At 71.9% G+C, this 113,992-nt stretch carries 97 protein-coding genes, 1 tRNA gene, 3 pseudogenes, 2 CRISPR repeat arrays and 1 riboswitch (2 of these 104 only partly in view); of the genes and pseudogenes, 37 read left to right on the forward strand and 64 right to left on the reverse strand.

What is annotated here, in order from left to right:
- Nucleotides 1-256: the end of an aminotransferase class I/II-fold pyridoxal phosphate-dependent enzyme gene (locus tag ACGFRB_RS22930; RefSeq protein WP_393245680.1), read on the forward strand. 1,211 nt of this gene lie to the left of the window's left edge; 256 of the gene's 1,467 nt are visible here — the last part of the coding sequence; its start codon lies off the left edge, out of view; the stop codon is at nt 254-256.
- A gap of 229 nt (nt 257-485) precedes the next feature.
- Here ACGFRB_RS22930 and ACGFRB_RS22935 read toward each other — a convergent pair whose 3' ends face one another.
- Nucleotides 486-1,184, reverse strand: coding sequence for an HAD family hydrolase (locus ACGFRB_RS22935; protein ID WP_363004558.1), 699 nt, complete (start codon nt 1,182-1,184; stop codon nt 486-488).
- Between the two features lie 437 nt (nt 1,185-1,621).
- Here ACGFRB_RS22935 and ACGFRB_RS22940 point away from each other — a divergent pair, with 437 nt between their 5' ends.
- Nucleotides 1,622-1,789 carry a CsbD family protein gene (locus ACGFRB_RS22940; protein WP_393245418.1) on the forward strand — a complete coding sequence of 56 codons (168 nt, stop codon included), beginning with the start codon at nt 1,622-1,624 and terminating at the stop codon, nt 1,787-1,789.
- Between the two features lie 154 nt (nt 1,790-1,943).
- Here the strand turns inward: ACGFRB_RS22940 and ACGFRB_RS22945 are convergent, their stop codons facing one another.
- On the reverse strand, nt 1,944-4,217 hold the full coding sequence (locus tag ACGFRB_RS22945) for a catalase (RefSeq protein WP_393245420.1): 2,274 nt from the start codon (nt 4,215-4,217) through the stop codon (nt 1,944-1,946).
- Between the two features lie 623 nt (nt 4,218-4,840).
- Between ACGFRB_RS22945 and ACGFRB_RS22950 the strand changes: the two genes are divergently transcribed.
- The 5 genes from ACGFRB_RS22950 to ACGFRB_RS22970 all read left to right on the forward strand — a co-directional run bounded on the left by ACGFRB_RS22950 (nt 4,841) and on the right by ACGFRB_RS22970 (nt 11,068).
- Entirely contained in the window at nt 4,841-5,371 is a 531-nt protein-coding gene (locus ACGFRB_RS22950; RefSeq protein WP_393245422.1) for a DUF5753 domain-containing protein, read from the forward strand.
- A 115-nt stretch (nt 5,372-5,486) separates the two neighbouring features.
- Nucleotides 5,487-6,287 carry a restriction endonuclease gene (locus ACGFRB_RS22955; protein ID WP_393245424.1) on the forward strand — a complete coding sequence of 267 codons (801 nt, stop codon included), beginning with the start codon at nt 5,487-5,489 and terminating at the stop codon, nt 6,285-6,287.
- Between the two features lie 611 nt (nt 6,288-6,898).
- Nucleotides 6,899-8,188 carry a hypothetical protein gene (locus ACGFRB_RS22960; protein WP_393245426.1) on the forward strand — a complete coding sequence of 430 codons (1,290 nt, stop codon included), beginning with the start codon at nt 6,899-6,901 and terminating at the stop codon, nt 8,186-8,188.
- A gap of 89 nt (nt 8,189-8,277) precedes the next feature.
- Nucleotides 8,278-10,443 carry a tetratricopeptide repeat protein gene (locus ACGFRB_RS22965; protein WP_393245428.1) on the forward strand — a complete coding sequence of 722 codons (2,166 nt, stop codon included), beginning with the start codon at nt 8,278-8,280 and terminating at the stop codon, nt 10,441-10,443.
- Nucleotides 10,444-10,576: 133 nt separating this feature from the next.
- A complete protein-coding gene (locus ACGFRB_RS22970) occupies nt 10,577-11,068 on the forward strand; it encodes a flavin reductase family protein (RefSeq protein WP_393245430.1) in 492 nt (163 codons plus the stop codon).
- A gap of 18 nt (nt 11,069-11,086) precedes the next feature.
- On the opposite strand, the gene ACGFRB_RS22975 is transcribed toward ACGFRB_RS22970, so the two are convergent.
- The gene (locus ACGFRB_RS22975) at nt 11,087-12,061 is read right to left on the reverse strand and encodes a BTAD domain-containing putative transcriptional regulator (RefSeq protein WP_393245432.1); all 975 of its coding nucleotides are present in this window, start codon (nt 12,059-12,061) and stop codon (nt 11,087-11,089) included.
- A gap of 598 nt (nt 12,062-12,659) precedes the next feature.
- On the opposite strand from ACGFRB_RS22975, the gene ACGFRB_RS22980 reads away from it, so the two are divergent.
- Nucleotides 12,660-13,265, forward strand: coding sequence for a DinB family protein (locus tag ACGFRB_RS22980; RefSeq protein ID WP_393245434.1), 606 nt, complete (start codon nt 12,660-12,662; stop codon nt 13,263-13,265).
- 168 nt (nt 13,266-13,433) lie between these two features.
- Here the strand turns inward: ACGFRB_RS22980 and ACGFRB_RS22985 are convergent, their stop codons facing one another.
- The 3 genes from ACGFRB_RS22985 to ACGFRB_RS22995 form a co-directional block, all read right to left on the reverse strand.
- Nucleotides 13,434-14,465: a sugar kinase gene (locus tag ACGFRB_RS22985; RefSeq protein WP_363004586.1), complete on the reverse strand. Its 1,032-nt coding sequence runs from the start codon at nt 14,463-14,465 to the stop codon at nt 13,434-13,436.
- Nucleotides 14,458-15,147, reverse strand: coding sequence for a bifunctional 4-hydroxy-2-oxoglutarate aldolase/2-dehydro-3-deoxy-phosphogluconate aldolase (locus tag ACGFRB_RS22990; protein WP_393245436.1), 690 nt, complete (start codon nt 15,145-15,147; stop codon nt 14,458-14,460). Before ACGFRB_RS22990 ends, ACGFRB_RS22985 begins: the two co-directional genes overlap by 8 nt.
- A 136-nt stretch (nt 15,148-15,283) precedes the next feature.
- A complete protein-coding gene (locus tag ACGFRB_RS22995; protein WP_393245438.1) occupies nt 15,284-16,033 on the reverse strand; it encodes a GntR family transcriptional regulator in 750 nt (249 codons plus the stop codon).
- 37 nt (nt 16,034-16,070) lie between these two features.
- Between ACGFRB_RS22995 and ACGFRB_RS23000 the strand changes: the two genes are divergently transcribed.
- The 3 genes from ACGFRB_RS23000 (at nt 16,071) to ACGFRB_RS23010 (ending at nt 18,261) form a co-directional block, all read left to right on the forward strand.
- Nucleotides 16,071-16,373, forward strand: a complete 303-nt coding sequence (locus ACGFRB_RS23000; protein ID WP_393245440.1) for a hypothetical protein — start codon at nt 16,071-16,073, stop codon at nt 16,371-16,373.
- On the forward strand, nt 16,370-16,813 hold the full coding sequence (locus tag ACGFRB_RS23005; RefSeq protein WP_393245442.1) for an MFS transporter: 444 nt from the start codon (nt 16,370-16,372) through the stop codon (nt 16,811-16,813). The genes ACGFRB_RS23000 and ACGFRB_RS23005 overlap by 4 nt, the downstream gene beginning before the upstream one ends.
- Nucleotides 16,814-16,902: 89 nt before the next feature.
- Complete coding sequence (locus ACGFRB_RS23010; RefSeq protein WP_393245443.1) at nt 16,903-18,261, forward strand: hypothetical protein; 1,359 nt, start codon at nt 16,903-16,905, stop codon at nt 18,259-18,261.
- On the opposite strand, the gene guaD is transcribed toward ACGFRB_RS23010, so the two are convergent.
- The 7 genes from guaD to ACGFRB_RS23045 form a co-directional block, all read right to left on the reverse strand.
- Entirely contained in the window at nt 18,231-19,700 is a 1,470-nt protein-coding gene (guaD, locus tag ACGFRB_RS23015; protein WP_393245445.1) for a guanine deaminase, read from the reverse strand. The two genes, ACGFRB_RS23010 and guaD, sit on opposite strands and share 31 nt — an antisense overlap.
- 205 nt (nt 19,701-19,905) lie before the next feature.
- The gene (locus tag ACGFRB_RS23020) at nt 19,906-21,012 is read right to left on the reverse strand and encodes a TIGR03857 family LLM class F420-dependent oxidoreductase (protein WP_393245447.1); all 1,107 of its coding nucleotides are present in this window, start codon (nt 21,010-21,012) and stop codon (nt 19,906-19,908) included.
- Nucleotides 21,009-22,082 (reverse strand): hypothetical protein, encoded by a 1,074-nt coding sequence (locus ACGFRB_RS23025; protein WP_393245449.1) that lies wholly within the window; start codon nt 22,080-22,082, stop codon nt 21,009-21,011. The genes ACGFRB_RS23020 and ACGFRB_RS23025 overlap by 4 nt, the downstream gene beginning before the upstream one ends.
- On the reverse strand, nt 22,079-23,419 hold the full coding sequence (locus ACGFRB_RS23030; RefSeq protein WP_393245451.1) for a cytochrome P450: 1,341 nt from the start codon (nt 23,417-23,419) through the stop codon (nt 22,079-22,081). Before ACGFRB_RS23030 ends, ACGFRB_RS23025 begins: the two co-directional genes overlap by 4 nt.
- Nucleotides 23,420-23,850: 431 nt before the next feature.
- Nucleotides 23,851-24,735, reverse strand: a complete 885-nt coding sequence (locus ACGFRB_RS23035) for a MauE/DoxX family redox-associated membrane protein (protein WP_393245453.1) — start codon at nt 24,733-24,735, stop codon at nt 23,851-23,853.
- A 13-nt stretch (nt 24,736-24,748) separates the two neighbouring features.
- Complete coding sequence (locus ACGFRB_RS23040; protein ID WP_393245455.1) at nt 24,749-25,372, reverse strand: cell wall protein; 624 nt, start codon at nt 25,370-25,372, stop codon at nt 24,749-24,751.
- Nucleotides 25,373-25,531: 159 nt separating this feature from the next.
- A complete protein-coding gene (locus ACGFRB_RS23045) occupies nt 25,532-25,954 on the reverse strand; it encodes a hypothetical protein (RefSeq protein ID WP_361225279.1) in 423 nt (140 codons plus the stop codon).
- 929 nt (nt 25,955-26,883) lie between these two features.
- On the opposite strand from ACGFRB_RS23045, the gene ACGFRB_RS23050 reads away from it, so the two are divergent.
- Complete coding sequence (locus ACGFRB_RS23050; protein ID WP_393245457.1) at nt 26,884-27,903, forward strand: NAD(P)H-dependent flavin oxidoreductase; 1,020 nt, start codon at nt 26,884-26,886, stop codon at nt 27,901-27,903.
- A gap of 143 nt (nt 27,904-28,046) precedes the next feature.
- Entirely contained in the window at nt 28,047-28,760 is a 714-nt protein-coding gene (locus ACGFRB_RS23055) for an SDR family NAD(P)-dependent oxidoreductase (RefSeq protein WP_393245459.1), read from the forward strand.
- A gap of 232 nt (nt 28,761-28,992) precedes the next feature.
- Here ACGFRB_RS23055 and ACGFRB_RS23060 read toward each other — a convergent pair whose 3' ends face one another.
- The 4 genes and pseudogenes from ACGFRB_RS23060 to ACGFRB_RS23075 all read right to left on the reverse strand — a co-directional run.
- Nucleotides 28,993-29,598 carry a TetR family transcriptional regulator gene (locus ACGFRB_RS23060; protein ID WP_393245681.1) on the reverse strand — a complete coding sequence of 202 codons (606 nt, stop codon included), beginning with the start codon at nt 29,596-29,598 and terminating at the stop codon, nt 28,993-28,995.
- 180 nt (nt 29,599-29,778) lie between these two features.
- Nucleotides 29,779-31,284 (reverse strand): MFS transporter, encoded by a 1,506-nt coding sequence (locus tag ACGFRB_RS23065; RefSeq protein WP_393245461.1) that lies wholly within the window; start codon nt 31,282-31,284, stop codon nt 29,779-29,781.
- Nucleotides 31,285-31,627: 343 nt separating this feature from the next.
- On the reverse strand, nt 31,628-33,070 hold the full coding sequence (locus ACGFRB_RS23070; RefSeq protein WP_393245463.1) for an SGNH/GDSL hydrolase family protein: 1,443 nt from the start codon (nt 33,068-33,070) through the stop codon (nt 31,628-31,630).
- Between the two features lie 58 nt (nt 33,071-33,128).
- Nucleotides 33,129-33,401: pseudogene (locus ACGFRB_RS23075) on the reverse strand (hypothetical protein); the annotation flags it as partial.
- Nucleotides 33,402-33,861: 460 nt separating this feature from the next.
- Here ACGFRB_RS23075 and ACGFRB_RS23080 point away from each other — a divergent pair.
- A complete protein-coding gene (locus ACGFRB_RS23080) occupies nt 33,862-35,982 on the forward strand; it encodes a cellulose binding domain-containing protein (RefSeq protein ID WP_393245465.1) in 2,121 nt (706 codons plus the stop codon).
- Between the two features lie 85 nt (nt 35,983-36,067).
- On the opposite strand, the gene ACGFRB_RS23085 is transcribed toward ACGFRB_RS23080, so the two are convergent.
- Both ACGFRB_RS23085 and ACGFRB_RS23090 read right to left on the reverse strand, forming a co-directional pair.
- Entirely contained in the window at nt 36,068-37,426 is a 1,359-nt protein-coding gene (locus tag ACGFRB_RS23085) for an MFS transporter (protein WP_393245467.1), read from the reverse strand.
- A complete protein-coding gene (locus ACGFRB_RS23090) occupies nt 37,423-37,962 on the reverse strand; it encodes a helix-turn-helix domain-containing protein (protein ID WP_393245469.1) in 540 nt (179 codons plus the stop codon). The genes ACGFRB_RS23085 and ACGFRB_RS23090 overlap by 4 nt, the downstream gene beginning before the upstream one ends.
- Nucleotides 37,963-38,484: 522 nt before the next feature.
- Nucleotides 38,485-38,643: riboswitch (cyclic di-AMP (ydaO/yuaA leader) on the forward strand.
- A 3-nt stretch (nt 38,644-38,646) separates the two neighbouring features.
- Here ACGFRB_RS23090 and ACGFRB_RS23095 point away from each other — a divergent pair.
- The 3 genes from ACGFRB_RS23095 (at nt 38,647) to ACGFRB_RS23105 (ending at nt 42,139) form a co-directional block, all read left to right on the forward strand.
- Nucleotides 38,647-39,321: a transglycosylase SLT domain-containing protein gene (locus ACGFRB_RS23095; protein WP_393245471.1), complete on the forward strand. Its 675-nt coding sequence runs from the start codon at nt 38,647-38,649 to the stop codon at nt 39,319-39,321.
- Between the two features lie 116 nt (nt 39,322-39,437).
- Nucleotides 39,438-40,055 carry an RNA 2',3'-cyclic phosphodiesterase gene (gene thpR / locus ACGFRB_RS23100; RefSeq protein ID WP_393245473.1) on the forward strand — a complete coding sequence of 206 codons (618 nt, stop codon included), beginning with the start codon at nt 39,438-39,440 and terminating at the stop codon, nt 40,053-40,055.
- Between the two features lie 245 nt (nt 40,056-40,300).
- On the forward strand, nt 40,301-42,139 hold the full coding sequence (locus tag ACGFRB_RS23105) for an ABC transporter ATP-binding protein (RefSeq protein ID WP_393245475.1): 1,839 nt from the start codon (nt 40,301-40,303) through the stop codon (nt 42,137-42,139).
- 289 nt (nt 42,140-42,428) lie between these two features.
- On the opposite strand, the gene ACGFRB_RS23110 is transcribed toward ACGFRB_RS23105, so the two are convergent.
- Nucleotides 42,429-43,091, reverse strand: a complete 663-nt coding sequence (locus ACGFRB_RS23110; protein ID WP_393245476.1) for a class I SAM-dependent methyltransferase — start codon at nt 43,089-43,091, stop codon at nt 42,429-42,431.
- Nucleotides 43,092-43,804: 713 nt separating this feature from the next.
- Between ACGFRB_RS23110 and ACGFRB_RS23115 the strand changes: the two genes are divergently transcribed.
- The 3 genes from ACGFRB_RS23115 (at nt 43,805) to ACGFRB_RS23125 (ending at nt 47,888) form a co-directional block, all read left to right on the forward strand.
- Nucleotides 43,805-45,217 (forward strand): family 2B encapsulin nanocompartment shell protein, encoded by a 1,413-nt coding sequence (locus tag ACGFRB_RS23115; RefSeq protein ID WP_393245478.1) that lies wholly within the window; start codon nt 43,805-43,807, stop codon nt 45,215-45,217.
- A gap of 355 nt (nt 45,218-45,572) precedes the next feature.
- Nucleotides 45,573-46,985: a family 2 encapsulin nanocompartment cargo protein terpene cyclase gene (locus tag ACGFRB_RS23120; protein ID WP_393245480.1), complete on the forward strand. Its 1,413-nt coding sequence runs from the start codon at nt 45,573-45,575 to the stop codon at nt 46,983-46,985.
- An 18-nt stretch (nt 46,986-47,003) separates the two neighbouring features.
- Nucleotides 47,004-47,888, forward strand: coding sequence for a geranyl diphosphate 2-C-methyltransferase (locus ACGFRB_RS23125; RefSeq protein ID WP_363004632.1), 885 nt, complete (start codon nt 47,004-47,006; stop codon nt 47,886-47,888).
- A 130-nt stretch (nt 47,889-48,018) separates the two neighbouring features.
- Here the strand turns inward: ACGFRB_RS23125 and ACGFRB_RS23130 are convergent, their stop codons facing one another.
- Nucleotides 48,019-48,399, reverse strand: coding sequence for a hypothetical protein (locus ACGFRB_RS23130; protein WP_393245482.1), 381 nt, complete (start codon nt 48,397-48,399; stop codon nt 48,019-48,021).
- 15 nt (nt 48,400-48,414) lie between these two features.
- The gene (locus ACGFRB_RS23135; protein WP_393245484.1) at nt 48,415-50,961 is read right to left on the reverse strand and encodes an ATP-dependent Clp protease ATP-binding subunit; all 2,547 of its coding nucleotides are present in this window, start codon (nt 50,959-50,961) and stop codon (nt 48,415-48,417) included.
- Between the two features lie 357 nt (nt 50,962-51,318).
- Between ACGFRB_RS23135 and ACGFRB_RS23140 the strand changes: the two genes are divergently transcribed.
- Entirely contained in the window at nt 51,319-52,164 is an 846-nt protein-coding gene (locus tag ACGFRB_RS23140) for an inositol monophosphatase family protein (RefSeq protein WP_393245486.1), read from the forward strand.
- 105 nt (nt 52,165-52,269) lie between these two features.
- Here ACGFRB_RS23140 and ACGFRB_RS23145 read toward each other — a convergent pair whose 3' ends face one another.
- From ACGFRB_RS23145 to ACGFRB_RS23155, 3 genes and pseudogenes are all read right to left on the reverse strand, one after another.
- The gene (locus ACGFRB_RS23145) at nt 52,270-52,854 is read right to left on the reverse strand and encodes an SRPBCC domain-containing protein (protein ID WP_393245683.1); all 585 of its coding nucleotides are present in this window, start codon (nt 52,852-52,854) and stop codon (nt 52,270-52,272) included.
- A 48-nt stretch (nt 52,855-52,902) separates the two neighbouring features.
- Nucleotides 52,903-53,778, reverse strand: a pseudogene (locus ACGFRB_RS23150) (NAD(P)-dependent oxidoreductase); the annotation flags it as partial.
- Between the two features lie 194 nt (nt 53,779-53,972).
- Nucleotides 53,973-54,617, reverse strand: coding sequence for a carboxymuconolactone decarboxylase family protein (locus tag ACGFRB_RS23155; protein WP_363004640.1), 645 nt, complete (start codon nt 54,615-54,617; stop codon nt 53,973-53,975).
- A gap of 94 nt (nt 54,618-54,711) precedes the next feature.
- Here ACGFRB_RS23155 and ACGFRB_RS23160 point away from each other — a divergent pair, with 94 nt between their 5' ends.
- Together ACGFRB_RS23160 and ACGFRB_RS23165 are read left to right on the forward strand one after the other, a co-directional pair.
- Nucleotides 54,712-55,395 (forward strand): HAD family hydrolase, encoded by a 684-nt coding sequence (locus ACGFRB_RS23160; RefSeq protein ID WP_393245685.1) that lies wholly within the window; start codon nt 54,712-54,714, stop codon nt 55,393-55,395.
- 144 nt (nt 55,396-55,539) lie between these two features.
- Nucleotides 55,540-55,971, forward strand: a complete 432-nt coding sequence (locus ACGFRB_RS23165; protein ID WP_393245488.1) for a hypothetical protein — start codon at nt 55,540-55,542, stop codon at nt 55,969-55,971.
- Between the two features lie 9 nt (nt 55,972-55,980).
- Here ACGFRB_RS23165 and ACGFRB_RS23170 read toward each other — a convergent pair whose 3' ends face one another.
- The 4 genes from ACGFRB_RS23170 to ACGFRB_RS23185 all read right to left on the reverse strand — a co-directional run bounded on the left by ACGFRB_RS23170 (nt 55,981) and on the right by ACGFRB_RS23185 (nt 62,849).
- The gene (locus ACGFRB_RS23170; protein WP_393245490.1) at nt 55,981-57,126 is read right to left on the reverse strand and encodes a trypsin-like serine peptidase; all 1,146 of its coding nucleotides are present in this window, start codon (nt 57,124-57,126) and stop codon (nt 55,981-55,983) included.
- Between the two features lie 250 nt (nt 57,127-57,376).
- Nucleotides 57,377-60,586 (reverse strand): LuxR C-terminal-related transcriptional regulator, encoded by a 3,210-nt coding sequence (locus ACGFRB_RS23175; protein WP_393245492.1) that lies wholly within the window; start codon nt 60,584-60,586, stop codon nt 57,377-57,379.
- A gap of 843 nt (nt 60,587-61,429) precedes the next feature.
- A complete protein-coding gene (locus ACGFRB_RS23180) occupies nt 61,430-61,978 on the reverse strand; it encodes a DinB family protein (protein ID WP_393245494.1) in 549 nt (182 codons plus the stop codon).
- A gap of 16 nt (nt 61,979-61,994) precedes the next feature.
- On the reverse strand, nt 61,995-62,849 hold the full coding sequence (locus ACGFRB_RS23185) for a GNAT family N-acetyltransferase (RefSeq protein ID WP_393245496.1): 855 nt from the start codon (nt 62,847-62,849) through the stop codon (nt 61,995-61,997).
- A gap of 394 nt (nt 62,850-63,243) precedes the next feature.
- Between ACGFRB_RS23185 and ACGFRB_RS23190 the strand changes: the two genes are divergently transcribed.
- Nucleotides 63,244-64,356 carry a serine hydrolase domain-containing protein gene (locus ACGFRB_RS23190; protein ID WP_393245498.1) on the forward strand — a complete coding sequence of 371 codons (1,113 nt, stop codon included), beginning with the start codon at nt 63,244-63,246 and terminating at the stop codon, nt 64,354-64,356.
- A 77-nt stretch (nt 64,357-64,433) separates the two neighbouring features.
- Here the strand turns inward: ACGFRB_RS23190 and ACGFRB_RS23195 are convergent, their stop codons facing one another.
- Together ACGFRB_RS23195 and ACGFRB_RS23200 are read right to left on the reverse strand one after the other, a co-directional pair.
- Entirely contained in the window at nt 64,434-65,624 is a 1,191-nt protein-coding gene (locus ACGFRB_RS23195; RefSeq protein ID WP_393245500.1) for a DMT family transporter, read from the reverse strand.
- Complete coding sequence (locus ACGFRB_RS23200; protein ID WP_393245502.1) at nt 65,624-66,346, reverse strand: phosphatase PAP2 family protein; 723 nt, start codon at nt 66,344-66,346, stop codon at nt 65,624-65,626. Before ACGFRB_RS23200 ends, ACGFRB_RS23195 begins: the two co-directional genes overlap by 1 nt.
- Before the next feature lie 386 nt (nt 66,347-66,732).
- On the opposite strand from ACGFRB_RS23200, the pseudogene ACGFRB_RS23205 reads away from it, so the two are divergent.
- The 3 genes and pseudogenes from ACGFRB_RS23205 to ACGFRB_RS23215 all read left to right on the forward strand — a co-directional run.
- A pseudogene (locus ACGFRB_RS23205) lies at nt 66,733-67,353 on the forward strand (TetR/AcrR family transcriptional regulator C-terminal ligand-binding domain-containing protein); the annotation flags it as partial.
- A gap of 172 nt (nt 67,354-67,525) precedes the next feature.
- Nucleotides 67,526-67,897, forward strand: coding sequence for a DUF488 domain-containing protein (locus ACGFRB_RS23210; protein ID WP_393245504.1), 372 nt, complete (start codon nt 67,526-67,528; stop codon nt 67,895-67,897).
- Between the two features lie 218 nt (nt 67,898-68,115).
- Nucleotides 68,116-69,468, forward strand: a complete 1,353-nt coding sequence (locus ACGFRB_RS23215) for a cytochrome P450 (RefSeq protein WP_393245506.1) — start codon at nt 68,116-68,118, stop codon at nt 69,466-69,468.
- A 45-nt stretch (nt 69,469-69,513) separates the two neighbouring features.
- Here ACGFRB_RS23215 and ACGFRB_RS23220 read toward each other — a convergent pair whose 3' ends face one another.
- On the reverse strand, nt 69,514-70,014 hold the full coding sequence (locus ACGFRB_RS23220; protein ID WP_393245507.1) for a DUF309 domain-containing protein: 501 nt from the start codon (nt 70,012-70,014) through the stop codon (nt 69,514-69,516).
- Nucleotides 70,015-70,130: 116 nt separating this feature from the next.
- Here ACGFRB_RS23220 and ACGFRB_RS23225 point away from each other — a divergent pair.
- Nucleotides 70,131-70,204 (forward strand) — tRNA-Pro (locus ACGFRB_RS23225).
- 100 nt (nt 70,205-70,304) lie between these two features.
- Here the strand turns inward: ACGFRB_RS23225 and ACGFRB_RS23230 are convergent.
- The 3 genes from ACGFRB_RS23230 to ACGFRB_RS23240 all read right to left on the reverse strand — a co-directional run bounded on the left by ACGFRB_RS23230 (nt 70,305) and on the right by ACGFRB_RS23240 (nt 75,084).
- Nucleotides 70,305-71,537: a tyrosine-type recombinase/integrase gene (locus tag ACGFRB_RS23230; protein ID WP_393245509.1), complete on the reverse strand. Its 1,233-nt coding sequence runs from the start codon at nt 71,535-71,537 to the stop codon at nt 70,305-70,307.
- A gap of 1 nt (nt 71,538) precedes the next feature.
- Complete coding sequence (locus tag ACGFRB_RS23235; protein ID WP_393245511.1) at nt 71,539-71,853, reverse strand: helix-turn-helix transcriptional regulator; 315 nt, start codon at nt 71,851-71,853, stop codon at nt 71,539-71,541.
- Between the two features lie 963 nt (nt 71,854-72,816).
- Complete coding sequence (locus ACGFRB_RS23240) at nt 72,817-75,084, reverse strand: CRISPR-associated endonuclease Cas3'' (RefSeq protein ID WP_393245513.1); 2,268 nt, start codon at nt 75,082-75,084, stop codon at nt 72,817-72,819.
- Nucleotides 75,085-75,331: 247 nt separating this feature from the next.
- Nucleotides 75,332-77,277: direct repeats of the CRISPR family, unit length 37 nt; unit sequence GTGGCGGTCGTCCTCCGGGACGGCCGAGGATCGCAAC.
- Between the two features lie 191 nt (nt 77,278-77,468).
- On the opposite strand from ACGFRB_RS23240, the gene cas5c reads away from it, so the two are divergent.
- The 8 genes from cas5c (at nt 77,469) to ACGFRB_RS23280 (ending at nt 86,572) form a co-directional block, all read left to right on the forward strand.
- Nucleotides 77,469-78,239, forward strand: a complete 771-nt coding sequence (cas5c, locus tag ACGFRB_RS23245) for a type I-C CRISPR-associated protein Cas5c (protein WP_393245515.1) — start codon at nt 77,469-77,471, stop codon at nt 78,237-78,239.
- Nucleotides 78,240-78,242: 3 nt separating this feature from the next.
- On the forward strand, nt 78,243-80,039 hold the full coding sequence (cas8c, locus tag ACGFRB_RS23250) for a type I-C CRISPR-associated protein Cas8c/Csd1 (RefSeq protein ID WP_393245517.1): 1,797 nt from the start codon (nt 78,243-78,245) through the stop codon (nt 80,037-80,039).
- Between the two features lie 44 nt (nt 80,040-80,083).
- Nucleotides 80,084-81,001 carry a type I-C CRISPR-associated protein Cas7/Csd2 gene (gene cas7c, locus ACGFRB_RS23255; RefSeq protein WP_393245519.1) on the forward strand — a complete coding sequence of 306 codons (918 nt, stop codon included), beginning with the start codon at nt 80,084-80,086 and terminating at the stop codon, nt 80,999-81,001.
- Nucleotides 80,998-81,663 carry a CRISPR-associated protein Cas4 gene (gene cas4 / locus ACGFRB_RS23260; RefSeq protein WP_393245521.1) on the forward strand — a complete coding sequence of 222 codons (666 nt, stop codon included), beginning with the start codon at nt 80,998-81,000 and terminating at the stop codon, nt 81,661-81,663. Before cas7c ends, cas4 begins: the two co-directional genes overlap by 4 nt.
- On the forward strand, nt 81,660-82,694 hold the full coding sequence (gene cas1c, locus ACGFRB_RS23265; protein WP_393245523.1) for a type I-C CRISPR-associated endonuclease Cas1c: 1,035 nt from the start codon (nt 81,660-81,662) through the stop codon (nt 82,692-82,694). The genes cas4 and cas1c overlap by 4 nt, the downstream gene beginning before the upstream one ends.
- Nucleotides 82,694-82,984 (forward strand): CRISPR-associated endonuclease Cas2, encoded by a 291-nt coding sequence (gene cas2 / locus ACGFRB_RS23270; protein WP_393245525.1) that lies wholly within the window; start codon nt 82,694-82,696, stop codon nt 82,982-82,984. The genes cas1c and cas2 overlap by 1 nt, the downstream gene beginning before the upstream one ends.
- 141 nt (nt 82,985-83,125) lie before the next feature.
- Nucleotides 83,126-84,707: a CRISPR direct-repeat array (repeat unit 37 nt; unit sequence GTGGCGGTCGCCCCCTGGGGCGGCCGAGGATCGCAAC).
- Between the two features lie 521 nt (nt 84,708-85,228).
- Nucleotides 85,229-86,077, forward strand: a complete 849-nt coding sequence (locus ACGFRB_RS23275) for a transporter (protein WP_393245527.1) — start codon at nt 85,229-85,231, stop codon at nt 86,075-86,077.
- A gap of 294 nt (nt 86,078-86,371) precedes the next feature.
- Entirely contained in the window at nt 86,372-86,572 is a 201-nt protein-coding gene (locus tag ACGFRB_RS23280) for a DUF6207 family protein (RefSeq protein ID WP_393245529.1), read from the forward strand.
- 119 nt (nt 86,573-86,691) lie between these two features.
- On the opposite strand, the gene ACGFRB_RS23285 is transcribed toward ACGFRB_RS23280, so the two are convergent.
- From ACGFRB_RS23285 to ACGFRB_RS23305, 5 genes are all read right to left on the reverse strand, one after another.
- Entirely contained in the window at nt 86,692-87,984 is a 1,293-nt protein-coding gene (locus ACGFRB_RS23285) for a DUF317 domain-containing protein (protein ID WP_393245531.1), read from the reverse strand.
- A gap of 381 nt (nt 87,985-88,365) precedes the next feature.
- On the reverse strand, nt 88,366-89,658 hold the full coding sequence (locus tag ACGFRB_RS23290) for a DUF317 domain-containing protein (RefSeq protein WP_393245533.1): 1,293 nt from the start codon (nt 89,656-89,658) through the stop codon (nt 88,366-88,368).
- Between the two features lie 14 nt (nt 89,659-89,672).
- Complete coding sequence (locus tag ACGFRB_RS23295; RefSeq protein WP_393245535.1) at nt 89,673-90,818, reverse strand: DnaB-like helicase N-terminal domain-containing protein; 1,146 nt, start codon at nt 90,816-90,818, stop codon at nt 89,673-89,675.
- Nucleotides 90,818-92,002, reverse strand: coding sequence for a DNA cytosine methyltransferase (locus ACGFRB_RS23300; RefSeq protein ID WP_393245537.1), 1,185 nt, complete (start codon nt 92,000-92,002; stop codon nt 90,818-90,820). The genes ACGFRB_RS23295 and ACGFRB_RS23300 overlap by 1 nt, the downstream gene beginning before the upstream one ends.
- Nucleotides 91,999-92,874 (reverse strand): hypothetical protein, encoded by an 876-nt coding sequence (locus tag ACGFRB_RS23305; protein WP_393245687.1) that lies wholly within the window; start codon nt 92,872-92,874, stop codon nt 91,999-92,001. The genes ACGFRB_RS23300 and ACGFRB_RS23305 overlap by 4 nt, the downstream gene beginning before the upstream one ends.
- Before the next feature lie 461 nt (nt 92,875-93,335).
- On the opposite strand from ACGFRB_RS23305, the gene ACGFRB_RS23310 reads away from it, so the two are divergent.
- On the forward strand, nt 93,336-93,524 hold the full coding sequence (locus tag ACGFRB_RS23310) for a hypothetical protein (protein ID WP_393245539.1): 189 nt from the start codon (nt 93,336-93,338) through the stop codon (nt 93,522-93,524).
- Nucleotides 93,525-93,607: 83 nt separating this feature from the next.
- Here ACGFRB_RS23310 and ACGFRB_RS23315 read toward each other — a convergent pair whose 3' ends face one another.
- The 24 genes from ACGFRB_RS23315 to ACGFRB_RS23430 form a co-directional block, all read right to left on the reverse strand.
- Nucleotides 93,608-94,558 carry a hypothetical protein gene (locus ACGFRB_RS23315; RefSeq protein WP_393245541.1) on the reverse strand — a complete coding sequence of 317 codons (951 nt, stop codon included), beginning with the start codon at nt 94,556-94,558 and terminating at the stop codon, nt 93,608-93,610.
- Entirely contained in the window at nt 94,555-95,436 is an 882-nt protein-coding gene (locus ACGFRB_RS23320) for a hypothetical protein (RefSeq protein WP_393245543.1), read from the reverse strand. The genes ACGFRB_RS23315 and ACGFRB_RS23320 overlap by 4 nt, the downstream gene beginning before the upstream one ends.
- A complete protein-coding gene (locus ACGFRB_RS23325; protein ID WP_393245545.1) occupies nt 95,433-96,314 on the reverse strand; it encodes a hypothetical protein in 882 nt (293 codons plus the stop codon). Before ACGFRB_RS23325 ends, ACGFRB_RS23320 begins: the two co-directional genes overlap by 4 nt.
- Nucleotides 96,311-97,120: a hypothetical protein gene (locus ACGFRB_RS23330; protein ID WP_393245547.1), complete on the reverse strand. Its 810-nt coding sequence runs from the start codon at nt 97,118-97,120 to the stop codon at nt 96,311-96,313. Before ACGFRB_RS23330 ends, ACGFRB_RS23325 begins: the two co-directional genes overlap by 4 nt.
- Before the next feature lie 35 nt (nt 97,121-97,155).
- A complete protein-coding gene (locus ACGFRB_RS23335) occupies nt 97,156-97,713 on the reverse strand; it encodes a hypothetical protein (protein WP_363009454.1) in 558 nt (185 codons plus the stop codon).
- Between the two features lie 60 nt (nt 97,714-97,773).
- Nucleotides 97,774-99,567, reverse strand: a complete 1,794-nt coding sequence (locus ACGFRB_RS23340) for a type IV secretory system conjugative DNA transfer family protein (protein WP_393245549.1) — start codon at nt 99,565-99,567, stop codon at nt 97,774-97,776.
- Nucleotides 99,568-99,616: 49 nt separating this feature from the next.
- The gene (locus ACGFRB_RS23345) at nt 99,617-100,369 is read right to left on the reverse strand and encodes a DUF317 domain-containing protein (protein WP_393245551.1); all 753 of its coding nucleotides are present in this window, start codon (nt 100,367-100,369) and stop codon (nt 99,617-99,619) included.
- A complete protein-coding gene (locus tag ACGFRB_RS23350) occupies nt 100,366-100,905 on the reverse strand; it encodes a hypothetical protein (RefSeq protein ID WP_363009448.1) in 540 nt (179 codons plus the stop codon). The genes ACGFRB_RS23345 and ACGFRB_RS23350 overlap by 4 nt, the downstream gene beginning before the upstream one ends.
- Nucleotides 100,906-100,976: 71 nt before the next feature.
- Nucleotides 100,977-101,753, reverse strand: a complete 777-nt coding sequence (locus tag ACGFRB_RS23355; RefSeq protein WP_393245553.1) for a DUF317 domain-containing protein — start codon at nt 101,751-101,753, stop codon at nt 100,977-100,979.
- Nucleotides 101,750-102,997, reverse strand: a complete 1,248-nt coding sequence (locus tag ACGFRB_RS23360) for an acetyl-CoA carboxylase biotin carboxylase subunit family protein (protein WP_393245555.1) — start codon at nt 102,995-102,997, stop codon at nt 101,750-101,752. The genes ACGFRB_RS23355 and ACGFRB_RS23360 overlap by 4 nt, the downstream gene beginning before the upstream one ends.
- A gap of 44 nt (nt 102,998-103,041) precedes the next feature.
- Complete coding sequence (locus ACGFRB_RS23365; RefSeq protein ID WP_363009442.1) at nt 103,042-103,629, reverse strand: hypothetical protein; 588 nt, start codon at nt 103,627-103,629, stop codon at nt 103,042-103,044.
- A gap of 9 nt (nt 103,630-103,638) precedes the next feature.
- The gene (locus ACGFRB_RS23370; RefSeq protein WP_393245557.1) at nt 103,639-104,457 is read right to left on the reverse strand and encodes a DUF317 domain-containing protein; all 819 of its coding nucleotides are present in this window, start codon (nt 104,455-104,457) and stop codon (nt 103,639-103,641) included.
- Between the two features lie 25 nt (nt 104,458-104,482).
- The gene (locus tag ACGFRB_RS23375) at nt 104,483-105,259 is read right to left on the reverse strand and encodes a DUF317 domain-containing protein (protein WP_393245559.1); all 777 of its coding nucleotides are present in this window, start codon (nt 105,257-105,259) and stop codon (nt 104,483-104,485) included.
- Nucleotides 105,256-105,636 (reverse strand): hypothetical protein, encoded by a 381-nt coding sequence (locus ACGFRB_RS23380; protein WP_393245561.1) that lies wholly within the window; start codon nt 105,634-105,636, stop codon nt 105,256-105,258. Before ACGFRB_RS23380 ends, ACGFRB_RS23375 begins: the two co-directional genes overlap by 4 nt.
- A gap of 227 nt (nt 105,637-105,863) precedes the next feature.
- Nucleotides 105,864-106,628, reverse strand: coding sequence for a hypothetical protein (locus ACGFRB_RS23385; RefSeq protein WP_393245563.1), 765 nt, complete (start codon nt 106,626-106,628; stop codon nt 105,864-105,866).
- Nucleotides 106,629-106,659: 31 nt separating this feature from the next.
- Nucleotides 106,660-107,307 (reverse strand): hypothetical protein, encoded by a 648-nt coding sequence (locus ACGFRB_RS23390; RefSeq protein ID WP_393245565.1) that lies wholly within the window; start codon nt 107,305-107,307, stop codon nt 106,660-106,662.
- Nucleotides 107,304-108,188 carry a relaxase/mobilization nuclease gene (locus ACGFRB_RS23395; protein WP_393245567.1) on the reverse strand — a complete coding sequence of 295 codons (885 nt, stop codon included), beginning with the start codon at nt 108,186-108,188 and terminating at the stop codon, nt 107,304-107,306. The genes ACGFRB_RS23390 and ACGFRB_RS23395 overlap by 4 nt, the downstream gene beginning before the upstream one ends.
- 75 nt (nt 108,189-108,263) lie before the next feature.
- A complete protein-coding gene (locus ACGFRB_RS23400; protein ID WP_393245569.1) occupies nt 108,264-108,707 on the reverse strand; it encodes a hypothetical protein in 444 nt (147 codons plus the stop codon).
- A gap of 109 nt (nt 108,708-108,816) precedes the next feature.
- Nucleotides 108,817-109,266: a hypothetical protein gene (locus ACGFRB_RS23405; RefSeq protein ID WP_393245689.1), complete on the reverse strand. Its 450-nt coding sequence runs from the start codon at nt 109,264-109,266 to the stop codon at nt 108,817-108,819.
- 246 nt (nt 109,267-109,512) lie between these two features.
- A complete protein-coding gene (locus ACGFRB_RS23410) occupies nt 109,513-111,312 on the reverse strand; it encodes a hypothetical protein (protein ID WP_393245571.1) in 1,800 nt (599 codons plus the stop codon).
- The gene (locus ACGFRB_RS23415) at nt 111,309-112,514 is read right to left on the reverse strand and encodes an AAA family ATPase (RefSeq protein WP_393245573.1); all 1,206 of its coding nucleotides are present in this window, start codon (nt 112,512-112,514) and stop codon (nt 111,309-111,311) included. Before ACGFRB_RS23415 ends, ACGFRB_RS23410 begins: the two co-directional genes overlap by 4 nt.
- A 131-nt stretch (nt 112,515-112,645) precedes the next feature.
- The gene (locus ACGFRB_RS23420) at nt 112,646-112,867 is read right to left on the reverse strand and encodes a hypothetical protein (RefSeq protein WP_393245575.1); all 222 of its coding nucleotides are present in this window, start codon (nt 112,865-112,867) and stop codon (nt 112,646-112,648) included.
- 179 nt (nt 112,868-113,046) lie between these two features.
- Nucleotides 113,047-113,475, reverse strand: coding sequence for a hypothetical protein (locus ACGFRB_RS23425; protein WP_393245577.1), 429 nt, complete (start codon nt 113,473-113,475; stop codon nt 113,047-113,049).
- A 33-nt stretch (nt 113,476-113,508) separates the two neighbouring features.
- On the reverse strand, nt 113,509-113,992 hold the end of the coding sequence (locus ACGFRB_RS23430; RefSeq protein ID WP_393245578.1) for a hypothetical protein. It continues 617 nt past the right edge of the window; only the last 484 of its 1,101 coding nucleotides appear in the window; its start codon lies beyond the right edge, outside the window — the gene reads right to left on this strand; its stop codon occupies nt 113,509-113,511.

Raw genomic sequence — 113,992 nt, forward strand, 5'->3', positions numbered from 1 at the left:
GCGCCTCGAACAGGCGATGCCGCCCCGCGACGCGTACTTCGGCCCCGTCGAGGACATCCCCTGGCAGCGGGCCGCCGGCCGGGTGGCCGCCGAAATGCTCACCCCCTACCCGCCCGGCATCCCCGCCGCACTCCCGGGAGAGCGCTTCAACACCCCGGTCCTGGAATATCTGCACACCGGGGTCGCCGCCGGGATGTACGTTCCCGACGCCGCCGACCCCGGCCTCGGCACCGTACGGGTCGTCGCCCTTCCCTGACGCCCGGACGGCGTCCACGACTCGCCCCCGTAATCGGCGCTGCCCACCGCCCGTACCCACCCGAATGGCGGTACAACGCCGCCGGATCGAACCCGCGGAACTCCGGCCGGTGCGGCGGAGCCGGTGGCCGTACGGACGGCCTCGGCGGACGTTTTTACGCGGGCCCGGTCGCCGGGCCGCGGGTGGCGGCCGAGGTGCCGCCACCGTCCCGCCGCTGTGGCCGAGGGGGTCAGTCCGGCGGCCGGGACAGAGGACTGGCGTCGATGCCGCGCAACAGTGCCGCGGGGTCCTCGTAGACCGCGACCGCCCCGGCCTCTTCCAGCTCACCGCGGCACCGCCCGCCGGTGAGCAGGCCGATGCAGGGCAGCCCCGCGCGGCCGGCGGCCTTCACGTCCCAGATGGTGTCACCGACGAAGACGGCGCGCGCGGGGTCGGTGCCCACGGCCGCCAAGGCGCTTTCGACGAGGTCGGGCGCGGGCTTGGTGGCGTCCACGTCGCCGCCCGAGGTGGCGGCCGCGATCACGTCGTCCACCCCCAGACGTTCCCGCACCACGGCCACCTCCGCCTCGCTCGCCGAGCTGGCCAACACCACCGTCCAGCCGCGGGCGGCCACCGCGCGCACCAGATTCCGGGCCTCCTCGAAGGGGCGCAGGACATCGAACCAGGCCGCGTAGAGGGCGCTGTGCGCGTCGGCGATCGCGCTGTCGTCATCGTGTCGGCGGTGTTCGCCGAGGACGGCGTCGAGGAGCCGGTCGGCGCCCATGCCGATCGCGCCGTGGAGGCGCGCCATCGGGACCTCGTGGCCGTGCTGCCGCAGGGCCTGCCACCAGGTGAGCGTGTGCAGGTACGTGGTGTCGACCAGGGTTCCGTCGAGATCGAACAGCGCGGCGGCGCCGCCCGGTCCGGGCTCGTCCGTACGTGGTGTCATCGTGTCCCTCCTTGGGGTCCCGTCTCGGTTGGGGGCGTCCGGCGCGCGGTCGGGACTGCCCGCCCGGGGCCGGGCCGGCCTCGACGCGGCGGCCGAGGACGTCGAACGGGCGGGCGGCCGTGCGTCGGCCGTGCCGGTGGTCACCCTCTCTCCGCCTCCACCTGGGACGGCGGCACCGCCATGTCCCCCAGGGAGTGTGCGTCTGGTGTCGGTGGCTTCCTTGGTGCGGCTGCCCGAGGCAAGGACGGGAAAACGTGCGGATGACGGGCGGCCGGTCACCCGGCCGGGCTACGAAGGCGGCCGATCACCCAGCGGCGGCGCACGGCGCGTCGGGGGCGCGTCGTTCTGCGGTTGCCCGCACTGGTGCCGGGCCCCAGGGTGGGTTCCGGAAGGCCCGCGTCCGCGCGGGCGTCACACGACAGCAGGGAGATCCGGACATGGGCAAGGCCAAGGGCAAGGCGAAGCAGGCCAAGGGCGCGATGAAGGAAACCGTGGGCAAGGCCTCCGGCGACACGGGGACAGAGGTCCGCGGCCATGTGGAGAAGCTGGCGGGCAAGGCCGAGGAGGCGGCGGCGGACGCCAAGCGAAAGTCGGGCGGCCGCTGACGCGCACGTGCCCCATCCCTTGCGCTGCCGCCGGCCCGGCGGCAGCGGAAGGGCTCGGTAGCCGGGAGCTGAGGCCGGCCATGCCCCTGAGCGGCATCAGGCGGAGGTCCGGCCGTCCGACCGGTCCCCACCGCGCCGCTCGGCGCTTGATTCTTTATCGGACGGTGGCCGGGAAGCGGCCCCAGACGCGGTGCCGACGGAGCAGTTCCAGGGTCTGTTCGAGGATGGCGGTGGGGTCGTCGCCGGTGAGGACGCCCGGTGCGTCGCCCGGTACCCGGGCAGCCTTCAGGACCGTGGCCGCCCCGCCCCAGCCGCCGAGGGGCTTGCCGTGCCGGAACGCCTCGGCGACCAGCAGGGTCACCCGTGGGTCGACGGCCGGGTCCGGCGCGATCCCCGCCTTGGCGTCGCGGGCGCCGTGACCGTCGGCCGCCGGGGCGGGGGCCCCGGCCAGCAGGAGGGCGTCGAACTCGGTGGAGCGGGCGGTGGCGAAGGTGCGCTGGACGGTGAGGGGACTGTCGTCCGGGCCGAGGGTTCCGCCGCGGGGCGCGATCACCAGCGGCGTCAGGCCCGCGTCGAGGATGCTCCGGCGCACTTCCCGTACGGCGGCGAGACCCGTCTCGGGGCCGGTGACGATGCCGATGATCCGGCCGTCCGGCGGCCACTCCCCGCCGATCTGGGAGAGAGCCGGGCTCGGCGCGGGTGCCTCGCCGGGCGGGACGGTGGGCGCGGGGGCGGGTAGCCCGAGCCCGTCGGCGACCTCCCGGCACAGGACGGGGTCGATGTCGGCCAGGACGCCCAGGGCGCGTTCCTTGATGGCCTGCTCGTAGCACTTGCCGAGTTCGAAGGTGTAGGCGGCGATGATGTGCTCGCGCTCCACCGGGGTCATGCTGTGCCAGAACAGCCGGGGCTGGCTGAAGTGATCGGCGAAGGAGGCGGGGGCTTCGCGGACCTTGCGGGACGGCGGGAGCTCATGGGGGGACTCGATGAAGGCGCCGGTGCCGGCCGTGGCGGGGAAGGGGCAGCCGCCGTCGAGAGAGTTCGGCCGGTAGGGGGCCACCCCGCGGTGCACGGCGCTCTGGTGCGCGCCGTCGCGGAGCATGTCGTTGACGGGGGCGTGGGGTCGGTTGACCGGCAGCTGCGCGAAGTTCGGTCCGCCCAGCCGGGTGATCTGAGTGTCCAGATACGAGAAGAGCCGCCCGGCCAGGAGGGGATCGTCGGTGATGTCGATGCCGGGGACGAGATGCCCCACGTGGAAGGCGACCTGTTCCGTCTCGGCGAAGAAATTCGACGGATTGGCCGTGAGCGTCAGCAGTCCGACGGGCCGCACGGGCGCGAGTTCCTCCGGGACGAACTTCGTGGGGTCCAGGAGATCGATGCCCTCGAAGGTCTGCTCCGGGGTGTCGGGGAAGGCCTGGATCCCCAGCTCCCACTGCGGGAAGGCGCCCGCCTCGATCGCGTCGGCGAGATCGCGCCGGTGAAAGTCAGGATCGACACCCCCGATGAGCTGTGCCTCCTCCCACACCAGGGAATGGACCCCGAGCAGCGGCTTCCAGTGGAACTTCACCAGCGTCGTCGCACCCTCGGCGTCGATCAGACGGAAGGTGTGGACACCGAAGCCCTCCATCATGCGAAAGGAGCGGGGGATGCCGCGGTCGGACATGTTCCACAGAGTGTGGTGGGTGGCCTCGGTGTGCAGGGTGACGAAGTCCCAGAAGGTGTCGTGGGCGCTCTGGGCCTGCGGGATCTCCCGGTCCGGGTGGGGCTTGCCGGCGTGGATGATGTCGGGGAACTTGATCGCGTCCTGGATGAAGAACACGGGCATGTTGTTGCCGACCAGATCGAACACACCCTGCTCGGTGTAGAACTTCGTGGCGAACCCGCGGGTGTCCCGTACGGTGTCCGCCGATCCCCGCGAGCCGAGCACTGTGGAGAACCGCACGAAGACGGGCGTCTCCACCTCCCCGGCCAGGAACGCCGCCTTGGTGAGGCGGGCGGCGGTGCCGTAGCTCTGGAAGACACCATGCGCGGCCGAGCCACGGGCGTGCACCACCCGCTCCGGGATCCGCTCGTGGTCGAAGTGCATCACCTTCTCCCGCAGATGATGATCCTGGAGCAGCACCGGCCCCCGCGGGCCGGCCTTGAGCGAATGATCGGTGTCGGGGAGCCGTACACCCTGCGCCGTGGTCAGATACGCGCCCTGCTGGGCCACCGCCTCCTGGCCGCCGTCCGTCCGCGCCCCGGTCGGCGACACCGGCTCCGGGCCGGACTGGTCGGCCTTCGGCGGCAGCGGGCCCTCCGGCTCGACCGGCTCCGCGACCGCGGGCGAGCGGACGGCCGGCTTGCCCGGCACACCCCCGTCGGGGCCCTCCCGGCCACGCAGCGCGGTCGCGATCTTGTCGGCCGCGGCCTTCAACGGCTTCTCACCCATGGGGGGGACCACCTTCACAGTCGGACGTACGCGGACGGGCGGACTACTCCTGCCGGGGCGGGAGGACCGGCGGGCACGTACAGACCTGCGGCGCTTCTCACCGCCCGGAAGCACCGGTACCCGTTCCTCCGGCTCCGACGGGCCGACTCCGGCACCCGGCACAGCGACTTCACCCGGGTGAGGGCTCCTCGCGGTCCGGCCGTCCACCCTGCTCTTCTCTTCCCCGCCTGTTGTCTCGGACCGCCGGACACGGCGCCTTGAGCGCGTCGCGACGAAGCCGTGACCGAACCATCTCGATGGACGGAGCACTCGGGTTTCCCGCGCTCGCGGCCTTCGTGTCGGCCGGGCGGCGATGCTGCCGGCGTGCCGCGCCAGCCCGTTGACCGGAGGCCGGCGGGCCGTCTTGAACGGGCGGATCGGCTGAGCCTGGCCGCCGAGGAGGCGGTCGACGACGACATCGGCCACGAGGACCTTCGGGTCCTGCTCCTCGAGAGCGACCAACTCCAGGACAGCCGTCACCGTCCGCTGGAACAATCTCGTACATGGCGACAGCACCGAGTTCGGCCGACGGCGACTGGGACGACCTTCTCCGACAAGGAACCGGCCCAGTGCAGGAGTCCTTCTTGGACCTTGCCAGGAAGACTCGGCACTACGTCGGCTACTCGCCGGACATCGTGTGGGGCAACTTGCAGACACCCCAGTACGCCGAAGCCATGCTGCGCCTGGTCGTCGACTTCCACGGAATTCCGGACGATGTCCAGGCCGGAGCGGCGGCCCGGACAGCCCGAGCCCAGTTCATCGGGCAGGAGGGCCGCACTTACCACGTCCTGCTCGGGTACCAGGCCCTGCTGACGAACATCGGCGGCCCCGAAGTGATGCGTGCTCAGCTGCACAGGCTGGCCGAGGCGCTCTCTCTGCCCGGCCTCACCCTCGGGATCATTCCGGCCAGGGCCCGGCTGCGGGTCTACCCGGGCGACGGGTTCTCGATCTTCGACGACCGCAGAGTGGAAGTCGAAGGCTTCCGGGGAGGCGAGACCATCACCGACCCCGACCGCCTTTCTCTCTTCCGTAAGGCATTCGACCGCCTCCAACCGTCCGCGCTCTACGGCGGTGCCGCGCGCGAGCTCATCGAGATCGCGCTCAGTGGAACCTGACAGCCGGAGCACAGGGAACCGAAGAAGACGTCCCCGCCCCCCGCTGCGAGAGCGAGAGCACGCGGTTCGTCTCCCAGCCGCGTTCAGGGCGCACGATCAGGAACTGGAGAGCGGAATGACGCCGCAGGGCAACGACACCACGGAGCCGGACCGCGACCGGTTCGGAGTCGTCCTGGCTATCGCCGTACTCGCCACGGCCACAGCTGTGTGGCAGGGGGTGACCTGGGCTTGGGCGAATCCGCTTGCTGCCGTGGTCACGTTGGTCTGTGCCGGTCTGCTGATATTCGCCTTGCGCTGGGTGCTGGTCCGCACGGGCTTCGGCCGCCCGCTACGCCGCTTCGTTTCTCCGTTGTGGGCCTTGGGCCGCACCGGAATCACCACTCGCGTCGTCCTCGCCCGTACCTCGGCCACCGACGCGATCACCGGCTGGCTCGCCGAATGGGCGAACCGGCCGTTGCGCCCTGTGCCGCCGTCCGAGCCGGCCGCGTCGTACGCGTTTCGGCCGGTCGGTTACACCCTTGAGGTGTTCGACGGATCGTCACCCATGCGGTTCGAGGAGATGTGCCGCGAGCTTCTCGAGCGGGATGGCTTCACCGATGCGGTGCGCGTGGGCGGCGCTGGTGACCTCGGGGCGGACGTGATGGCTCGCGACACCGTCGGGCGACGGGTCGTGGTGCAGTGCAAGAGGTACGCGAAGCCGGTCGGCTCCCGGGAGGTGCAGACCTTCAATGGCACCGCCCGGCCGGAGCACAGGGCAGCCGTCCCGGTCATGGTCGGCCTGAACGGTTTCACCGCACCTGCCATCGCCTTCGCGGAGAGGCACGGGCTCCACCTGGTCGACCGCGAGCGCCTCGCCCGTTGGGGGGCCGGCAACGACCTGTACGACGTCCTGGGGATCGAGCAAGCCGCGAACTGAACCCTCAAGCGCCCACGGCTCACTCTTCCGGACCAGGCCGGCTGCGCGCCGAGCTGCGTAGCTGCGTAGCCCTCAACCACGGGAACGCTGTGGAGGCCGCCTTTCTCGATGACGAGAAGGCGGCCTTTCGTGTTTTCCGGGGGTGTGGTGATCGCGCGGCCGCGCGAGCCGGTCCGAACGGCCGGCCGTCTGCTCGGCTCCGCCGAGAACACGGTCGATGGCGGCGGCAGCCGACGGCGGAGCAACCGGAGCGTTCCGGCGGCGGCCGGCCCCTCCCGGACAGCACGGCCACGGCGGGAGCACATGGCTCGTGAGCCTTTGGCGGGGATCTGGGACGGCTTTGGCCCGGCTCGGAAGGATGACCGATGGCCAACAGGCCATGTGTCACCAGCCACCAGAGAGGGGTTCTGTCATGAAGAAGATCCAGATCCGCAAGGCCGGCCCGGTTCGTCTGACCTCTTCGGCCTGTTCGACGTACCCGGCCGCCAACTGAGTACAGCGCACCTGAAGTGCCGTTCCGGGTTCCGGTGGTGGGCGGTTGTCCGCCACCGGAACCCGGGCGTGCACGGGCGTCGTGCGCGGTACCGGACCATGCAGATGAAGGAGCCGCGATGGCGGATCAGGAACTTCGCGACGGTACCGTGCGGCCGGACGCCTCGGACGCCTCGGACGCCTCGCAGATCTCGGACGCCGCCGCGGCGTGCGACCTCGACAGCCCGCTGACGCTTCACCGTCTCGTGTATCTGGAGGAGAACGGCGAGGTCACGATCGGCCGACCGGACATCGAGTCCTTCGCCATCCTCCCGCCGGACGGTGCCGCACTGGTGCGCCGCCTCCAGGAGGGCGCGACCCCGCGGCAGGCCGCCGACTGGTACGCGGCCGAGTACGGCGAACCCATCGACGTCGCCGACATCGTCGAGGCGCTGTACGAACTGGACTTCGTGAGGTCCGAGCCCGGCCCCGCCCCGCAGACCCTACGGCCGGTGCGCTGGCAACGGCTCGGGCAGGCACTGTTCTCACCGGTCGCGTGGCTCTGTTACGGCGCGGTGGTGGCCTGGGCGACGGTGCTGATGGTGCGCAGCCCCGACCTGCTGCCCAGCCCCCGGGCCATGGTGTTCAGCGACTACTACTCACTGATCATGGTGGTGATGACGGTCGCCGCCGCACCGCTCATCGCGATCCACGAGATCTACCACGCGCTGGCCGGCCGCCGCCTCGGCATCGGGTCGCGCACCCGGATGTCGTACCGCTTCTACTTCCTGGTGGTCGAGACCTCCCTGGACGGCCTGGTCGTGGTGGAGCGCCGAAAACGCTATCTGCCGATCCTGGCCGGAATGATCGTCGATGTGGTCCTGGTCGGTGTGCTGATCATCGTCGCGGACTTCACCCGGGGGCCCGACGGCGTCGGCCTGGCCGGACGGGTCTGCCTGGCGGTGGCCTTCGCCGCGGTGATCCGTGTGCTGTGGCAGTTCTTCTTCTACCTGCGCACCGACATCTACGTGCTGATCAGCACGGCCCTCGGCTGCGTGGACCTGCACACCACGGCCACCCGGATGATCCGTAACCGGTGCAACCGGCTGCTGGGGCGCCCGGACCGGCTGCTGGACGAGTCCGAGTGGCATCCGGCGGACCGGCGGGCGGCGCGCTGGTACTCCTGGCTCATCCCGGTCGGCTACACGCTCAGCCTGAGCACCTTCCTGCTCGGCCTGGGGCCGGTCTTCTTCGACATGATCGGCGCCGTCCTCGGCCGCTTCACGGCCGACCGGCCGAACGGGGTCATGCTCGTCGACGGCACGGTCTTCCTGCTGCTGACCTTCCTCCAGATCGGCATCGCCCTCTGGCTCGCCGCCCGCGACCGGCTCCGCGGGCGCCGCGAGCGGACCCGGCACGTCATCGCCTGACGCCGGCGCCCGCCGCGCGCCTCCTCGCCCGCACCGGCGGGGGCCGCAGCCGTCCCCACCCCCGAAGGCCCTCAGTGAAAGGAAGAAACGTGAGCGGTCACTACTGGATCTCCGCCCCACACTCCCGCCGACGGGAGCAGCTGCGGGACGCCCTCGGTCTGCCCGGTCCGTCGCTCACCGCGGACGCGCACCGCCGGCTGCGCGGTCCGTACACGGCCGCCGGGACGCTGCTGCGCGAGATCGCGCCGGAGATCCTGAGGGCCAGGCCCGAGCTCGCGGACCGGCACTACATCGAACTCCAGCAGAGCACCCACGAGTTGACCCCGCTGGTGCCGCCTCTGGTCCGGGGGATTCAGGAGCAGTCCTCGGCCGGCGAGATCAGCCGGTACCCGGCGCGACTGCACTCGCTGCGGGTGGCGCACGGGCTCGTGGAGTTCCTGCTCGCGGCGCTGCCCGATGCGAAGGGCGTGCCCCGCACCCTGGTCGTGACGAACGTCGAGCACGCCGACGTCACCGACCAGGAGTTCCTGGCGGTGGCGCTGCGCCGGATACCGGCGCAGCTGCTGACGATCGTGGTCTGCTCGGGCCCGGAGCCGCTGCGGGAGCAGCCGGGCGAGGTGTCGGTCTCGCTGCCGGACGCGCTGGCGACGTACGCGACCTCCGTCACCGGACCGGCGGAGACGGGGGCGGGGGCGGAGGCAGGGGCGGAGCCGGAGCGGGACGGCGCCCCGTCGGCCGTGGCCGAGGACCCCGCGGAGATACGTCGCGCGGCCCGCGCGTACGTGGACGGCGACTGTGTGGGCGACGAACCGGGCCCGGCCGCCGCCTACGCGGCGCTCACGCCCTCCGAGCGGGCCGCCCTGCACGAGCGCAGGGCCGGGGAACTGACCGAGCGGGTCGAGGCGGGTGAGACCTCGCTGCGCCTGGGAGCGCTGCCGTACCACCTGCTGCGGGGCACGGACCCCGTCGGCGCCGGGGTGGCGGCGGCGCGCCGGGCCCTGGACCACTGCAAGTACCTGGGCTTCTACCACATCTCGGCCGAGATCAGCGAGGCCGCGAGGGCCCTGCTCACCGCCGAGGAACACCCCGACACCTGGTGGTACTTCATCCGCGAGGCCAGCGCCTGCCTGGCGGCGGGCGGCCGGCCGGACGAGTCGGCGGCCCTCCAGCACGAGGCCCGTACCCGCACCCTGAGCGCGACCCACCACATGAAGCTTGCCTATGAGACCGGGATGCTCTACGCCCGCCACTACCCGCCGGAGCGGCGTGACGAGAGCCTGGCGCGTGCCTGGGTCAACCAGGCCATCAGCATCTCCGACCTGCTGCCGGACCCCGACGAGCGGGCCTTCTTCTCGGTGTTCAACCGCAACGGCCTGGCGCTGGTCGAGGTCCGGGCGGGGCGGCCGGACGAGGCGCTGCGGCTGCTGGACGAGGGGATCGAGCGGCTGGACCGGGAGCTGGGCCTCGGCAAGCGCAGCTGGCACCGGACCGGTCTGCGCTACAACCGGGCCCAGGTGAACACGATGAGCGGGCGGCTGACGGAAGCGCTCGAGGACTACGCCGAGATCCTGGCGGCCGACGAGGGCTTCTCCGACCACTACTTCAACCGGGGCGTCATCCTGCGCAAGCTGGGCCGCGCCCAGGAGGCGGTCGACGAGTTCACCAGGACGCTGAGCCTGGAGCCGCCGTTCCCCGAGGCGTTCTACAACCGGGGTGACGCGCGGCTGGAGTTGGGGGACGCCAAGGGGGCGCTGGCGGACTTCGATCGCGCGCTGGAACTCGACCCCGGCCATCCGGAGGCGTCGCTCGGACGGGCCGGCATCCTGGCCGACCTCGGCGACACCGCGGCGGCGCTGGAGAGCGTCACCGGGGGGCTCGCGCAGCACCCGCAGCACCCGTATCTGCTGTCGCTGCGCGGGCGGTTGCTGGCGGAGGAGGGAGACGTCTCCGCGGCCCGGGAGGCGCTGGAGGCCGCGCTGCGCAACGATCCGGAACTCGCCGAGGCGTGGGCAGTGCGCGCCGAACTAGCCTACTTGGACGGTGACTTGGACCTCTCCGTGGCCGACTTCGACCGGGCCGTGGAGCTCGCGGACCGCGCGGACTTCCGGTTCAACCGCGGTGTGGTCCACGAGGCGGCCGGCCGCTACGGCGAGGCCGCGGCGGACTTCGAGGTGGCCCTGGCCGCCACCGGTGACCCCGACGCCCAAAGCCACCTGGACAGTTGCCTGCGGGCCGCCGGGCGGGCCCGTGCGTAGGGTGGCGGAGGGTCCCGCTCCGGCCGGCGGGCGGCCGTCGGCCGGAGCGCCTGTGCCGACCGGTGCGCCTGTGCCGACCGGTGCGCCCGTGACGGGTGTCCGGTCCGTCATGGGCGGCGGGTGCCCGTCCGGCGTGCCGGCCGAACCGGGCGTGCTCGTCGAGCGGTTCACCGAGGCCATGGCCCGGCTGGTGACCGGAGTGGCGGTGGCGACCGCGCGACGTTCGGACGGCCGCCCCATCGGCATGCTGGTGTCCTCGCTGTGCTCCTACAGCGTGCGGCCGCCGTCCGTCCTGATGGCCGTCGCCGACGGCTCCCGGACCGGCCGGGAGCTGAGCGCCCGGCCGGGCATGGGCTTCGGGGTGCACCTGCTGGGTGCGGACGACGAGGCGCTCGCCCGGGTGTTCGCGGGCGGCGCGGACGACAAGTTCGCGGACGTCCTGTGGGAGTGGGAAGGCGATGTGCCGCGCCTGCTCGGCGTGTCGGGGTATCTGCGCTGCCGGGTCGGCGCGGCCTTCCCCCACGGCGATCACACCGCACTGGTGGGCGAGGTGTCCTCCTGTGCGCCGGGCGAGGGTCAGCCCCTGGTCTACTACGGGCGCCGTCTGGACTGGCGGCTGCGCTGAGGGGCGGAATGGCGTACGTCAACGGGGCAAGAGGCGTTCCCGCTCGGCGTTCAGCATCGAACGGCAGTACTCGTGCCCGGCGTTGAGCGGCGGCCGTACCCGCAACACCGCCTGCTGCGCCGCCTTGAGGGCGGATCCCGGCTCGATGCCACCGGCCGCCACCACCGTCCGCCGGGCCTCGGCGTAGACCTCCAGGGCCTCGGTCTGGCGGCCGGTGGCGGTCAGCGCGAGCATCAACTGCTCATGGAAGGTCTCCCGCAAGGGATAGCGGGCGCACAGCTCCCGGAGCTCGCCGGTGACCTCCCGGGCGCGGCCCCGGCAGATGTCCGCGCCGATCCGGTCCTGTATCACCGCCAGTTGCTCCTCGGCGAGCCGGTCGCCGTAGAAGCCGGGCAGGTCCGCGTGGGTGAGATCGCCCAGGGGTGTGCCGCGCGAGAGCGTCAGAGCGCGCCGGAAGGCGTGGTCGGCGGCCTGACAGTCACCGGCGGCGAGCCGGCTGCGGCCCAGGGCCGCCTGCTCGCGGAACTCGTCCAGATCGAGTTCCCCGGGCCCCACGCGCAGCAGATAACCCGATCCCACCGTCGGCAGCAGCGGGTGGTGGCGGGCATCCAGTCCGTCGCGGCTGTGGCCGGGGTCCAGGATCCGGCGCAGGCCCGACACGTACATCTGGAGCGCCGCCAGCGCCGAACGGGGCGGCCGGCCGTTCCACAGGTCCTCGATCAGTACGTCGGTGGAGGACTGTTGGTTGGCCCGCAGTAACAACAGGGCCAGTAACGCACGGGACTTGAGCGCCGTGGGTGTGCAGGGACGTCCTTCGAGCCGCAACTCCAGCGGCCCCAGGACCAGATAACGAGGTTTGCTCTCAGCCGCCTCGGCGCCCGTGTGCTCCCTGGATTCCGGGGGAGTGCCGGGGTGCAGTCCCGCACCACCCTCCGCGCCGCCCGCCACCGTGGTTCTCGCGCGCTGGAACGCCACCGCCGTCGACTCCCCCATCACTGTGACTTGTGCGCAGGATGTGTGTGAACTGCGCCTAATGTGGGGGCTTTGTCGTGGACGGGCAAGGTTCGAATCGAGCCATCCTGGGCCGCGGAGGACCCGGGCCTCGCGGGGCCGCGACCGAAGAGGCGACGGGGCCGCCCGCTCGCCCTCACCCCGCGCCCGTGGGCAGAGCCGGAGGGGTGGAGGAGGAGCGCGGCCGGGAAGACGGACCGGGCGCTGACACCGCCCCGCCCCGGCGAGCCGTTCCGGGACGGCCCCCTGATGGCGCGGGGTGTCGCCGCCCCCGTCCGTCCCCGGCGTCGCTTCCGCCCGGCCGGCCGGGGCCGGACCCGGGGTATACGGCGACGCCCCGCCCGCATGGGCGTGCGCCGGCCCGTCCACCGTCACGAGGGGGCGCCGGGAACCGCGCGTACGAACACCGCCACGTGGGGGCCTTGGAGTCGCTCGTCGGCCAACGACGGGAATGCCGCCGCGACTTCGCGATCTTCACCGTTTGCGACGGAGACGATGGCCGGACCTCGGTGCTGTCGGTCGTCGCGGGCCATGCAGGGGATCTTGAGGCACTGAGCAACCCATGGCAGGCTCCTGCCGCATGATCGATGAATTCGCGAAGGACAACCTGCACGGGAGACTGCGGCGGGACCGTGAGGCGCTGCTCTGGAAACTCGACGGCTTGTCCGAATACGACGCACGCCGGCCTTTGACGGCGACCGGGACCAACCTCCTGGGCCTGGTCAAGCATGTGGCCACCGTCGAGGCCAGGTACTTCGGCGAGGTCTTCGGCCGCCCTTCCCCGCAGCCGCTGCCCCGGTGGCAGGACTCCGACGGGAGCGATCAGTGGGCGGCCGAGGACGAGACTCGCGAGCAGATCGTCGGGTTCTACCGGCGCACGTGGGAACACGCGGATGCCACGATCGACGAGCTTCCCCTCGACGCCCCCGGCCATGTGCCGTGGTGGCCGGAGCCGTTTTCTCGCACCAACTTGTTCGCCGTCATGATCCATGTCCTCGGCGAGTCCATGCGGCATGCCGGGCACGCCGACATCCTGCGCGAGGGCCTCGACGGCCGGACCGGGCTGCGGCCCGAGCAGGAGACGCGGATCGACGAGGAGGCCCGCGCGGCCCACCGCGCGAAGATCGAGCGGGCCGCGAGGGCCGCCGCACTCGTCAAGGCCGAGAGGTCGCCTCACACGATGTGAAGCGATGACCGCCGGCCGGGCCGCTCGGTCGTGGCGGCAGGGCCGGCGCGAGACCGCCGCCTCCGCCCTTCCAGGGGGAGATCATCAAGGCCTTCGGAGGGGCCGCGCTCGGGGCGCCGCGTTCGTCCTGCGCGCCCCGCTCCTCGCCCCCGGCTCGACGCTCCCCGCTCAGCGCGCCACGTTCTCCGTGACCGTCAACAGCGACAGCTCCTCGCGGGTCGGCAGGCCCTCCCAGTCGCCAGGGACCGTGCAGGCGAACGCGCCGGTCGCGATGGCCGTACGCAGTCGCTCCTTCAGCGGCTTCGCGGCGAGGAGTTCGGCCAGATAGCCGGCGACGAACGCGTCGCCCGCGCCGACCGTGTCCACGGCGTCCACCCGGATCGCGGGCAGGGCGAGACGTTCTCCGTCGGCGACCGCCGCGCAGCCGTCGGAACCCAGCTTGACCACGGCCTGCGACGGGCCGAGGGCGCACAGCGCGGCGGCCGTGTCCAGCGGGTCGTCGTGCGCGCCGACGAAGAGTTCGGCCTCCTCGGTGCCCGCGAAGACCACGTCGGCGGCCCGCACCAGGTCGGCGAGGCCCTTCGCCGCCTCGGCCGGACTCCACAGCTTCGTACGGAGATTGACGTCGAAGGAGACCGTCATCCCCCGCTCGCGCGCCGCCCGCACGGCCGTGCGCACCGCGTCCGCGGCGGTCGCGGAGAGCGCCGGGGTGATGCCGGTGACATGCAGCAGGGTGGCACCGTCGAGGGCGTTCGCGGTCACGTCGGCGGGGGAGAGGCGGGAGCCCGCGCTTCCCGCCCGGTAGTACCAGACGCCCGCGGTCCGCGAGGTGCGCCGCTCCTTGACCATCAGCCCGGTCGGTGCCGAGTCGTCCACCGTGGCGCGTACGTCGAGGTCCTCGGCCCGCAGCGCGCGTATGACGGACCGTCCGAACGGGTCGTCGCCGACCCGCCCGATCCAGGTGGCCGCCACGCCGAGCCGTCGCAGCCCGATCGCCACGTTGCTCTCCGCGCCGCCCACCGAGAGCGACATGCCGGGCACATGGGCGAGGGCGCCCACCCGGTCCGGGGAGAGCAGCGCCATCGTCTCGCCGAGGGTGACGACCCGCGGCGCCACTTCCCTCACCATCGCTTCCTTCACCACCGAGTCGCTCGCCACCGCGACCTCGCGCACAGCCGCCGCGATGTCCCGCTCAGCCACCGGAGACCTCCCGTGCCGCCTCGGACACGCTCCGCACCACACTGCGGGCACGCTCGCGCAGCTCGCCGAGGTCGCCGCCCTTGAGCGCGTCGCCCAGTAGCGGGCCGCCCATGGAGACGGCGGGGCAGCCGACGCGGATCCAGTCGCCGCAGGAGGCACGGTCCACACCGCCGGACGGGATCACCGGCATCGCCGGGAACGGCCCGTGCAGATCCTTCACATAGGCCGGGCGGACCGCCGAGGCCGGGAACAGCTTCACCGCGCTCGCCCCCGAGGCCCAGCCGGTGCGCAGCTCGGTCGGCGTGAGCCCGCCCGGCACGATCGGCACGCCGCGCGCCACGGCCGCGCGGATCAGCTCGGGATCGGTGTGCGGGGTGACGATGTACCGGGCGCCCGCCTCGATCACGGCGTCGAGATCGAAGACGGACAGTACGGTGCCCGCGCCGACCTCGACGTCCGGGCCGAGGGCCTCGGCGAGTTCGGCGATCGCGGCCACACCGCCGGCGGTGGTGAGCGTCACTTCCAGGCTGCGGATGCCCTCCTCGGCCAGGACCTCGGCGGCCGGACGCAGATACCGGGTGTCCGCCGCGCGCAGCACGGCGATCACCCGGGTCTCCAGGAGGATCGGGCTCAGCGGCCGGGGCTCGGGCCGGGAGGGGTCGGCTGTGACGGCCGTGCGCATGGGCTGCTCCTTCGTGGTGGAGGTGAAGAGGGGGCGGACGGGGCGGACGGGGCGGGCGGGGCGGGTGTGACCCGGCCCGGCGCCGGGGCACGTGCGCGGTGCGGAGTATGTGCCCGGCGCGGAGTACGCGCGCGGTTCAGCGTGCCGTCGGCCGCTTACGGGGTTCGCGGCGGGGCCGGGGCGGGGCGTCCGAGTCGGCGAACAGCTCCGGGTGCTGGGTACGTACGGTCTCGACGTCCGCGAAGACCTGCCGCAGATGACCGCGCAGCGCGGTGTCCGCGGCCGCCGCGTTCCGGCTCTCGATCGCGTCCACGACGTCGGTGTGCTGCCGGATCAGCAGCGCGAGCTGGTCTTCGAGCGGCAGCGACAGCCGGCGGGCCCGGTCCAGGTGGGCCTTGGCGTGCTGGACGACCGACCAGGCCTCGCGGTGTCCGCCGGTGGCCATCAGGCGGGCGTGGAACTCCTCGTCGAGACGGAAGAAGGCCTCCGGGTCCGCGCGCCGCTCGGCGTCGGTCTGCGCGGCGAGCAGGGTCCGCAGCTCCAGCAGATCCCGTTCGCCGGCCCGTTCGACGCCGTCCCGCAGGGAGGTCAGTTCCAGCGCCTCGCGGACGAACTGGGCGGAGGCGATGTCCCGTTCCCGAATCCGGGAGACGAACGTACCAAGCTGCGGATAGACGTCGACCAGGCCCTCCTCGGCGAGCAGGATCAGCGACTCGCGTACCGGGGTGCGGCTGACCCCGAGTTCGGCCGCCAACTCGTTCTCCGACAGCGGTGTGCCGGGCGGAAGTTCCAGTTCCACGATCCGTGCGCGCAGCAGCTCGTGGACGAGTTGCCGTGCGTTTCCTCCCCGCGCCCGCGCGGCGTGCAGTCCTGAGGACGAGGTCATCGTCGACCTTTCCGACACTTGACGATCTCTGACGTACTTGTATGGTAGCCGACGCGCCGGGGTCACGGCGGCATTCGGCACGTGTTCGCGTACGGTCGGCGCCTCGGTCGTCGGCACCGTCGCCCAGTACTACGACTTCTTCATCTACGGCACCGCCTCGGCCCTGGCCTTCAACGGCCGGCTTCGTCCAGCTCGGCTCGCCCGCCGCCTCCTCATCCCGACCGGCCTGTTCGCCCTGCTGACCACCCGGCTCTCCGAGGAGGCGTTCCTCTCCTGGGGCTGGCCTGTGCCCTTCCTGCTCTCCATCTTCGTGGCGCCATCGGCCTGTTCGTCCGGATGAAGGTCGACGAGTCGGAGACCTTCAAGGCCGCCAAGGAGCCCCGGGAGAAGGAGACCGCGCCGCTCAAGGGCCTGGCCCGCGACCACAAGCGGGAGCTGTTCGGCGGCCTGTGCACCAAGTTCGTCGAGGCCGCGGTCTTCCCCTTCTACACGATCTTCCTGGTCGCCTACGGCACCGAGCACGCCATCGACAAGGACATGATCCTCAACGCCGTGATGATCGCCATCGCCTGTGAGCTGGTCGCCATTCCGCTGCTCGGCCGTCTCGCCGACAAGGTCGGCCGCCGCCCGGTCTACCTGACCGCCGCACTGCTCAATCTCGTCCTGGTCGTCCCCGCCTTCAAGGCGATCGAGACCGGCGACATGGCCGTGATCGTCGCCCTGCTGGTCGCCGGTCTCGCTCTGGGACACGCCGGCACCTACGCGCCGCAGGCGTCCTAAAGGGCTACTGGCGTGCGGCCGACGGCGGCCTCGACACCACCGCCCCGCCGGTCGCCGCCGATCTCGCCGGGCGGCCCGATCCGGCCAGCGTGGTCGGCCAGTTGGCGTTCGGCCTGCGCGCCCGGCGGGCCCTCGACGCCCCGCTGTCGGTGGTGTGCTGCGACAACATGGCCGACAACGGGCGGGTCCTGGAGCGGCTGGTCCGCGAGTTCGTGCAGGCCTCCGGCCGGCCGGACGTCGACCGGCTCCTCGACTGGATCGCGACTCGCGTCGCCTTCCCGTCCACCGTCGTCGACCGCATCGTCCCCGCCACGACCGGCGCCGACCGCGACGCTGCGAGCGCGGTGCTCGGGGTACGCGACGAAGGCGCGGTGGTGGGCGAGCCGTTCACCCAGTGGGTTCTCCAGGACACCTTCGCGACGGACCGCCCCCGCTGGGAGGACACGGGCGCGCTCTTCGTGCCGGACGTCGCCCCGTACCAGATGATGAAGCTCCGCCTGCTCAACGGAGCGCACACGCTGCTGAGTTGTCTCGGTCTCGCGGACGGCTGGGAGACCGTCGCCGACGCCCTGGCCGCCCCGTGGGGCGAACCGGTGCTGCGCGCCCACGCCGCCGAGGTGGCCGGCACCCTGCCCGCCGGGCTCGATACCGGTGCCTACGTGGACAGCCTGGTGACCCGCTTCGCCAACCCGGCCATGCGGCACCTGCTCCGTCAGGTCGCCACCGACGGGTCGTTCAAGGTCGCCGAGCGGTGGCTGCCCCCGCTGCGCGGACTCCGCGCGGCCGGCCACCCGGCGTTGATGCTCACCGGCGCGCTCGCCGCCTGGGTCCGTCACACCCGCGACGGGGACCTGGACGACCCGATGGCCGACCGGATCCGCGCGGCGTGGGCCGGGGGGAGGACCCGCGTCCTCGGCGCGCGGACTGCTCGTTCTCCTCGGCGCACCGGACCTCGCCGAGGACGCCGAATGCGTCGCGGCGATCGTCGAACGGGTCGCGGCCCTGGACGAGGGCGGGCCTTCCGCGTTGCTTTAGGGAGCGCGGCGCTGAGGGGCGCGGGTACGCATGCCGGCGCCCCCGGCGCCCCGGAGTGTGAGGGCGCAGGGCGGAGGCCGTCTTCTCGTATACGAGGGACGGCCTTTCGCGCGGTGGGCCGGTGTGGGCGCGTCGGGGCCGTACACCGGGGCCGTACGTTTGGACCGTACGCCCGGGCCCGTGCGGGCCGTACGTCCGAGCCCGCCCCGCACGCCCGGAGCGGTCCGAGCCCGCCCCGCACGCCCGGAGCGGTCCGAGCCCGCCCCGCACGCCCGGAGCGGTCCGAGCCCGCCCCGCACGCCCGGACCGGTCCGGGCGTGTCACCCCGGCGGGACCGACCCGCCTTCCTCACCGGGGCGCGATGCGGATCGGGTGGCCGATGTCATGGTCGTGTGGGCTCGCCGAGGATGTAGGTCTGCCGGACGGCGCGGTCGTCGCCGAGGGTGGCGAGGGCGAAGAGCCGTTCCTGGAAGGTCCGGGCCGCCTCGGTGCGGCGCTTGAGGGTGGGGGTGGCGGCCCAGTCGAGGACGACGAAGTCGGCTTCGCGGCCGGTGCGGAAGCTGCCGATGTGCCGGTCGAGATGGAGCGCCCGGGCGCCGCCGAGGGTGGCCAGGTAGAAGGCGCGCAGTGCGGTGAGGGTCTTGCGGTCCTTCTCCGCGAGGTGCTCGGGATAGGTGTTGGCCATGGCGACGACCTTGTAGGCCTCGTTCATGGTCTGGAGCATCGAGTAGCTGGTGCCGCCGCCCACGTCGGTGCCGAGCGCCACACGGACCCGGGCCAGGCCGGCGCGGTCCAGGTCGAACAGGCCGCTGCCGAGGAAGAGGTTGGACGTCGGGTTGAAGGCGACACCGGCGCGGGAGTCCGCGAGCAGATTGCGGTCGGCATCGTCGATCCATACGGAGTGGCCCCACACGTTGCGGGGGCCGACGAGCCCGCACTTGTCGTAGACGTCCAGGTAGGAGCGGGGATCCAGGTCCTGGAACTTCTCCTTCACCCGCTGCACCTCGTCGAGGTTCTCGGCGAGGTGCGACTGCACCCACAGCGGCTGATCGGTGTGTCTGGCCTCCTGGTAGAGGTCGCCGGCCATGCGCAGCGCCGCCAGGGTGGAGGTCAGGGCGAATCGAGGGGAGACGGCGTAGCGCAGCCGGCCGGTGTGGTGCCACTCCTTGATGAGTCTGCGGCATTCCTCCTCGGCCTCCGCCACGCCGCGGTCGAGGTACTCCTCGGGCACCGTGCCACCGTTGTCGTCGTCCATCAGCAACTTGCCGGAGATCATGCGCAGTCGGCGCAGGTGCGCCTCGGCGAAGAAGGCGTCGGTGGCCTGTGGATGCGTGGTGGGGAAGACGCATGCCGTGGTGGTTCCGGACTCCAGGAGCCGGTCGAAGAAGAAGGAGACGGCGGCGCGGGCGTAGTCGGGATCGGCGAACTTCATCTCCGCCGGGTACATGTAGTCGCGCAGCCACGGCAGGAGTTGTCCGCCGGGACTGGCGATGGCGTCCACCTGTCCGCTGTGGATGTGCGGATCGACGAAGCCCGGCACGATCAGGCAGCCGCGGTGGTCGACCGTGTGACCGTGGTCGATGAACTCCCGGGGACACTCCGGGAAGCGCCCGGCCCAGACCACGACACCGTCGCGTACGACGAGTGCGCCGGGGTCGTGGAGGCGGTAGGCGTCCGGGTCGTCCTCGCCTTCGTGACCGGGCACCCAGGGGTCGCGGGTGAAGTGCAGGACGGTCCCGAGGAACACCTTCGTCCGCCGCCGGTGGGTCGTGGCCGTCTCGTGCGGGGCTTCGCCGTCGCCCGACGAGGGCTCCGCACCGTCCGGCCCGCTCTCCTGTTCTTCTCTCTCCATGCCTGTTGTCTCGGACCGCCGGGCACGGCGACTTGAGTCCGTCACGGCGAAGCCGTGACCGAACCATCCCAATGGACCACTGGGGCCCACGCGGCCCCGTCCCTCGGGCCGGCCCACTGCACGTCACGGACCGGTTCGCCGCGGTTGATACGTCCATACGGCGACGCCCGGCCGCGCGGGGTGTGTGCCGATGGCTGTCAGTCGGTCACCGGGGTGGGAGCGGTGGCGGCGGCGCCGCTGGGGCCGGCGTGCTCCGGTGGCGGAACGCGCCGACGACCGGCGCCAGCCGGCCGGGTGGCGCGCCGTGGAGGATGAGTTCGTCGGCGCCGGCGTCGAGGTAAGCGGCCAGCCGGCGCGCGCAGCCGGCCGGGGAACCGAGCGCGGTGGAGGCGGTGAGCCAGTCGTCCGGGACGAGACGGGCGGGCCCGGCGAGTTCATCGGGACGGTACGTCTCGTCGGCCAATGCCTGGCCGAGTGCGGATAGTTGGGGATGTGCGCGCAGCCGCTCCAGGATGGAGGGATCCCAGCCGTTGAGGCGGGCGATGCGATCGCCGTGCGGGACCGGCTGAAGATAGCCGACGGCTCGCCCCGCGAGAATGCCACGCTCGTGAGGGGTGGGGTCGGCCAGGGTGAGGACGGTGGCGTGGACGCTCAGGGCCTCAGGGTCCCGGCCGGCCGCCGCCGCGGCGGCGCGGACCGTGCCGGACATCCGTGCCACGGCCCCGGGGGTGAGGAAGGCGGGAAGGATCACCCCGTCGAAGTGCTCCCCGGCCAGGCGCAGCGACTGCGGCCCGAGCGCCGCCATGAGCAGGGGGACGGGCGTGGTCTGTGGGGGGCCGGCGAGCCGCAGGCCGGGGTAGTGCCCGGCGGGCCCGTCGTAGGCGACGGTCTCCCCGGCCCACAGCCGGCGCAGGATGTCCGCCAGGTCGACGACCATCCCCGCGGGGGCGGTCGGCGGGACGCCGAGGCCCGCGAGCCAGGGGCCGCCGCGCCCCAGCCCCAGGTGGAACCGCCCCTGGGTGAGGCTCTGCAGGGTGCCCGCCAGGGACGCGAGGACGGCGGGGTGACGGAGCTGGAAGGGGGTGATCGCCGAGCCGATGCCGATCCGGCTGGTCGCCTGGCCGAGGGCGCCGGCGACCACGCCCAGGTCACGGTGGCCGAGACGTTCGGAGATCCACAGCGTGTTCAGACCGAGGCGTTCGGCCTCACGGGCCTGTCCGACGGCCCGGCCCGGGTCGGTGAGACCGCCGGACAGCACGTACGTCCCCAGCGGCAGCGGAGTGGCCTGAGGAGCGGACAGCGGGTGGTTCACGAGGCTGCCAGGAGTGCCTTGAGGCAGAAACCGGTGGTGACGGCGCGGCTGCCCCAGACCCGGGCGTGGTTGTCCAGCAGCGGGATCGCCTCCCAAGAGCCGTCGGGGAACTGGCTGTCGACGATCAGCTCGAGGTCGAGGTCGAGGTCGAGGTCGAAGCCGTGGTCGTGGTCGTGGCCGGGTTCGTGGCGGCCTGGAGACTGGCCGCAGTGGCGCAGCGCGAGCACGGTCATGGCCCGGTTGAGGGGATCGGTCGCGGGGGCCTGAGCGAGGAAGCGGGCGGCCCGGGCGGTGCTTTCCTCGTACCCGCCGAGGGTGCTCAGCAGCCGGACGGCGGTGTACGTGCTGTAGTACACGCCCACGTACCAGGCCGCGCGCCAGAAACCCATGGGTTCCTGCTGCCCGGCCACCCAGGCGCCGGCCGGACCGATCAGCGGCCCCAGGGCGCACGGGCCGACCCGCCGCTCGTACAGCAGGGCCCCGGACATCAGGTTGGCCACCACCTCCGGATCCCGGCCGGTGTCGTCGCGGCCGCGGCCCCAGAGCACGTTCAGCGCGGTCTGCCGACGCCGGGCGGGGTCCTCCCAGAGGAAGGTGTTCACCGCCCCGTTCTCCCAGGCGTTCGCGGCCGCCAGAGCGAAGGCTTCGGTGAAGTCCTCGGGGTGGGCTTCCCCGGCCCTGACCAGCACCTGGGCCACCTGGCCGAGGGTGTCGGCGTCGGGGGGAAGCGGCTCGAAGCCGGGGAAATAGCGCCAGGACAGCCCGTCCCTGACCGTACGGAGATACGCGGCGTTCGCCTCCACCGGCGCCCGGCACTCCACATGCCCGGCGTCGACGGCGTCCTGCAACGCGTCGGTGATCAGGGCGACATGGAACGTACGGCCCGCACAGCGGAACCGGGAGAACCTGTCGGCGTACGAGGGCGGCAGGCGCAGGATCGTGGCGTACTGTTCCACGAACTTCGCCGTGGAATAGGCCCCCATGGTGTGGACCGCGTCCGGGTAGCCGGTCTCGTGCTGCCGGGCGAGGTAGGCCAGGGCCCGGCGTACGGCGTCGTCGACGCGGCTCACTGATCGGCCCCGGCGCCGCCCGCGCGGGAGCGGCGGTGGACGGTCAGCGGCATGGGGCCGGGCATGGGGATGAGTCGGACCACCGGTTTGACGGGGCGGTCGGACACCGGGCGCAGTGTGCGGCGGCGCAGGACGACGCCGAGGATGACGGCCATCTCCGCGCGGGCGAACTGCTCGCCCGCGCAGCCGCGGACCCCGGCCCCGAAGGGCAGGTACGCGTCCGTCCGGAGCTGTCCGGCCCGCGTCGGCGCCCAGCGGTCCGGATCGAACACGTCCGGGTGCGCAAAGAGGGACGGGTCACGGTGCAGGGCGTAGAGGGAGAACAGCACGATCGATCCGGCGGGCAGGGTCCGGCCGCCCAGCGTCACGTCCGCCGTGGGGCTGCGCATGAGCATCCAGGTCGAGGGGTGCAGCCGCAGGGTCTCGTCGATCACCTGGTGCAGGTACGGCAGTTGCCCGAAGTCGTCGAATCCGATGTCCCGCCCGTCCGGTAGCGTGTCCAACTCGTCCTGCAGGCGCCGCTGGACGTCCGGATGCCGGCTCAGCAGATGACAAGCCCAGCTGAGCGCCCCGGCGGTGGTCTCGGTGCCGGCGATCAGCAGGGTGACGACCTCGTCGTACACCTGCTCGTCGCTCATGCCCTCGCCGGTCTCCTCGTCGCGCGCCGCGAGCAGCGCCCCCAGCAGGTCGTCGGGTCCCGAAGAGCGGGAACGCCGGTCGGCGATGACGGCCTCGATCACCGCGCGCATCCGCGCGCGGGCCCGCGCGAACCGGTAGTTCATGACGGTGGGCAGCGTGGCCGGGAGGTCGACCGGAGACAGCGCGCGCCGGCCGAGTCCCTCCAGGAGGACGGGCAGTGAGCGCTGGACGGCCGCGGTGCCGTGCGCGCCGAGCCGCGTGGAGAACAGGACCCGGGTGACAGTCTCCAGCGTCAGGTCGAACAACTCCCGGTCCATACGGATGCGCTGGGCGTCGTTCCAGGTCTCCACCCGCTCGCCGGCGATCCGGCTCATCGTGGCGGTGTACCGCTCGATGTGCGCCCGGCGCAGCAGGGGCTGGATGAGCCGGCGCTGACGCAGATGAAAGTCTCCTTCGGAGGTGAACAGACCGTTCCTGGCCACCATCCGGCCCTTCTCGAACATCCACCCCTTCACGAAGTGTTTCGCGTCGTCGACGAGCATCTGGTGTATGAGGGCGGGGTGGTTGACGGCGTAGGCGTCCCGTGTTCCCAGCCGGAACGCGACGATGTCCCCATGTCTCCGTAGTTCCCGGACGAACTCCAGGGGGCAGGATCGGAGTTGAAGCGAGTGCCCGAGGAGAGGGAGTCCGCCGGGCATGGCCGGGATCGGTGCACCAAAGACCCCGGCGGTCGGATCGGCTCGGTCGGCCGTCCGCCGGGAGGGCCCGGGTGGGGTGGGGGATGGGGTGCGGGGTGGTTCGTTCGGCATCGCCGTTCCTTTCCCTCGCGTGCTGAGGCGGGCTCCCCGCCCCTCGCCGGAAATACCGTGGGGGCTCCAAGGGCGGGCCTCAGAGGGATCCCTGACAGCGCCATGCGCGCGGAGGTGTCGCCGCGAGCGCCCGATGGGCCAATCCCCGCCTGCCAAAAGCAGGTTCGATCGAGGGGAGCGGGAGCGGTGCCCCTTTCAAGGGGGTCACGTCCAGTGTGGACACATCGGGGGAAGAAGCGCACACGAGAGGAACCATTCGAGGGGTGTACGCGTTCCGTGGGCCCGCCGAGGCGCCGGGCGACGGGTGGGCCCTGCTTTCCTCAGTTCTCAGGGGTGGCGAGAAGGGCGAGCGCGTCGGCGGGGAGGATCTTCTCGCTCTCCTCGTCGACCAGTGAGACGCGAACCGCCGGGCTGGGTGCCGTGTCGATGCTCGCCGTGAGGTCCAGGGCGAACAGCACACTGACCGGGCGGCTGCCGCGCGCGTCCGGGTACGTGCCCGAGTAGCGCAGGACTCGCCACCCCTCCTCGTCCCAGTGGTCGAGCAGCGCCGAGCGGACCACCGGCCGAGTGGCCTGCCAGGCCAGGGAGCGCTCCAGCAGTTCCACGGTCGCGTCGACCGGTACGCGCGCACCGGCCGACGACGGCAACGGGTTGCCGAACAGTCCGATCCTGGCCTTGCGCAGCGGGACGAGCCACAGACGGTTCAGGTCGGAGGAGACGAACGCCGGCAGCGCCGCCGTGACCAGGAGGAAGATCAGGGACGCGACCGGACGCCCGGAGATCTCCGACCACCAGGCGGTACCCGCCGTGGCCGCCGCCAGGCCGCCGGCCACGACCAGCCCGGCCCGGGCGAAGGCCCGTACACCGATGGGGCCCTCCGCGCGGGCACTGCACCCGCAGGACGACTCGGGCGCGGTGGCCTTCGCGTAGGCGAGGTAGCCCGTGAACCCCAGGCCGAGGACGGCGGTGGCGGCGCCGGGAACGGCCGTGGTGGGGGCGGCCAGCAGCGCGGCGGCGAGGACCAGTTCGGCCAGGCCCAGGGTCCGCAGGGCGAGCGTGGCCCGCCGGCCGTCGCGGAGCACGCGTACGAGTACGGTGTTCGCCGCCAGCCGGGCGGTGCGGCGGCCGAAGAGCTTGCCCGCGCCCGCCGGTGCCAGCAACAGCCCGCAGACCAGGGGCGCGAGGTCGGAGACGACCGGGATCATGGGCCCGCCTCCTTCAGTGCCCGAGGGTCAGACGGGCGACGTCGATGTGGTTGTCCGCGGGCCGCCAGGCGCCGAGCACCTGCGCCGTCTGGCCGATGCGCATCCGCGAGAGGTCCGAGGTCAGCGCGCCGCCGAGGTAGGAGGCGGTAGTGGTGGCGGGGACGATCCGGCCCACCAGTTCGTGGTGGGAGTGCGCGAGGTGCACTCGGTCCTTGGTGATGCCGCGGACCGTGCAGAGGACGTTCACGATGTTGACCCACACCGCGTCGGCGGCGATCGTCCCGTCGGGCATCGTCACCCCTCGGGCGTAGAGCCCGTCGCCCGCCTCGATCGCCTCCGCGGTGGTGGCGCGCAGTTTCCAGACGCTGGTGGCGTTCGTCAGCTGGACGAGGTGGTGCTCCCCGTGCGAGCCGACGACGTCGAGCACGCCGCGGTTGACGGCGCGGATGCGTCCCTCGGCGAAGGCGGCGGGGAACGCCGGGTGGAGCGAGGGCATCGGCGCGGCGAAGGCCGATTCGGCGTCGAGGCCGCCCAGCGCGGACGCGCCGACGATGGTGGCGCCGCCGATGGCGGCCGAGGTCAGGAAACGCCTCCGGTCCAGGCGGCGCCCGCCGGACTCCTGGCTGCTATGGCTCATGTCGTCCCTCCTGTTCTCGTCTGCTGCTCTCTGCCTGCCGGGCTGTTCGAGATGGGTCGCGCGGTGTGTGGTGTGCGGTGCGTGGTGCGCGTCGTGCGGTGTGTCGCGCGGTGCGTCGAGTGGTGCGTTGCGCGGTCCGTCGTGCGGTGCGGACCGGGGTCACTCGTAGAGGTAGACGGGCAACATGCCGGAGCTGAGGCTGCCGATCGCGGAGAACGCGGCGGGGGTGAGGTCGACGACCCGGTTGGTACGGCAGGTGCCGTTGCAGCACGTCGCCTCGCCGCAGAAGCTCTGGGTGCGCGGACCGCAGTCGGCGAGCGTGACGCACACCGTGACGCCGGAGCACTGGTGACGGACGTTCATCACCGAGCCACAGGCGCGGCGTGGCATGTTCTCGCCGCACAGGTCGGGCCGGGTGATGTTCCAGCAGGCCGAGGACAGGTTGGGCCAGGCGGCCATGTTCTGCGCGGACTGGCAGGTGCCGCACGCGCCGGTGTTGTCGCTGCCGCAGGCGCCCCAGGCGTTGCCGCAGCAGAACCAGCTGGCTTCACCCGCCCAGAGGTAGGTCGATCCGCAGGCCATGTCCGTTCCTTTCGCGGGGGCCGGTCACGGCGAGAGTGGTGACCGGTGCATGACAAGTCGAGTGGAGGGTGTCGTGTGGTGATGCCGCCGTCGCTCGAACACCGTGCCGATGCCGTGCTGAGGTGGGGAGTCCGGGGAGTTCGGGGAGAGGTGCGCTCGTGACCAACCGCTTCGCGGAGGGAGCGAGATCGTTCCGTGCTGTGCCATGCCGATGATGCGGTGGGCCGTGCGCTGGTGGGCAGCCCGAAGGGCCTCTTGCGGCGTCGCGCGTCGGATGAAACGGCAGTGCGGATGGAACGGATCCATGATGCGCGTCTCGCCACACGTCCGGAAGTAGGCGGGCGGGGGCAATCCGTTTCGGCCGCCGGTCCGGGAACGGAGCTCGGGGCGGGGCGATCGGTTGGTGCGTTCGGTGGTCTGCGCTGCGTACGGCGATGGCGCGGGCGCGAACCGGGGGCGTGGGGGCGAGCGGCTGTCGACCGGCTGATCGGGTGGCCGGCCGACCCGCGCGACGCGGACCACTGGCGTGCCCGAGCCGGACTGACTCCCCGCCGTGTCGCCGGGTAGCGGGCCGGGTGGTGCCGGGGAATCGCCCGTAGGGCTGGGTCGAGGGTGTGGGCGGGGGCGTGTTTCTGCGCTGGTCCGGGGCTGAGTCCTGGCATTCTGTGGGCACCTATGGCGAGGGGCGCCGGCCCCGTTGACTGCCGGTCCGGACCTTCGGGCTCGGAGGGCGAAGGTCCGGACGCCGGCGGCGTCTCGCCTTCACGGTCGCTCCTCGGCCGATGTCCGGGCGGCGTGGCCGACGGCCGCGTGCCGGTGTCGGCTGCCCGCCGCCGACTCCGGAGAGCGGGAGTACGGAAGCGCGGAACCAGGGAGTCTTCTCCCGAGAGGTCCCGAGGGGGCCCATGAGGTCCGGAGAGGAAGCCGGGATGAGTGTGCTGACCACCAGACTCACCGAGAGGTTCGGCGTCCGGTACCCGTTCGTCTGCGCCGGTATGGCCTTCGCGGGCGGTACGGCGGATCTGGCGGCGGCCGTCTCCGGAGCAGGCGGCATCGGTGCGGTGGGCGCCGGACTGCTGCCGCCGGACACGCTCCGGCAGGTCGTCCACGAGATCCGGGAGCGGGCGGGCGACGCGCCGTTCCACGTCAACCTGATCACGTACTTCGACAACACCGAAGCGGTACGCGTCTGCGTCGAGGAGCGGGTGCCGATCGTCTCGTTCCACTGGGGGCACCCGCCCGCCGCCCCACTCGAGCGGCTCCGGGACGCCGGGATCTCGGTGTGGGAGCAGGTCGGCTCCGCCGACGCGGCGCGGCGTGCGGTGGACGACGGCGTGGAGGTCGTCGTCGCCCAGGGCTGGGAAGCCGGCGGGCACAACTACGGGGGCCTGCCCACCATGGTCGGGGTGCCCGCCGTGGTGGACGCGGTGGGGGACCGGGCCTTGGTCCTCGCCGCGGGAGGGATCACGGACGGGCGCCAGGTCGCCGCGGCGCTGTGCCTGGGCGCCGACGGCGTGTGGGTGGGTACGCGACTGGTCGCGTCCCAGGAGGCGCACGTACATCCCGAGCACCACCGCCGACTCGTCGCCTCGCTGGGCGAGGACACGGTGCTCAGCCGGATCTTCGGCCCGGAGTGGCCCGAGTTCAACCCGATGCGGGTCCAGCGCGACCGGGTGGTCGCCGAGTGGAACGACCGGCAGGCCGACGTACCGACCGACCGCGACGGACTGGACCAGGTGGGTACGACGGACTTTCAGGGAGAGCGGACCGTCCTGCGCAAGTTCAACCCGTTCCCGCCCGTGCCGGCGACCGACGCCGACTGGGAGGAGATGCCGTGGCTGATGGGACAGGGGGTGGGCCTCGTCCGCGACATCCGGCCGGCGGGGGACATCGTCAGAGAGGTGATGGAGCAGGCCGAGCGCGTTCTGTCGGCTCGCCGCGGGCAGTGAACGGAGCGGCCTCGCGCCGCGGGAACGGTCGCTGACCTGACCTGACCTGACCTGACCTGACCTGACCAGACCAGGGAAGGCGAGACCAGGCCAGACAAGACCAGTACGAAGACCAGATCAGATCCCCCCCCGGAAAGGTCGGCATGGGCTCCCAGGACCGCAAGGTCGCCGTCGTCACAGGCGCGTCGCAAGGCATCGGCGCCGAGCTGGTGTCCGCCTATCGCGGACTCGGATATCGCGTCGTGGCCACCTCGCGCACCGTCGCCGCGTCACAGGACCCGGATCTCGTCGCCGTTCAGGGGGACATCACCGACCCGGAGACCGCGCGACGTGTCCTCGCCGCGGGCATGGAGACCTTCGGACGTATCGACACGCTGGTCAACAACGCGGGGGTCTTCCTCGCCAAGCCCTTCACCGACTACACCCGGGAGGAGTTCGCCACCGTCATCGGCGTGAACATGGCGGGCTTTTTCCATCTCACCCAGTCGGCGATCGAACAGATGCTCACGCAGGGGGCCGGCCACATCGTGACCCTCACCTCCAGCCTGGTCGACAACGCCGACTCCCACATCCCGTCCGCGCTGACCTCGCTGACCAAGGGCGGTCTGCAGTCCGCCACCAAATCGCTGGCCATCGAATACGCCACACGCGGGATCCGGGTCAACGCCGTGTCACCGGGGATCGTCAAGACACCGATGAACCCGGAGGAGACCCACGAGGCGCTCAGCGCGCTGATCCCCGTCGGCCGCATGGCCGAGGCGAGCGACATCGCCGCCGCCGTGATGTATCTGGAGAGCGCCCCCTCCGTCACGGGGGAGATCCTGCATGTCGACGGAGGGCAGAGCGCCGGGCACTGACCCTCGGGTGACGTCCGGCCGGGCTGTTCACGGGCGCCGCCCGGAAACCACGGGACGCCGCAGGCCGCCGTGATCCGGCCCGCCCGCAGGTTCCGTCCTGGCCTCATCGTCCCCCCGCGACCGGAGCCGGCGCCCGACGAACGGCAGGCCCGCACGCGACTTCTCACGGCGCCCTGTCACACCCTGCCCCCGCGCGGACCGGCTCCGCCCCACCCCGCCCCCTCGGATCCGCTCAGGAAGTCAGCTGCGCCTGTACGAGCGGGCCGTAGCGCTCCACGACGTCCTCGACGTCCGAGGCGCGCAGCCGCTCGCCGCGCGCGATGCCGAACATCACGCCCAGGCCCAGCAGGGCACCCACCGCGAGTTCCGCGCGCAGCCCCGCGTCCGGACCGTCCAGACGGCCGGCGAGGCGGTCGACGACCTGGGTGCGGAAGTTGGCGCGCAGGACGTCGCCCCGCTCGCGGTGCAGCGGCGCGAACACGATGCGCAGGACGGGATCCGCGCCCCGCTCGCTCTGGCTCACCAGGACGTGGCGGACCATATGGCGGCCGAGATCCGCGAGCGGCGCGTCCAGCAGGGCCGCGGCATCCTCCTCGAAGGACATGACCTGGGCGAAGAGGCTGTCCTTGTTGCCGAAGTACTTCAGGATCAGAGGCGCGCTGACCCCGGCCCGCTCGGCGACCGCCTTGAGCGTGATGTCCGCCTGGGAGTGCCGGGCCAGGAGGTGGCGGACGGCCTTGAGGATCGCGGTCTTGGTCGCCTCGGCGTCCCGGCGGGCGGGGCCGCGGGTCGCCTCGGCGCCACCGGAGAGCTCACCCGCCTCGGCACCACCGGACATCTCACCCGCCTCGGACACGGGCGTCGCCGCGGGCGTCACTCCCCGCGCGGGTGCGGACGAGGGCGCGGGCGCGACCCCGGCCCCAGCCCCGGCCTCGTACACGGGTGCCGCTCCGGGCGGGCCGTCCGGCTCCGCCGGGTGCTCCCGGGGTGCCGTGGCGGAGGGGATGATCATGAGGGTTCAGGCTCCTTCCAGCGCCTCGCCGCGTACGGTCTCCGCGGGTTCGGCGACCTTGCGCAGGCCACCGCCGGCCCGGTCCTTGGGGATGGCGAGGGCGGCGGCACAGGCCACCAGTGCGACCGTACCCGCCATGGCGAACGTCAGCAGATAGCCGTGGAGCGTGGGTACGGCGACGCCGCCGACGAGGCTCGTGTGATGGACCAGGACCGCGGCGACGGCGGCGCTGCACACGGCCTGGCCGATGGTGCGCATCAGGACGTTGACGCCGTTCGCGGACGCGGTCTGGCCGGCCGGAACCGCGCCCAGGATCAGGGTCGGCAGGGCCGAGTACGCGAGGGTCGTGCCGATGGCCACGATCGTCGCGCCGACGATGATCATCCACAGGTGGTGGCTGTCCGCGATGCGTACGGCGTAGCCGACCACGAGGACGGCGGCCCCCAGGGCGAGGGTGACACGGGGACCGCGGGCCGCCGAGATACGGGCCGAGACGGGGGAGAACAGCAGCATGGTGAGCCCGCCGGGCAGCAGACACAGACCGCTGCCGACGATGGACAGACCGAGGCCGTAGCCGGTGGCCTCGGGCGCCTGCACGAGCTGGGCCGTCACCAGGGAGTTGGCGTAGAAACCGAAGCCGACCAGCAGGGCGGCGATATGGGGCAGCGCGACCCTCGGCCGGGCCGCCAGCCGCAGATCGACCAGCGGTCGCTCGGCGCGCAACTGCTGGACACACCACAGGGCCGTGATCAGGACGCAGGCGGCGAAGAGCCCGAGGATACGAGGGCTGGTCCAGCCCCACTGGCCACCCTGCGACACGCCGAGCAGCAGGCTGACCAGCCAGGCGGCCAGTCCCAGCGCGCCGACGACGTCGAACCGGCCTGGCGCGCGCACCGGCGATTCGCGGATCGCCCACCAGGCGAGGAGGAGGCCGGCGGCGCCGAGCCCGCTGGTCACCCAGAACATGGCGTGCCAGCTGGCGTACTGGATGACGAGCGCGGCCAGCGGCAAGCCGAGCGCCGCCCCGATGCCGACCGTGGAACTCATGAACGCGACGGCGGATCCGGTCCGCGCGGGCGGGAGCTCGTCGCGCAGGATGCTGATCGACAGCGGTACGACCGCGGCGGCGGCGCCCTGCAGGGCACGCGCCGCGATGAGCACGCCGATGTCGGACGAGAGTGCGCAGAGCGCCGAGCCCAGGGTCATCAGGCCGAGCGCGATCAGCAGCACCCGCCGCTTGCCGTACATGTCACCGGCCCGGCCGAGTACCGGGGTGAGTACCGCGCCGGCCAGCAGGGTGGCGGTCACCATCCAGGAGACCGCGCCCGCCGAGGCGCCGGTCAGCCGGGGCAGGTCGGGCAGCAGTGGGACGACGACCGTCTGCATGACGGCCATGAGGATGCCGCCGAAGGCCAGCACCGGCACCATCGCCCGCTCCCGCACTCCCGGCCGTCCGACGGACCCGCCGGGGGTGCGGGACGGGGGTGTGGGGCGGCCGGGTATCGGGGCCATGAGTGCTCCAGGGGCAGGCGGTGAGGGCGGTGAGTCACTGGTGAATAGCGATTCACCGTAGCAAGTGAATGGCCATTCACCTGATGATCCAAGGGGAGTCTGAGTGAATGCTTGACGGTTTCTTTTCGAAGGGAATCCCTTTTGTCCCGCATTGTCGTGGAGGGGGTCCGTGCCCCGACGCGCGCTCGGCTGCCGGCCGGCACCGGAAACCGACAACCCACAGCCGACAACCCTCAGGCCCGACACCCGACGGCATCAAAGCCGCCGGCTGCCGGGCCTGAGGTCAGGAGGGCTGGGAGAGAAGAAGGACGAGGAGGGAGGGGCAGGGGGCGGAGGAGGGGGGCTAACGCGGCCCGAAGTCCAAAGCGGGCTGCCTGGGTGTGAACAGCCCGGCCGGGACCGCGTCGGCCAGCGCCTTGTATCCGGCCGGGTTCAGGTGCAGATGGTCGCCCAGGTCGAACGACTCCCGCAGCCGTCCGGGCTGATCCGGATCGCGGGCGGCCCGGTCGAAGTCGATGACGGCGTCGAACCGGCCGCTGGTGCGTATCCACCGGTTGACCGTCTGCCGCGCCGCCTCGCGGTAGCCGTCCGGGTCGTCGTAGCCGGCGTTTCCTCCGAAGGGCGTCAGCGTGGCCCCGTACACCGGGAGGCCCTGCGCGTGCGCCCGTACGACGAACTGGCCGTAGGCCGCGATCAGATCCTCCGCCATCTGCCTCTGCGCGGTCACGGTGGCGCCTGCGTTGCCGATGTCGTTGACACCTTCGAAGAGGATCAGCCACCGGACCCCGCTCTGCGCCAGCACGTCGCGGTCGAAGCGGGCCAGGGCGTTGGGGCCGAGGCCGTCGTTCAGTACGCGGTTGCCGCCGGCCGCCTGGTTGAGGACCGCGACCTGGGATGTCTCCGGGCGGGACCGCAGCCGGGTCAGAAGCTGGTCCGGCCAGCGGTCGTTCCCGTCGGTCGTGGAGCCCCTGCCGTCGGTCAGCGAGTCGCCCACCACGACGGCCGCCGCCGTGGCCGGCGTCGACCACACCTCCACCCCGCTGAGGAAGTACCAGTGGGCCGTGGTGGCCGAACCGCTCAGATCCGGTGCGTCCACATGGTTGCCGCGCGCCATGTGGGAGGTGGTCCGCGACCCCGGATGCGAGGTGATGGCGTCCGACGCCTGGCCGTCGGCGAGGTAGAGCGTCACCGTGAGGTCGGAGCCCGGCCGCAGCTCCAGGTCCAGCGGATCGGAGACGGTCTGCGCGCCGACCGGGACCGCCGTGGAGAGGTGGCCGCCGAAGGTCACCTTCCGGGTGGTGCCCGGCTGGACGGCACCGGACCCGGCGCGCCCGCCGGCGGGGAGGGCCACCCGTACGGCGGTGAGGGGCAGCGCCGCGCCGCCGAACGCGTTGGAGAAGCGCAGCCGCAGCCGCCTTCCGCCGGTCGAGACGTGTACGGTCTGGCGCACCGTGCTGTCGGCGAAGACCAGGCCCGGCCGGGTGAACGGCTCCGGAGGCATGTTGCCCGGCTCGGTCGGCTGCGGCATCGAGGTCCAGGTGTTCACCCAGTGCCCGGCCGCCCCGGATATCCCGGACACTCCAGCCGTCCCGGACACCCCGGCCGCCCCGGCCGCATCCCCCCGCGCGGTGGCCGGGGCGTAGGGGACGTACGGAGCCTCCGGGGCGGCGTCCTGGAGGGCGGCCGAACCGTGGTCCCGGCCGCCGGCGGGGGAGGTGACGAGACCGGACGCCGTGAGGACGGCCGCGGTGGCCAGGCTCACCACGAGTGCGGAGGTTCGGCCCATGAACACCGTTCCTTTCCTGGTGACGTCAGCAAGAAGGCGCGGCAGGGATCCGCCGCGGTCAGCGCAGCCGGAGGCTCTCGGGCGGACCGAGATACGAGGGCTTGAGACCGCCTGTGTCCACGACAAGATTTTGCAGGACGACGGTGGGGTCGACCATCCAGAATTTCAGTACGTGCACCCCGGCCGTACCGATCCGGTGCGCGGTCGTGGTGACGTTGACGTTGTCGGAGGTGTTCCGCTGCCACTGCGCGTTCATCGTGCCGTCGTCGGAGCCGGTGGCCCGGGTGATGTTCACCCACTGAGGAGTGTCGTCGTCGAAGGAGGCGGCGTACACCCGGGCACCGGCTGTTGTGCGGTCCGGCGTCCGGAGCTCAGGGAGGGCGACCGGCACCGGCCGGTCGTGGGGTGGGAAACCTTCGGAGAAGGCCCTGAGTGGGGACGGAGATTTCGAAAGTTTCGATAGCGTTTCCGAGAAGTTTCTGGAAGTTGTCGCGACACGCTAGGGTCGGGCCGATCGGCCGTCAACCCCTCCCGCATCAACTGCACCTCAGTGCAGCGGTGTTGGGTGTCCGCAGGTGTACGGGCCGCCGTGTTGCGGCGCATTGACACGACCGGCGGGCACTCCCATCATGGGAGCGCTCCCAAGCCCCACGCTTCAACGTCCTCGCCGCGCCCGCCGGTCGGTACGCCCTCGGCGGTCCGCGCGGCCTCGCACGCCGCACGGTTCCCCGTCTCTCGTCCGGCTCCCTGGCGTGGCCCCGGGCCGGCGTATCACCCGGGAGGAACGCCCCATGCTGTTCCACAGGAGACCAGCCGGCGGACGGTCGGCGCTCCCGCGCCACCCGCTCGCCGTCACGGCCTCGGCGGCCCTGGCCGTCGTGGCGGCGGCGCTGCCCTTCTCCATGCCCGCCTCGGCCGATCCGGCCGCCGCGGGCGACACCACGGTCACGGTCAACGCGAACGCGGGCCTGGGCACGGTCGATTCCGCCGCGCTCGGCGCCAACGCGGCCATCTGGGACGCCCATATGAACGACCCCGAGGTGGCCTCCCTCTACCGGTCCGCGGGGATCGGCTCACTGCGCTACCCGGGTGGCTCCTACGCCGACATCTACCACTGGGCCGACCACACCGCTCCCGGCGGATATGTCGCCCCGGGCACCGGATTCGACGCGTTCATGGGCACCGTACGGGACTCCGGGGCCCAGCCCATCCTGATCGCCAACTACGGCTCCGGGACTCCCCAGGAGGCCGCGGACTGGGTCCGGTACGCCAACATCACCAAGAAGTACGACGCCAAGTACTGGGAGATCGGCAACGAGATCTACGGCAACGGCGTCTACGGCAGCGGCTGGGAGCACGACGACCACACCGACAAGTCGCCCGGCCAGTACGCGCGGGAGGTCAAGGCCTATGCCACGGCCATGAAGGCCGTCGACCCCACCGTCAAGATCGGCGCGGTGCTCACCATGCCCGGCAACTGGCCGGACGGCGTCGTGGCCGAGGGCGACAGTGGCGACTGGAACCACACCGTGCTCGCCGCCGTCGCCCACGACGTCGACTTCGTCAGTGTCCACTGGTACCCCAACACGGACAACGGCGACCAGTCGCTGGCGGCGGTGCGACAGCTGCCGGGCGAACTGCGCGAGGTGCGCAGCCTGTTGAACCGATACGCGGGTGACGACTCCGCGCGGATCGGCATCGCGATGACCGAGGTGAACTCGAACTCCGCCGGCGGCGCCTTCACCAGCCGCCCCAACGGCCTGTTCACCGCCGAGGCCATGATGACGGCACTGGAGAACGGCGTCTTCGCCGTGAACTGGTGGGACACCCACAACGGCGCCGGGAACATCAGCACCGTGGGCGGCGAGACCGACTACGGCGACATGGGCATGCTGTCGAACGGCAGTTGCTCCGGAAGCGTCTGCGAACCGGCGGTGAACACGCCGTTCGCGCCGTACTACGGCATCAAGGCGCTGGGCGCGCTCAGCGACCCGGGCGACAGCATGGTCGCCTCCGGGAGCTCCGGCTCCGAGGTCTCCTCGCACGCGGTGCTGCGCGCAGGCGGGGACCTCGGCGTGCTGCTGCTGAACAAGAGTTCCTCCGCCGCGCACACCGTGGACCTGCGCTACCAGGGGTTCACCGCCGGGTCCGCCGCCCCCGAGGTCCGGCGGTGGGCACCGGGCGATGACGGCCTGGTGGACGCGCCCGGCACCGCCACGGCGGGCTCGGTGACCCTGGCCCCGTACTCCCTCACCGTGCTGACCATGCACCCGAAGAGCGGCACGGGCTCCTCCGCCGCCACCGCCGGCGCGCCCGGCGCACCGCGCACCACCTCGTCCGGCGCCGACGGTGTCACCCTGAACTGGCCCGCCGCCACCGGCACGGTGGACCGGTACGAGGTCTACGAGCAGCTCGGCACCAACATTCAGCTGCTCGGCTCGTCCACGGGCACCTCCGTCACGATCCCCAACCTCCCGGCCGGCTCCCGGCACACCGTCAACGTGCTGGCCCGGGACAAGGCGGGCCGTCTCTCCCGGCCGTCGGTCCCGCTGACCTTCACCACCGGAACACCGCAAAACAGCACCTGCACCGTCTCGTACCAGGTCACCGCCGGCTGGGGGAACGGCTTCGTCTCCAATGTCGTGGTGAGCAATGTCGGTCCCGCCGCCATCGACGGCTGGACCCTGACCTTCGACTGGCCGTCGGCAGGGCAGTCGGTCTCCTCCTCGTGGAACGCCAACGTCACCGCCAACGGGCGGCACGTGCATGTGACCAACGGCGAGAACAATGCCCGACTCGCCCCGAACGGCGGAAACTCCGCCAGCTTCGGATTCGTGGGCGGCAACGACGGCGCCAACCCCTCCCCGACGGCCTTCACCCTCAACGGAACGGTCTGCCGGACGATTTCCTGATCCGCCGCACACCGGACACGAGCGGTCCGCCCTTCCCGGAAGGGGAGGGAAGGACCGCTCGCGTCGTCTCCCCGGCCGCCGCCCCTCAGCCTCCCGGGGCCTGGGCCGGCCGGGGGCCGCCGACGGCCTCCGGCGCGGACCCGGCGGCACCGACGGGCGGCACATCCGCTGCCCCGCCGTCCATGCCACCGCTCCCGACGGCCCTGCCGGCCCCGCCGTTCCCGACGGTCAGCGCACGCACGTCCTTGCTGCACAGGGCCGCGACGGTGGCGAGCACGATCAGGAGCCCACCCCCGAGCAGCGTCGTCCGCGACCCGAACCGTTCGGAGAGGACACCCGCCGTCATCTCGCCGAGGGGCAGCGCGAGGATCGAGCCGAGCATGTCGTACGAGTAGACCCGCGCCAGCCGGTCGGCCGGCACGTTCTCCTGGAGCGACAGATCCCAGGCGACCCCGAACTGCTCCAGCGCGAGACCGTTCACGAACATCGCCCCCACCAGCAGCGCCAGGGGCGCCGCCTCGGCCAGCGCGAGCAGGGGCAGGGCGTCGAGCACCACCACGGTCACCCCGATCCGCAGAGCGTGCCGGGAGCGGGAACGGCCCACCAGGAAGCCGCCGATGAGCGCGCCCGCCATCTGGGTGGCCAGCACCAGGCCCCAGGCGGTGCGCCCGTACACGCTGTTCGCGAGCGTCGGCCCGAGCACCTGGATACCGCCCGCCGTCACGGCGTTGACCACGAAGAACTGCAGGACCACCACCCACACCCAGGTCCGCGCGGTGAACTCCCGCCATCCTTCCCGCAGTTCACGCAGCGGCCGGGTGGGCGTGCCCTGGGCCGCCACGGGCCGGGGCACGTGTACGCCGTGGTACGCGAACGCGGCGGCGGTGAACAGGACGGCGTCGGCCGCCATGCCCCACCCCGAACCGGCGAACGCCGTGACCATGCCGCCGCCGGAGGCGCCGGCGATCATGCCGAGGTTCACGCCCATCCGGCTCAGCGCGTTGGCGGGGCGCAGTTCCCCGGCCGGCACGGTCTGCGGGACCAGCGAGGCCGACGCGGGCATGGACAGGGCGGACACGGCGCCGTTGACCACACTCAGCGCGACGAGCACCCCGAGCGAGGCGGAGCCGGTGAGCAGGGCCAGTGCGGCCGCCGCCTGCGCGGCGGCGGCCGCCAGGCTGGAGCCCTGAAGGATGAGGGCGCGCGGCACCCGGTCGGCGAGGATGCCGCCGAAGAGGACGAGGAGGACATTGGCGACCGACCGCGCGCCGACGACGAGCCCGACGTCGATCGCGGAGCCGGTCAGGTCCAGGACGGCGAAGGCCAGGGCGATGGGGGCCATGGCATTGGCGCAGTGCGTCAGCGTGCGTCCGGCCACCAGCTGGCGAAAGCTCCGGTGGCGCAGGGGAGCCGGCACGGAGGACTTCCCGGTCCGGGCGCTCACTCCGCCGCCTCCCTTTGGGCCATCTCGAACAGCAGGACCGTCGCGCTGGCCCGGACGGTCCCGGGCGTGTGGGGTGCCTGCGCGGCGTCGTGCATCAGCACGCCCAGTTCCTTGGCGAGGTGCCGGACGCGCTCCCACGCCTCGGGGCGCAGCCACAGCTCGGCGTCGGTGAACGCGCCCGGTGTTCTGGGGACCAGTTCGCGGCTGCGGCGCTGCAGCTCCTCGGCGACGGCGGCGGCCAGGACCGTGTAGTCGTCGAGCGATCCGCCGGGTACGGCCTCGCCGCTCGCCGGGTCGTGCCGGTATCGCTTGGCCCGCCCGCCGCGTACGGACGTCTCCTCGGCCAGCTCCAGCAGACCGGCGGCCAGCAGATGGCGCATGTGGTAGCTGACGTTCGCCTGGGACTCGCCCAGCTCGCGCGCCGCCTCGCTGGCGCTCATGGCGTTCGCGGTGAGCAGGGACAGCAGCCGCAGCCGCAGGGGATGAGCCAGCGCGCGCAGGCCGCTCAGCTCCGCACGTCTCTTGTTGTCGGGCATGGCCAGGAGTATCGAGGCCCTTCCGGTAACTGTCAAACACTTCTTTTGGTGTCGTTCACCAGGGACGATCCGGTGCGGAGTGGCCGGGGGAGCGGGGTGGGGCGTTCGTGGAACCGGTCACGGAATCGGCCGCGGAGCCGGCTCGGACCGGCCCCCGGGCTGATCGGCGCCCCGCTCCGCTCGGCACGGGAGTGTGGACGGCAAGGGCGATCCAAAGCGCTACAAAACGGACAATATTGCGATATTTCTCTTCAGTGTCGATATCGAGCGTTAAGCCCGCCTTGGCGTCATTGTGCCGTAAGTGATTCAGGTCACGGCCGGTCCCGCCCGCCAGGCGCTGGCGTGCCGTCAATTCGAGGTTTTCGGAAAGCGATTGACGGGTCGGCTGATCGGACGGAAAAGATCATTCTTTCGAATCATCTATAGACGATCTTTACTGTCTCTTTTCATCTTGTTTTCGGTCTTCCTTTTCGCATACGGTCACGCCTCAGCCAGACGGAACGCCGAATCCTGCCGCCGTCCGGACATCACCCACCACCACCCGGCAGGAGCGGGGGACCCAGGTTCTCCGCCGGCTCCGGTGTTCCGGATCCGGCTTGGGGTGAAGTCGCGCCACGGCGCGACCGGGCATCTCCTGCCCGAACCCGACAGCTCACCTCGCAGGCGGAGGAGAGGACATTCGCCATGCGTGGAATCCGGACGCCCCGACGCGCCCAGCTCACCCGCGGTATCGCCCTGGCGGGCGCCGCCGCCGTCGCCCTGCCCCTGATCGGCGCCACGGGCGCCGCCGCGGCCACTCCCCAGGCCGTCACGGCCGAGAAGACGGCCGTCGCCGCCGCCCCCCTCCACCACTCCGTGGTCGTCGGCGACACGCTCTCCGGCATCGCCGCGAAGTACGCGGTGACGGGCGGCTGGCAGAAGATCTACGAGGACAACAAGTCGGCCATCGGTGCCGACCCCACGCACATCCGCCCGGGCCTGACCCTCACCGTCGCCCCCGCCGTCGTGCAGGCGGCCACGGCCGCCGTGAAGACCTACGCGAACAACCTCGACGGCTGGATCCGTGAGTCCCTCGACATCATGGACAAGCACAACATCCCGGGTACCTATAACGGCATCTACAAGAACGTGATGCGCGAGTCCTCCGGCAACCCGCTGGCGATCAACAACTGGGACATCAACGCCGTCAACGGTGTCCCCTCCAAGGGCCTGCTCCAGGTGATCTACCCGACCTTCGCGGCGTACCACATCGCCGGTACCAAGTTCGACCAGTACGACCCGGTCGCCAACATCGTCGCCGCGTGCAACTACGCCGCCGACCGCTACGGCTCGATCGACAACGTCAACAGCGCCTACTGATCGCGTCCGCGCACTCACCGTACGCATCCTCGCACTGCGCGCCCCGGGTCCCTCCGACCCGGGGCGCGCAGGCGCGGAATGGACCGCGCGGCACAAGACGAGGTACGAAGTCCTCCGTGAACGCACAGCCCCAGGGTGCGACCGTTCGGGTGTTCATCGCCCTGGCGCCGCCCGACGAAGCGAAGGACGAACTGGCGCGGGAGCTGCGGCCCGCCTACGAGGCGTACCCCGCCATGCGGTGGAACCGCATCGAGGACTGGCACATCACCCTGGCCTTCCTCGGTGAGCTGCCGGTCGCGGCCGTGCCGCTCCTGCGGCCCCCGCTCCAGGAGATCGCCGCGACGCGCCGCCCCCTGGAGCTGGCGCTGCACGGCGGCGGGCACTTCGACGAGCGGGTGCTGTGGACCGGTGTCGACGGCGACCTCGCCGGACTGCACCTCCTCGCCGACGACGTCCGCGCCACCGTCCGCGGCTGCGGCATCCCCTTCGAGGGCCGCCCGCTGCGCCCACACCTCACTCTGGCGCGGGCCCGGCGCGGCGACACCGTCTCGGCCGTCGAGGTCGCGGCGGGCCTGGCCGGCTTCACCGGACGCCACTGGCCCGCCGGACGGCTGCACCTGGTCGGCAGCAACATAGGACGCGGCCCCGGCCCGATCCACTACCGCGACATAGCGGCCTGGCCCTTCACCGGCACGGACGTCACGCCGCGCGCCGCCTTCCCGGGCGCGGGCTGACCCGCCCGGACCCCGCGACCGCGTACCCCGGCTGACCCGCCGCCCGGACCCCGCCGCCCCGTACCGCGGCCGACCACGCCCCTCTCCCTTCCGCCTCCCGGGCGACTGCTTCCCCTTCCTTCCCCTCCGCCACCGGCCGGATCGCGCCGCCCGCCCCCGCCCCGGGGAGAAAACGCGTGGACCGCGCGGGCGGGGCGAGGGAGACTGCGGACCCTGTCCTGTCGGTCCGACACAGCAGGGTTGGGATGGAATTGTCTGAATCGACGCGTGTCACCCCCGGCAAGGGGGCGGTGCTGCTCGCCCTACGTCACTACGGACGGGAACTGTCCCGGCTGCGCCGGTGGACCGTGCCCGCGATGCTGCTTCCGGCGCTGGGCAACATCGGCATCGCCTACGTCGCGCCACTGATCGTCGCCAAGGTCGTCGGGCGGATCGCCGGTGACGCGGGCGCGGGCTCCGGGGTCGGCGCCCTGCTGCCGTACGTCCTCGGATTCGCCGGGGTCCTGCTGTTCTCCGAGGGTCTGTGGCGCGTCGGGCTGCACTGTCTGAACCGGCTCGACGCCCATGGCATCGAGCATCTCTACATCGTCGGCATGGACGAACTCTTCGCCAAGGACGCCACGTTCTTCCACGACAACTTCGCCGGCTCGCTGACCAAGCGAGTTCTCAGCTTCGCCTCCCGCTTCGAGCAGTTCGTCGACACCCTCACCTTCAGTGTGATGGGCAGCTTCGTCCCGCTCGTGTTCGCGTCGGTGGTGCTGTGGACGTACGAACCCCTGCTCGTCGTCGGCCTGCTGGCGATGATCGTCCTCACCGCCTTCGGGGTCGCCCCGCTGGTCCGCCGCCGGCAGGCCCTGGTCGACCGCCGCGAGGCGGCCATCGCCCGGGTCTCCGGCCATGTCGCCGACAGCCTGATGAACATGGACACGGTCCGCGCCTTCGCCGCCGAGAAGCGGGAGGCGGCCGAACACCGCACCCGGGTCGCGGAGTCGAGGCGGGTGACCCTGCGCGCCTGGGACTACGGAAATCTGCGCATCGACACCCTTGTCGCACCGATGTCCGTGATCACCAATGTCCTCGGTCTGGTCCTGGCCATTTCCCTCGGCGCGGGTTCGCACGGAATCGAGGCCGTCGTGGTGGCCTTCACCTATTACGGAAACGCCACCCGCATCATGTTCGAGTTCAACCAGATCTACCGGCGGCTCGAAAGCTCGATGACGGAGGCCGCCCAGTTCACCGAACTGCTCCTGGACCCGCCGAAGGTGTGCGACCCGAAGGAGCCCGAGCCCCTGCGTTCCCGCTCGGGTGAGGTGCGGTTCGAGAAGGTGAGCTTCGCCCACGGCGGTGGCGGGCCGCTCTTCGAGGGCCTCGACCTGGACGTGCCGAACGGCACGAAGATCGGGCTCGTGGGCCGCTCGGGCGGCGGCAAGACCACCCTCACCCGGCTGCTGCTGCGGATGGCGGACGTCGACGCCGGACGCATCCTCGTCGGGGGCCAGGACATCAGCCGGATGGCACAGGCCGACCTGCGCGGACTGATCGCGTACGTACCGCAGGAACCGGCCATGTTCCACCGCACCCTGCGGGAGAACATCGCCTTCGCCAGGCCCGATGCCACCGAGGCCGAGATCAGACGGGCGGCGGAGGCGGCGCACGTCACCGAGTTCGCGGACACGCTGCCGGACGGCTTCGAGACCATGGTGGGGGAGCGCGGGGTGAAGCTCTCCGGCGGGCAGCGCCAGCGGGTCGCGCTCGCCCGGGCCATCCTGCGCGACGCGCCCATCCTCCTGCTCGACGAGGCGACCAGCGCGCTCGACTCGGAAAGCGAGATCCTGGTGCAGGAAGCACTGTGGCGGCTGATGGAGGGCCGTACCGCCCTCGTCGTGGCCCACCGGCTGAGCACAGTCGCAGGAATGGACCGGCTGCTCGTCCTCGACCGCGGCCGGATCGTCGAACAGGGCGCGCACCAGGAGCTGTTGACTGCCGACGGCGCCTACGCGCGGCTGTGGCGGCACCAGTCGGGCGGTTTCATCGGCGGTGCCCGCGAGGACGAGGACACCCCGGCGGGAGTCGACGTGCGCTAGCGAACGGCATGAGCGCGAACCGGCCCTGGCCCCACCCCGTCCCAGGTGCCGTCGACCACCAGCTGCCATCAGAACATCGCTGCCCGCATCGCCTCCGGCATCATCACCGCACTCCTGGTCCTCGGCGGTGCCGCGACTGAATCTGGCCGGATGGCGCCGGCGAGGTACCGGTTCGGAATGCTTTCGGCCGGATGCCCGGGAAGGAAGAGCCTCACAGGCCCGGGATCGGCGCGAATTCCCGGGCCTTGATGGCGAAATACGCCCTGGGGTCCTTCTTTCGGATCAGGATCTACGCGGCGGCCTTGCGCGCGTAACAGAACAGGTGCTCCTCCGGGGCGGCGGCGAGGTCGTCCGGCTGGAAGACCGACAGCTCGTGGTGGTGGATCTCCAGACCGCAGTCCTCCCGCAGCTGCCGCAGGTACTCCTCGGCGGAGACGCTGGACACCCGGGCCCGCCGGCCCATCCAGACGATCTCGGCCTCCGCCACGTCCGCCGGCACCGTGGCGCTCACCAGCCAGCCACCGGGTGCCAGGCAGCCGGCCATGCGCCGCAGCGCCGCGGCCGCCTCCGGGCGGCTCATCATCAGCAGCGGGAAGAACGCGCACACGGCGTCGAAACCGCCCGCGGGCGGCTCGTATCCGAGGATGTCGCGCTGCTCGAAGCGCGCCCCCGGAACCTGCTCGCGGGCCAGGGCGACCATCGTCGCGGACACGTCGATGCCGGTGACCTCGCAGCCGGCCCCGGTGAGCAGCTCGGCGACCGGACGGCCGGTACCGCTGCCGACGTCGAGGACCCGCGCCCCCGGCTCCAGGCGGGCGGTGAGCCACTCGACCGCGGCCCGCTGGGCCGGCAGCCGCCCGAACGCCTTCTCGTAGTCCAGCCCGAGCCCGTCGAACAGCTCCGCCGCCGACAGCACGTCCTGCCCGGCGCTGTCGTTCCGTTCTTCCCGCATCCTTCTGGCTCCCCTCCGATGGATCGTGATCATGGGCGCCTTACCCGCCGAACGGGTGTTTCAGTCGGTGGCGTTCCGGCCGGCGTCGCGACACGCGGTCTACCGACCGTGACGAGCCGAGGGTGACATCCAGAGGTGCTCTGTTGACGCCGTACGGCGACGGATCGACGGTGGACGGTCCGTCGGGCGGTCGTGGTGCGCCCCGGCCGGAAATATCTTCTCCCCGCGCGGTCCACTCGATCGGCCGTCGGCGCGCGACCGCTCCCGCGCGATCGCCGTACGCCTCCCTCACCTGAGAGGCCGTCAATTCGCTGGTTTGTGCGCGGGGTTGTCGGAGGCGTGCGGCCTGGGGCCGCGCGCTGGGCGCGTGGGGCGCCAGGTGGCGTGAATGTGGTTGTCCGCCTTTTAAACCTCCGTCCCCGCAAGATCACTGCATTGGGGTAATGGCCCCGCTCTCGTCCCACGAGCAGGGGTCGCCGACGGTTACTGTTCCTCGGGATCTGGGGCGGATTTCCCAGAATTTGTCCCTGTATTTCCGTGTTTCGCAGTGCCCGCAGTGCCCGCAGTGCCCAGAAGTTCCCCTGCGGTTCCCCCTCGTAGTTCCCCGCAGCTCTCGCGGTTCCCGCAGGCCGGCAGCCCCTCGGCTCCCGTAGGCCCGCGGTGCCGCGCCCCGTACGTCCGCACGTCCTCTTCCCCCAAGGAGCGCACGCCCCATGACCGTTGTGACCGGCCAGGACACCGCACCGGCGCCGTCCCGGCCGCAGTCCAGCCTCAGCACCGAGGCGGCCCGTAACCTCGCCACCACCACCAAGTCCGCCCCGCAGATGCAGGAGATCACCTCCCGGTGGCTGCTGCGCACGCTTCCCTGGGTGGAGACCAAGGGCGGCACCTACCGGGTGAACCGCCGCCTCACCTACACCGTCGGCGACGGTGTCATCGAGTTCGTCCAGGACGGATCCACCGTCCGGGTCATTCCCCGCGAACTCGGTGAACTCGCCCTGCTGCGCGGCTTCGAGGACGAGGAGGTACTCAACGAGCTCGCCCGTCGCTGCGTCCAGCGTGACTTCCGCGCCGGCGAGGTCCTGGTCGAGCGCGGCACCCCTGCCGACCAGATCCACCTGATCGCCCACGGCCGCGTCAACCAGACCTCCTCCGGCAAGTACGGCGACGAGGTCGCCGTCGCCGTCCTCGCCGACGGCGACCGCTTCGGCGAGAACGCGCTGCTGGACGCCGACGCCCAGTGGGACTACACCGCCACCGCCGAGACGCCCGGCACCCTGCTCACCCTCTCCCGGGCCGACCTCGCCGCCGTCCGCGACGCCTCTCCTACCCTCCGGGAGCACATCGAGGCGTTCAGCTCGCTGCCCCAGCAGCGGCAGAACCGCCACGGCGAGGCCGAGATCGCCCTGTCCGCCGGCCATGTCGGCGAGGCCGAACTCCCCGGCGCCTTCGTGGACTACGAGGTCAACCCGCGCGAGTACGAGCTGTCGGTCGCGCAGACCGTCCTCAAGGTCCACAGCCGGGTCGCCGACCTCTACAACGGCCCGATGAACCAGACCGAGGAGCAGGTCCGGCTGACCATCGAGGCGCTGCGCGAGCGCCAGGAGCACGAGCTGGTCAACAACCCCGAGTTCGGTCTGCTGGCCAACGCCGACTTCAAGCAGCGCATCCAGACCCACTCCGGCCCGCCCACCCCGGACGACCTCGACGAGCTGCTCTGCCGCCGCCGCGGCACGAAGCTCTTCTTCGCCCACCCCCGGGCGATCGCCGCGATCGGCCGCGAGTTCAACTCCCGCGGGCTCTACCCGGACCACGTCGACTTCGGCGGCCAGCTGGTCCCGGCCTGGCGCGGGGTCCCGATCCTGCCCTGCAACAAGATCCCGATCAGCCGGGAGCAGACCAGCTCGATCATCGCCATGCGTACCGGCGAGGACAACCAGGGCGTCATCGGTCTGCACCAGACCGGTCTCCCGGAGGAGCTGGAGCCGGGCCTGTCCGTGCGCTTCATGGGCATCAACGAGCAGGCGATCATCTCCTACCTCGTCACCGCCTACTACTCGGCCGCGATCCTCGTGCCCGACGCGCTCGGCGTCCTGGAGAACGTCCAGATCGCCCGCAGGAACTGAGCCTGCGGGCGCCGTGGCCCGCAAGGCCCGACTCCCGGGCCCCGCGGGACTCCGGGCCCCCAGGGGCTGTCCGGCGGATCCCGGCCGGGGCCGTGACACCTGGCACGGCACCTGGCCGCGTCGCCGAACTGCCTGAACGGTTCCGCTGTCAAGACACTCCGGCGCCTTGCCATCCGTCCCCTGGGCCCTGGCGGGCCTGGGGAGACCTCATGCACCAGACGCCCCGGCCTGTCCGACCCTGATCCACCGGACAGCCCCTGGCACCCCGGGCCCGTCCGGAACGGAACCGTCCGAACGCCGCACCGGCCCGGACCGACCGGACCGGGCCCCCACCCACCCCAGCAAGGAGCCACGGATGCCCGACCCCGGGCTTGCCCACGGGCAGTCGCGCCTGCCCGACCCGCCCGCCCCACCCTTCCTGCCCGGCCCGCCGACCGTTCTGTTCCCGGTGGCCGGGGCCGCGTCCGGTTCCGGACCGGCCCCCGGTGCGGCGCCCGAGGCCGGTCCCGTACCCGCGACCGCATCCGTGCCGCAGGCCGGACCGGTGCCGCTCGCCGGGCCGCAACCGCAGGCCGGAGCCGCGCTGCGGGCCGGGTCCGTACCGGAGGCCGGGCACGCCGACGCCCCGGCACCCGCCGGCCTCGACCTGACCCGGATCCTGCGCGGACCGAGCGGTCTCGGCACCGCGAGCCTGTTCCTCGCGCGGCGCCCGGAGCCGCTCGCGCCGCCGGTCTCGGTGGTCACCGAGATCCCGGCGGCCCCGCCCTCCCTGCCCGTCGACCCGGCGGACGGGACCCCGATCCCGGGCCTCTACTACCACCCCATCGCCGAACCCGACCCCGCGCGGGTCGAGGAGGTCAGCCGCCGGATCAAGGACTGGGCGGTCGACGAGGTCCAGGCGTACCCCCCGGAGTGGGAGGACCAGTTCGACGGTTTCTCCGTGGGGCGCTACATGGTCGCCTGCCACCCTGACGCCCCGACCATCGACCACCTCATGGCCGCCACCCGGCTCATGGTCGCCGAGAACGCGGTGGACGACTGCTACTGCGAGGACCACGGCGGCTCGCCCGTCGGTCTCGGCAGTCGGCTGCTCCTCGCGCACACCGCGCTCGACCCGCTGCACACCACGCGGGAGTACCAGCCGGCCTGGGCGGACTCGCTGTACTCCGACGCGCCCCGGCGGGCCTACCGCTCCGCCATGGAGTACTTCACGGCACTGGCCACGCCCTCCCAGGCGGACCGGTTCCGGCACGACATGGCCCGGCTGCACCTGGGGTACCTCGCCGAGGCCGCGTGGGCCGAGACCGACCACGTACCCGAGGTGTGGGAGTACCTGGCGATGCGCCAGTTCAACAACTTCCGCCCCTGCCCCACCATCACCGACAGCGTCGGCGGTTACGAACTGCCCGCCGACCTGCATGCCCAGCCCGCCATGCAGCGGGTGATCGCCCTGGCCGGAAACGCGACGACCATCGTCAACGACCTCTACTCCTACACCAAGGAGCAGAACAGTCCCGGCAGGCACCTCAACCTGCCGGTGGTCATCGCCGACCGCGAGGGCAGCTCCGAGAAGGACGCCTATCTCAAGGCGGTCGAGGTCCACAACGACCTCATGCGCTCCTTCGAGGCCGCGGCCGCCGAACTGGCCGCCGCCTGCCCCGTACCCACCGTGGCGCGCTTCCTCAAGGGCGTCGCCGCCTGGGTCGACGGCAACCACTACTGGCACCAGACCAACACCTACCGCTACAGCCTTCCCGACTTCTGGTAAGAAACGGAACCTACATCTGTGACCAGCACCGAGTTCACCACCGCCGACGGCACCTCCACGTTCGTCCCGTCGCCGACGACCCCGTACCAGGGGGACATCGCCCGCTACTGGAACAACGAGGCCAGGCCCGTGAACCTGCGCCTCGGCGATGTCGACGGGCTGTACCACCACCACTACGGCGTCGGTGAGATCGACCGGGCGGCCCTCGGTGACCCCTCGGACAGCGCTTACGAGAAGAAGCTGATCGCCGAGCTGCACCGGCTGGAGTCGGCGCAGGCCGACGTCCTGTTCGACAACCTCGGCGCCATCGGGTCCGACGACCTCCTCGTGGACGCGGGCTGCGGCCGCGGCGGCTCCATGGTCATGGCCCACCAGCGCTTCGGCTGCCAGGTCGAGGGTGTCACCCTCTCCGCCAAGCAGGCCGACTTCGCCAACGGACGCGCCAAGGAACTCGGTATCGAGGGCCACGTCCAGGCCCGGGTCTGCAACATGCTCGACACCCCGTTCGAGACCGGGCAGGCCGCCGGCTCGTGGAACAACGAGTCCAGCATGTACGTCGACCTGCACGACCTGTTCGCCGAGCACTCCCGCATCCTCGAGGTCGGCGGCCGTTACGTCACGATCACCGGCTGCTGGAACCCGAAGTACGGCCAGCCCTCCAAGTGGGTCTCGCAGATCAACGCCCACTTCGAGTGCAACATCCACTCCCGTCGCGAGTACCTGCGGGCCATGGCCGACAACCGGCTGGTGCCGAACACGATCATCGACCTGACCCCCGACACCCTGCCGTACTGGGAGCTGCGTGCCACGTCCTCGCTGGTCACCGGCATCGAGGAGGCGTTCATCGAGTCCTACAAGGACGGCTCCTTCCAGTACGTGCTGATCGCCGCCGACCGCGTCTGACGGCGCTTCGGACCGGGCCCCGGGCACGCGAGGCCCGCGGCCCCGGCCTCGCCCGGTGCTTCGCCCGCCCCGTACCGGCACTCCCGGTACGGGGCGGGCGCACGTGGCACACGTATGAGGGCGGGGCCGGTCACACCGTCTCCCGACGCTCGTGCAGCCCTCTCGGCAGCAGACCGCGCAGCGTCCGCGCGGTGGTGTCGGGGGTGGGGTCCGAGACGGCCACCCGGCTGAAGGGGGCGCCGGGGGCCAGCTCGATCCAGAGCACCGGACCGCCGGACCGCACGGCCGTGAAGTCCGTGCCGGATGGGCCGTGCCGGACCCCCACGCACCGTCCCGGCAGCCACCGCCCGGGCCCGGCCTCACCCCGCAGGACCCGCCACCAGTCGGGTTCGACACCGACCCGGCGCAGCGCCGAGACGGGCAGCCGGACCGTACGGCGACGGGCCGCCGGGATCTCGCCCGGACCGAGCCGGACCACGATCTCCTCGCCCTCCACCACCATCCGCGCCATCGAAATCCCCTTGCCTCAGGCGGCCTTGGCCTCGCCTGCCGCAGAGCCCTTCTCCGCCGGATCCGTCGCTCCCGCCGTCGCCTCCGCCTTGCGGATCGAGCAGTGCAGCGAGTCGTCGACGACGTCCGCGACGATCGTGTCCCCGGGCTCGGCACTCCCACCGAGCAGCAGGGAGGCGACACGGTTGTCCAGTTCGGTCTGGATCGTGCGACGCAGCGGACGGGCCCCGAACTCCGGCTGGTAGCCATGCGCGACCAGCAGCTTCTTCGCCGCCTCCGTGACCTTGAGCGTCATGCCCTGCGCGTGGACCCGGTGCTTGCTGCGGTCGAGGAGATGCTCGACGATCCGCGAGAGGTCCGCCTCGGTGAGACTGTGGAAGACGATGATGTCGTCGATCCGGTTGAGGAACTCCGGCAGGAACCGGCCCCGCAGATCGCCCATCAGCTCGTCCTTCAGCTCCGCCGCGTCCCCCTGATGGGCGAGGATCCGGTGCGCGCCGATGTTCGACGTCATGATGACGACACAGTGCCGGAAGTCGACCGTACGGCCCTGCCCGTCGGTCAGCCGTCCGTCGTCGAGGATCTGCAGCAGGGTGTTGAAGACGTCCGGGTGCGCCTTCTCCACCTCGTCGAACAGGACGACGCTGTACGGGTGACGGCGCACCTTCTCGGTGAGCTGGCCGGCCTCCTCGTAACCGACGTATCCGGGCGGCGCGCCCACCAGCCGGGCGACGGTGTGCTTCTCCTGGAACTCGCTCATGTCGAACCGGATCATCCGGTCCTCGTCGCCGAAGAGCAGCTCCGCCAGTGTCTTGGCCAGCTCCGTCTTGCCGACACCCGTCGGGCCGAGGAAGAGGAACGAGCCCACCGGGCGGTTCGGGTCGCCCATGCCCGCGCGATTGCGCCGTACCGCCTCGGAGACCGCCGTGACCGCCTCGTCCTGGCCCACGATCCGCTCGTGCATCTCCTCCTCCAGCCGGAGCAGCCGCTCCTTCTCGCTGGTGGTGAGCTGGGAGACCGGGATGCCGGTACGGCGGGACACGATGTCGGCGATGTCGCCGGCCGTGACCGAGACGACGCCCTCGCGCCGCTCCTCGATGCCGGCCAGCTCGCCCTCGACCTCGGCGATCCGCTTCTTCAGCGCCGACGCCTTCTCGAACTCCTCGCCCGCGACCGCCTGGTCCTTCTCCCGGCGCAGCTTCGCCAGTTCGTCCTCGCGGCTGACGACCTCGGTGGAACGGCTCGCGCTGCGCAGCCGGACCCGGGCGCCGGCCTGGTCCATCAGATCGATCGCCTTGTCGGGCAGGAACCGGTCGCTGATGTACCGGTCGGACAACCGGGCCGCCGCCGCGAGCGCCCCGTCGGCGAACCGGACCTGATGGTGCGCCTCGTAGGCGTCGCGCAGCCCCTCCAGGATCTGCACGGTCTCCTCGACCGTCGGCTCGGGGACCAGGACCGGCTGGAAGCGGCGTTCGAGCGCGGCGTCCTTCTCGACGTGCTTGCGGTACTCGTCGATGGTCGTCGCGCCCACGACATGCAGTTCGCCCCGGGCGAGAGCGGGCTTGAGCATATTGCCGGCGTCCATCGAGCCCTCGCCGGTGGCGCCCGCCCCGACGACGGTGTGCAGCTCGTCGATGAAGAGGATGATCTCGCCACCGGCCTCCTGGACGTCCTCGATGACCTTCTTGAGGCGTTCCTCGAACTGGCCCCGGTACTGCGCCCCGGCGACCATCCCGGACAGGTCGAGGGAGACGACCCGCTTGTCCTTCAGGGTGTCGGGCACCTCCCCGGCCACGATCCGCTGCGCCAGACCCTCGACGATCGCGGTCTTGCCGACGCCCGGCTCGCCGATGAGCACCGGGTTGTTCTTGGAGCGCCGGGAGAGGATCTCCACGGTCTGCTCGATCTCCTCGGACCGGCCGACCACCGGATCCAGCTTGCCCGCCCTCGCCTCCTCGGTGAGGTCGCGGCCGTACTCGTCCAGGGAGGTGGCGGGCTGCCGGGGCGCGGCGGGCGCGCTCTCGGGGCGCGCGGACTGCTCCGCGAGCCCGCGCAGCCTCTGTACGTCGAAGTCCTCGGCCCGCAGAAAGCGGGTGGCGCCGGAGTCGGGGTCCGCGAGGAGCGCGCCGAGGATGTGCTCCGGACCGATGTACGACACCCCGGCGGCCTGCGCGTAGGCGTGCGCGGCGGCCAGGGTGCGTTTGGCGGCCGGGGTGAGACCCGGTTCGGACGACGGCTCGCCGGACTCGCGGGGCAGCACCCCGGCGATCCGTCCGGCGAGCCGCTCCGGGTCCACCCCGGCCCGCTCCAGGATCCGCCGGGACGGCTCGACCTGGGTGGCCGCCCACAGCAGATGTTCGGTGTCCAGGTCCGTGGTGCCGTCCTCGACCGCCCGGCGGGTGGCGAGCCCGAGCAGCTCGCGCGACGACTCGGTGAGCAGCCGCCCGATGGGGACACGCTGGACGGCCGGAGGCGAGGACGCCGGTGACATCCCGAAGAACCGGTTCAGCAGATCGCCGAACGGATCGGAGGGACCGAAAGGGGAACCGAACGCCATCGACATCTGAAGCTCCTGGTGGGGAGGGTGGCCGCCCACCACGGACCGCCGGGTTCGAGCGGGGCTGGGGCACTCCCACTCAAACCCGGCGGTCCGCACCCCGCAAGCGGGGGTCATACGGGGTGGTGAAGCGGACCGCCACTCGGGCCGGTCCGCGCCCGCGGGCAGAGCGCCGCGAGCGGGCCCGGGGACCATGACCGGGTGTGCGCCCCCGCGCGGGGAGCCCCGGCCGGGGTGGTGGGCCCGTCGTTGCAAGGGCCGTCGCAATGAGGCGAGTTGGGGTTTCTCGGACAGGAGTTCAGGACGTCGTCGGTGGGAGTGCCGGGCGAATGTCCCGGGGTGGCCCGGCGCTAGTGTGGCGGCATGACGCATGCCTCCGCCCCCGTCGGGGATCTTCGTGACGCCTTCGACGCCCGCGATCTCGTGCTCGCCGACGACGCCGAGGTGGCCATCGCCGCCGCCCGCGCCGGCTCCGGGGTCGTACGCGACCTCTACGGCCGCCGTCTCGACCGGATCGACAAGGGCGGCGGGGACTTCGCCACCTCCGCCGACCTCGCCGCCGAACAGGCGATCCTGGACGTGCTCCGTGCCGCCCGGCCCGACGACGGCGTGCTCGGCGAGGAGGGGGGCGAGCAGGGCGTCGCCGGGGCCGGACGGCAGTGGTACGTCGACCCGCTGTGCGGCACCCTCAACTACGCCCACGGCACCATGGTCGTCGCCGTCAACGTGGCCCTCGGCGGTGGCGCCGCCGCCGTGGCCGACCCCTTCGCCGGCGAGGTCTACTGGACCGACGGCCAGGTGGCCCGGGTGCGCCGCGACGGCGCGGACACCCCGCTCGCGCCGTCTGCCGCCGGGCGCCTGGTGGACGTCAACCTGGACGCGCCCTTCCCGAACGCGCCCGGCTTCCGCGCCGTGGACCTGCTCGCCCACCCCGGCTTCGCCGCCGGATTCCGTCCCCGGGTCGTCTCCTCCTCGCTGGCCGTCGCCTGGGTCGCGGCGGGCAGGCGCGCCGCGTACGTCACGGACGGCGGTGATCTCGCCGACACGGTCCACTTCGCCGCCGGCATCGCGCTGTGCCGGGCCGCCGGATGTGTCGTCACCGGCATCGACGGGCAGCCGCTCGGGGAGCCGGGACGGCCGGGCCGCGGGCTCGTGGCCGCGGCCGACCAGCGGACCCACGACGAGCTGATGGCGCTCATCCGGGGCTGACGGGCCGACGCGGCTCGGGAGGTCTGGCTGGGCCGGGTCGGGGTGGGCCGGGTCGGGGTGATGGGGCCTTGGTCGTCGGGTCGGCGCCGCCCGGCCCGCGGGGTCCTACCGGGCGGGTTCGCCGGTGTAGAACGCGATCGTCGCCGCCGTCGTCGACTCCACCGTCCGGGCGTCCGCTCCCGCCGCCGCGTACGCGGCTCCCCATGCCTCGCCCGCGTGGGTGAGGAAGGCGCGCCCTTCCGCGGAGGTCTCCCACGCCGTCGCCTCGGCCCGGCTGAGCGTGGCGTCCGTGAGGTGCCGGGCCAGGGCGCGCAGGACCATGTCCCAGCCGACACCCGAGGCCCCCGGTCCGTAGCGGGCCCGGAACTCGGGGGAGGCGACGGTCAGATGCTCCAGTTCGAGCACCGTACGGGTGGGGCCGGCCGGGGTGAGCCGGACGGTGACCTCGCTCAGTCCCGGGTCGGGGCCGAACAGCCAGGACAGGCGCAGCCGTTCGGGGGCGACGCACTCCAGGATCTCGCCGGCCGCGTTGCCTTCGAGCCGGTAGTGCCCGCCGGGCGCGAGTGTGCCGGTGACCGGCAGGAACCAGCGGCCGAGCCGTCCGGGCGTGGTGAGCGCGTCCCACAGGCCGGCGGCACCGGTCTCGTACGTACGGCGCAGAAGTACCGTGTCGGCGGTGCCGTCCGGCACCTCGCGGGTGCCGACCTCACGGTGTACCCGCTCGAGTTCGGCGTCCGCGTCGTAACCGGCGAAGTACGCGGCGGCCATGTCCTCGTCGCCGTGCCCCTGGGCGACGGCCCGGCCGAAGCGCGCCGCGCCGGCCTCGGCGACGTCGAGCCGCACCCCGTACCGGCGGCCGGCCTCGACGATCAGCCGCGCGTCCTTGGCGGCGGTCGTCACGGCGAAGTTCGCGGGCGTCAGCCGGTCCTCCAGGATCAGCGCGGTCTTCGCACGCAGATAGCCCATGTCGAGCCCGCCGCCGTCGATGGTGTCGAAGAAGGCGCCCGGATCCACGCCGAGCGCCCCGGCCAGGTTCAGTACCTCGCCGGCCGCGTTGGTGACGGCGAGGACCCAGCTGTTGGTGACCAGCTTGAGCCGGGTCGAGGAGCCGCTCGCGCCGTCCTCCCCGGTCCACACCGTGCGGGTGCCGACGGCCTCGAAGACGGGGCCGATCGTCTCCCGGCCGGCCTCGGGCCCGGCGGCGAGGACGGTCAACTCCCCGGCCTCGGCAGGGGCCTTGGTGCCGAGCACGGGGGCATCGTAGAAGAGCAGGTCGTGGGTGTGGGCGAAGTCGGCGAGTTCGGCGAGGCCGTCGAGTCCGGCGGTGGTCGACTGCATCCACACCGTCCCGGCGCGCAGACCGGGTGCCGCCTGGCGCATCGCGTCGAGGGCGGCCGGCCCGTCGTACAGCATCGTCAGGACGACATCGGCGTCCGTGACGGCCTCGGCCGGGGTGTCGGCGATGTGCGCCCCGTCCTTCGTCAGCGGTTCGGCGCGCTCGCGGGTCCGGTTCCAGGCCCGTACGGTGTGCCCGGCCCGAGCCAGGTTGCGGGCCATGGCGGCTCCCATGATCCCCGTGCCGAGGACGGCGACGGTGAGCGGGCGAGAAGGCATGGACGCTCCGATGGTCGGCGGGCCGTGCGGGTCCGCCCATCGAATCACGAGCGGGCCCGGGCGGCAGGGGATTCCTGGACCGGACGGCGTACGGGGCGGGTGGGCCGGACCGGACCGTCCCGCTTCTCGCGTACGGTCAACCGCGTCCGGACTCCCGTCTCCCGCCTCCCGTGCCCCGCTTCCGCGCGCCGTTCTTACGCCTCGTCGTCGTCCGCGGGCTGGATCCCGGCCAGCAGGTTGAACGCGCCCGTGAGCATGTTGAGGGTCACCACCGACACCACCTCGGCGATGATCCGGTCGCTCCAGCCGTGTTCCCGCAGCTCCGCCACGTCCTGGTCGCCCAGCGCGCTCGGCTCCACGAGGACCTTCAGGGCGACGGCGATCAACGCGGCCTCGCGGGCGTCGGTGGAGGTGCCCTGACGTGCCAGTTCGATGTCGCTGTCGTGCAGACCGGCGGCCCGGGCGGCGTCGACATGGGCCTGGCGGCAGGTGCCGCAGCCGATCCACTCCTGGACCGCGAGGGAGATCTTCTCGCTCAGGGCCCGGGGGATCTTCACCCGCTTCGTGGCGCGGGACAGGCTGAGATAGCCCTCCAGGACCGCGGGGGAGTGGGCCATCGTCGACACCATCTCACCCGCCGAGCCGTGCCGTTCGACGATGTCGGCGAGCAGTTCGCGGGCCTTCCCGGTGGCCTGCTCCGGCTGGAGCGCCGCCAGCCGCCGCCGTGGCGCGCCGCCGTCCGACACGCCCCGCTCCTCGCGCGCCGCGCCGTCCTGTGTCGTGGTCCCCTGCACCGTCGCCTCCTCGCCGTGGGCTTGCGCCACGTCTGCTTTCGACATACCCATGGGGGGTATAACGCGGAAAGGTTTCCCGTAGTTCCCTCCTGGTGTCGTCGGTTTCGCGTTCTACGATCGGAGGGTGATCAAAGGCGTCATGTTCGACTTCTCCGGCACGCTGCTGCGTGTCGAGTCCATCGCGCACTGGCTGGACGCGGGGCTCGCCGCGACCGGCGCGCGGCTCTCCGGCGACGCGTTCGCCCATACCGTGGAGCGCCTCACCCACCATGGCGCGCTGCCCGGCGGCCCCGCGCCACGGGAGGTGCCCGCCCGGCTGGAGCGGCTGTGGGAGGAGCGCGACCTGGATGCCGAACGGCACCGTGCCGCGTACACCGGACTGATCCACGCGTCCGGGGTGACGGACCCGGAGCTGACCGACGCGCTCTACGAGCGCCACAAGACGCCCGAGGCATGGCACCCGTATCCCGATACCGCCCGCACCCTCGCCGAACTGAGCCGCGCCGGTGTATCCGTCGCCGTCGTCAGCAACATCGCCTGGGACCTGCGGCCGGTGTTCCGCGTCCACGGACTCGACCAGTGGATCGACGTGTTCGCCCTCTCCTTCGAGGTCGGCGCGCAGAAGCCGGACCCGGCCATCTTCCGCTATGCCTGCCGGGAACTCGGTCTCGACCCGGCCGAGACGCTGATGGTCGGCGACGACCGCAGGGCCGACGGCGGGGCCGTCGCGCTCGGCGCCCGTGTGCACTTCGTCGACCCGCTTCCGGTCGACCGCCGCCCGCACGGTCTGCGCCCCGTCTTCGGTCTGCTGTCCGACGCCTGAAGTCTGAAGTCTGAAGTCTGACGGCTGGCACGGCATCGGCTGCCTCTCGCGGAAGGCGTCGGCGGGATGTCGGTGATCCGTCGGTGCCACCCGGCACGGTGGATCCCGTCACCCACTCCATCCCGCCGAGAGGACACCGTCACCATGCACCTGGACACCGAACAGGCCCTGGCGCAGCGGCTGATCGCCCGCATGCGCACCTATCTGGAGGCCGGGCTCGTCCTCGACACCGAGCTCCTCGACGTCCTGTACGACCCCGAGTTCGAGAACGTGCGGGTCGATCAGGAGGGCCGTACAGTCGTATTGACGAAGCGTCATTTCATGGACAGATTCCGGGCGTTGAAGCAGAGCGGGCAGAGCGTCGGCGACTCCGTGGACGACGTGACCTTCCCGTCCGTTGGATCCTCGGGCGACCTGGGGTCCGTCGTGATGCGCCGGGTCAAGGGTGGCGAGCCCGTCCTCTACCACTTCCTCTGGCGGCTCGACGCGTCCGGCACGCCCACCACACTGCTGCGCGAGTACACCTTCGAGCGGGACCTCTCGCGGCTCCTCGCGATGATGGCCGCCGCCCGATGAGGGCGCCGCTCACACCCAGTTGACCTCCGCGCGGGCGAGCAGCGGATCGTCCACCAGCTCCCACAGGGGCACGGCGACATTGCCGACCCGGTAGCGCCCGCCGGTGTGCAGCCCGAGGACCCGGTGATCGGCGAGGTCGACGACCGGGGCGCCACCGTTGTCGCCGAGCGTCGAGCAGTCGTGCCACAGCTCCAGGGCGCCCGGCGAGAAGCCGGTGGCCCGGCCCGGCTGGAGCCGCTTCAGATCGTAGGCGTCCATGAAGATACGGCGCATCGTCTCCGGTTCGTCGCGGCGCCCGTCCCCGGCCGGATAGCCGATCACGTACACCGCCCGGCCGGGCAGGTCCGCCGGCGCGTCCGCCGCGATCGCGAGCGGGTCCGGGCGCGGCTCACCGGTGGGCGGAGCGAGCCGCAGCAGCGCGAGGTCGGCGTCCGGGTGCACCCCGATCACCCCGGTGATCTCGTACGGGAGTTGCTCGGCCGCCGCCACGGGGCCGGGCGCCGGATGCGCGGGCAGCTTCTCGCCGGGAGCGAGCCGCGCCGTCATCCCGGGGCGGAACGCCCAGCCCGTGTCGTCGGCACGACAGAACTCCGCGGCCACGCGCCGGGTCGTCAGTACCACCTCCGGCCCCGCCAGGAAAGCCGTGCCGATCCAGTCCAGACTCGGGTGCCCGCCGACCACCACTCGGCCGACCGCGGCGAGCGACGCGCCGATCGCCGCCCGTTCGCCGTCGAGCACCGCCCAGGTCTCCGGCGGCGGGGCGAAGTTCCGCCCGCGCACCGGGATCGCGGGCCGGCCCTCCAGGAGGACGATCGCCGCCACACCCACGTACTCGTCCTCGTCGATCGCGTCCGCCCGCCCGGCCGCCAGTTTTTCCAGACCGCTCACCCCCGCCTCCAGCACCCGGGCCCGCTCCTCCCGGGCGAACCGGGCCACCTCCACCGCCGGCGCGATGCGGGGCGGCGGCTCCCCGTCCGCTCCGGTGGCCTCGTCGAAGCCCGTCACCTCGGGGAACTCGGGGGACTCCAGCTCCTCCTCCAGACGGGCCCGCACCCGCGCGGCCACCGCGCCCGGATCGCTGAAGACGTCCTCCGGGCGGGTCGCGACCGGCGAGCCGCCGAGCGTGCCACCGCGTGAGCCGCTCCCGTACCGCATCGTGCGTCACCTCCGCGCGGGCCGGACTGGTTCGGCGGCGCACCGGGCCGCGATGTGCCGCGGCCGGCTCCGGCCGGGGCCTCGTCCCCGGTTGTCATCGTCCCGCCGGGCCGGAGCCCCCGCAATCGCTGCCGGAGGCGGAGGCGGAGTCGGAGCGGGCCGGCCGGCCGGCCGGCGAGGCCTCACGGCGGCGCGGCGGCAGGACCCGTGCGGCAGCCGGGCCGTGCGGCCGTCGGGCCGGGTACGGGCCTCAGGGTCGCAGCGCCGTCGCGAGCTGGGCGCGCGAGCGGACGTCCAGCTTCTGGTAGATGCGGGTCAGCCGTGCCTCGACCGTCTTCACGCTCAGATACAGCTTGGCCGCCGCTTCCTGATTGCTCGCGCCCTGGCCCACCAGCAGCGCGAGCCGCAGTTCCGCCTCCGTGAGCACGGACAGTGCGGGCAGGCTCTCCTCGTGGGCCGGAACCTCGGACGCCGGGACGCCGCCGTGCGGCTCCACGGCCAGCGCCGTCCACGGCACCGCCCCGGCCCGCTCGAACACCGCCGCCGCCGACTGGAGCGCCGTCTGCGCCGCCGAACGCCGCCGCCGTCGCCTCTCCACCCGGGCCAGCGCCATCAGCGCCCGCCCCTGCTCCAGGGGCAGCTCCGCGTCCGCGAACCGGCTCGCCGTGCCCGCGAGCAGTTCCGCCGCCTCGTCCGTACGGCCCTCGGCGGCCAGGCAGAGCGCGTACGCCCGGTCGCAGCCGAGCAGCACCCGGGCCCGGCCCAGCCGCTCGCCGACCGGCCGCACCTCCGCGAGCACCGCCCGGGCGGCGGCCACGTCGTCATGCGCGAGCAGCGACTCGGCGAGCTCCTCGTGCCAGCGCAGCATCGACGGGTCCACGGTGGACTGGGCGCGCTCGTTCGCCTCGACCCGGCGCAGGCTCTCCAGAGCCGCGGTCACGTCCCCGTTCACGAGCTGGACCCGGCCGAGCGCGTACAGGCTGCGCGACAGGAAGACCCGGTCGCCCTCCTCCTCCGACGCCTGCACGCTGCGCCGGGCATAGCTGGCCGCGCGGGCGAAGCTGCCGCCCGCCGTCTCGGCGAGCGCCAGCGCGTACCAGGCGGGCCCCGGGGACAGACCCGCCTCCAGGGTCAGCGCGAGGGACTGTCCGGCATGCGTCAGGGCGGCCGCGCACGGTCCGATGCGCGACTCGATCTCCGCGAGGGTGATGAGGAGTTCGATCGCGTCCTCGACCGAGCCGCGCCGCTGGACGAGGGGCAGCAGAGCGCCCAGTTGCGACCGGGCCTCCACCAGCCGCCCGTCGAACAGCGCGTGACGGATCGTCAGAATCTGTGCGGCGTTGTGGACTCCGGCCGGGCGCTCGGCCGTCTCCAGTTCGCGCGCCCGCGCCAGCACCGTCTCCGCGCCCGGCGAACCGAGCGCGCGTTCCATCCGGGCCTGGAGAGTCAGGGCCTCGGCGGTCGTACGGCTGTCGCCGATCGACCCCGCCAGCTCGGCCGCGGCCATCGCGGCCAGCCGGGAGCGGGCCGGATCGCCGTTCGCCACCACGTACTTGACGGCCAGCCGGAGCCGCACGGCGGCCCGTAGCGCGGTGTCGCCCTCGGAGTCCTCCAGCGCGTGGACGTACATCTCGTCGAGCCCTGCCAGACCCTGTCCCGCCGTGTCGAGGACGGCGAGCCGGGCGCGCACCCGGTCGGCGGGCGACGCGTCCCGGGCGAGCAGGTCCGCCGCGGCACGCATCGCGAGATCGGCGCGGCCGGCCCGGGCGGCCTCCTCGGCGGCGTCGGTCAGTCGGCAGATCCGCTGCTTGGCGTCCCTTCCCGGCGTCGTCTCGGCGGCCAGCAGGGCGAGTTCGGCCGCCAGCGGACTGTTGCCGCGCCGCCGTGCGACGGAGGCCGCCTCCGCGAGTTCGGCCGCCAGCTCCTCCTGTGGCGCGTCGGTGGCCAGCGCCCGGTGACGTATCGCCTCCACCGCGTCGTCGACGACCCCGGAAAGCGCCGCGTGTCCCGCGCTGCGCCGGGCCCAGGAGGCGTCATGGACGAGGGTCGACGGCAGCAGCCCGGCCGTGAACGCGACCGTGCCGTCCTCGGCGAGCGAGACCAGCCCGGCCCGTTCGGCCGCCGCCAGGTCCGCCTCCGCGTCGGGCCGCCCGGCCCGCCGTATCAGCGTGGCCGTGGGCCGCAGCGCGAGCGCCGCCAGGAGCAGGGTCTCGCGCACCCCGTCCGGCGCGGCCCCGAGCAACTGCCGGGCCAGGTCCCGGGCCCGCCCCGACAGGGTCAGCGCCTCGGCGTGATGCACCGGGGTCCGGGCGTCGGCCAGCGAGCGGCCGACCGCGAGCGCGAGCCGCGGATTGCCGCCGCTGGCCTTGTGGACACGGCCGGCCATCCGGGACGGCAGCCGGTGATGGATGAGGAGTTCGGCGATCTCGTCGGCCTGGAGCGGCGGAACCAGCAGCACGTCCGCCTCGGACGGCACCCACAGCCGAGTGTCGTGCGGATGGTCCGGGCCGCCGGAGGACCACCCGGCCTCTCCGGGGGCGCCGGTGCCGTACGCCTCGGGGGTCTCGACGGCGATCACCCGCAGCGCGGGCGGCGCCAAGTGGAGGGCGAAGCGGAGCAGATCGGCACTGTCCGGATCGATGCTCTGGACACCGTCGACGACGAGCAGCGCGGGGCCCCGCGCGGTCAGCGTCCGCAGGATCCCGGCGATGCCGAGGCGCAGCGCGATCGGATCCCGGCCCCCGTCCTGGGGCGGGGCCTCACGGCACAGCACGGCGACGGCGGCCCGCTGCGGCCCGGGGAGCCCTTCGAGGATTCCCGAGGCGGTCACTCCGAGCGGGACGGCCGAGGAAGCGGAGGAGCGGAGCCGGCCGCGGGGCGCCGCGGCAGCGGCGGAAGCCGGAACGGAAGCCGGAACGGAGCGAGATCCGGAACCGGGGTCCGAGCCGGAACCGGAGCCGGAACCGGAAATGGCAATGGAACCGGAGCCCGAAGCGGAACCCGCGCCGGGTCCGGGTTCGAGTCCGGGGCCGGAGCCGTTCCCGGAAGGGGAGGCCGGGCCCGGTCCTGTCGAGGCCTCCAGGGCCGCGAGCTCGGGGTGGGGCGGGCGCGAACGGGGCGCCGGCACCCTCCGTCTCCCGCCCTGCGGATCGGCGGTCACCACCCGCCGGCGTCCGCCGGTGGTGACCGGCGCCTGTCCGGCGAGGGTGGTGGCGACCGAGGCGACCAGGGCCGCCGCGGCCGCCCCGGATATCTCACGGTCGGCCGGCAGCGTGGACAGCCAGAGCACGGTCTCGCCCCGCGCTTCCGCGCGGGCGGCCATGGCGAGAGCGACCTCGGTCTTGCCGACGCCGGCGGGACCGGTGAGCAGCGCCTGGCCCCGATGACGCAGGACGTGGTCCAAGCGGGCGAGGAGTTCCTCCCGGCCCACCGGCGCAGGCCGCAGCGGCGCTGTCGTCACGTGTCCACCACCCTCCGGCGCTCGGGCCCCTCCCATGAGCCCCGTTGCGCAGAGGATACGGAGCCCGGCGCCGCAGTCCAGGCCCCGTGTCCGGGATACGGACGAGGTGCCCATGGTGAAGGGCATGTGAATGGGCCACATCCAGCAGGCGCGCGTATTCGTGGTGTAGTCCGTCGGCCCCGCGCTGACCTGCGAAGACGGGGCGAGGGGCGACGGTGTGTACGCATGGGGGCACGGCGGCCGGGGCACTTCACCGGTCACGTTCGGCGTATATACGCCAACGAGCCCGCGAGGCCGTGTCGCGCGCGCCCGGCCCGCGTGCGAGGGAGACGACGGAAGAGGGCAGGAAGGCCGGAAGGTGCGAAAGGGAGGGCCGGTTTCCGTGGGGGCGCCCCGGGCGGATCTGCTGTGCGGATCTGCCGGGCGGATCTGCCGGCGGGGCGAAGGAAAGGGAGGAGAGGGAGCAGGGCGGCGGCGCGGGAACGAGGGGGCGAAGTGGGGTCGCGTCCCGCCGTTCCCCGGGAGTGGGGTCCCTTGCGCCGCCACCGGCGCGACGGCCCGGGTCAAGGCCGCCCCCGGCGGACCCGCCGCCCTTCTCCTGCGCTGGGCAGGAGGGTGGCGGGGGGTGGGATCTGCCGGTGGGCCAGACAGTAGGGAACGCCGGGGTGCGCCCGATACGGGGAAAACCCTTGTCCCCCTCGGCGGGTGGCGGGGGAGGGGCGGGGGAGCCCCGGCCGAAAACCGGGAAAGGGCCGGGCGTCCGCCGGGAGACCGCCCGGAACCGCTCGGGGGAAATCCCGCCGCGAGCACCGTGATCCCGGCCTCTCCCATGCTTCCGGCCCCCTACCGCGTTCCCGGCTCCTCCCGCGCTCCGCCGGACGGCGCCCCGCGCAGCAGGGCGATCTGCCCCAAGTGGGCGAAGGAATCCGCGAGAAGACCCCGCAACCGCTCCTCGACGGTGTGGGTGTTGCCCAGGGTCGGGCTGGTGACGGACCGTCCGAGGTCGCCGGCCGGTGCCGACGCGCAATACCGCTCAGTCCGTTCGTGGACGGCACGGTGGTACGAGAGAAGCAGGCGACCCCCCGGGCTGCGGAAGGCGGCGGCCTCGGCAGGCGAGTGACCGAAGCCGGTGTCCGATGGATCCGCCGGACGCCCGCACGGCGCCGCCCAGCCGTCCGCCACCCACAACTGGGGCGCGCCCATCAGCTCGGACACGTTCCGGTCCTGACCACGGGCCACATGCCAGGCGAGCCACCCGGGACTGTTGAGGCCCGGGGCGAGCCGCTCGTCCAGCTCGGCGTCCGCGAGCCCCTCCAGCGCGGCGGCCAGTTCACGCCGTACCCGCTCGAACAGCCCCGACACCAACCGCTGCCAGTCCCCGTTACCGCCCACCGCGTGGCTCCTTTCCTCAGCCCAGTTCGAGTGTCGTCACACCGTAGACCCGCTCCCACGCGACCGGACGGATCGGACCCGTGTACATGCGGGCCGTCTCGAACGTGGGCGTGAGCCCGCGTTCCTCGGCGATCCGGGCCGCCGCCGGGTTCACCTCCGGCATGTCGACGGCGATCCGGGACGCGCCGAAGGCCCGGGCCTCGGCGGCGAGCGCGTCGAGGAGGGCGGCGGCGTCGGCCGGGGTGTCGGCGAACAGCGGGCCGATCCGCGCCTCCTGCTCGGCGGGCCGGACCACGCCGTATCCGGTGGGGCGGCCATCCACGACCCGGGCCAGCGCCCGGTGCCCCGGCGTGCCGAGCCAGGACGCGAGGAACCTCGGCCGGTCGGCCGGGTGGCAGGCACTGTCGTACGCGGCGAGCACGGCCGGATCGACCCGCTCGGCCGCCACCACCCCGGCCGCGGGCCGCTTTGGCCGCGGCACTTCCCCGACGTAGCGAGCGGACCGGTGGGCCAGGGCGAACCCCGACTGGCGGTAGTTGTCCTGCTGTGCAGGCACCCCGTCGAGCCCGACCGTCCGCCCGCCCGCGTGCGCGAGCGCGGCCCGCCAGATCGCCAGGCCGTGGCCGTGACCGCGCAGGTCGGGACGGACGAGATAGAACCCCAGGAAGGCGTAGTCGGCGTCGTAGTTGACGACGGAGATCGCCGACACCGGCTCTCCGCCGAGCCGTCCCAGGAAGAAGCCGCCGGGGTCCTGGGCGAAGAACGTGCGGGTGTCCGCGAGCCCCGGGTTCCAGCCCTCGGCCGCGGCCCAGTCGCGGACCGTCGACCAGTCCTGGAGGGAGGCGGGGGAGATGGTCGGAGTCTCGGCCATGGAGGTCCCTTCGGCGGCGCGCGAGAGCGGGGCGGGCGGAGGGACAACGAGCGGCCGGCCGCCGGGGGCACGCGGGAGCGGCCTGGGCGAGCGCGGGTGGGAGCGGCGGGACACGCGAGCGGGACGGGGGGTGGGCGCGGGGCCGGGTGCCCGCCGAGCGTAGTGCCGCCGATCCGCCGGCCCGCCCGCCCTCGTCGGTTTCCGGCCGTGCGTCCGGGGCGTGAGGCTGTGTGTCGGGTCGTACGGCCGGGGCATACGTCCGAGTCGTACGTCCGGGGCGTGTTCGCGCGGGGCGTGGAAGGTGACGTGAGGAGGCCGGGAACCCGGGCGGACGCGGGGGAGTTGGAAGCGGTGGGGACCCGGGAAGCGGGCCCACGGGGGAGGGACACGGCTGGTGGGGACGAAGACGGCGGGGCTGGACAACGCGGCACAACGGCGCGTCGAGGACATCCTGGCGGAGGTGACCGCCTCCGGCGCGGAGTGCGGGGTGCAGGTGGCCGCCTGGGCGGGATCCGTCGACGCGGCCGGCGAGCGGCCGATGGGGCCGGACACGATCATTCCGGCCTGGTCGATGGGGAAGGGCGTGGTGGCGGCGCTGGTCGCCGTGCTGGTGGACCGGGGAGCGCTGGCGTACGACACGCCCGTGGCGCGCCATTGGCCCGAATTCGGCGCGGCCGGCAAGGAAGGGATCACGCTGGGGCATGTGCTCGGCCACGCGGCGGGGCTGCCCCATCTGCCGCCGGACATCACCGTGGAGCAGTTGCTCGACCTGCCCGCCATGGCCGACTGGTTGGCCGCGCAGCCGCCGCGCTGGGAGCCGGGCAGCGCGTTCGGCTACCACGCCTGGACCTACGGCATCCTCGTGGCGGAGATCCTGCGCCGTGCCACCGGCCGAAGCTGCGACGAGCTGCTGCGCGAGGAGCTGGCCGAGCCGCTCGGGATCGGCGACGACCTGCTCTTCCATATCCCCGAGCACCTCGCGTCACGGGTGGCGGACTGCGACGACGGCGGCTGGGGGGCGCTGCTGGACCGGATGCCGCCCGGCGCGCCGTTCTTCGTCGCCGCTCCGCCCGGCGTCCTGCCCCTCGCGGAGCTGGCCAACCGTAGCGACTTCCGCAGCACGGTGCTGCCGTCGAACGGATACCTGACCGCCCGTGCGGCCGCCCGGATGTACGCGGCGCTGGCCTGCGGCGGCGAGCTGGACGGGGTGCGGCTGCTGTCCGGAGCCACGCTGAAGACCGCGGCCACCCCACAGTTCAGCGGGGTGGACCGGACGATGGGCGGGCCGGGCGCGATGGGCTACGGCTTCACGGTCGGCGACAGCCGTCCGTCGCCGGTGCGCCCGGCGGGCGCCTTCGGCCACAGTGGGTCGGGCGGCACCACGGGCTTCGCCGATCCGGCGCACCGGTTCTCCTTCGCGGTGGTCAAGAACCGGATGACCGTGCCGGGCCTGGACGCGCGACTGGCCGCCGGGATACGCGAGGCCCTGGGCATCACGTCCGGCTGAGATACGAACCGGCGGCCCGCGAGGGTCGCGGGCCGCCGGGTGGCGCCGGATGCCGCCCGGCCGGTGGGTGGACCGGCTCAGCGGGCAGGCTCGGGCACCGGGTTCGACGCGGTGCGGGGACGCGGTACGTCCCCGGGCTCCCGTCCGTCCCGCCCGTCCCACGCATCCCGTACGTGAAGCGTTTCCATGGGAAACGGTCCGGGGGCGGTCGTGGTGGCGCGGCCACCGGGTGCGGCCGTAGGAGCCCGGCCACCGGGCGCTCCGGCCCCGGCCGGAACCGTCTCCGGAACCGTCTCCGGGACCGGGCCTCCGGCCAGGCTCGGCTTCCTGCCCGCAACCGGGGGCGGGGGCGGGACCGGCGCCAGGGCCGCTTCCGCCCCGGATTCCGCCCCGGATCCCGTCTCGGGTTCGAGGCCGGCCGTCAGCAGCAGGACGCCCCGGCCCGCCATCAGGGCGGCGAGTGCGGCGACGAGCCAGCCCCAGGAGCCCGCGCGGAACGTCTCGCCGAGGAGCGCCACGCCGATGACGGCGGCGGCGGTCGGGTTGGCGATGTTGACCACCGCGAGCGGGGCGGCCAGCCCGCCCTGGTAGGCGGCCTGCGCGAGCACCAGCCCGCCCGCCGCGAACGCGGCGATCAAAAGCGCGAGCACCGTCGTCTCCCACCACGCCGTCGGTCCGCCGGGCAGGTCCTGGGCGAACGCGACGGTGAGCGTCTGGGTGAGCGCCGAGCCGACGGCGCCCGCGACACCGGACGCCATGGCGTGCCCGAGGCCCCGCCCCCGTGAGCCCGTACCCATCCGGGCCCGCGACCGGCCGGCCAGGACGGCGATGACCAGCAGCGTCACTCCCGTGACGATCAGCGTCTCGCGCATGTCCAGGATCTCGCCGGGCGCCACCGGGCCCGTCACGGCGATCAGCCCGACCAGGCCGGCCAGCGTCCAGGCCGCGCCGCGCCACTCCGTCCGGCCGACCCGGCGACCCGCCCCGTACGCCCCGATCGGCAGCGCCACCACGAGGGTCAGCGCGCCGAGCGGCTGGACGAGGGTGAGCGGCCCGTACCGCAGGGCGGCGACATGGGCGAGCGCACCGGCGGCGTTCAGGCCGACCGACCACCACCACTGCGGGCGGCCGAGCAGCCGCCGCAGCGACCCCTGCCCGGCCGGGTTGGCGGACGCGAGCCGCGACTGGGCGACGGCGGCGAACGCGTACCCGGCGGCGGAGACGAGCGAGAGGAGGACCGCGAGCAGGGTCCCGAGGGCCGTACTCATCACAGGGCCCCCGCCGTGGCCCCGGCGGTGGCGGGAGTCAGCGGAGCTCTGGGCCGGACGTCGTCCTCGTCCTCACCGAGCGTGCGGCCCGGCGCGGGCACCGCGTACAGCGCGATGCCGAGCAGCACCGTGGCGGCCAGCGCGTCGAACCAGTAGTGGTTCGCGGTCCCGACGATCACGAGCAGGGTGAGCAAGGGGTGCAGCAGCCACAGCGAGCGCCAGCGCGAGCGGGTGGCGGCGATCAGCCCGATCGCGACCATCAGCGCCCAGCCGAAGTGAAGGGAGGGCATCGCCGCGAACTGGTTCGCCATCGTGTCGGTCTCGGGCGACGCGCCGTACACCGACGGTCCGTAGACCCGTCCGGTGTCGATCAGGCCGCTCGCGGCGAGCATCCGGGGCGGCGCCAGCGGCATCAGCAGATGCAGCGCGAGCGCGGCGGCGGTGACGAGGGCGAGGGTCCGGCGGGCCCAGACGTAATGGCCGGGGCGGCGCCAGTAGAGCCAGACGAGGAAGGCGATCGTGGCCGGGAAGTGCACGGCCGCGTAGTACGTGTTGGCGGCCCGGACCAGTCCCTCGCCGTGCAGCAGGAGCTGCTGGACCGCTTCCTCGCCGGGCAGATGGACCGCGCGCTCGGCGTTCCAGACGCGGTCGGCGTTGTGGAAGGCGCGGGTCTCGTGGCCGTTGGCGAAGAGCCGGCCGAGCTTGTAGACGAGGAACAGCACCGTGACGAGCAGCAGCTCGCGGACGAGCGGGGGCCGGCCGGCCGGTGGCCGGGCGAACAGTGATCTTTCTCGCTTCGAGTCTTCGGGCGGTGGTACGGGGGTAGCCGCCGCCCCCGGTGCGGCAGGACGTACTCCGCGTATCCCGCGTATCCCGGTAGCCATGGCACGGCCCCTTTTTCCACCAAAATCGACAACAAACGGAGGAACTCTAGAGGCCAATTCATCGAGACGCAACCGTCTCGATACGTTTGCGTCTCGATTGAGCGCGTCCTACTCTCGGATGGGCGCGAAGCAGTGCGCGGAGCGAGCCGCAGGCGGCCGCCCCGGCAGAGGCGAGCGAGGCCGGACGGTACGGGATGATGTCCGGTGTGTCCGGGAGGAAATCGATGTCCACGAAGGCCGCCACCGCCGCAGCCCGGCGCAGCAAGCTCACCCCAGAGCGGGAGGCCGAGCTGTACGAGGCCGTCATCGGCATGCTGCGCGAGGGCGGCTACGACTCCGTCACCATGGAGGGCGTCGCCGCCCGCACCAAGTGCGGCAAGGCCACCCTCTACCGTCAGTGGGGCACCAAGCCGCGCCTGGTCACCGCCGCCCTCGACAAACGCCGGGTCACCGTCTTCACCGGGATCGACACCGGCTCCCTCGCCGGTGATCTGCGCGAGGCGGCTCGTGTCGCCTCCTGCCGTCGCGATCGCGACGCCGAACTGATGGAGGCCGTCAGCCAGGCGTACATCCAGCATCCCGATCTGCGTGCCGCGCTGCGCGAGACGGTCATCGAGCCCGAGGTCGCCGCGCTCGACGCGATGCTGGCGCGCGGCGTCGAGCGGGGCGAGATCGCCGCCGACAACCCGGCGATCGGGTTCGTCGCCCCCAGCTTCCTGGGCATGCTGCGCGTCGAGCGCCTGTTCGAGGAGCGCTTCGAGGACGTGGACACGATGCCGGTGTTCGTGGACGCGGTGCTGCTTCCGGCGCTCGGTGTCAGCGGCGCCCAGGCTGAGGGCCCGGCCCTGATCGCGGTTTCGGATCCGGCCCCCGGTCCGGGCGGGGGTACGGCCCTCAGCGCGGCCCCGGGTCCGGCCGCGCTCGACCGGAAGGCCACGCCCCGGCCGGAGGACGCGCCCGAGGGGTGAGTCTCCTGCCCGAGGTGTGAGGCCCCTGCCGCTCCGGCACCCTGAGGGCATGGCTCACACCTCGCACCCCAGGGTCCGCGTGCGGCGGATCTACGATCCGCCCGGACCCGACGACGGGCTGCGGGTGCTCGTCGACCGCCTCTGGCCGCGCGGCCTCGCCAAGGCGGACGCGCACATCGACGTGTGGCCCAAGGAACTGACCCCGTCCACCGGGCTGCGCCGCTGGTACCACGGTTCGGAGGGGGAGTACGGCGAGTTCCGCCGCCGGTACGAGCGGGAGCTCGCCGAACCGGATGCCGCCGAGGCCCTCTCGGACCTGCGCGCACGGGCGGCCGAAGGGCCGGTGACCCTGCTGACCGCCGCCAAGAACCCCGAACACAGCCACACCGAGGTCCTGCTCCACGCGCTGAACGCCACCTGACTCGCGCCCCTGCCCGCCCCTGCCCGGCCCGACCCGGCCGGAGGGTGGGCCGGGGCGGGTCGGTCTCCGGCCCGGCAGGGGGTGCGACTCGGCCGTGAACGGCCCCTCGTGCGTCCCTTTCACGCCACCCGTCCCCGCACCCCTGGTCACCCGGAAGGGTGCCCCCGCACCATGGGGCGCGGCGCACCACACCCACCCCCTGCGTGCGGAGGAACCGCGTGGATCAGGACAAGGCCATGGGCCGGGCCGAGGGCACGGATCAGGACAAGGAGCAGGGCACGGAGCAGGGCAAGGAGCAGGACAGGGCGGCGGCCCGGGACCGGCAGGACCGCCAGGCGCGGCTCGACGCGCTCCAGCGCGACCCGTACCCCCTGTACGCCCGCGCCCGCCGTACTCCCGGCCTCACCTTCGTGCCGCTCCTCGACGCCTGGCTCGTCTCACGCGACGCCGACGTCCGCGAAGTCCTGCTCCGGTCCGAGGACTTCTCCTCCGTCCACGCCCTGCGCCCCGACATCCAGCCCGGCCCCGCCGCGCTCGCGGTCCTCGCCACCGGCTTCGCGCCCCGGCCCACCGTCGTCTCCAGCGACGGCTCCGCCCACCACCGTCACCGGGCGCCCTTGAACAGCGGCCTGTCCGCCGCCCGGATCGCCCTGCTCACCTCATACGTCACCGAGCAGGCCGGCCTCCTCGCCCGCGACTTCGCCGACGCGATCGCCACGGACGGCAGCGCCGATCTCATGGCCCGCTACGCCCGCCGGCTCCCCGCCGCCGTGATCGGCCGGCTCCTCGGCCTGGACCCGGCCGACGTACCGGCCGCCGTCCACGGCTCGTACAGCGCCGAACGCCTGCTCTTCCGGCCTCTTCCGGAGGACGAGCAGGTCGCCGCTGCCCACGAGGTCGTCGCGCTCCAGCGGCTGCTCGACCACTACGCCCGCGCCCGCCGCGCCCACCCCCGCGACGACCTGATCACGGCCCTCGTGGCCGCACTCGCTCCCGAAGGGGGTGCCGGCCCGGGGGCGGACGATCTCACCGACGACCAGCGCTGCGAACTCGTCGCCACCCTCCAGAACCTGCTCATCGCCGGCCACCTCACCACCACGGCCCTCATCGGCACCACGGTGCTCCACCTGCTGTCCCACCGCGCGCAGTGGGATCTGCTGCGCGCCGACCCCGCGCTCGTCCCGGACGCCGTCGAGGAGGCCGCCCGCTACGACACCGCCGTTCAGGGCTTTCGCCGCACCACCACCCGGCCCGTCACTCTCGCGGGCACCGAACTGCCCGCCGGAGCCACCGTCTTCGTCGCCTACGGCTCCGCCAACCGGGACCCGGAACGCCACCCGGACCCCGATGTCCTCGACCTCACCCGGCCCCGACCGCACCCCCGCCACCTCGCCTTCGGCCACGGCCCGCACGGCTGCCCGGGGTCCCAGTTGGCCCGCGTCCAGCTACGGGCCACGCTTCAGGAACTCATACGGCTGCTGCCCGGGCTGCGACCGGCCGACGACCGCCCGGTATCGATGCTCCCCACCCTCATCCACCGCGCACCCGCGGAACTCTTCCTCAGTGCCTGACACTCGGCGTCCGACGCCCGGTGCCTGACGCTGAGGGCCCGGTTCTCAGGGCCCGGCCCGCAGCAGCCGCGGGGCCTCGGCCGCGGCGTCGGGCACCCCCGCGCCAGCGGCCTCCACCCGCCCGGCGAGCCCACGCGCCCAGCCGGCCAGCCCCGCGCAGTCGATCCCGTACGCCTCGGCGGCCTCGGGGCCCCGCGCCGCGTACTCCTCGATCCGCCCGGCCCCGCGCCGCAGCAGTCGCGCCCCGCCCGCCGCGTTCCCGCGAGCCGCGTGCGTCAGCCCCACGGCCAGCTGCGCGAGCCCCTGCCACAGATCCCGCTCGGCCCCGGGCCCCGACTTCCACGCGTCCTCGAACACCTCGTGCGCGTGGAACGGCATCCCCGCGTCCAGCAGCCGCTGCGCCTCCCGCACCGTCTCCGCCGGCTCCCGCGCGACTCCCTCGGGCTGCCGCGCCACCCCCGCCGCCCCGTACGGCAGCGGCCGCCCCAGCCCGTCCCGCGGCCGCGCGCTGCGGGCCCGGCCTTCCTGATCACGATCCCTGTCCACCCCGTCATTGTCCCGCCCGGACCGCGGTGACGCGGGGTGTGCTGATCCACCCCGTGAAGTGAGGTAATGTTCTCTTGCACGCCGCCGCGGAACTCGAAGCCGGGGCGGACGGGCACCGGGACGTGGCGCAGCTTGGTAGCGCACTTGACTGGGGGTCAAGGGGTCGCAGGTTCAAATCCTGTCGTCCCGACTCGAAAGAGTCGCAGGTCAGGGGCTGTTTCAGAGCAATCTGGAACAGCCCCTTGATCGTTTTTGGGGACCACTTGGGGACCAACCCCGTCTTGACCGTGTCAGCGGGCGACGGCGATCGGGCTCGGAAGGGTCCGGGGGGCGCGGAGCATGCCGAGGTGCGCGGTCAGTGCCGCGCCGGCGGCGGTGATCTGACGGACGTCGGGGTGCAGGTAGCGCTGGGTGGTGGTCAGGGAACCGTGGCCGGCGATCTTGCGTAGGACGTGCACGGGGACGCCGGCGTCGGCGAACCAGGTGAGTCCGGTGTGCCGCAGATCGTGCCGACGCAGATGTTCATAACCGAGCTTGTTGACGACGTCGTCCCAGTGGGTGGCGTCACGAAGGACCGCGGTGGAGATACGACCGCCGCGCGGCCCTGTGAACAGACGGGCGTCGGGGTCGGGGCCCGCGGCCAGGATGCGCTGTGCGACGAGCGGCCGGATCTCTTCGATGATGGGTACCTGGCGGGCGCGCTTGCCCTTGGTTCCTTTGTCGACCAGGCCGCCGGGGGCCGGGGTCGTCTGCCGCCGGACGGTCCAGATCCAGTTCGCGGTGTCGACGTCCCCGACTCGGCAGCCGGAGACTTCGCCGATGCGTGCCGCGGTGCACGCGGCGAACAGGACGACGCTGCCCCAGCCTTGGAACTCGCCGTGGGACGCGGCGACGAGGGCGTCGGCGAGCTGGATGAGCGCCCCCCAGTCGGGCAGGGCCAGTGCGCGGGGGTTGCGGAGTTCGTCCTCGGCCTGCCTGTAGAGCCTCTGCCAGCCGGTCACGCGAGCCGGGTTGATCTTGATGACGTTGTCGCGGACCGCTTGCTCCATGACGCGGACGAGGACCGCGATGGTGTTCTTGACCGTCGACCGGCTCTGCTCGTCGGCGATCCAGTTCTGCACGGTGCGGTCGACCGCGCCGTTGGTGATCATCCGAACCGGCAGGTGTCCGAGCGCGGGCACCACGCGGAGCTTCCACCCGGCGAGGTAGGGGTCGCGCGTTTTCAGTTCAAGCCCCCGCAGGGCCAGTTCCATGTTCGCGTTCCCGTAGTCGGACAGCGGCATGGTGGCGAGCGTCGGGGTGATGCCGGCCTCGGCGGCCTCGACGAGGCCGGCGAGCCACTCTTGGGCTTCGTCCTCGCTTCCCATGGCCGCGGAGAGCGACTTGCGGGCCTTCTTCTCCGAGTCCCACCATCGCACCCGTGCTCGGTAGGGGGAGGGGCGGTTGGGGCGGTACTCGACATCGGTCTTGAGGCGGACACCGATCGGTATCGCCTCGACACTGGCGGAGGACGTTGCGGCCACGTCAGACCGCCTGTCCGGGATCGACACGGCGCGTACGCAGCCAGCGGTCGACATCGGTGGCGTTGTACAAGGTGACCCGACCGGACACCGAGACGAACGGAGGGCCCTGCGGAGGGCGGGCTGTGCGCCAGCGGCGGAGGGTCGAAGGATCGATTTTCAAGAGGCGCGCGAGTTCGCCGGTCGCGAGCCAATCTCCGTATATGTGATCGCCGGAAGCGAGGCGATCGTCCGCTGCGTGATTTTGTACTGACATGAGGTCCTTGAGGCGGCACGTTGTGCCGATGGCGCGAGTGAGTACGAGGGTCAGGTCGTTCACGCTCCTTTGGTGGAGGCGGGGCGGGAACGACGACCATAAAGGAGAACGCGGAAAAGTCCAGTGAAGGACTGTGGGATTCGCGCACGGAGAACAACTTTCTTGGTCCGCGCGGAGCTTGCCATGCTCAGCGAAGAGAGTCCGAGCCAGGTCAGCCCCCTGCGGGTGGCTCAACCCAGAGGTGGGAGTGAGGGAACCCGGTAGGACCGAGGAAAGCCCCCAAGGCCGTGTGCACTCCCGTGCCGAGATCGACAAGATGGCTTGAGGTGGAAGCATTTCTGATGTCGCATCAGCTCCTAAGGGGCCTTTCAAGTGGCAGGCAAGGAAAGGTTGGTGACGTTCTGATCATCCCTGCGAACCACCGGTTTCGGAAACCGGGAACCATCGTCTATATTGCACGCTTGCGTCTTCTGCCCTGCCCTGGAAATTGCAGGGCAGGGTAGTCTTTGATTTTGGGTGGTGTTCGCGCCCACGCCGCGGGGCCAGCTTGCAGCCGGGTCGTGGGCGCGCTCTCGAGCCCTGCCAATGGCCCGGTGTCAGCGGGTGCGTTTGATGGAGGCGCTGCAGGTGAGCCGTGCGGGGAGGGTGCCCGAGCGGTCTACCGCCGATCCGGTCGACGAGGGCGACGAGCGGGGCGGGGCGAGGGGCGAAGACGACTGTGTATTCGCGGGCTCGGGCCAGCGCCCCGGTGCACGGGCCCGCGCGGCCTGCGGCGCGAAAATCGCCGGTGGAGCCGGGCGGGCACCAGGTGCGGTCCGAATGGGCGGCCGTCGGGTTAGCAGAAGAACAGCCCGGTGAACGGAACACCTGGTTTGCTGCGGGTTCGGGGCGCGAATCGTTCCCGCGGTGGAGTTCCGCAGCGACGCGGGGAGATGGCGATCCAGCCTCTGCCGTGAAGATTCCTAGCCGCCGAAAATTCATTAAGTTGAGTTCCTCGCGTGTACCCGTGGTAGATGCCTCAGAGGGTCAAATCACGTAACCGCCCCGGTCCTCTGGATCGTTCGGGTCCAGTCCGCGCACGGCGTCGTATTTTCCCTGCCATTCGACGAGGTCGCCAATGACGGGTTGGGCCAGTCCGGAACGGAGCGCCTGGGCAACCTCGTGCCGGGGCAGGGTCGCCATGTGGGGCTGAAGGCGACGCAGGGGCTCAGGGCCCGCTGGGTAGGGGGAACGCAGAAGGGCGATGTCCGCCTCGATCGCGGCGCGCTCCTCGTCGGACTTCTCCGGGCGGATCACGATGACGGACTGTGCGTAGCGGTTGTCGATCATTTGGAACTCGTCGGCGACGGCGGGGAAGTCCAGCAGCTGGCGCAGTTCCTGGATCCCTTCGCCCATCAGTCGTCCGTCGGTGCCCTGCAAGGCCCAGCGCTTCTCGTAGTAGCCGGCGAGCGCCTCCAGATGGTCCGGAGTGTGTGCGCCGGGCCCGAAGTACTCTGCACTCGCGTCCATGGCAGCCTGGTACGACTGGTCCTTCGGCGTGCCGCCGTCGGTCGGCCGGAACACCACGACCGTGCCCTGTGTCAGTCGGCCGTCGCGGTTGCAGCGGCCCGCCGCCTGCTGGAGCGACTCGGCAGGCGCCCATGCCCGGTACACCCTCGGGAAGTCCACATCCACACCAGCCTCGATCAATGACGTGGACACCACGTGCACGGGGCGCCCGGCCGCGAGTTCACCGCGTACATGCTTGATCACCTCGCGACGGTGCTCGGCGGTCATCCGCGTCGACAAGTGCCACACCGGAGCCGTCACTCGCGGCCCGCCGTCCGCGCCGGCCAGCAGGCGGTGCAAGCGGGCCGAGTCCCGCGTGGTGTTCACGACCGTCAGAACCTGCTCACCGCCTTCGGCGACGATGTCCCCGGCGATCGACTCCCACGTGACATCAGGCCCCAGTCGCCATTCGTACGAGACCCGGCGCAGGGCGTCGAACAGCCTGGTCACATCCTCGATCACGCTGCGCCGCGGCAGCCCGTCGAGCTGCGCCAGGGACCAGAACGAGGGCTGCGTCGCGGACGCCAAGACGACCGACGCGCCGAAGCGCTCCACCAGCTCGCGCAGCATACTCAGGATGGGAATCAGTAGCCGGTCGGGAAGGGCCTGGACCTCGTCCAGCACAATGACCGCCCCGGCAAGCCGGTGCAGCTTGCGCATCACGGAAGGCTTGTGCGCGAACAGAGACTGGAACAACTGCACCGTCGTCGTGACGACAACCGGCGCATCCCAGTTCTCGGCCGCCAAGCGCGCCCAGGCCCCTGCCCCGTCCTCCTCGTCCAGCTCCACCGAGCTGTGATGCTCCAGCACGACAGGATCGGCCTCGTCCTCGGCGGTGGGGTCGAGCAAGTCCCGGTACACCTCGGCGTTCTGCTGAGTGATGCTGATGTAAGGAACAGCGAACACCACACGCCGCAGACCGTGTTGGACCGCATGCCGCAACGCGAACCCACCCGCCGCGATCGTCTTGCCGCCACCCGTCGGCACGTGCAGCACGTACATACCCGGCGCACCTGCGGCCGCCGCGAGCGCCTCCTCGTACACCCCCTCACGCAGTTCATCCACCGGCGACGCCGCACGGCGTGCCAGCAGCTGCGCCCTGCGCTGCTCGAAACGCTCCAGCAGTGCGGTCATGTCCGCGCCTGGAGCGACGCGCACCTTCTCTCCAGCGAAGTGAGCGGCGGTGTCCAGGTAGTCCGCGTCGACCACGCAGCTGAACAGCATGCGCGTGAACGCGTCCACCGTGAGGGCTCTGTTCCGTCCCGTCTCGATCCGAGAGAGCCAGGCCGGCGGAGGAATCCGGCCCTCGCGCAGAATCTCCGGCACCACCCGGGCCACGGCCTCCGTCGCCTCGCGGGCACGGACCGCGTTTAATTCGCTTCCCCGAAGCTCGGCCAGGACTTTCTTGACCTTCCCCTGATCCGGAAGACCTCCGTGATGCCCGTACACCACAGCGGCGAGTCGGCGTCCCACCGCCTGGGCGGCAAGAGCCGTTCCTGCCTCCTTATGGGGAATGCCGACTGGCTTACCGGTTGCCTCGGCATGGTTGATCAACCGGTCCTGCCAGGCGCCGCACCCCTTCCCCACATCGTGAACCAGCGCCAGGTACTCGGCTGTCTCACCGGCACCGAAGACCTCGGCAAAAGATCTGGCCAATGCGGCCGTGCCGCGCAAATGATCCACCAGGGGATGTCGGAGCCCCGACAGTGAACTGCGGCTGTGGGCAAGTAACTCACGCTCGGACATATGTTCCCTCCGGGGATCGAACGGCCAGCATTCTTGGATGCACCACCTTAGGATGGGCCGCCGACACGACCGAGGCGCTCGTGGGGCCCGGGCCCTCCGCGAGGCAGAGCTCGGGCACTTCGGAACCTCAAGCGCACACGCCAAGCACGCATCGCACCCAAGCGAAATGTCTATCTTTTGTCGATATGGGCTTTGTGGTCGTTCTTCAAGAAGCTCCGGCTTGCGGATACCCTGCAGGTCGTGTGGTGTGGCGGTCGTCCTCCGGGACGGCCGAGGATCGCAACTCCAAGAGCCGTGAGGAGAAAGCGGCGGCTGCTGCGAGTGGCGGTCGTCCTCCGGGACGGCCGAGGATCGCAACGCGGCTACCTCCCGCCCGAGCTCCCGGACGCCGCCGCGTGGCGGTCGTCCTCCGGGACGGCCGAGGATCGCAACTTCGACGACGTGACCGCGCAACTCCGAGCGGAGTGCGGGTGGCGGTCGTCCTCCGGGACGGCCGAGGATCGCAACCTCCGGCTCCTCCAGCGGTACCGGTTCCACTGGCACCTGTGGCGGTCGTCCTCCGGGACGGCCGAGGATCGCAACCCGGAGGCTGCCGCAGTACCGTTCACCGTGCAGGACAGTGGCGGTCGTCCTCCGGGACGGCCGAGGATCGCAACCTCGACGCCGCCCGCGCCGAGCACACCCGCCGCGAGTGGCGGTCGTCCTCCGGGACGGCCGAGGATCGCAACCCCCGCCCCGCCGAAGGAGGCCGGTGCACACCGGGTGGCGGTCGTCCTCCGGGACGGCCGAGGATCGCAACCTCCTCCGCCCTGGCGCAGGAGGACGGGCCGGCGGGGTGGCGGTCGTCCTCCGGGACGGCCGAGGATCGCAACCCGTCAGCTGACGTGGAACCCGCCTCGCGCGCCCGCGTGGCGGTCGTCCTCCGGGACGGCCGAGGATCGCAACGCTCCCTTCGGCTTGGCGGTCTTGGGGGTCTCGCGCAGTGGCGGTCGTCCTCCGGGACGGCCGAGGATCGCAACCTCGCTCGGGTCGTCGGTGTCGTCAAGGGCCACGCGTGGCGGTCGTCCTCCGGGACGGCCGAGGATCGCAACCTCCCTCGCGTGGTGGGTGAGCCCGTCCGCGGGTGGTGGCGGTCGTCCTCCGGGACGGCCGAGGATCGCAACGTTCAGGCCACCACGTCCTGGGCCGACAGCGAGCCCGTGGCGGTCGTCCTCCGGGACGGCCGAGGATCGCAACAAGAGCCACCCGCGTGGGGGCGGATGTAGGGCGCCGGTGGCGGTCGTCCTCCGGGACGGCCGAGGATCGCAACTCATACGTGGCGGCTGGAACGCTGAGGCTGAAGAGGTCGTGGCGGTCGTCCTCCGGGACGGCCGAGGATCGCAACCTCTCGGGTGGTTACGGGCCGGACTGTCCGGTCCTCCGTGGCGGTCGTCCTCCGGGACGGCCGAGGATCGCAACGCTGAAGAAGGCGACGGACACACAGAAGCTGCCGATGTGGCGGTCGTCCTCCGGGACGGCCGAGGATCGCAACACCAGCTGCGCGACGCGGTCACGGCGGCCGCCCCGCACGTGGCGGTCGTCCTCCGGGACGGCCGAGGATCGCAACGCCCAGCTCGTCCGGCAGGTCGACGGCGACCCGCCCGGGTGGCGGTCGTCCTCCGGGACGGCCGAGGATCGCAACCCACCTACGCTCACAGCACGTCACGAACCCGTGACGTGGCGGTCGTCCTCCGGGACGGCCGAGGATCGCAACTCGGGCTGTCGGTCGCGTTGCAGGCTAGCGACGAGTGTGGCGGTCGTCCTCAGGGACGGCCGAGGATCGCAACATCCGGGATGTGGCGGACATGTCGACGTCGAATGCGGTGGCGGTCGTCCTCCGGGACGGCCGAGGATCGCAACAGGTTCGTGCTGATCCGCGTGAGCGCGAGTCGCGCGTGTGGCGGTCGTCCTCCGGGACGGCCGAGGATCGCAACCTCGACTGCTCGGCGGTGCTCGCCCTCGGCCCGATCGGGTGGCGGTCGTCCTCCGGGACGGCCGAGGATCGCAACGTCACCGTCGCGGCGGCAACGGTCTCGGCCTTGCGGGTGGCGGTCGTCCTCCGGGACGGCCGAGGATCGCAACGTCCTCGGCAGCGGCCTCGCGGCCGGCGCCTTGCGGTGGCGGTCGGCCTTCGGGGCCGCCGTGGATCGAGATGCCGATGCGGGGCAGCGGGGTTCTGTGGGTGCAGTTCTTCCGAACCTGGAGCGCGTTGTCAGTACCTGCGCCTACAGTGCGAGATCGATAGGGGACAGGTAGTGACTGATGTCCCGATGGTTTCGCATGCCCTCTTCGGTCTTGTCGCTGACTGGCTGGTGAGGGCGGTTGTCAGGGATGTGATGTGACGGATGAGCGCGACGGTGCCCGCGCCGAGCAGGACGCGACGGGGGAACGAGGGCTGGGCCTTCCCCGATCTGGTGGTGGAGGTGTGGGGGGATGTCGCGTGTTTCACGCGGCCGGAGTTGAAGACGGAGCGGGTCAGCTATCAGGTGATGACGCCGTCGGCGGCTAGAGGCGTCCTGGAGGCGATCTACTGGAAGCCTCAATTCGCTTATGTGGTGCGGAAAATCGAGGTTCTGCGTCCGGTGAACTGGCTGCGGGTGCGCCGTAATGAGGTGAGGTCGGTGATCAGCGATCAGGAGGTGGAGAAGCTCCAGTCAGACCGGCGGTACCGCTATGACGTGGAACGGAAACGGGAACGGGATCAGCGCAGCACACTGGCCTTGCGGGACGTCCGTTACCGGATCCACGCGCAGATCGTGGTGAAACCCGAAGCGCTCGCCGGCTCAGAAGGCCACCCGCCGGCCTCGGAGGAAAAGTACCGTGAGCAGCTGCGCCGCCGGGTCGAGCGGGGTGCGTGCTTCTCCCAGCCGTTCCTCGGATGCCGGGAGTTCACCGCCTTCTTCGGAAAGCCCGACGAGGGGCAGCGCGTGGTGCGGTTCGACGAGGAACTCGGAGTGATGCTGCACTCGATCGAGTACGGGCCGCGGGGAGAGCGTTACCGGTGGTTTCGCGCGTCCGTCGTCGAGGGCGTGCTGGAGGTGCCTCCGCATCCCTTGCCGGACGAGGCGGTTGCCGCGCCGCTTACCGCCTGGCGCACCGACGGGTCGGAGGGCTGACGGGTGCTGCTGAAGCGGCTGACTGAGTACGGGGACCGGATCGCCGACGATCTTCCCGCAGAGTTCTACCGCGAGAAGCAGATCCACTGGGTGCTGGACATTGCCGCAGACGGCCTGACCGCCAAGGCGTTGAACCGCAAGGTGTCCGGTCGTCGGCGTGATCAGGTGGTGAGTATGCCGGTGCCCTACGTCCAGCGGTCCGGTACGAAGGTGCCTCCCTACCTCCTGGTGGACAGCGCGGAGTTCGTGCTCGGGGTCCCGAAGAAGGCCAAGGACGGCAGCGTCACGGAGAAGGACAAGGACGAGGCCACCCGGCGACACGACGCTTACCGCCAGCTTGCCCTCCGATGGGCGGATGGAGCGAAGACCGAACCTGCCGCCCAGGCGGTGAAGTCGTTCCTTGCCACCGGCCTTCCGGCGTTCGACATCCCGCCGGACATGGAGGCGAAGGACACGGTCGCACTCATGGTCGGCACTCGCTGGCTGCACCAGCTGGAGTCCGTGCAGCGCCTGTGGGCCGAGGAGGTGCGGGCCCGTAAGGGCGGCGCCGCGGAGCGCAGGGGGCTGTGTCTGGTGTGCGGTGAACACCGTGCGCTGCTGGCCACGATCCCCGAACCGGTGAAGAAGGGCGCCATCCCGACTGCCGGAGGCAGTAACGAGGGCCAGCTCATCAGCATCAACGCCCCGGCCCAAGGCCGTGGGGGTACCACTCAGCTGGTGAACACCCCGGTGTGCCACCGGTGCGGCGGCAGGGCCATGGCCGTCCTGAACCATCTGCTCGCCTCCGACCGGCACCGCCGCCGCTTCCGTGACGACGGCGTACTGCTGTGGTGGACCAAGCAGGCCGAGCCTGACCTCGCGCTCGACATGTTCTTCGACGACCAGCCAGAAGCTTCCGACATCGAGGACCTCATCGACTCGATGAACGAAGACCCCGACCCCACCGCCGCGGAACTCGTTGACCCGGACGCCTTCTACGGACTATCCCTCGGCCTGAACAACGCCCGCCTCGTCGTACGGGACTGGATCGACGTCCCCCTCGGGCAGGCCAAGAAGAACCTCGCCGCCTGGTACGCCGACCACGGAGTATGGGACGGATGGACCGGCAAGACCCGCTACTTCCCCCTGTGGCAGCTCGCTCTCTCCTGCGGCCGCTGGCAAGGCGAGCGCTACGCACCCGACAGCGCCCCGCGCGGCCTGGAAGTCGATCTCCTCCACGCCGCCCTTCACGGCATCCGCCCGCCGGCCCGGACCCTCGTGCTGCTCCTGCAACGCGTCCACGCCGACCAACGGGTCGACGCGCCACGCCTGGCCCTGCTGCGGCTGCTCCTCAACCGTTCCCCCGACCCCCAGGACCATCTGATGCATCGACTCGACAGCGACAGCAAAGACCCTGCTTACATCTGTGGCCGGCTCTTCGCCGTCCTCGAATCCGTACAGAGCGAAGCGCTCCCGGACATCAATACCACCTTGCGCGACAAGTACTTCAGCGCCGCGGTGAGCACGCCCGGCGTCACCCTGCGGCGGCTGTTCGAGGACTCCGGAGCCCACTTCAAGAAGCTGCGCCGGGACAAGCCGGCCGCCCACTACGCGCTGGAATTTCGGCTCTTTGAGATCTACCGCAAGGTGATGACTGACCTGCCCGGACACCTTGACGACGTCCAGCAGGGCCGGTTCATCATCGGCTACACCCACCAGCGCTACGACGACATCGCGCAGAGGCGGGTTGCCGCGGAACGCAAGAAGGCCACCGTCCCCGAGCAAGGCACCCCCGCATCTACCTCGGACACCTCTGCTTGAACCGGCACCACCACAGACCCGCACTGAAGGAGCATCACCCCGTCATGACCACGGCCCACCTCGACCCCACGCGCAAGCACGACTTCGTCTTCCTCATCGAGGCCGTCGACTCCAACGCCAACGGAGATCCCGACAACGGCGGCCTGCCCCGCACCGATCCCGTCAGCGGCCAGGGTCTGATCACCGACGTCGCGATCAAACGCAAGATCCGCAACACCGTCGCCCTGATCAACTCCATGGAACCCCGCGAGGGTTATGAGATCTACGTCGAAGCCGGCACCGCCCTCAACACCCAGCATGAGCGCGCGTACACCACCGGATCGGCACACGACCAGAAATCCGCGCAGGAATGGATGTGCCGCAACTTCTTCGACGTGCGCATGTTCGGGGCCGTCATGACCACCGGCAAACCCGACAAGCAGGCCGGCCGCGTCCAGGGCCCCGTCCAGATCGGCTTCTCCCGCTCCATCGACCGCATCACCCCGCTCGACATCGGCATCACCCGCGTCACCCCCACCAAAGAAGAAGACCTCAAGGCGTGGCTCAAGCGCACCGAGGAAAAGGACGGCAAGAACAAGGGCAAGGAGACCGAGATGGGCTCCAAGTACATCGTCCCCTACGCCCTCTACCGCGGCACCGGACACTTCAGCGCCCCGCTCGCCCACCGGACCGGCGTCACCTCCGACGACCTCGCCGTCTTCTGGCGCGCCTTCGAGATCATGCTCGAACACGACCGCGCGGCCGCCCGCGCCAACCTCACCCTGCGCGGTCTGTACGTCTTCACCCACGACGACGCCTTCGGCCGCGCCCCTGCCCACGATCTGTTCGAACGGATCACCGTCAAGGCCCGTGACGACGTCAACGCCCGCAGCTTCTCCGACTACGGCACCGTCGAAGTCCGCGACACCGACCTCCCGCCCGGCGTCACCCTGACCACCCTCGTCCCCAGCCCCCTCGGATGACGCCACCCGGCTCCCGGCAGGGCGGAGGGCGAGAACTCCCGCAGGTCTCCCTCTCCGCCCTGGAGCACTACGCCTACTGCCCCCGGCAATGCGGCCTCATCCTCCTGGAAGACACCTTCACCGACGACGCCGCCACCATCCGCGGAACCCACCTGCACCAGCGCGTCGACACCCCGGGAAACAAAGGACGAGGAACCGTCCGAACCCTGCACGCCCTGCCCGTCTGGCACGACGGCTACGGCCTCACCGGCATCTGCGACACCGTCGAACTCCACAACAACGGACGAATCCTGCCCGTCGAACACAAATCAGGCCGGTATATTCCCGGCGGCCCCGCCGACATCCAAGCCGCCGCACAGGCCATCTGCCTCGAAGCGATGTTCCACCAGCCCGTGCCCGAGGCCGCGATCTTCTCCGCGGCCGACCGCCGACGCCACCTCATCCCCGTCGACGACACCCTGCGCACCCGCGTCCTCGACACCACCCACGCCGTACGAACCCTCCTCGAAACCAGCCGCCTGCCCGGCCCCGCCGCCGACAGCCGATGCCGCCGCTGCTCCATGAACACCGACTGCATGCCCAAACTCCTCGCCGGCACCCGCCGCTACACCAAGGCCCTCACCGCCCTCTACACCACAGAATTACAGGACGCCGACGAGTGACCACCGAACTCCTCAACACCCTCTACGTACAAACCCAGGGCGCCGACCTCCGACTCGAACAGGACAGCCTGCGCGTCCACCTGCCCGACACACCAGGTCGCCAGATCCTGCCCCTGCGCCGCATCGACGCCATCGTCCTGTATGGACACATCAACCTCTCCACCGAACTCATCGGCCGGTGCGCACAAGACCGCAGGCCCGTGACATGGATGACCAGAGGAGGCCGCTACCTCGCCCGCCTCGACGGAGCCGTTCACGGAAACGTCCTCCTCCGGCACGCTCAGCACCAGGCACACGCGGACCCCGATGCCCGCCTCGCCATTGCCCGCAACATGGTCGCGGGCAAGATCCGCAACAGCCGCTGGATCCTTCTGCGAGCCGCACGAGACGCAGCCCCCGCACCCAAGACCCGCATGCGTGCGGCCGCCGACGCGCTCGCCGACGGCCTTGCCGCCACCAGTACCTGCCCGTCCCTCGACACACTCATGGGCACCGAAGGCAATGCCGCCCGCACCCACTTCGCAGCCCTGGCGGACACCATCCGGCCCACAGAGGGCATCCCTGCCTTCACCCACCGAAACCGCCGGCCCCCCACCGACCCCGTCAACGCCCTGCTCTCCTACACCTACGGACTGCTGCGCGGACTCGTCCACGGAGCCGCCGAACAAGTCGGCCTCGACCCGTACATCGGATTCCTCCACGGCATCCGCCCCGGCAAGCCCGCACTCGCGCTCGACCTCATGGAGGAATTCCGCCCCGTCCTCGCCGACCGCTTCGTCCTCACCCTCCTCAACCGCCGCCAGATCCGCCCCTCCCACTTCGAGACCACACCCGGCGGCGCCGTACGACTCACCGACGACGGCCGCAAGATCGTCATCACCGCCTGGCAAGACTGGAAAACCCAACCCTGGGAACACCCCCTCGCGGGACGAAACGTCCCCGCCGGCCTCCTCCCAGTGGTCCAAGCCCGCATCCTCGCCCGCCACCTCAGAGGCGAACTCCCCGCCTACCTCCCCTGGACCGCAGCCTGATGGAACTGCTCCTCACCTACGACGTCGACACCACCACACCCGAAGGCCGCCGCAGACTCCGCCGCGTCGCCAAACTCTGCGAAGGCCACGGCATCCGCGTCCAGAAGTCCGTCTTCGAGATCGTCACCGACGACAAGTCCCTCCTCCAACTCACCTACGGCCTCGAAGACCTGATCGACACCGAAACCGACAGCATCCGCATCTACCGGCTACCCCACGCCGGCACAGCAGACGTCCACACCCTCGGCGTAGCCAGCACTCACCCCCATCGTGACGACCTTGTCCTGTAGGCGCGAGACAGGTTCGGAACCTCAAGCAGACACACGACACGCAGACCAGACCCAGGCGAAATGTCTGAATCAGGCAAATTCGCGCATTCGCGATGAGGGTATCTGCATGCGAGCGCTGGTGGTTTTCCCTGATCAACTGGCGTGGCGGTCGCCCCCTGGGGCGGCCGAGGATCGCAACGAGTGGGTCGTGGCCGATCCGGCCTCGCGCTCGTGGTGTGGCGGTCGCCCCCTGGGGCGGCCGAGGATCGCAACGTCGTACCCGGACCGCTGTCCGTGAGGCGCCCACTGTGGCGGTCGCCCCCTGGGGCGGCCGAGGATCGCAACGACGTCGTCGGCGTCGACATCGTGGACCGCCCGCACTGTGGCGGTCGCCCCCTGGGGCGGCCGAGGATCGCAACCACTTCGTCCCGCAGAAGCCCGACGCCGGCGGCATCGTGGCGGTCGCCCCCTGGGGCGGCCGAGGATCGCAACGACGACGATGCGCGCGAGTTCGGCGGCGGTGACGTAGTGGCGGTCGCCCCCTGGGGCGGCCGAGGATCGCAACCCCAACCTGATGGTGACCTCCGAGGGCACCGAGGCCGGTGGCGGTCGCCCCCTGGGGCGGCCGAGGATCGCAACGACGATGCGATGCGCCGGATGAAGCGCGACGACGAGCGTGGCGGTCGCCCCCTGGGGCGGCCGAGGATCGCAACATCGAGGCGATCCTCGCGCACGTCCTCGGCAAGGAAGTGGCGGTCGCCCCCTGGGGCGGCCGAGGATCGCAACCCCATCGCGGCGGCGGCCACGAGGAAAGCGCCCCTCGTGGCGGTCGCCCCCTGGGGCGGCCGAGGATCGCAACTCGAATTCGTCGGCGCGCGACACCTCTTGCAACTCTGGTGGCGGTCGCCCCCTGGGGCGGCCGAGGATCGCAACGGCCCGCTCGGCCGCCGTTCCGTCCGCGTACAGGGCGGTGGCGGTCGCCCCCTGGGGCGGCCGAGGATCGCAACTACGGTCTGCGGGGCAACCCGGAGGGGATGGCCGTGTGGCGGTCGCCCCCTGGGGCGGCCGAGGATCGCAACACGGACCCCGACCCCGTGGTGCGGCTGAGGGCCCGTGTGGCGGTCGCCCCCTGGGGCGGCCGAGGATCGCAACACCAACGTCGTCGGACGTCCCCCCCACAGCCCTGCCAGCGTGGCGGTCGCCCCCTGGGGCGGCCGAGGATCGCAACGCGGTGATCCAGGTGGACTCCAGGATCAGCGTGCCGTGTGTGGCGGTCGCCCCCTGGGGCGGCCGAGGATCGCAACTCCTCACTCAGCATCCGGATCGACGCACCCGCGTCGTGTGGCGGTCGCCCCCTGGGGCGGCCGAGGATCGCAACGCCCGTACCGTCCGCGCCATGTGGCACCGCTCCTCGTGGCGGTCGCCCCCTGGGGCGGCCGAGGGTCGCAACCTGGTCGTGCTCGCGCTCCAGGCGCTCGATCATCTGGTGGCGGTCGCCCCCTGGGGCGGCCGAGGATCGCAACGTCGTACACCGGACCGCAGCTGGCGATGAGCGCGGCGGGTGGCGGTCGCCCCTGGGGCGGCCGAGGATCGCAATGTCTCCCAGGGTGGCGCGAACTCGTGGCGCACCGGCCTGTGGCGGTCGCCCCCTGGGGCGGCCGAGGATCGCAACGGCTTGTCCAAGGTGCTGACCGCACCCCAGGCATTGTGGCGGTCATCCACAGGGGCATCGCAAAGAGGCGACCTGGTGGCGGTCATCCCCCGGGGTGGCCGAGGATCGCAACGCCAAGCTCGGTTCCTTCGGCGGCCTCGGGTTCGCTGTGGCGGTCGTCCTTCGGAGCAGCTGGGGATCGCAACAGGCGGTCTGGATATGCCGCACCGGCTCGTGCTCGGTGGCAGTCGTCCTTCGGGACGGCCAAGGATGGCACCGAACTGGTCAGCGTGTACCCGGAGCTGGTCCGCGCGTGGTGGTGGTCCTCTAGGGCGGCAGCGGACCACGACGCCGATCCTGCAGCGGCTCCGGAGGCCGTCGCTCTTTTTCACGTTTACCGCAGGTCAGCGGCCTATCTGGCAGTCCGTTAGAGGCGCGGTCCCAAGCATGTCCCAGGGGGCCTGAATGACCCTTTTGGGTCACTTGCCGGTCTAGCCCTATCCGGCGGGGCGGGTGAGTCTTTCGGGAAATAATCCCGGCCCTCCGTGACGTTCTCGCTCGGCATAGCTGAGTGGGGGTGGCTGGACCTGAAACTGTTCGACACGACAAACGGCGTGACCGAGGTCACGCCGCATCTGGCTGAGGCCGAAGCTGATGTGCAGGCGCTCGTCGAGAGCGCGATGGAGTCCATGCTCGGGGTCCGATTCCTGGCCACCGAGTACAGCACCGGCCCGGTCCACGGCGGGCGCATCGACTCGCTCGGGCTGGATGAAAACGGGGCGCCGGTGATCGTCGAGTACAAACGGGCGACCGACCCCGGAGTGCTGTCGCAGGGCCTGTTCTACGTGGCCTGGCTGATGGACCACCGGGAGGAGTTCGAGGCCCTGGTTCGCGAGCGGCTCGGGTCGGCGACAGCCGCCGGTGTCCTGTGGAGCACGCCCCGGCTGATCTGCGTGGCCGGCGGCTTCACTCGCTACGACCTGCACGCGGTGCGTGAGCACCGCCGGTCGATCGACCTCGTGCGCTACACGATGCTCGGCGAGCACCACATCGCGCTGGAGACGGTCGCATCGGTCGCCCCCCAGGGCAGCAGGACGCGACGGCAGAGCCTGCGCGGCGGGCGGGGAGCGTCACCGCGCCGGCGGACCGGCGCCATGGCGGAGCTGGCAGCCGTGGTCGACGAGACGCTGCTCGGGCTGGGCGAGGGCGTGACGAAGGTCGAGCGCAAGCAGTACGACGCCTACCAGCGGCTGCGGAACTTCGCCTGCGTCACCGGACGGCAGGACAAGCTGCTGGTGTACCTCAAGGTCGCGCCGGCCACCGTCGAACTCGTGCCGGGCTTCACCCGGGACGTGACCGGGCTGGGCCATCACGGCACGGGCGACCTGGAGGTCCAATTGCGCTCGGAGAAGGACGTGGAGCGGGCACTGGAGCTGTTCCGGCTGTCGTACGCGGCGGCGTAGCACCGTGGTCTTGATGTGAGGGGCGGGCCTTTCGGCGAAGGGACAGGGGGTGGCGGTGTGCCCTCATGGTCCGCGCGATCCCCGGTTTCGGAAACCGGGGATCGTCGCCTATATTGCGCCCGGTTTCTCCGAGCGCCGGCTCGGCCGGAGGTACCGCGTCCTCGGCCTTGTCCTCTGGGGGGCCGTGTCGCTGCTCGGGGGTGACACGGCTCCCAGAGGACGTACGGTTCCCCCGAATGGATGCTTCCCCGCCCGCAGGCGAACTGGTGGCCGCCCGTGATCGTCGGTCAGGGCATGCGTATTGACGAGCAGCACATCGCGGCGCCCGGCCTCGTCGTCCTGGACATCACGGCCGCCGACGAAGGCACCCTCCACGCCGTGATGGATGCCCTCCAGCAGAGGTGGAAGACCTCCGGCATCATGCCGGTACGACGCGTTCCTGGCGAGCCCGGAGTCCGGGCCCGGGTGTATGCCCACTTCGGGTGCGAGCGGTGATTCGCCCGCCGAGGCCGCCCAGCGCCGACGACTTCGGTGGGCACCCTCGCGAGACTGCCTGGACCGGTGCGAGGCGTACCGACCGGAGGTGGCCGTCATGCCCGGGGGCGGGCAGGGCCTCACAGGGTGCGGGGCCGCGGGGTGGTTGCGGGAAGCAGGGGGAGGGGAGTCGGGCGGGGAGCGGGGGCAGGGGCAGGCGTCGAGGGGACGAGACCGACCGCGGTGCCGGCGAGCCGGGCGAGGACCTTGTCGCTGACGCCCGCGGAGAGGCGGATGGCCCACACCGCCTGGTCGGGGCTGTCTCCGCCGTACAAGGTCCACCGGTCCGTGGTGTCGGGGCTGCGGGCGAGGGTGATGGTGCGGTCGGGGGATGTCCAGGTGGAGTGGCCGAGACGGTTCTCCGCGTGCCATCCGGCCCTGCGGAGATTCTCGGTCGGGTCGGCGGGGCCGCCGAAGGGCGAGGCGGCCAGTTCTCGAAGGGCCGCGTCGATGAGGGCGACCGGGGTGTGGGGGGTGAGGGTGGCGGCCCAGAGCCGTTCACCGACGTGGCCGTCGTACTGCGCGATGGTCCAGGCGATGTCGGTGCGGTGACGGGCTTCGTGGTCGAATTCGACTCGCGCGGTCGGATCGCCGAGGGCTGCGAGGGTCTTCAAACCGTCCCAGTTTCGGTATTCCTCCCAACGGGAGCCGGACCTGAGCAGGCCCTGCACGAACTTCCTGTGCTCGCCGGGGCCGGCCGCCGGCGGTGTAGCCGCAGACGGCGCAGTGTGTTCCTTGCCGTGCTCGTCGTCCACCGGGGTGGTGAGGAGATGTCGGAGTGTCTGTTCGAAGTCGGTGAGCGGCGCGGGTCCAGTGCGGACGTCGCCCGAGTGCAACCGGCGGAACTCGGCTATGGCGTCGCCCATGTTGCGATGCATGGAATCGATGTGCCGGAAGTGGTTCTCACCGAGGATGTGGACGCTGTGGCTCTGATCGTCGGTGTAGGTGCCGACGGCTGAGGTCGACGCCCCGCTGCCGGCGTGCAGGTGGATGACCAGGCGGCCGTCGGCGATCGTGTCGTGGATGTTTTGGGCTTCGGCGCCGAGCTGACGGGCATCGGAGCGTGTGGTCCAGCGTTGAACGTCGTCGTTCCAGGTCCACGCTTTGTCGATTTCCTCCTGGAGCGTGGGGGTGATCTCGGTGGTGAACCCGTAGTTGCCCAGCGTCACTTTGGCATGGGAGGTGTAGTAGGGCTCTTCGCGATCGATGCGGGCCAGCACCATCGTCGTCGGCCCGGTGGGGCGGAAGCCGGCTTCGTAGAGGTGGGAGCGGGCGGCGTCGGCGGTCGGACCGGTGATGGTGGCGACGACGGCGGGGTAGTGGTCGGGGTGGAGCGCGAAGCGGACGTGGGCGTCGGCGGCGGCGTGCGGCATAAGGGCCTTTCGGTCAGAGGGCCCGGCAGACGATGGACCGGGCTGAAGAGGGTGGCGGGGTGATGCGGCCGGGGCGAGACCGGCCGTTGCGACGTGGTGGCGTTCAGGTGGTTCGGCCCTGTAACGGGCATGTGAGACGGCGTGACGTCGACGGAAGGGGCGCCGCGGGCTCGTGCGTCCCGCGGCACCGGGGCCCAGGAGTGTGCGCGGTCACGCGCCCTCCAACCCTGCGTGTACGGGTCTGGAACAGCCTCGACCACCCGCCATCGCGTGTGCTCCAGCGGGCCAGGCTGGCCGTGGGGCTGATGGGCAGCTTTCGACTCGCGCACAAGGTCCCCGGCTTGGGGCGCGGCTGCCCCGGATCGGATAAGAACCACATGGTCAGCGGACGCGACCGTGGCGCTGGGGGACGCTGGGCGGAAGCCCTGGAGCGGGCACTGTTCTGGGCGCTGCGGCGGCCGTGGGAGCGGGAGTGAGGGCTACGGCGGAGGCGGCCAGTTCGGCCAGGAGTTCCTCGCCTGCGCCGGAGGAGAGACGGATGCTCCAGGCTGCGCAGTCGAGATCTTTCCCGCCGTACAGCGTCCACCGGGCTTCGGTGGCGTGGGGCGTGTGCTCGAAGACCATGGTCCGGTCCGGTGCGCGCCAGGTCGTTCGTGCCGGATGGCTGGCCGGATGCCACCCGGCATCCCGCAAGGGCTCGTACGGCTCAACGCCGCCGACGGGGGTCGGGGCGTCGAGGTGCTGCAGCAGGGCGCGGATGAGAGCGACCGGGGTGCCGGTGGTGAGAGCGGCGTGCCACACGCGTTCGCCGATGGGGCCGTCGTACTCGGCCACGGTCCAGGCGGTGTGGGTGCGGTGGCGTGCTTCGTGGTAGAACTCGGCGCGGACGGTGAGGCTTTCGTGGGAGGCGATGGTCGCGTCGCCGGCCCAGGTGCGGTACTTCTCCCACTGAGGGTTGTCGTCGAGGAAAGCGGCGAGGAACTCTTCGTGTTCGCCGGGCCCAGCCACCGGCGGGGAGGCCGGTGCCGGGACGCCGATGCTTGTCACGGGCGCCGCTTCCCCGTGGATGACCCGGTGGACGGTGGTCTCCAGTTCGGTGAGAGGGGCGGGACCGGGGTAGACGGCGACGGAGTAGAGCCGGCGGAACTCGGCGTTGGCCTCCGTCTCCTCGTCGAACCGCACCGCGACCTGGCGGAGGTGGTTTTCTCCGTGGAGGTGGACATGGCGACGGACGCCCGTGGCGTAGCTGCCGACCGCGACGGTCGTGTGGCCGTCGTCGGCGTGCAGGTGGATGGTCAGGCGGCCGTCGGCGATGTCGTCGTGGATGCGCTGGGCCTCGGCGCTCACCTCGCGGACCTCCTCTCTGGTGCACCAGGGCATGGGGTAGTTGCCCCACTCCCACTCGGTGTCCATGTCCTCCTGAAGGGACGGGTCGATCTCGATGGTGAATCCGAGCTGTCGCAGCCGCTTGGCTGCCTGGTCGGTGTAGTGGGGCTCTTCGCGGTCGATGCGGGCCAGCACCATCGTGGTCGGGCTGGTGGGGCGGAAACCGAGGTCGTGGAGGTGGGAGCGGGCTGCGTCGGCGGTCGGGCCGCTGGTGGTGGCGACGACGGCGGGGTGGTGGTCGGGATGGAGCGCGAAGTGGACGTGGGCGTCGGCGGGGGCGTACGGCATGGGGGCCTTGTCGGTCAGGGTGTCCGGCCGGCGGCGGGCCGGGGGGACGAGGACGGCGGGAACGGGGAGGGGGAGGTGGTGGTCGGACGCCGGGGTCCGGCCCTCGACGCGGCGGCCTCCGGGCGGGCCGGAACGGGTACGGCCGGGCGGGTTGCGTGCTGCCAGCGGTGGCGGACGGAGGCGAGACCGGCGAGCGCGCGCCGGCTTCCGGCGATCAACTGGTGGACGCCGTTGGACGGGTCGGCCGTGTAGGCGGTGACCTGGTCGGCCGTGTGGCGCGCGCGGGCGAGCAGCGCGTTCTCCACGATCCGGGTTCCCCAGTAGCAGGCCGAGCCGGCGGGGAACGAGAGCAGCGCGACCACCTCGGGCGGGGTGATCCCGGCGGCGAGAACACCGCGGACCTGCGCCTCCCACAGCACGGTGACCGGGTCGATGGCCTCCTCGCGGTGCGCGAGCGCGGCCACGCACTTCCACAGCCCCCCACGGGCGGGGCTGGCGAAGTCCTCGGCCGCGAGCCACCGCATCTCCTTCACGCCGGCGGGACAGCTCGTGGCGCTCGCCAGCAACATCAGCTCCAGGTGCTCGGCCTCCTCCAGGTCGACCGGCGGCACCGACGGCGGCGCGGGGGTGCGCGGAAGAGACGCGGAGGCGGCGGGGAAGCGGCTCGCGACCTCGTCCAGGTGCCGGGCGAGCGCGTCGGCCGCGGCCAGAACGTACGCAGGCCGGTCCGGGACCGTCGCGTCGTCGGCGGCCAGGGCAAGGCGCGCGGCATGCAGACGGATCGTCCGGCGAGCGTGCTCGGAACGGACGATCGCCGCGTACGCGACGGCGTGATCACTGCGAGGGCAAGCGGTGATCAGCGCGTGCGCGAACGACGGAGTCAGCCCCGCGGCCTGCGACTGGGCCTTGGCCAGGACGGCGTTCAGCCACTCCAGCCCGGACCGCGTGCTCGGCTGCGGCGGCGCCGGCACGGCCCGCATCGCGGCGAACACGGCCGCGTGGAACGGGCTGTCGAACGCCGCCGGCTCCAGATCCAGCTTCTCCAGCAGCGCCGGCTCCAGCAGGATCGCGCCCAGCAGCGCCCGTTCCGCATAGTGGCCCGCAGAGCGGTCCTCGTGCTCGTACGGTGCCTCGTCGTCGAGGGCGGGAGCATCGGGCATCAGGCGGCCAAGATGAAGTCGTCGGCGGTCAGGACACGGCCGAGGTGCGGGGCGAGCAGGTGCGCCGCGAGCCGCGGCGGGACTGCGTTGCCGATCTGGGAGAACTGCTGGCCCTTGTTGCCCTGCCACGGATGGTCGGCGGGGAAGGACTGCAAGACGCCGGCCTCGGCGGCGGTGATCCGTATCGGCTCCGGCGCCGCCCCCGCGACGGTGTGCGGAGCGTCGGAGCGGGCGACCCAGGTGCACTCGTTCGCACGGTGCCCGAAGAACAGCGTCCCCGCCGGCTCGTCGATGCCCCGGACCGTGGCGTTGGTCTGGTTGTTGCTCCGCAACGACCACGACCAGTCCGCCTGCCGGACCAGCGGCGATGCGGCGGCGTGGGGTGCCCAGGTGCCGCGCTCCCGTGCGTCGACCAGGCTCTTGCGGGCACCGGACGGGAACGGCTCGGGGCCGCCGCCAGGCCCGCCTCCGGCGCAGACGGTCGGCACCGGACGGTCGGTCGCACCCCAGCCCAGCGCCTCGGCCATCGACATCCACCGCTGCCGGCCCGGCCCGAACAGACCCTCGGGCTCCGCGTGGCGGGCGTGCGTCGGGGGCGGAGGCTCGGCGGTACGGACGCGGGAGGCGAGGAGGATCGCCCGCCGCCTCGTCTGCGGTACACCGTAGTCGGCCGCGTTCAGGATCCCGGACCACACGGAAAACCCCCAGCCCCGCAGGATCTGCGCGTACTGCCGCCACAGCGGCAGCACGTCGGGCACCTCCTCCATAGCGATCCACTCCGGCTCCCCGACCGTGTTCAGGGCGTGCAGGTAGCGCATCGGCTCGGCCGCGAGAAGAGAGCGCTCGTCGCGGCAGGCGGTCAGAAGCTTCTCGCGGGTGTCGAGGCCGACGGAGAGGTCGGCGACGGCCTGGTGGACGAACGGCTGGTCGACCAACCCGAGACGCTTACCGGCCCTGGACCACGCCTGACAGGGCGGGGAGGCGATGAACCCTCGCGTCCGGCACACGAATGGGCCGACCGGATACATCGCGACGTCCGTACGAACCGTGAGCAGGCCGGCCGCGGCACGGGTCCGGCACGCCCACTGGTCCCACTCCAGACCTATCTCCCGGACCCCGAGGCGGTGCAGCGGGACGCTCCAGCCGCCCGGACCGGCGAACAGGTCGAGCACGAGCCTGGTCATGCGACGAGCCCGAAGTCGTCGCGCACCGCCTCCGGTTCGGCGCCACCGCGGCAGGCCCACGGGGAGCAGCCGTTCGCGACACCGAGCTCAGCCTCGTCGATCTCCCCGGCCGTGAGAGCCGCGCGTTCGGCGGCGGTGACGTGGTCGATCGGGGCCTGGCCGAGCGGAACGCGCGAGCGGTGCAAGAACGCCTCGCCGAGCAGCGCCGTGCCGGTGGCGTTGGCGCGGGCGTTCCCCTTCCGGATTGCCGCGTCGAAGGCGACGACGTCCGTCCACTCGGCGGGGGCGGTGTCCCGGATGTGCCGCCACTGCGCGTTTCCGTGAAAGGGACACCCCAGGCAACTCGACTTCGGAGTGTCGGCCAGGCCGAGCGACGTGAGGTACCGGACGCAGTCGGAACGGGACCAGCCCATGTCGATCAGCGGATGCCGGTTGCGCATGTACTGCACGCCCGCGTCCTTGGCGCGGTGGAATTCGTCGGTGGATATGCCGATCCACTGCTCGGCGAATACGTCCTTCGGGACGCGTGCGGGGTACGGGTATCCGAGAAGGTCCCGGACCTTCTTCTTGATGGGCTTCACCTTGTATTCCCCGGTGCACTGCCGCCGGGTCATCCCGGGACGGCCGTCCCTGTTGAGAATGTAGAGAGGCATGGAAGCGAAGTGGTGCTCGGGATTGAGGGCGTCGTCCCGAATATTCCCGGAGGAAACACGGAAAATGGGTATGTCGGCCGGGGTGGCTATCTCGCGTTCGAGACGGTTGAGGTGATCGTAGACAGCCTGGGGTTCCCACCCGGTGTCGGCGAAGATCGCGTAATCGACCTTCGGGAGAACGCCTTCGGCGGACAGGGCGAGGAGGGTGCTGGACTGGATTCCTGCTCCGAGGGAAAGAGCGCGGAAGGCCGGCTGGGTGGAGGTAGGGGAGGCGGTGGGGATGGTAATTTCCTTGAAGATGAGGGCGTGTGATCAGTGCAGCGGTGGGGTGTTGGAGGCGGCCGGGGCGGCGGGTGAAGGGTCAGGTGGCTCAGCGGCTCTTCGCCGCGCGTGGTGTCACGCCGGGACCTGCCGGGGGAGGCGGGCTGGTGGGCGCGGGGAGGCTTGGCCTGGTGTCGGTGGCGTGGGGTGACGGGGTGGTGGCTCGTACGCGGGTGGGCGACGGCGCCAGCTTGACGGCCGCTTCCCGCAGTTCGCCTGCCGCCGTTTCGGAGGATTGCGTCAGCCGCCTCGCGGCATCCGGAAATGACCTCTTCGGACCTTCTGGTAAGACGTTCCAAGTCCGGCGAGCTTCCGCTGTGCGGGGGATAGGTGGTGAAATTGAAGAATGCCACCTCGGAATGCATGCGGCCGAGTTCGGTCACGGCCTCACCCAATGGAATGAAGGCGTCGCCGAAAGCGTCGATGGCCTTCGCCTCGTCGCTGGAAATATGACCGGCGAGGCGGCGACTTACCTCGTCGCTGACCGCGGTGATGATTCCGGTCAAGGTGTGAACTGGAGCGAAGGCGGCGCTCACGCTTGGAATTGATGCGGGCAGGGCGCGAATTTGGAACCGGAGGCGGTCGATCTGGTTGGCCATGTCGTACAGCGACAGGGCCTGGTTGATGTCGGTCACGTCAATTTCCTCGGGCGCGGGGTGGGGCCAGTGGGCGGGGGTGATGCCGGCGAGGAGGCGGAGACGTGTGCCGGGGGACGCCGGACGGTGAGGACGGGCTCGGTGTCGCCGTCGGTGGTGACGCTGAGGATCTGGTCGCCGGGGCGGAGCTTCGCGGGCGAGATCGCGATCAGGTCGTGCACCATGCCGGGCTCGGCGTGAGGGCTCCAGCCCAGGGCGCGCAGCGCCGGCTCCAGGGGCAGGTCGTGCTGGTCCATGATGTGGCGCAGGGTGCCGGCGGGGATCTGCGTGTGGCGGGCCCAGTCCTCCAGGCCCATGCTGCGTCCGAAAGCGCGGTGGGGAACGCCGGTGCCGAGTGTCGAGCGGCTCTGCGGCTCCTCGCTGATGGCCTGTTCGGCGTCCCACCCTTGGGCCATTCGGCGCCGCATGGTGGTGACGCTGCAGTTGGCCCGGGGGTCGACGGCCCAGTGAGAGAGCGGCTTGGTCTCGCCGAAAGCCCGGACGGGCAGGGCGAAGTCGGGACCGTCGGGCCCCTTGAGCAGGGCCTCCTCGAACGACATCCCCGACTTGGTGAGCCGCCTGTACAGGGTGTGGTATCTGATACCCGACTGCTCCGCCCACCCGCGAAGGGTCAAAGTACGCCCCTGGTAGGTGTGTTGCAGCGTCGGCTTCTCGTGTCGCTCGCGCGTGATCGCGTCCGCGGGTTCCCAGCCCAGGGCGAGCCGGGTCCGCAACGTCTCGCGGGTGACCGCGCACCGCGGGTCCTTGGCCCAGACGGACAGCGACTTGGCCTCGCCGAAAGCAGTGATCGGACCGCGGGCCAGCTCCCAGTTGTAGCGATCGGTCCGGCGGTCCCTCGGCCAGGCGGCTCGCGGCGCCACGACGTCGCCCGGGGGAGAGACCGGGGTATGCGGAGCGGGCGCCAGGTCGGGGATGGCGTTGTTCACGTGAGGGGCTTTCGCGCGGGTGTCCGGGCGGTGACGCCGGGAAGGGAGGAGGGAGAAGCGGTGAGCCTGGACGCCGGAGTCTTCACGACACGGTTACTCGCGGAGGTGCCGGCCGGGGCGCCGAACGCGCTGGCGAGGACGATGTGTCCCTTCGGGGAGAGGGCGACGCGCTGGGTGCGGCCCGATGGCCGGCCGTCGTGGTGGTACTCCGTCAAGTCGCGGCTGTGAAGGGAGCGCAGGGTACTGATGGACAGGCGGGGGATCTTGCCGAATACCTCGCCGGCGTCTCTGGAGACGGTCACCTGTCCGCATGCGATGGCGACCAGGGCGGCGTGCTGGGTGCTACTCAGCCGGACCTCGCAGGCGTCCTGACTGTCCGGCGTACCCGCGGTGGAACCTCGGCGTGTGGAGGCGCTGCGGGCGAAATCGGCCGCTGCGTCGACGGCGTCGCGGGCGGCATGCCGGGTCAGCTCCTGGGCGCGCAGGACGGTCACGGCCACTTCCCGGAGGAGGGCTTCCTCCTCGGCACGGTCTCCGGGATGGGCGGATTCGAGCTGATCGAGCGCCGCGACGAGAACGTCGCCAGCGGTCATCGCCAGGAAGGCGAGCTGGGTGACGCGGCTGGCGGCGTACATGTCGTACACCAGCCCCGCCGCCTGGTGGGCCTCGACGACCTCGCGCATACGCTGGGCCTGTTTGGCCAGCTCGGTCGCCTGCGCGAGCTGCTGGTACAGGTGCGGGCCCAGCTTCCCGGGCGAGGCGCTGTGGAGGGGTACGCGACTGAAGCCGTCCTGGTGCCGGGTGAACTGCTGGGCCAGGTCGAGAAGATGAACGGCAAGCGGGGTGCGGTCGTCGTCCGCGGTGGCGGTGGGAGTCATCGGTGCCGGCCTCCTCCCGTAGCGCCGAGCGGTCCGCTCGCGGAGCGGGTGAGGGTGGTACCGGGTCTGTGGCGGCCGGCGGGAGCCGTCGGCCGCTTCGCGGTGGGGACGCGGTCGAGGCGCGAGGCGAGCGCGACCCGGCCGGTGTCGGTCAGGTGCAGACGCGCCGTACGGGAACCCGGGTTGCGGACCAGGGCCTCGCGGCTGACCCAGCCGCGTGCTTCAAGGGAACGGACGGTGCCCATGGACAGTCGCTCGCGCCGCATCCAGCCGACCTCCTCGCTCCAGGCGTCGACCGTGACGTAGCCGCACGCGATGCCGTGCATCGCCGCGTACTGGGCGGGTGACATCGGCTGCACGGCCTTGCTGCGGCCTTGAGCCCGCAGCTCTCCGGCCAGGTCGGCAGCGGCCCTGACGCTGTCGGCGGCGCCGAGCTGGGTCACTTGGCCCGCGTTGTAGATGTGGTGCCCTGCTCTTCGAAGGACTTCCCGGGCGCGATCAGGGTCGCGCGACACCCCTGCCGTCTCCTCGGGCGGAAGCAGCTGGAGTACGGTCTCGGCGGTCCGGAGATGTTCGGCGGCCGTGGCGGCCTGGCTGGCAAGCAGCGACAGACGGCAGCGGACATCGAGGACGACCGGGCTGCCGAACAACTCCGCGTCCCTGATGCTGTTGTGGACATCCTGGATGTACCAGGTCAGGGCAGCGGCCCTCGTAGCGAACGCCCCTGCGACATCGGGCGAGTACAGCTTCTTGGCGCCCAGGTGGTACAGGTCGTCCTGGAACGCGGTGAACTCAAGTGCCAGGGCAAGGAGACGTGCGGGCAGCGGTGTGTCCGCCTCCTGCGGATTGACGGTGCCGGCGTTGTAGTCGGTGGTCATCGGTGCCGGCCCCCTGCCCGCTCAGCACGCTGTCCGGCGGGCGCGGGCGTTGTGGTGGCGGCGCCCGGTCGCGCAGAGTTGGCGGCCAGCAGCGCGTGCCGCCCTGCGGAGGTGAGGGCGACGGAGGACCGTTCGGGGTCGTCCGGATGTGCGGTGAGGGTGATCAGTTTCCGCTTCTGCAGTGCGTCGACGGTCGTGAGCCGTACGGCGCCGGCCTCGCGTAGTTCCCGGGGTCGGCCGTGCTCGGCCGAGTGCAAGATGACGGTGCCCTGGGCGATGTGCGCGAGGGCCTGTCGCTGAGGCTCGGTGACCTGCTCGGGCTGGGCTTCTGGGGCGAACGGGTAGATTTCGGCTTCGAGTTGAGCGTTGAGGACGCCTTCGTGGCGAGTGAGTGCGTCAGCTGCCGCCCAGGATGTCCGGCCGATCGGCTGGAGATCTCCAAGGGCCGTGCGGACGTGGATTTCCGCGCCCGCCCGGTCGCCCTGGTCGAGGGCGGACATCGCGGCGGTGACGTGGATCGCGCCTGCCGACGCCGCGGCCGTCATGCGGGTCAGCAGACCGATCGCCTCGCGGCCGTCGACCGTACATGCGGCACTGCTCATGGCGGTCCGGGTGGCGAGAGTGGACGCCTGGCCGGACAGGGTCAGACACTCGCGGGTCAGCTGGGTAAGCCGCTCCTGCGCGTCGCCGTCGACGGAGGAGAGGACGAGCCGCAGATCGGCGATGGCCTGCGAAGCGTGGAGCAGGCGGTCACCGAGCGCGTGGACCGCGTCGGGGTCGGTGGACTGATGGAGGAAGCGGGGCAACGGCGGGCTCTTTCGGCTGGGGAGCGGGTGGTGGGCTATCGGCTCCGGGGCAGCGAAGCCGCGGGCATCGCTGGGCGTGTGGGCGGAAGGGAGGCGGCGCGTTGGGTGACGCGGTCGATGCGCCGCTGGTCTTCGGCTTGCGCCGGGGCCGAGGACAGCCGACGGGTGAGGGAGGACGCGAGCACGCGGTAGATGCCTGCCGCGTACCGCAGTTCCTCCGCCGCCCCGGCGAGGTGGCCGGCGGCCGCATCGGGGTGCCGGCGTGCACCCGGGCCCAAGATGGCGTCCGACCGGGCCGTGATCGCACGCTCGCACAGCGCCGCAGCTGCGGACACCTTCCGTGTCGCATGAGCGAACAGGGCGAGGTTCTTGCGTCCGTCCCGCATGACGGCGTACTGGCTGGTGCTGAGGAGCACGAGCTGGTCGAGGCACTGGATCGACAGCTCGTGAGCCTGCACGGCCAGTGGCGCGAGCTCGTGGGGGCGGGTGATGTCACCCGCCCGGGCGTCGGTGACCTGGGCATGCAACTCGCCTATATACCTGGGGAGATGACGCAGAAGGCGGACCTGGGCGGTGAGGTCGATGATGTCCACGAGCCGGACTCCCTGCTGTCGGGGAAGGAGAAGGGGTGAGGCCGCAGCATTGCGGGCGGGCTATGCGGCGAGGTCGTGATCGGCCTGGCGTGGTGCGGCCTTGGCGAGGGCGCGACTGGTGATGGCCTTGGAGGCGCGGGCGGAGTCGGCGGCGAGTTCGGCGGCGCCGGGTTCGGCGTACCAGGGGCGCAGGTCGAGCATGGCGACGCGTATGCCGGTGGCCAGGCACAGGGCGGATCCCTTGCGCAGGGCGCGGATGGCGTCGGCGGGCAGGATCCGCTCCTGCCGCATGCTGACCGAGGTGGACTTGCCGGATTCGGAGTGGGAGGTGGAGACGGTCTCGACGTCGTGGTCGCCGATCATCCGGGAGAGCTTGTCGGCGAAGTCGGGGTCGTCGATGCCGGCGCCGATGACCTTGACGGTGGCGGCGGACCACATGGCGTCCATGCCCGCGTCCCCCCATACTTTCTGGCCCTGGCGGTAGGACTGCAGGATCGTGATCGGGATGATCCCACGGGATCCCAGGTGCGAGTACAAGTCGGGCAAGTCCGAGATCTTGCACACGTTGGCGGCCTCGTCGAGGATCGCGAGCATCGGCGGGTCCAGGCGCCCGCCGGCGCGCTCGGCCTGTGCGGTGGCGGCCCGCATCACGGAGTCGGCGCACGCCGCGATCAGGGCGGACGCGCCTCCGCCGCCGTCCTTCGACAGCAGGAACAGCGTGTCGCTGGACGTCACGAAGTCGGCCGGGCGGAACTCCGGAATGTCCTCCTGGGAGGTGACCCAGGCGGCGATCTCGCTGTTCAGCAGGGCGGCAGCGTACTGACGTGCGGTTTCGTAGATGCCGTCGCGGGTCTCGGGCGGGCCTTCGACGGTGCCCTTCAACTGGGAGGCGACGGCGGCAAATCCGTGATCGCGCAGGATATCGAGCGGGCGCCGGTCGGAGGGGAAGGCCAGCCACTGCATGACGTCGGTGATCGGCCGCTCGTCGAGCGCTGCGGCGAGGAACAGCTGGCTGAGGATGTTGGATCCGGCCTTGGACCAGAAGTCGCCCTGCTGGGAGGCGTCCACCGAGGCGGCGAGGAAGTGGCCGGCGAGCCGGCCGGCGCCGTCGAGGGTCTTGGCGTCGGCGAGCGGGTTCCACCACATGGTCCGCTCGGCGTGGGCGATCTGCTGCGGGTCCATCGTCCACGCCCGCCCCACGCGGGCCCGGGCGTCGAGGCACGTGGTGTAGGCGTCGCCGGCGGCCTTGTTCGAGGTCAGCAGTACCGGGCCGGGCGCGGAGAGGATCGACGGGATCGCGAGGGAGGTGGTCTTGCCGGACCGGGGCGCCATGATCGCGACCGCGACGTCCTCGAACCCCATCCGCACCTCCCGCTTCGTGCCCTGGAGGTTGCCGAGGAGGACGCCGGCGTCCCTCGGCTCGATGCGGGCGGCGTTCTTCAGACTCGGCCGCAGTGAGCGGGCCTTGGCCTCGATCGCCTTTGCGAGCAGCGGTTCGATGTCACGGGCCTTCGCCATCCCGGTGACCTTCTTCTTGCCGCCGCCGAAGCGGTTGCCGTACCGGGCCCACAGGGCCGCGGCGCCGGTGACGAGCAGAAGCGTCAGCAGGACCGGAAGGATCCGTACCGCGACGAGAAGGAACGTTTCATCAAGGCGGGGCCAGAGCTGCCGCGGGTGAAGGAGGGCGTCGACGGGCCGGTACGGCACCCACGAGCCGGCGTCGGACAGGCGGGCGGTGATGTTCCCGGACAGCCAGGCGACGGAGCCGAGAGGGAGACCGACGGCGAGGGAGGCGCCGCCGATCTTCAGGGCTATGTCGTAGCCGTCGGAAGCGGAGGAGGGGGCAGAGGGCATGAGGGCGGGGGTTTCGTGGACAGGGCCGGTTTCGGCAGGTGGTGAGGGTTCAGCGGGTGGGGCGCGCAGGCGATGGCGGCGCGGCCGGGGGCGGCGGAGGAGGGGTTGTCCGGCGCGCGGCGAGATGGTCGATCCGCTCGGGCAGGACAAGGGCGACGCTCGCGGCCGGCCACTGCTGCCACCGGAGGCTGACCCGACGCCGGCTCAGACCGGTCGTCTGCTCGGGGGAGCGGCGCAGCGGCTCGGGGTCGGCGAGGGCCTGGGTGAAGGCCGTGACGATGGCGGGCGGGGTGCTGCCGTCGAAGCGGGCCTGCCAGGCCACGTCGTCCTGGCCGCGGGCGGCGGTGATGAACCAGGAGGCGGAGCCGGAGAAGTTGAGCCGCTCGCCCTTCACGATGCCGTCCGGCGAGCGGAACTCTCCCGAGGATGCTGTCTCCCACCCCGCCTTGCGCAGCGGCCGGGTGGCATCGCAGAGCGCCCGCTCGTTGAAGGCGGGGTCGGTCAGGGTGTCGGTGACCGCGGCGATCAGCTCCACCGGCGTCCGGGCACCGAACGACGCGTACCAGCTGGTGGCGGGCGTACCGCTGTCGTGGGTGATGCGCCACCACTGATCCCCGGGGCGGGGCTCGAGCCGCAGGAGGGTCTTCTGGTCCGGGCTGGAGAGGAAGACCCGGGGCAGCAAAGGTTCGTGACCGTGACTCCACCCGGATGCCTCGTGCAAGGGGAAGGTGACCCAGGCCGCGTCACCGGGGCCGGCCAGATAGCGGGGCGAGATCAGCGCCTGCTCGACCAGGCTGCTCATGACCGCCTGCCCGTCGTACGCGCGGTGCTCGCTGGAAGGGCAGACGCCGCGACGGCGACCCGGGTGCTGGGCGGGGCCTTGACGGCCGCGGACTGGAGAGCGAGGAAGACGGGCCCGTGCGTGGCCCAGGTGTTCAGGTAGCTCCACGCTTCTTCGTTGCGCTCGGCCAAGGCGTCGACGGTCTCCTCAAAGCCCGGAGGCGAAGACCGGTGTTCCTCACGGGCCTTCGCCCACTCGTCCCGGAGATCGTCCAGGCGGTTCAGCGCCGTGGCGAGTTCGGCCAGCTGCCAGGGCCAGCCGGGTTCGATGTCGGCGGCGGCGAGGTGCTGGAGGTGGGCCTGGGCGGTGGCGAGCAGAACGCGGGCATGCTGGTGGAAGGGCTGGAAGGCGCGCCAGGTCTCAGAATCGCGCTGGACCATGCGCCAGCCGTACGACGCCTCGTCGTACGGCAGACCGTCGGCATCGGTGTGCTCCTCGGAGTAGGCGTCCCAGGCAGCGAGGACCGTCTCGCTCCGCGCGATGAACTCGGACAGCATCCGCAGGGCATCGGCGTGCTCGGCGGAGGGGGAATCAGGTGTGGTGCTCAGGGCGGGTTCCTTGGTCTGGGTCAGCGGGTGCGGCGGGGAAGGGGGACGCCGGGCAGGCCGGGCGTCGGAGGAAGAGCGCGGTTGGGCCGCTGGGCGGAGAGACGGTCGACCCGCTCCCACAGGGCCTCCTCCGCCTGGCGGGCGGGGATCCGCTTGCGGGCGATGCGCGCGCTGTAGCGCAGGAAGGGAACCATCGCCTTCTCGTCCCGGAGCACCGGGTCGGGCGAGACGAGGCCGGTGAAGACGGCGGCGACGACGCGGGAGGGGGTCCGGCTCGTCAGAAGCCCCTCCCACACGAGGATTCGCCGGGCTGCGGCGTTCCACGGGCTGTGGACGGTTGCGGCCGTGATGTGCCAGGACCCCCACGCGTTTCGGGTGACGGCGAGGTGTCCGTCGGGCGACACGAAGCCGGTGTTCGGCGACCCCTTCCATCCGGCCTGTCCGAGGACGTCTTGAGGGACGACCGCTCTGGATCCGCCTGCAGTGGCGAAGGCGTCGGTGGCAGTGGCGACTATCTCGGCCGGCGTGCGGGCGCCGAAGGTCACCGTCCACGCCTCCTCTTCACCGGCCCCGTGGTGGCGAAGGGTCCACCACGGCTGGTCCGGATCGGGTGACAGGAGGAGTTCGGCCTGCTGGTCGCGGGAGGTCAGCCGGACGCCTGGGCTGAGCGGCTGGTGGGCGGCCTGCCAGCGGAACGCAGTCTGCAGGGGCACGGTCACCCACCGCGGGTCGCCGCCGCCGGCCAGGTAACGCGGGGCGACCTGGGCGAGTACGCGCGGCTTGGCGGGCTCCGTCACTGGTCCTCGGCGCCCGGGCCGCTGGTGGTGACGGTGATGTGGTTGGCGGTGGCCGTACGGCGGGCGACGGCGAGTTCGAGGGTATCGGCGTAGGTGGCGAACAGGCCGACCCGGGAGGAGTCGAGGTCGCCGTCCGGCGGGAGGAGGACCTGTTCGCCTACGTTCATGAGCCAGGCCGGGCCGTGCACCCAGCCCGCCGTCTCGGCGAAGCCGGGCACGATCGACCGCTTCGTGAGCGCGCCGGACTGAGGGGTGTACAGGACCTTGATCGCGACCGACTGCCCGCGGGTCGGGGTGAGGTCGGGGGTCGTGCCGGTGGCGATGTCGGCGGCGATACGCGGAAGAGAAAGGCCGGTGGCCCGCCCCACGGCCCAGCCGATCCAGTCGCCGCCGATGCGCCCGTTGACCTCGATCACGCGCGGCCCGGTCGCGGTGAGCCGCATCTCGACGTGCTGGATGCCGCCGCTCACGCCGGTCGCCTTCACGGCCGCGGCGGCGATGGGCGCGACGGTCTCCAGCAGCGGGTCGTCGGCGGTCAGGGTGTGGCCGACCTCTTCGAACAGCGGCTCCGGCCCGAGCTCCTTGCGGGTGACGGCGACGGCGGTGGTCACGCCCTGAACGGTGACGCACTCGACGCTCACCTCCTCGCCGTCGAGGTACTCCTCGACGAGCACGCTCGCGTTGTCACCGCCGTGCAGCTGGACCCCGCGGGCAGCGAACGCGTACGCGGCGGCGAGGTCTTCGCGCTTCTCGGCCTTGATCACGCCGATGCTGCCGCCCACGGCGCCGGGCTTGACCACGACGGGGAAGCCGATCTCGTCCGCAGCCGCGAGGGCCTCATCGAGGGATGTGGCCGTGATGGAGCGGGCGGAGGGCACGCCGTGGCGGGCGAACGCGGCGCGGCCGGCCGCCTTGTCGCGGCAGGTGAGGACCGATTCCACGCTCGTGACCGCCAGTGCGAGATGTTCGGCCAGGCGCGCGACCGCGGTCAGGTGGGATTCGTTCCACGTCAGCACGCCGGCGATCGGGCGGCGTCCGGCGATGGCCTCGGCGGCGGTGATCAGGCCGTCCACGTCGCCGAAGTCGCTCACGGTTTCGTGGTCGACGACGTACGGCGTCTCCCAGGTGAGCGGGCCGATGGTGATGACGGCGACGTCGTAGGCATCGGCGACCTGCTCCAGGCAGTAGCCGCGGTACTCCTCGTCACCGGGGGCGACGACCAGAACGAGCGGGCGGACAGACATGAAGTCTCCAAGAAACGAAGGGGGAATGGGTTGAGGAAGGGGGTTCAGCGGTGGCGGGCCGGGCCGGCCGGGGCCGGTGCGGCGACGCGCGGGACGCGCGCGGCGAGGCGGATGCCGGGCTGGCCGGCGCGCACGGTGGCGGCGTGGACTTCCAGGACGGCACGGCCGTGGTGGAGCCAGTCGGACAGAGCCTCCGAGGCCCGCGCGTGACGGGCACCGGCGGCGGCCTGGACGGCCTCCTCGGTCGCGTGCGGCTCGTCCTTCACCTGACGGAACGCCTCCTGGGCGGCGGTGATCCGGTCGAGGGCATCGCGCAGATGGTCGAGCTGCCAGACCCACCACGGCTGGCCGGCCTTCCCAGCGCGCTCGGCAACGGTGTCGGCCGCGTTCAGCAGGTCGGCTGCCGCGTCGCGTACGGGGGCGAAGGCCCGCCACAGGGCGCGGTCCTTCTCGGCCTCGCGGGCGTCATAGACGTCCTGGTCGTACGGCCAGCCGTCGAGGTCGGTGTGCTCGATGGTGTACCGCTCCCAGGAGGAGACGGCCGTCTCCGCCTGGCGGAGAAACCGCGCGAGCCGGGCGAGCGGCTCCGCAGGGTCCGGCGCGGGGACCGTGGTGGGGGAAGGGCGGGGCAAGGGGGCCTTTCAACGGCGGTGAAGGGAGGGCGATGTCGGGGCGGTGTTCGGTGCCGGCGGGGGCGGCGACGCGGTCATGCGTGGGGTTCGGCTCTGCGCCGGGGTCTGCGCGTGGACGGTGTCGAGCCGGGTGAAGTGGGCCTCGACCACGTGCTTGGGGGACAGGCGGCTCGGCGTCTGCCGGGCGGCGGAGTGAGCGGGTTCCCATCGGCCGCGTACGACGGGGGCGGTGGTGACGAGCTGCTCGGCCAGACCGTCGACGAGGTGCTCCGGTGCCTGGCTGATCCAGATGTCCCAGACCGGCGGACCGCCGTACGCGGCCGGGACTTCGATCCGCCAGAACGACGGCCCGGGATCCGCCTTTCGGATCCGGGCGTGCTCGACCCGGATCGGGCGGCGGCCAGGGGAAAAGGCGATGCCGGTTCCGTCAGGGGTTCGGTCGACGCGCCAGCCGGCCTCCACCATCCGCTGCCAGGGCCCCGGGCCGGCGGGTTGCTGCCGGCCGGTGAGACGGTCGGTGAATCCGGCGATGATCTCGGCGGGCACCGTCTGGCTGAAGCTCGCCTGCCAGGGGCCGTCGTCCGTGTCGACCCGCCAGTACCGGCTGCCGAACGGATCGAGACGGAGCTGGTGTTCACCAGTGGGCGCGGTCAGGGTGATGCGGGGGTCGCCCTCGGCGGAGGTGACACGCCACCCGGCGGCGAGCAGGGCGTGGGTGACGTGACGGGGGTCGCCGGGGCCGGCGAGGTGCCGGGGCGAGGTGTCGTAGGGGATCGTGTGACCGTGGTCGGCGGTGTAGGACGCCAGCTGGGCGGGGCTTACGGCCATGTCACCTCTCGGGCGGTACGGGGCGTCATCGGCTGCGGGCGAATCGGGACGGAGCGCCGGCGCGGGCCCGGGCGGCGGTCCAGGCGCTGCCCCAGGTGGCGCGGGCACTCGTGACGCGGGTCTGCTGCCACGCGCGCAGTTCGTCGGGGCGTACGGAGACGGACGTGGTGCGGATCCGGTTGCTCGGCGGCACGTGCCCGCGCGGGCGCATCACCGGCAGAGGGTCGGCCAGCGCTTCGGTGAGTCCTTGCATCAGGTGCAGGGGGGTGGTCGGGCTCGCCTGGAGGTTCCAGACGGCGCCGTGTTCATTGCGGGCGCCCATCCACCAGTGCTGGTCGGGGCCGGTGGCCACGTACTGGACGAAGGCGTCCCGGCGGGGGCTGACGGCGGTGAACTCCTGGCCGGTCTCGGTGGACCACCGCTGCTGCGTGAGCGGCGCCCACACGTTCGGGGCGTGCGCGGAGCGGGGCTTGGTCAGCGCGTCGGTCAGGCCGGCGACGATCTCCACCGGGGCCTGGGCGGTGAGGCTGACCTGCCAGGCCGGCTGATGGTCCTGGGCTACGCCATGGATCTGCCAGCCGGCCGGTGCCTGGTAGGCGACGCGGACCGTCTGGTCGGGCGAGTCGAACACCAGCGCCGAACCGGAGTTCTGGGGAGTGTTGTCGATCCAGCCGGAGGCGCGCAGGTACTCGGTGACGTGCCGCAGGTCGCCGCCGCCGGCCAGGTAGCGGGGCTCGATCAGGTAGTGCTGCTGGGCGGTCTGCTGGCCCCAGCCGGTCCATGTCTGCTGACGCTTGCTCACCGGTGCCTCCGCGTGACGAGAGCGGTGGCCTTCACGCCGGCGGTGTCGGAACCGGCCTGCGCGGTGATCCGGCCGAGAGCTGCATGCTGCTCGTCGAGATGGTCGATGGCCAGGTTCCCGAGCGTGTTGACGGTGCGGCTGAGCGCGAGCCAGACCTCCGCGGGGTAGACGCCCGTCTCGGCGTAGCGCTGTGCGACGAAGGTGCTCGTGACGACGAGATGCAGCATTCGGCCCAGGACGCCGTCCTTGGTGTCGAGTACCCGGGTGAGGATCTGCGCGGCCTGCCGCGGGTCGGCCTGCGACAAGTGGCCTGCGAGTTCGTCGAGTTGCCGGACGATGCCGTCGGTCAGGGCATCGTGAGGGAGGGGCGGGTGCATGAAGGGTGCTCCGGGGGTGGGTGGTTCGTGGCCCCGCGGCGGTGGTCAGCGGGAACGCGGGCGCGTGGAGGTGGGGCCGGGCGGCGGCGCCGGTACGCCGGGGAGGCGGCGGGATTCGGCCGTGCGGACGACCGCCGTGTGCAGGTAGCGGCGCAGCAGGAAGACCGCGAGCCGGGAACGCGAAGCGGACGAGAGGGGTGGGACCGGGAGCCCTTGCCGGGCGGAGGTCACCGGCCGCGGGCGGGGGCGGTGCGGGCGCGGGCCGGTGCTGCCGGCAGGGCGGCGTCGACGCCGGACCGGGGCGCGCTGCGCAGGACGGTGCCGATGCCGAGGCGGGCGAGGCGGGCTCCGGCGGTCTGGACCGCGCGGCCCTGGGCACGGGTGTCGTCGCCGGCCAGTACGTAGGCGGCCGACGACTCCTTCCGCGTGAACCCCTCGTCGATCAGGATTTCGGCGGCCGGCTGTGCCGTGGTCGTCGCCGTGAGGGAGCCGTCCTCGTTCCAGGTCATCACGACCTGGGCGTTGGGGGAGGGGGCGGGCTGCGGAGGGTTCATGGCGTTGTGGCGTACCTGGGCGAGCGCGATGTCGTAACGGGGCAGGAGGTCGGCGTCGATGGCGCGGGCGGCGAGCTCGGGATCGGCCGGCACGGCGATCCCGTCGGGCTCGCGCACACCCGCGAACGCCTCAGGGGCGATTCCGGGCGCGATGGCAGCGACGAGGAACTCCTCGTGCAGCGGGCGGAGCGTGACGTAGAGGCGGGTGCCGTCCGCGCGGACGAGATGAGCGTCCTCACCCAGTTCGTACTCGGCGATGGCGGCGGCGACGTCGTTGAGGTCCCAGACGTCCGCGGCGTGTTCGGCCTGGTCCTCGTAGGTGCGGTGGCGATGGTGCTCGACAATCCACCTGCCGGGCAGGAGGTCGGCGAGGACGGTGGCGAACGACTCCAGCTCACGGTCGCGGTCGGTGTCGGGAAGGGGGCGGGGCAGGGGCATGGGCTCCTCGATGAGGGGGTGGGAGAAAGGGTCATCGGGTCCGTCCGGAGGCGGCAGATGTGGGTACCGGGGGCGCGTGCGGCGGGGCGTGCGGCCCGCGACGGCCGGGTGGAGCACCGCGGTCGGCCAGGTCGGCACGCACTCGCAGCAGGTCTGCTGCGACGGGGCCGAGGCGCCAGTCGGCCAGGTAGTGCATGCGCTCGGCGAAGGGCCACTCCGAAGGACCCTCGAGCCGCTCGTAGACGTCGGCGAGCGCGTGCAGGAGGTTGCCGAGCGAGGCGAGGATCCCGTCGTGGGCGGCGGTCACCTCGTCCAGCAGCTCGGACACCTCTGCGGCCGTCGGGGTCTGCCGGATGCGCTCGGCCAGGTTCTCGATGGACCGGCCCGTGGTCACGTACCGGTCCTCGGTGCACGGGGTGGCGAACTCCTCGTCGGCCAGGACCTGGTAGCCGGCCGCCTGAAGACGTGCGACGGCTCGCTGGGCCGCCGCCTGCTCGTCCTCGGCCGCGACCGTCGGCGACAGCCGGTGCCAGGTCGCTCCGCCGACCTCCCGCAGGAAGAGAGTGCGCTCCAGAATGCCGTGGGCCAGCCCGTCACCACCGCTCGCGGTGACCACTGCGGTCGCCGGATGCCGGGTGACGACCACCGCCGGCCCCGTCTTCGCGCTCGTCGTGCTCACCGCGTCACCGCCCCGGGTGTGACCGGGACCGGCCCGGGAACCGGATGCGGCGCGAGCACGGAAGAGGCTGGGGCGAGGCGGGCGGCGATCTGACCGAGCTGATCCTGTACACCGTGAAGGCGCCGGGCCGCCCAGAACAGATCCCGCCCGGCCGCGGCGGTCTCGTGCGCGGGCAGGGCGGCTGCCTCACGGGAGAGCTGTTCGATCAGCTGCCGCACGGTTGCGAGCGGGCTGTTCTGCTCGGCCGCCAGCTGGTTCAGGATTCCGGCCAGCGCACTGGCCGCCGGCGGCGCGAACGGCGGCGACGGGGCGGCGAAACCGGCCTGCTTCTCCCCTGCCGGCGGACGATGGTTATAGAGGAGGAGATCGCTCTCGATCCGGCGGGCCTCGCCTTCCACGGCCTGCGCGAGCCGGCCCGGCGTGCTCGCCCAGGCGCCGTCCGAGCGGATGAGGTTGCCGATCAGGTCCATCCGGAAGGCCTGTTCCTGAATGGCGATCCAGCGGCAGGCAGCAGGATCGTCGCCCGGTGGAGCAAGGCCCGCGGTACGTGCCAGCCGGTGTGCGATCTCGGACCACTCGGCCGGCGAGAGGTTCCGGTCCAGCGGGTGCAGCCGCACGGACAGGTGGAAGATCGCTCGCCGGGATCCGTCCGGTCCGGCGGCGAAGGGATGTTGCAGCAGAGGGTCGGCGAGGTGCTGGGCCCACTCCGGAGTGGTCCAGATGCGTTCCTCGTCCGTGTACCAGTCCAACTGCTTCCAGTGGGCCACCACGCTGCCCCCGGCGTCGCTGGTCAGGCCCTCGTCCGAACTGAGGGGACGGCCGAGTGAGTCGGCGAGGACGGCGGCGGCGTCGGTGCCGCCCGGGTGCACGTGAATGATCATGATCTCGCTCAGGGCCGGCACGACGAGCCGGGGAAGAATCGGAAGGGAAGAAACAACGCGCGAGGGTCCGTCCGGTCAGGCCGGCCGGACCGGGCCGCCGGCGGCTCCGTGGCCGGAGTCGGCGACGTGGACCAGCTGGTTGAGTGCGGTGCGCGCGTACCAGCGGCAGTCGACCGGCTCCTCGGCCGTGCCGATCCGCGGGACCAGGTACTCGCGCAGCTCCTTCTGGTGCACCAGGCACTCGGGGCAGCCGGTGGACAGGTGCACCAGATAGCGCGGGTGGGCGGTGACGTAGGAGCGGTCGCCGCCGGCCGGGTCCAGCACCCGCCACCCGTTCTCGTCGGTCGGCGTGTGCCACGATGGCGCGACGACCGTCACCGCGTCGCCCCACAGTCGCCCGCCGGCCACCCCCTTGAAGATCACGACCGTCTCGCCGGGCCGGAAGTGGGCGTGGGTGATGTCCCGCTGCGGGGTGAGCGGGTCGTGCGGCAGGTACACGGGGCGGGCGGTCTCGGGCACGACGGTGGTCCTTCCACAAGGGCGCGGGGCGGCGGTGGAAGACAAAGGATCCGGACAATCCCCGGTTTCGGAAACCGGGGATCCGCCGGTATATTGCGCGCCGCGCGCCTTACCGGAACGGGTTCTCCGTGGGCCGGTCGCGGTCGCCCGCCGCGTCCAGCAGCTCGGGCAGATCGGCTCCTTCGGCGTCGCGCTGGTCGATCCACCACCCCGCCCGGGTCACCAGGCGTATCTGCTCTTCCAGTTGTGCCCAGTCGGCCTCGTCCCAGGTCCCTTCGGTGACGAGCGCGGTGTAGGCGCCGGTCACAAGCTGGTGGCGGGTGCGCTCGCCCCAGTCGAGGATCGTCTCGGGCCCCTCCAGCGGAGGCATGTCGAACTGGTCCGCCCACGCCGCGGCGGCGGCCTGTTCCTCGGCCCGCTTCGCGGCCAGCCACTCCGCCCTGCTCGCGGTGTCGGCCTGCTGTTCGGCGCGCCAGCAGTCGGTGCACGCGCGGGCGGCGAGCCAGCGGGCGTATCCGGCGCGCTGGTCGGCCCAACGGCCGGACAGATCGTGGGTGATGGCATGTCCACAGCTGTGGGTGACGTCGAACGTGGTGCGTACCCCCGGGGAATTCCGTTTGATGGGCGCTACGTTCGAGGTCGGGCTGCTGGTCTGGGGCTTCAAATCGAGTGCCTTCCGTTGGTGGTTGGGGTGGTGGCCTGCGTCGTTGCGGAGGGTCGTGCATCAGATGCACGATTCATGCGGCGGACGGAGGTGGTCTGGAGTGCTTGGCGGTGGTCTCGGGGACGCTTCCGCTGCGTCGTCTCAGCGTGTCCTGCGGATGGCGTCTGTGGCCGCCGTGGCGATGGCGGCGGGAGCGCTGGAGGGCCGGGGCAGGTGCAGCAATGTGGTCCCCGGCAAGTGGCGGGACTTTGGGGTGAGGGTGAGCTGGAGTACGGCGCAGCCGGCGGTCGTGAGCTGCTTGACGCGGGTGACGGCTTGAGCGGTTTCGTCGGGGGTGTAATGGGCGTCGGTGACGATCACGAGGAGGCGGCCGGTGCCGGGGCGGCTGAGTTCGAGGGCGTGGTCGAGTGCGTCGATGGCGTCGCCGAGGTTGTGGCTGCCGCCGTTGGCATTGAACGTCGTCACGCGCTCTGGTGCTCGGTGGGTGGGGCGGGTCAAGGCGGTCAGGTGCTGGTCGTAGGCGATGGTTGCGGTACGGGAGTCGGGGTCGGTCAGGGCTGCTGCCCGTGCCACGATCCAGGCAGCGGACGCTACGGGCGCGCAGGCGGCGCGCATGGAGCCGGAGACGTCGACGGCGATACCCACGCGCAGCGGTGGGGTGGGGGAGTTCCGGCGGCGGGTGTGGGTGAACGGTTCCGCGGTGGGGACCGACCCGGCCGCGCGCTGGGCGTCGCGGGCGAGGGCCGCGCGCATGTTGAGGCGGCCGGGCGGGGTGGGGCTGGTGGTCCGTTCCTCGGTCCGCTCGCGGTAGGCGGCGGCACGCAGGGCGCGGCTCAGGCGTGCGGCGGCGCTCTGCTCGGCGGCGGTGGGCCTGCGGGTGCCGGTGACCGGGTTGCTGTAGGGCGCCGGTGTGCCGTCGGGGGTGACGGTGGTGCCACGGGCGTTGAAGACCGACTTGGCGGTGGCGGCGGCTTTGCGTCGCTGGCCGGCCCGCTGGGCGCGGTCCTGAGCCTGCGCCTTGGACTGCCCGGCCATGGCGTCGGTCGCTGCGGCCTGTGCCGCGCGGTCGGCGGCGTCGGTGGCTGCCGCGCTGTCCATGACGACCCCCACGGCGCCGGACAGCAGATCGGCGAAGTTCTCCGGCACGGGCAGGGCGGGGGCCGCGATGTCCAGAGCGTCGCACCATTCCTGGGCGTGCGCGAGCATGGTCGTGGCGTCGTGATCGGCGCACTGGTGGGCCGCGGTCCAGATGCGGGTGAGCGTGGCCAGCAGGTCTGCGCTCAGCACCCTTTCGCACAGATCGGCGACGGCCCGGGTCTCGCCGGCGTCCAGGATGCCGACGTCACGGCGGCCGAGGACCAGAGCCGCGGCGGCGGCGGCGTGCTCGATGCCCTGGAGGGTGGGGCGGGCGATGTCGGGCATGACCAGGGTTCGGGCACTGGTGCGCAGGTACGTGCGGTCCGTGGGCCGCCGGATCAGGTGTGCGCCTTCTGCACGGCTCTCCTCCAGCAGGAGCGCGGCCTCGACGACCCGGGGGTCCGCTCCGGCAGGCGCCGTCCAGACGGAGTGGGCCGCGTGCGCGGCCTCGTGGACGAACACTCCCCAGGCGGCGGGATACCGCTCCTCGTCGCCCACGATCCGCGGATGGATCTCGTGGGGCTGGAGCGGCGCGAACAGACGAGCGTCGACCTCGACTTCGCCCAGAGCGGGGAAGAACGCGGCCGGTGCGCCGCTGCGCGTGCCGGGGCGGCAGGTGACGAGAAGGTCCTGGCGGCCGGAGAGGGCGACCAGCCGATCGCCGAGTTCGGCTCCCACACGCAGCCAGGCGGCCGGGGAGGAACGGGGTTGCGCAGGCGGGGCGCCGTCGTCGTCCCATCGCGCGAGGTCGGCGTCGTCGTCCGGCGTGGTAGCGGGGGACTGGACGTGGTGGTGGGCGCTCATCGCGAGCGGCCCCGGTGGGCGGAGCTGGTGATGCCCGGGGGTCGCCGGAGGGCCGAGGAGGAAAGCTGCTTGCCGAGCGTGAGGGGGGCGATCTTCTTGACGCCGACAGCCTTGATGACGGCGTCGGCGACCGCGTCGCGATCCTCCAGGGGAGCGATGCCGACCAGGTTCGCGAGCGCGGCGTTGGTGCCGAGAACGGCTTCGGTCTTCTGGTAGCTGAGCAGCTCTCGCAGCTGGGGGGCCCAGCCCAGCTCGCCGAGTTCGACTTGGCGGGAGAGGTGTCGGGCGACCCGGACCACCCGGGCGTCGATCTTCAGCGCCAGGGCGAGGTCGTAGTCCGTGCCGATCTGGATCTGCACGCTGAACCGGCTCGCGAGCGCCTCCGTGAGAACGGCACCGTGGACGCCGGGGTTGTGGCCCGCCACCACGTAGAAGCCCGGCTCGGCCTTGATGGTCTCGCCCTTGTGGGCCTTGACCTGGATCTGCCTGCGCCCGTCCATCGCGGGATACAACGCTGCCAGGACCTTCGGTGAGATCAAGGTGGCATCGTCGATCAGCAGGGCGCGGCCTTCGGTCATCGCGGTGACCAGCGGCCCGTACTGGAAGACGTAGGCTCCCGCGTCGTCCTGTGTGTACTCGCCGATCAAGTCGCCGACCGTGGTGTCGCCGTCACCGGCGACGGTGAGCAGGTCTGGGAACGCCGCCTCGACCAGACTCGTCTTGCCGGTGCCCGGAGGGCCGTAGAGCAGCACCGGCACGTCGGCGTCGCGCAGCCGGTTCAGCGCCTCGACGTCGGGCAGATCGGCCAGCTCCCGGGGATGGTAGAGCTGGCCCCCCGCGCGGCGGATCGGGCCGGTCTGTCTGGGTGGGGCTGTTGCGGGAGCGGTCGTGCGGGCCGTGGTCGTCTGGGCGCGGGGAGAGTGGGTGCCCGGTGGGCTGATCACAGCGGTCTGCGCGGCTGCGGCGGTCTTCGCGTTCGCGCGGAACTCCGGTTGTCCGGTTCCGCTTTGGTCGGCCTCGCCGCGTCGCACCAGGGTGAGGGCGGCGTTGCGGACGGCGCCGTGGGAGTGGCCCAGCCGCCTGGCCATGTCCCCGATGGTGAGCGTGTCCGCCGGCCGGTCGGCCAGCAGTCGGGCGACCTTGGCCCGTAGTTCGCCGCCTTTGGTGCGCGCTGGACTGGTAGGCGTTCCGGGGGTGGTCAAAGCGAGGATCCTTCAACAGATGCGGGTGCGGGCGGGGTTGGCGATGCGCTGGAGAGGCTGGCCGTTCTCGGAGCGGATCACGGACTGTGCCGACAGCGGCGGCAGGGCCAACCGGGGCATCCCGTCGGCGCTCACCGGCCGGCCGAGGGCTCGGTCCAGGTGCACGGGAGGGTCGGCGACGAGCAGCTCGCCGGCTGCCGAGCAGGCCCGTGTGTCCGCTCCGTATCGGGTTCCGTCGCTCGGCAGGCGCAGCCTGGCGTCTCTTCGAAGCCGGACTGGAGCAGGATCCGTCGGGCAGCGGCGTTGTAGCCGGTGGTGGTGATCTCGCCGGTGATGGCGTGCCGGATAGTCATGAACGGCTCTGCTGGTGCTTCGGGCAAGGCGGATCTCCTGTTGGTGGTGGAGGGAAAGCGGTGGGGTGTTGGGCGAAGGCAAGGCGAGCCCGGAGCTTATGAGTGGGTCGAGGGCGAGGCCGTCGAGCGGGCCGTGGACGTCGACTTCGCCGCCGCTGCGGGCGATCTCGACCTGGTCGTCAGCTACGACTCCTCCGGCGGGCGGCGAGGTCCAGGGCGCTCACTTCGGGCATGCGGACGGCGATTGGCGACGTGATGGTGGAGAAGCGGGTGGACCGGGTGGCCGCCGCCCGGGCGATGCGGGCCCGGCGTACGGCCGGCCCGTCGGCCTGGTGCGGGGCAGCGGACGGTGCGGAGCGATCCGGGTCGAGCTTGTAGTCGGCCTGGACCTCGAAGCCGCGCCGGCGCAGGTCGTGCACGGTCTGTCGGCCGCGGCGCTCAGGATCACGGTCGGGGTAGGTGAGTTGGTACAGATGCGGCTTGCCGGGAACGGGCTCGAACATCTCGCGGATCAGGTACCAGTGGGCCAGGTGCGGGGTGACCGCTGCGGTCGGGCGGGCGACGACACCGAACTCGGGGTGCAGGCCGAAGTGGAAGTGCGGGGGCATGTCGTGTTCCTGGACGAGGGAGGGAAGAAGGGCCTACCTGCCGTGCGGCGGGCTCGCGGGCGGTGCGGGCAGGGCCCGGAGCGGCGCGGCGAGCGCCGGGGATGCTCCGGCCGACGGTGCGGGCGGCATGGCGAGCCGGGCGTGGTGCAGGAGCACGGGCGCGTCGGCGTGCCACCGGCGGACATCGTCGGCGCTCGCCGGCGCGAGCAGCGGGGGTACGCGGAGCACCGAGGAGCGCGCCGCGTATCCCGGAGGGTTGAGCAGGGCGTGCAGCCGGCCCAGAGCCGCTGTGTCCGGGTGGCCCGGGGCGACGGAGACGCGGGTCCGGTCCAGAAGCTGCGCGGCGTGGGGACGCAGCAGCCGGAACAGGGTTGCGGGATCCTTGACGTCTTGGCCGTCCACACGCGCGAGGGCGGCCTGCGGGGCGCCACTTCGGGCGGTGCGGACCTGCTCGAATTCGGCATGCCCGGCCTCGACCGCCTCCAGGAGACGCGCGTGAACGGCCTGTTCGTAGGCC

Origin of the sequence: Streptomyces sp. NPDC048718, assembly GCF_043198875.1 — a bacterium.
Taxonomy (GTDB): Bacteria; Actinomycetota; Actinomycetes; order Streptomycetales; family Streptomycetaceae; genus Streptomyces.

Bases quoted from the DNA above. Each gene is read 5' to 3' on its own strand.
- ACGFRB_RS22935 (WP_363004558.1), bottom strand. From the start codon at position 1,184: ATGACACCACGTACGGACGAGCCCGGACCGGGCGGCGCCGCCGCGCTG.
- ACGFRB_RS22940 (WP_393245418.1), top strand. From the start codon at position 1,622: ATGGGCAAGGCCAAGGGCAAGGCGAAGCAGGCCAAGGGCGCGATGAAG.
- ACGFRB_RS22945 (WP_393245420.1), bottom strand. From the start codon at position 4,217: ATGGGTGAGAAGCCGTTGAAGGCCGCGGCCGACAAGATCGCGACCGCG.
- ACGFRB_RS22955 (WP_393245424.1), top strand. From the start codon at position 5,487: ATGACGCCGCAGGGCAACGACACCACGGAGCCGGACCGCGACCGGTTC.
- ACGFRB_RS22960 (WP_393245426.1), top strand. From the start codon at position 6,899: ATGGCGGATCAGGAACTTCGCGACGGTACCGTGCGGCCGGACGCCTCG.
- ACGFRB_RS22975 (WP_393245432.1), bottom strand. From the start codon at position 12,061: ATGGGGGAGTCGACGGCGGTGGCGTTCCAGCGCGCGAGAACCACGGTG.
- ACGFRB_RS22980 (WP_393245434.1), top strand. From the start codon at position 12,660: ATGATCGATGAATTCGCGAAGGACAACCTGCACGGGAGACTGCGGCGG.
- ACGFRB_RS22990 (WP_393245436.1), bottom strand. From the start codon at position 15,147: ATGCGCACGGCCGTCACAGCCGACCCCTCCCGGCCCGAGCCCCGGCCG.
- ACGFRB_RS22995 (WP_393245438.1), bottom strand. From the start codon at position 16,033: ATGACCTCGTCCTCAGGACTGCACGCCGCGCGGGCGCGGGGAGGAAAC.
- ACGFRB_RS23005 (WP_393245442.1), top strand. From the start codon at position 16,370: ATGAAGGTCGACGAGTCGGAGACCTTCAAGGCCGCCAAGGAGCCCCGG.
- guaD (WP_393245445.1), bottom strand. From the start codon at position 19,700: ATGGAGAGAGAAGAACAGGAGAGCGGGCCGGACGGTGCGGAGCCCTCG.
- ACGFRB_RS23030 (WP_393245451.1), bottom strand. From the start codon at position 23,419: ATGCCCGGCGGACTCCCTCTCCTCGGGCACTCGCTTCAACTCCGATCC.
- ACGFRB_RS23035 (WP_393245453.1), bottom strand. From the start codon at position 24,735: ATGATCCCGGTCGTCTCCGACCTCGCGCCCCTGGTCTGCGGGCTGTTG.
- ACGFRB_RS23040 (WP_393245455.1), bottom strand. From the start codon at position 25,372: ATGAGCCATAGCAGCCAGGAGTCCGGCGGGCGCCGCCTGGACCGGAGG.
- ACGFRB_RS23045 (WP_361225279.1), bottom strand. From the start codon at position 25,954: ATGGCCTGCGGATCGACCTACCTCTGGGCGGGTGAAGCCAGCTGGTTC.
- ACGFRB_RS23050 (WP_393245457.1), top strand. From the start codon at position 26,884: ATGAGTGTGCTGACCACCAGACTCACCGAGAGGTTCGGCGTCCGGTAC.
- ACGFRB_RS23055 (WP_393245459.1), top strand. From the start codon at position 28,047: ATGGGCTCCCAGGACCGCAAGGTCGCCGTCGTCACAGGCGCGTCGCAA.
- ACGFRB_RS23060 (WP_393245681.1), bottom strand. From the start codon at position 29,598: ATGTCCGGTGGTGCCGAGGCGGGTGAGCTCTCCGGTGGCGCCGAGGCG.
- ACGFRB_RS23065 (WP_393245461.1), bottom strand. From the start codon at position 31,284: ATGGCCCCGATACCCGGCCGCCCCACACCCCCGTCCCGCACCCCCGGC.
- ACGFRB_RS23070 (WP_393245463.1), bottom strand. From the start codon at position 33,070: ATGGGCCGAACCTCCGCACTCGTGGTGAGCCTGGCCACCGCGGCCGTC.
- ACGFRB_RS23080 (WP_393245465.1), top strand. From the start codon at position 33,862: ATGCTGTTCCACAGGAGACCAGCCGGCGGACGGTCGGCGCTCCCGCGC.
- ACGFRB_RS23090 (WP_393245469.1), bottom strand. From the start codon at position 37,962: ATGCCCGACAACAAGAGACGTGCGGAGCTGAGCGGCCTGCGCGCGCTG.
- ACGFRB_RS23095 (WP_393245471.1), top strand. From the start codon at position 38,647: ATGCGTGGAATCCGGACGCCCCGACGCGCCCAGCTCACCCGCGGTATC.
- ACGFRB_RS23105 (WP_393245475.1), top strand. From the start codon at position 40,301: ATGGAATTGTCTGAATCGACGCGTGTCACCCCCGGCAAGGGGGCGGTG.
- ACGFRB_RS23110 (WP_393245476.1), bottom strand. From the start codon at position 43,091: ATGCGGGAAGAACGGAACGACAGCGCCGGGCAGGACGTGCTGTCGGCG.
- ACGFRB_RS23115 (WP_393245478.1), top strand. From the start codon at position 43,805: ATGACCGTTGTGACCGGCCAGGACACCGCACCGGCGCCGTCCCGGCCG.
- ACGFRB_RS23120 (WP_393245480.1), top strand. From the start codon at position 45,573: ATGCCCGACCCCGGGCTTGCCCACGGGCAGTCGCGCCTGCCCGACCCG.
- ACGFRB_RS23130 (WP_393245482.1), bottom strand. From the start codon at position 48,399: ATGGCGCGGATGGTGGTGGAGGGCGAGGAGATCGTGGTCCGGCTCGGT.
- ACGFRB_RS23135 (WP_393245484.1), bottom strand. From the start codon at position 50,961: ATGTCGATGGCGTTCGGTTCCCCTTTCGGTCCCTCCGATCCGTTCGGC.
- ACGFRB_RS23140 (WP_393245486.1), top strand. From the start codon at position 51,319: ATGACGCATGCCTCCGCCCCCGTCGGGGATCTTCGTGACGCCTTCGAC.
- ACGFRB_RS23155 (WP_363004640.1), bottom strand. From the start codon at position 54,617: ATGTCGAAAGCAGACGTGGCGCAAGCCCACGGCGAGGAGGCGACGGTG.
- ACGFRB_RS23160 (WP_393245685.1), top strand. From the start codon at position 54,712: ATGTTCGACTTCTCCGGCACGCTGCTGCGTGTCGAGTCCATCGCGCAC.
- ACGFRB_RS23165 (WP_393245488.1), top strand. From the start codon at position 55,540: ATGCACCTGGACACCGAACAGGCCCTGGCGCAGCGGCTGATCGCCCGC.
- ACGFRB_RS23170 (WP_393245490.1), bottom strand. From the start codon at position 57,126: ATGCGGTACGGGAGCGGCTCACGCGGTGGCACGCTCGGCGGCTCGCCG.
- ACGFRB_RS23185 (WP_393245496.1), bottom strand. From the start codon at position 62,849: ATGGCCGAGACTCCGACCATCTCCCCCGCCTCCCTCCAGGACTGGTCG.
- ACGFRB_RS23195 (WP_393245500.1), bottom strand. From the start codon at position 65,624: ATGAGTACGGCCCTCGGGACCCTGCTCGCGGTCCTCCTCTCGCTCGTC.
- ACGFRB_RS23210 (WP_393245504.1), top strand. From the start codon at position 67,526: ATGGCTCACACCTCGCACCCCAGGGTCCGCGTGCGGCGGATCTACGAT.
- ACGFRB_RS23240 (WP_393245513.1), bottom strand. From the start codon at position 75,084: ATGTCCGAGCGTGAGTTACTTGCCCACAGCCGCAGTTCACTGTCGGGG.
- cas5c (WP_393245515.1), top strand. From the start codon at position 77,469: ATGAGCGCGACGGTGCCCGCGCCGAGCAGGACGCGACGGGGGAACGAG.
- cas7c (WP_393245519.1), top strand. From the start codon at position 80,084: ATGACCACGGCCCACCTCGACCCCACGCGCAAGCACGACTTCGTCTTC.
- cas4 (WP_393245521.1), top strand. From the start codon at position 80,998: ATGACGCCACCCGGCTCCCGGCAGGGCGGAGGGCGAGAACTCCCGCAG.
- cas2 (WP_393245525.1), top strand. From the start codon at position 82,694: ATGGAACTGCTCCTCACCTACGACGTCGACACCACCACACCCGAAGGC.
- ACGFRB_RS23280 (WP_393245529.1), top strand. From the start codon at position 86,372: ATGCGTATTGACGAGCAGCACATCGCGGCGCCCGGCCTCGTCGTCCTG.
- ACGFRB_RS23285 (WP_393245531.1), bottom strand. From the start codon at position 87,984: ATGCCGCACGCCGCCGCCGACGCCCACGTCCGCTTCGCGCTCCACCCC.
- ACGFRB_RS23290 (WP_393245533.1), bottom strand. From the start codon at position 89,658: ATGCCGTACGCCCCCGCCGACGCCCACGTCCACTTCGCGCTCCATCCC.
- ACGFRB_RS23295 (WP_393245535.1), bottom strand. From the start codon at position 90,818: ATGCCCGATGCTCCCGCCCTCGACGACGAGGCACCGTACGAGCACGAG.
- ACGFRB_RS23300 (WP_393245537.1), bottom strand. From the start codon at position 92,002: ATGACCAGGCTCGTGCTCGACCTGTTCGCCGGTCCGGGCGGCTGGAGC.
- ACGFRB_RS23310 (WP_393245539.1), top strand. From the start codon at position 93,336: ATGCATGCGGCCGAGTTCGGTCACGGCCTCACCCAATGGAATGAAGGC.
- ACGFRB_RS23320 (WP_393245543.1), bottom strand. From the start codon at position 95,436: ATGACTCCCACCGCCACCGCGGACGACGACCGCACCCCGCTTGCCGTT.
- ACGFRB_RS23325 (WP_393245545.1), bottom strand. From the start codon at position 96,314: ATGACCACCGACTACAACGCCGGCACCGTCAATCCGCAGGAGGCGGAC.
- ACGFRB_RS23340 (WP_393245549.1), bottom strand. From the start codon at position 99,567: ATGCCCTCTGCCCCCTCCTCCGCTTCCGACGGCTACGACATAGCCCTG.
- ACGFRB_RS23345 (WP_393245551.1), bottom strand. From the start codon at position 100,369: ATGAGCAGCCTGGTCGAGCAGGCGCTGATCTCGCCCCGCTATCTGGCC.
- ACGFRB_RS23350 (WP_363009448.1), bottom strand. From the start codon at position 100,905: ATGCTGTCCGAGTTCATCGCGCGGAGCGAGACGGTCCTCGCTGCCTGG.
- ACGFRB_RS23360 (WP_393245555.1), bottom strand. From the start codon at position 102,997: ATGTCTGTCCGCCCGCTCGTTCTGGTCGTCGCCCCCGGTGACGAGGAG.
- ACGFRB_RS23370 (WP_393245557.1), bottom strand. From the start codon at position 104,457: ATGGCCGTAAGCCCCGCCCAGCTGGCGTCCTACACCGCCGACCACGGT.
- ACGFRB_RS23380 (WP_393245561.1), bottom strand. From the start codon at position 105,636: ATGCACCCGCCCCTCCCTCACGATGCCCTGACCGACGGCATCGTCCGG.
- ACGFRB_RS23385 (WP_393245563.1), bottom strand. From the start codon at position 106,628: ATGCCCCTGCCCCGCCCCCTTCCCGACACCGACCGCGACCGTGAGCTG.
- ACGFRB_RS23395 (WP_393245567.1), bottom strand. From the start codon at position 108,188: ATGATCATTCACGTGCACCCGGGCGGCACCGACGCCGCCGCCGTCCTC.
- ACGFRB_RS23410 (WP_393245571.1), bottom strand. From the start codon at position 111,312: ATGAGCGCCCACCACCACGTCCAGTCCCCCGCTACCACGCCGGACGAC.
- ACGFRB_RS23420 (WP_393245575.1), bottom strand. From the start codon at position 112,867: ATGACTATCCGGCACGCCATCACCGGCGAGATCACCACCACCGGCTAC.
- ACGFRB_RS23425 (WP_393245577.1), bottom strand. From the start codon at position 113,475: ATGCCCCCGCACTTCCACTTCGGCCTGCACCCCGAGTTCGGTGTCGTC.